Here is a 112,162-nt window from a genome sequence, read left to right as displayed (position 1 = left end):
GGCAAGAGATGGAATTCCTGATGTTGGAATGTAGCGCCCGTCTCCAGACGGGGTTTCGATACCAAACCAGCTTATCGGTATAGGCTTCGAAAATTTTATGTCGTAGGCATTTCCAGTGCCCACATTTTCAATTACCAGTTCAATAATAGATTGCGTCCGCTTGCTGGGTTGATAGTACGCAACTAACTGAGGCTGAGAGTTTCTGTAAACAGCGACATATGCAACCAGAGCAGCAAGTGCAGCGGATGCCGGTGCCAAGTAGTCAGCCAAATATTTATTCAAATCGCCAGGCATCAAAAATCCCCTCCATAAAGGTAGCAGCTGATATGGCATCAGCAGATGACTGAGTTCCGGCGCAGCACTACCAAAAACTGCACCGAAGAAGAGCAAGACAACGCCGACGGCAGAAACATGGACGCCGCCTGTGGCCGTTGCCTCTATCTTTTTTGAAACGTCGTCTATCTGCCCAACCAGTTGACGCGCTTGTGCATCAAGCGATTGCTGAGCCTTTTTTTCAGCTTCGAGAACCGCAATGTGCATCGTGCCATGCGCCTCTTCCAACTTCTTAACAATGCTCTCTAGGTGCCCAATACGCCCTTCAACGGTCTGATTGGCAGCGGGGCCGCTAGTGCATATCAAGTGCCCCTCACCGAATACACCAAGTTCAATCGGATTAACTGATAACACGATTGGAGGGGGATTCCACCGAGGAAACGCCTTAAACCATAAGCCGAACTGCGACCCTACAGTGGGTTGCCCAAAATCTGCCCGCGTTTTCAAGATACCCCACACCACGGTCAACACACCACCGAGCTGCAAGCCCATACCCAAGAGACGGAAAGCTTTCTCAGACCACCCGAGAACGCCAGCCATTGCAACGAAAAACACTACAACAGCTAAAGCCCACCAGTAGTGGGACTTGACTGGGACACTACGCATCCAGTGATGCTAAAGCCCTCAACCACCGCACGAATTTCACCATAGTCCTCCTGCCGGCTTGCCTCCCTGGAACAGATAGTACAGGCGGCAAACGAGCATGGAGCCAATCAAAGGGGTTCGGCTGAATTTCTGGCAAATTTCTGGCAAAAAAATTTGCCAATGAAGCAAAGAAAAAGGCACCTACCGCGCTTCCGCAGTAAGTGCCTGTTTCAATTCAACATTTTGGTAGGGCGTGTTGGACTTGAACCAACGACCAAAGGATTATGAGTCCTCTGCTCTAACCAACTGAGCTAACGCCCCAAGGGGTGCGCTGCCCTGCCTCGTAGGCGGCGCAGCGGCGCGTATTGTAGGGGCTACTTCCGGTGGCTCAGGGCGTTGGAGACCAGCTTGGAGGTGATGTCCACGATCTGGATCATGCGGTCATAGGGCATGCGCGTGGGGCCGATCACGCCCAGGGTGCCCACCACCTGACCGTCGACCTCATAGGGTGCACTCACCACGGACAGCTCTTCAAATGGCACCACCTGGCTCTCTCCACCGATGAAAATGCGCACCCCTTCTGCCCGGCTGGAAATGTCCAGCAGGCGCAGGATCTGCGTCTTTTGCTCGAACAGGTCGAACGCACGGCGCAAGTGGCTCATGTCGCTGGAAAAATCGCTCACGGACAGCAGGTTGCGCTCGCCCGAGAACACCACCTCGTCCTGCGACCCGGACATGGCCTCCGAGCCCACGCTCACCGCGGCCTGCATCAGCGCCGCGATTTCTCCGCGCAGCTTGTCCACCTCAAGCTTCAGGCGCTCGCGCACCTGCTCCATGGTGAGGCCCGCGTAGTTGGCGTTGAGGAAGTTGGCGGCCTCCACCAGTTGCGACTGGGAGTAATCGACCTCGGTAAAGGTCACGCGGTTCTGCACATCACCGTCGGGCGAGACGATGATCACCAAAAAACGCTTCTCGGACAGCCGCAGGAATTCAATGTGGCGAAACACCGAGGCGCGCCGCGGCGCCATCACCACACCCACGAACTGCGACAGGCTCGACAACAGGTGGGCGGCGTTGGCGATCACCTTCTGCGGCTGCTCGGGCATGAGCTGGACTGTCGGCAACTGCTCCTGCTGCACGGTGAGCATGGTGTCGACGAACAGGCGATAGCCCTTGGCGGTGGGCACACGGCCCGCGGAGGTGTGGGGGCTGGCAATAAGCCCCAGGTCCTCCAGGTCTGCCATCACATTGCGTATGGTGGCGGGCGACAATTCAAGCCCTGATGTCCGCGACAAGGTTCTGGAGCCGACTGGCTGCCCCTCGGCTATGTAGCGTTCCACCAAGGCCTTGAGTAACAACTTGGAGCGGTCATCAAGCATTGAATCATTTTAATGATGTAATTTCTGCATGAAGCCCATCTTCCGCCGCGTTGCAGTCATAGGCAAATACCCGGGGCCTGGCGCCGTTTCAGCGTCCGACAGCGCACGGCAGATCATCGAGAGCATTGCCCAGTTCGTCACCCAGCAGGACTGCGAGTTGACGCTGGAGGCCGAAACCGCCGCCCACACGGGCCTCACGCAATACCACACGCTGGATGTGGAGGGGATCGGCCGGCAATGCGACCTGTGCCTGGTCGTAGGCGGCGACGGCACCATGCTGGGCGTGGGCAGGCGGCTGGCCGGCTACGGCACGCCGCTGGTGGGCATCAACCAGGGGCGGCTGGGCTTCATTACCGACATTCCGCTGGAGGGCTACCAGGACGCGCTCACGCCCATCCTGCACGGAGACTACGAAGAAGACGTGCGCCCGTTGATGCAGGCCTGCGTGATGCGCAGTGGCGAGTGCGTGTTCGAGGCGCTGGCCCTCAACGACGTGGTGGTCAACCGCGGCTCCACCTCCGGCATGGTGGAGCTGCGCGTGGAGGTGGACGGCGTATTCGTTTCCAACCAGCGCGCCGACGGCCTGATCGTTGCGTCGCCCACCGGCTCCACGGCGTATGCCCTGTCTGCAGGCGGCCCGATGCTGCACCCATCGATCCCCGGCTGGGTGCTGGTGCCGATCGCGCCGCACACCCTGTCCAACCGGCCGATCGTGCTTTCCGACGCGACCGAGGTGGCCATTGAGGTGGCCGGCGGGCGCGACATCAGCGCCAACTTCGACATGCAGTCGCTCGCATCGCTGCAACATGGCGACCGCATACTGGTGCGCCGTTCCGCGCACCGGGTGTGCTTTCTGCACCCGCGCGGCTGGAGTTACTTTGCCACCCTGCGCAAGAAGCTGGGTTGGTACGAGGGAGGTTCCTGACCATGGCCCTGAGGCGGATCGCCCTGAGCGATTTCGTGATCGTGCGATCGCTCGAGCTGGACCTGCATGCCGGCTTCACCGTGCTCACCGGTGAAACCGGTGCCGGCAAGTCCATCCTGATCGACGCGTTGCAACTGGTGCTGGGCGCGCGTGCCGACTCCGGTGTGATCCGCGAAGGCGCGCAGCGCACCGACGTCTGCGCCGAATTCGACGGTGGCACCATCGCGCTGGCAGCCTGGCTGGACGAGGCGGGTTTTCCGCGCGACGACACGCTGCTGCTGCGCCGCACCGTCGATGTGCAAGGCAAGAGCCGCGCCTGGATCAACGGCATCCCCGCCACGGCAGCGCAGATGCGTGCCGTGGGCGAGCATCTGCTGGACATTCATGGGCAGCACGCCTGGCAGAGCCTGACGCGGCCCGACGCCGTGCGCGGCCTGCTGGACGCCTATGCCGGCGCGCAGGTGCAACCCTTGGCCGCGCTGTGGACGAGTTGGCGCGACGCGCAGCAGGCGCTGACCCACGCCCGCGCTGCCCAGGACACGCTGCAACAGGAACGCGAGCGCCTGCAGTGGCAGATCGGCGAAGTGGACAAGCTGGCGCCGCGCGATGGCGAATGGGAGGAACTCAATGCCGAGCATGCGCGACTGTCCAACGCCCAGTCGCTGCTGGACAACGCCCAGGCCGCCCTGAGTGTGCTGGAGGACGAAGACGCGGGCGGCGCGCTGCGGGCCCTGGCGCAGGCACAGCACCTACTGCAGGACTACGAGCATGTGGACCCGTCGTTTCGCACCATGAATGAGGTGCTGACCTCCTGCATCGCCCAGGCGGGCGATGTGGCGCACTCTCTGCAAAGCTACCTGCGCCACGCCGAGCCCGACCCGGATCGGCTGCAGCAGCTGGACGCCCGCGTATCGCAGTGGATGCAGCTCGCGCGCCGCTACAAGCGCACCCCACCCGAACTACCCGCGCTGCTGCAAGACTGGAAGGACACGCTGCACCGTTTGGACAGCGCCACTGACCTGGCCGCATTGCAGGCTGCCGAGCAAACCCATGGCGCCGCTTACCAGAAGGCCGCACGCGCCCTGTCGCAAAAGCGCGCCAAGGCTGCGCCGCTACTGGCGCAGGCCATCACCCGCGCCATGCAGGGCCTGGGCATGGCGGGCGGGCGCTTCGAGGTGCAACTGGACAAGGCCGAGCCTGGGCCGCATGGCATCGACCAGGTGGCTTTCCTGGTCAGCAGCCACCCGGGCATGACGCCGCGGCCCATCGGCAAGGTGGCGTCGGGGGGCGAGCTGTCGCGCATGGCGCTGGCGATCTCGGTCACCACCAGCGAACTGGGCGAGGCGCCCACGTTGATCTTTGACGAGGTGGACTCGGGCGTGGGCGGCGCCGTGGCGGAGATCGTGGGCCGTCTGATGCAGCAGCTCGGGACGGCCCGGCAGGTACTGGCCGTCACCCACCTGCCCCAGGTGGCCGCGTGCGCGGACCATCACCTTGTGGTGGCCAAACACAAGCACGCCGAGGGCACCACCAGCAGCGTGGCCGCCGCCAACGAGGAGGCGCGCGTGGCCGAGATTGCGCGCATGCTGGGCGGCGAGCGTCTGTCCCCTACCACCCTGGCGCATGCACGCGAGATGCTGCAGGGCGCCGCCAAACCCACACCCTGAGCCATGGACCTGGAAGTCGTCGTCATCACCGGTATGTCCGGCTCGGGCAAGTCCGTCGCGCTGCATGCGCTCGAAGACGCGGGCTACTACTGCGTGGACAACCTGCCGCCGGAACTTTTGACCTCCTTCGTGAAGCTGGAGCACGCACACCACGGCCACCGCGTTGCCGTGGCCATGGACGTGCGCAGCGCCACCGCCCTGCCCTTGGTGCCGCAGCAGTTGGCCGGCCTGCGCGAGCAGGGCGTGCAGGTGCGCCAACTGTTCCTGGACGCCACCGACGACGTGCTGGTGCGGCGTTTTTCAGAAACCCGGCGCCGCCACCCTCTGTCCCAGGCCGAGATGCGCGAAGGTCCGCGCCCGCTTTTGCACACCATGCGGTTGGAGCGCGAGCTACTGGCCCCGCTGCGCGAGCAGGCACACGTCATCGACACCAGCACCCTGCGGTCCGCGCAATTGCTGAGCTATGTGAAGGACCTGCTGTCGGTGCCGCCGAGTCGGCTGACCCTGGTGTTCCAGTCGTTTGCGTTCAAGCGCGGCATCTCCATGGACGCCGACTATGTGTTCGACGTGCGCATGCTGCCCAATCCCCACTACGAGCCGCTCTTGCGCGCCCTCACGGGCAAGGACGCGCCGGTCATCGACTACCTGCGTCAGCAGCCCGAAGTAGCGCTGATGCTGGCGCACATTGGCGATTTCCTGGACCACTGGCTGGACGCGCTGGCCCACAACCACCGCAGCTACGTGACCGTGGCCATCGGTTGCACGGGAGGACAGCACCGCTCCGTCTACCTGGTGGAGCAGCTGGCGGCGCGCTTCGAGGGCCGCTGGAATACGCTGCGCCGCCACCGCGAGCTCGACGGCATCTAGCATGCACCGCTAGGTGACAGCTATTGTTTTAGTAGCTGCTAGCGCTTGCTATTGAACGACTTGCAATAGTTTTCTACCGGAAGTCGCCTATCTACGGTCGCTACCAGCTCTCATTTTTGACAGTCGTCCCCAAGGGAGGCGAGCAGCTTGCGCACGGGCGCGGGCAGCCCCAGCGCCGGCCATTGCGCCGAAGCGAACCACCCTGACTGCTGCTCAGCGCAATGCGCGTCCGGCCGCGGCGTTGCATCGCGCGCCAGCACCGGATGCAGGTGCAGGTCGCGGTGCGTCAGCACGTGGGTGAAGGCCGGCAGATCCCGCGCATCGCAGCTGGCGTGCAGCTGCAGCGCCTCGTCCAGTGCCGCGCGGCTGTCATAGACCGGCGGACAGTACAGCCCCGCCCAGATGCCGGTGGGCGGACGCCGCTCCAGCCACAGCCGGCCCGCACCATCCTGGCGCAGCAGCAGCCACCAGGCCTGCGCGCTGCGCTTGAGCTTGCGCGTGCGCACCGGGTAGTCCTGCGGGTTGCCGTCGCGGCGCGCCACGCAGGCCTCTTGCAAGGGGCACAGCAGGCAATTGGGGTTGCGGGGCAGGCAGATGCCGGCACCCAGGTCCATCAGGCCCTGCGTGTAGCGCGGCATGGCATGGGACAGGTCCTGCCGTGGCAGCAGCGCCTCGGCCTGCTGCCATAACGCGCGCTCGTTCTTCGCCTCGGCCAGGTCGGCGCCGAACCCCAGCACCCGCGTGAGCACGCGTCGCACGTTGGCATCCAGGATCGGCGCCCGTGCGCCGAAGCAGAAAGCGGCTATCGCCCCTGCCGTGGAGCGGCCGATGCCCGGCAGGGCCGCCAGCTCATCCACCGTGCGGGGGAATTCCCCGCCGTGCTGGTGCACGACGATCTGGGCGCAGCGGTGCAGGTTGCGCGCGCGGCTGTAGTAACCCAGGCCGCTCCACAGCGCCAGTACCTCGTCTTGCGCCGCAGCAGCCAGTTGGCGCACGTCGGGAAAGCGCGCCAGAAAGCGCGCGTAGTACTCCAGCACCGTGGCCACCTGGGTCTGCTGCAGCATGATCTCCGACAGCCACACGCGGTATGCATCGCGCGTGTTCTGCCAAGGCAGGTGGTTGCGCCCATGCGCTGCCTGCCAGCGCACCACCTGGGTCGCCAGCTCTGCGGACGGACCGCTCATGACGCCGCGAGCGGCTGGGGTTCGGTAAGGGGTATGTCGATGTCCACGCCCTCAGGCGCTTGCGGCTGCCGCACGAGGTCGGAGGTCAGCTCGGTCAGCCGCTGCTCCAGTTCTGCGAGGTGCTGCTCGGCCTCTTCGATCTCGGCGATGCGGTCCACCAGCCCGTTGGCGGCCTGCTGGATGCGGTTCACCGCCTCGATGCGCCGCGAGAAGCTGCGCTTGCGCTCACGCAGTTGCGCGTCCAGCTGCGCCGTGGCCGTCTTGCTCCACAGCTCCAGCTCGTTGGCCGCGGACTCGAACACGGTGCGCAGGCGCAGGCCCATGGCCCGCAACAGGCGCTGCGCGAACTCCGGCTGCGCCAGGCGCAGCGTGTTGCCCATGCCCACGTATTGCAGGTGCCGCTGCTCGATGGCCACGATCTCCTGCACATAGTTACCCAATTGGGGCGCCGCAGGTACTTGCAACGAGAAGCCGAACTCCGTGTTGAGCTGGCGGAAGGTGCCGCCCAGCATGGCCTGGATCTCGATGCCCGTGGACTGCGCGGCCTCCATGATGGTGCGCACCTTGGCGAAGGTGTCGCCGTATACCTTGCGCACGCCCAGCTTGAGCCCTTTGGGCTGCAGCGCCTCGGTCAGCTCCACCAGTTGCGCCTTGAGCGAACGCGGCCCAAGCTGGTGGAACACCTCGCGCAGCATCTTCAGATGCACTGCTCGCACGGCCTGGATCTTGGCCGTGCTGGCTTCAAACTCCTGCTGCTCCTGCTCGATGCGCCCGCGCATGGCGTCGATCACCGAGGCATTCTTGCCGCGCAGGCTGCGCAACTCCAGCATCTGATCATCCAGATCGCGCCGGCGGATGTTGATCACCCTCCGCGTCTCGGACTGCAGGCTTGCCACGCCGCTGGCCACCGTGGCCCGCAGGATGGCCTGGCGCCGGCCCATGATGCCCTCGGCCAGCGCTTCCTCCAGCAGCGGCAGCCCGCTGGACTCCAGCAGGATGTCGTCACAGTTGATCTTGGCCACCAGGCCCTTCTGGGCCGACACGGGCACGACATGGCTGAGCGGCACGCCCAGCAATTCGGCCGATGTCTGGCGCTGGCGCTCCAGCTGTGCTTGCACTTGCGACGGGGAACTGAGCGTGTCCCACAGCGTGTCGATCTTGTTGAGCACCACCAGCCGCGCATCGGTCGCGTCTTCAGCCGTGCCCAGGTGGTCGCGCCAGATGGTCAGGTCCGAGCGCGTCACGCCCGTGTCCGCGCCCAGGATGAACACCACGGCGTGGGCCTGCGGGATGAGGTTGATGGTGAGCTCGGGCTCCGCGCCCACGGCGTTCAGGCCCGGCGTATCCAGAATCACGAGCCCCTGCTTGAGCAGCGGATGCGGAATGTTGATGACCGCGTGCCGCCACATCGGCACCTCGACCATGCCCACAGCGTCCAGCACGGGGTTCTCGTCGGCGGCCTCATCGCTCCAGAAACCCAGCGCACGCGCCTCATCCACGGACACGCGGCGCACTTCCGATACTTTTTCAAGCGCCTGGGCGAGTTGGGCCGGGTCGTCCATGTCCAGCGGCACCTTCACCCAGCGGTCTGCCTTCAGGCGCCACTCGGCCAGCCCCAGGGACTGCATGCGCGTGTCGATAGGCAGCAGGCGCAGGCTGGGGGCGGTGCCGTTTTCATAGCCCAGCTCGGTCGGACACATGGTGGTGCGCCCCGCACTGGCCGGCATGATGCGTCGGCCATAGCCGGCGAAGAAGATCGCATTGATGAGCTCGGACTTGCCGCGCGAAAACTCCGCCACAAAAGCGACAGTCACCTTGTCGCTGCGCACCTGCTCTTCCAGCCGCTGCAGACGCTCCTCCACAGCCGCGTCCATGAGGTCGTGCGAACCCATCCATTGCCCCAGGCGCTTGAGCTGCTGGGCGAAAGCACGCCTCCATGCGCCGTGCTGGTCAAACTGTTCGTTGAATGAAGGTCCCACTTTGCTCCCGGATATCAATGCAAGCGCCCGCGTGGGCGGGAGATGGCGCAATATAGCATCGCCATTGCGCCGGTCCGCCGCCACGCGGCCCGGTCAGGCGCGCTGGCAGTGCGGACAGAAATAGGTGCTGCGCTGCCCCTGGCGCAACAGACGCACGGGCGTACCGCACTGGCGACACGGCAGGCCCGCGCGGCCATAGACATTGGCCTCCAATTGGAAATGCCCGGCGCTGCCGTCGGCGCTGGAGAAATCACGCAGCGTGCTGCCGCCCCGCTCCACCGCGCGCGCCAGCACCTCGCGGATTGCGCCGTGCAGGCGCCGGGCTCGCTGGGGTCCGATCGCGCAAGCGCGGGTGGTTGGCCGGATGCCCGCGAGGAACAGCACCTCGCAGGCATAGATATTGCCCACACCCACGACCACCGTGCCAGCGAGCAGCAGTTGCTTGATGGGCGTGCGTTTGGCGCGCAGCCCCGCGTGGAAGGACTCGAAGGCGAAGTCCTCGCCCAGCGGCTCCAATCCCCACCCATCGAGCAGCTTGCGTGCACGGGGATCGGACTCACCCGCCGCCCAGACCACGGCGCCGAAGCGCCGCGGGTCGTGCAGCCGCAGCGTGCCCTGGTCCGTTATCAGTTCGAAATGATCGTGGGCGCCGCGCGCGGGCAGATCGCGCGCAAAGCGCAAGCTGCCCGACATGCCCAGGTGAATGAGCAGCAGCCCTTCATCCAGATCCAGCAACAGGTATTTGCCGCGCCGGCGCACACCGCACACGCGCCGTCCGATCAATACTGCGGGCTCCATGCCCAGCGGCCAGCGCAAGGGCTTGCCCACCGCAATGCCGCGGACAGTTGCGCCCTCGATCGCGCCAGCGAAGCTGCGCCGCGTGACTTCCACCTCCGGCAGCTCAGGCATCGCAATACTCGTTAAGAAGTTCAAGAGCCATGGATTATTATGGGCCGATGGTGCAATCTCTTCGTTTCAGGGCTGTCGCACTGGCATGTTGGGCTGTGGCGAGCATGCTGCCGGCCATGGCCCAGACGCCTGCCCAGTCCACCGTCCCCGCCCCCCCAGCCGAGCTGGAAGATACCGATGCGGCTGCCAGCGACGATGCAGCCGCCTTGAATGCCGAGCTGTTCTACGAATTGCTGCTGGGCGAGATGACCACCAGCCGGGGCGACCCCGGCACCGGTTATGCCCTGATGCTGGACGCTGCACGCCGCAGCGGCGACCCACAGTTGTACCGCCGCGCCACCGAGATCGCCCTGCAGTCGCGCTCGGGCGAATACGCCTTGATGGCCGCGCGAGCGTGGAAGGAGGCCCTGCCGCAGTCGCGCGATGCCAATCGCTACATGCTGCGCATCCTGGTCGCCCTCAATCGCATCGGCGATAGCGCCGACCCCTTGAAGCAGGAATTGAGCACCGCGCCGACGCGCGACAAGATATCCACCATCCGCGCGCTGCCTCAGCTCTACGGCCGTGCCAGCGACAAGGCACTGGCCGCGCAGGTGGTGCGCCAGGCCCTGCAGGCAGAACTGAACCACCCGGCCATCGGTCCCATTGCATGGACCACCGTGGGGCACATGGACCTGGCAGCCAGCGACAAGGCGGGCGCCCTGGAGGCGGCGAGCCAGGCCCATGCACAAGACCCCGCCGACGATGGCGCCGCCATGCTGGCGCTCGAGCTGCTCGCAGAGGGCGTCACGCAGGCGGAGCCGCTGCTCGCGGGTTACCTGGCCGGCAAGCCCCTGCCCGAAGTCCGCATGGCCTACGCACGCCTGCTGCTGGAGTCTCAGCGCCTGGCCGACGCACAGTTCCAGCTGGATGCAGTCAATCGCGAACAGGCCGACATGCCCGAAGCCTGGTTGTTGCAGGCGTCGCTACACCTGCAAGGCGGACGGCTGGAGCAGGCGGAGGAAGCACTGCGGCGTTTTACCGGCTTGCTCGAAGACCTGCCCGCCACGCCCCAACGCAAGCGCGCGCTCACCCAGGCATATCTGATGCACGCGCAAGTAGCGGAGAAGCGTGGCGACTACGCCGGGGCCGAAGGTTGGCTTTCGCGCATTGAAGATGCCGCCGAACTGCTCACGGCTCAAAGCCGCCGCGCTGCACTGCTCGCACGCCAGGGCAAACTGGATGAGGCGCGCGCACTGATCCGCGCCGTGCCCGCAAGCACCCCGGATCAGGAACGCCTCAAGTTGCAGGCCGAAGCCCAGTTGCTGCGCGAAGCAAAACAATATGCACAGGCCTACACGGTCCTCGGCAAGGCCGTAGCGCTGGCGCCGGCGGACAACGACCTCGCCTACGACCAAGCCATGCTGGCGGAAAAGGCGGGCCGCCTCGACGACATGGAACGCCTCTTGCGCGCCATCATCGCCCGCCAACCCGACTACCACCACGCACTCAATGCCCTGGGTTTTTCCCTCGCAGAGCGGGGCGTACGGCTGGAGGAAGCCAAGGCGCTCATCGTCAAAGCGCTGGAGTTTGCACCGAACGATCCGTTCATCACCGACAGTCTTGGCTGGGTGGAATTCCGCCTGGGCAACCGCCAGGAAGCGCTGACCATCCTGAAACGCGCCTACGAAACACAACCGGACGCAGAGATAGCGGCCCACATCGGGGAAGTTCTGTGGTCTCTGGGAGAACATGATCGCGCGCGTGACATCTGGCGCGAGGGCCTGCGTATCAACAAAGACAACGACACACTCAAGGGCACGCTCGACCGGCTGGGAGTGCGTCTGTGAGCCAGTCGCAACTGGCGGCTGACCACCGCCCTCTGCGCGGCCGGCTGGTGCTCGGGATCGTTGCAGCGGCAACCCTGGTCGCCTGCGCGCAGCCGCCACGCCCTGCGGATGCCAGCCCGGACCATTGGTCCGGCCGGCTGGCCGTTCAGGTGGAAGACGATGCAGGCCAATCCTTCAGTGCCGGTTTTGAATTGAAGGGCCACGCCTCTGCGGGACAGCTCACTCTGATCAACCCGCTGGGCAACATCATCGCGCGTGTGGAATGGACTCCGCATCGCGCCGTGCTCGTCCAGGGGCAGGAACGCAGGGAGGCTGCCTCGCTGCAGACCCTGGTACATGACCTGACCGGCAGCGACCTACCCATTTACGCGCTTTTCAGCTGGCTGAAGGGCGAAGCCCTCCAGGTCGCCGGCTGGCGCACCAACCTCGATGCCCTGCAGCAGGGGCGCTTGTCGGCCACGCGCGAGCAGCCGCTGCCTCGCACTACGCTGCGCATTGTCTTGAGCCTCTGACCGCTTCCCATGCAAGCCCTGTACGACGTGCCGGCGCCGGCCAAACTGAACCTGTTTCTGCATGTCACGGGTCGCAGGCCCGATGGCTATCACCTGCTGCAGTCGGTCTTCATGTTGATCGATTGGTGCGATGTTTTGCATTTCGAGGTGCGCGGCACTGGGACCGTCACACGTGAAGACCTTACCAGCGCCCTGCCTGCGGACGATCTGGTCGTGCGCGCCGCACGTGCGCTGCAAAAGGCCACCGGTTGCCCGCAAGGGGTACATATCGGCGTCTCTAAACACATCCCCGCACAAGCCGGCTTGGGTGGCGGATCTTCGGACGCGGCCAGCACGTTGCTGGCGCTCAACCGCTTGTGGAAGTTGAAACTGTCTCGGCAGCAGTTGCACTCGATCGCCCTGACGCTGGGCGCCGATGTTCCGTTTTTTTTGTGCGGCGCAAGCGCCTGGGTCGAGGGAATTGGTGACATAATTCGCCCTCTTGAGTTGGAGCACCAACTTCCGCCTGCAACTTTCGCGGTGGTCAAGCCCGAAGCGGGGCTGGATACGAGAATGATTTTTTCGCATCCCTCCCTTAAACGCGATTCGAGTTGTGCTACAATTTCAGGCTTTGCTGCAACACACTACCAATTTGGAAGTAATGACCTGCAGCCAGTCGCACAGGCCTTGTGCCCCGAGATCACGCAAGCCATCAATTGGCTTGAATCAAAAGGGTTGCAAGGACGCATGACGGGCTCTGGAAGTGCGGTGTTTGCACGAATCACACACGCTGTCGATCTGCACGATGCACCCGCTGCTTGGCATGTCAAAGTGTGTGAAAATCTAAAGTCTCATCCGCTAGCGGATTGGGTTTTTGGATGAAAAAATACTGGGTGAGCTGACGCAAGACAGCTGACCTGCGTAGGGGAGTCGCCAAGTTGGTTAAGGCACCGGATTTTGATTCCGGCATGCGAGGGTTCGAGTCCTTCCTCCCCTGCCAAAGATTATTTCCCACACGGGATTTAAATTCAGACGGCTGAGTCGCTCATGCAAACCAATCCCCCCGACTTCGTGGTTTTCACGGGCAATGCCAACCCTGGATTGGCTGCCGAGATCGCTCAAAATCTTGGCACCACTCTCGGCGCCATTGATGTGGGCCGGTTCTCCGACGGCGAAGTCACCGTCGAAATCAAGCAAAACGTCCGCGCCCGCGATGTATTCGTGGTGCAGTCGACCTGCGCGCCGACCAACGAGAACCTGATGGAACTGCTGATCATGGTCGACGCGCTCAAGCGCGCCTCGGCCGAACGCATCAGCGCCGTGATTCCCTACTTTGGTTACGCTCGCCAGGACCGCCGTCCGCGTTCCACACGCGTTCCGATCTCCGCCAAGGTGGTGGCTAACATGCTGCAGGCAGTGGGCGTCGCCCGCGTGCTGACCATGGACCTGCATGCCGATCAGATCCAAGGTTTCTTCGACATTCCGGTGGACAACATCTACGCGTCGCCGGTGCTGCTGGGTGACCTGAACCAGAAGAAGTACGAGAACCTGATCGTGGTGAGCCCGGACGTGGGCGGCGTGGTGCGTGCACGCGCCCTGGCCAAGCAGCTCGGCACCGATCTGGCCATCATCGACAAGCGCCGCCCCAAGGCGAACGTGTCGGAAGTCATGCACGTGATCGGCGACATCGAAGGCCGCAACTGCGTGATCATGGACGACATGATCGACACCGCCGGCACGCTGGTGAAGGCCGCCGAAGTGCTCAAGGAACGCGGCGCCAAGAACGTTTACGCCTATTGCACGCATCCCATTTTCTCGGGCCCGGCCATCGAGCGCATCGCGCAAGGCACGGCCCTCGATGAAGTGGTGGTGACCAACACGATCCCCCTGAGCGATGCCGCCAAGGGGTGTTCCAAGATTCGCCAGCTCTCCGTGGCGCCGCTGATCGCCGAAACGATCCAGCGCATTGCCAAGGGTGAGTCGGTGATGAGCCTGTTCTCCGACCAGGCTTGATGATCGCTCCGCCGCTAGCGGAGGTGTCACAGCCCCAAGCCTCCTTCGGGAGGCTTGCTTGTTCGGAGACAGCGCGGGCCCATGCCATGGTGGCGTGCGGTCTTTATCAACAGGGCCAGGCTGGTCGCGGCCGGCCCCTTCAGGAGTTCAAACATGCAATTCGTCGCTTTTGAGCGCGCCAAGCAAGGTACGGGTGCGAGCCGCCGTCTGCGCATTTCGGGCAAGGCCCCCGGCATCGTCTATGGCGGCTCCGCCGAGCCCCAGCTGATCGAGATCGATCACAACGCCCTGTGGCACGCCCTCAAGAAGGAAGCGTTCCACTCCAGCATCCTGGACATGGAGCTGAACGGCCAAGTCACCAAGGTGCTGCTGCGTGACGTGCAGTACCACCCCTTCAAGCAGCAAGTGCTGCACGTGGACTTCCAACGCGTGGACGAGAAGACCCGCGTGCACCTGAAGGTGCCGCTGCACTTCGAAGGCGTCGAAGGCTCGCAGGCCGTAAAGGTGGAAGGCTGCACGGTGACCCCGCTGATCCATGAACTGGACGTGATGTGCATGCCCGCGCAACTGCCCGAGTTCATCAAGGTGGACCTGAGCGGCCTGACCTCCAAGTCCACCATGGGCCTGCAGTCCGTGAAGCTGCCCCACGGCGTGAAGGCCGTGGTGCGTGGTTCCAACAAGAACCCCGCCCTGGTGTCGATCAAGCTGCCCGAAGTGGTGGCCGACGCGACCGCAGCCGCAGCACCCGCAGCCGCACCCGCCAAGAAGGGCAAGAAGTAAGCACTTCTGCCGGGCCGTCGCCCTCAGGGGCGGCCTCTTGCCTCTCAACGGCCCACCTCGCGTGGGCCGTTGGCGTTTTGTGGCTCCCTGCAAGCGCACGTCGCGCCGCTTCAGGCGCGCCGGATAATCGCAACATGATCAAACTGTTTGTGGGCCTGGGCAACCCCGGCCCGGAGTACGAGGCCACACGCCACAACGCGGGGTTCTGGTGGATCGACGCGCTGGCGCGCGAACTCAAGGTCACCCTGCTCCCCGAGCGCAGCTACCACGGCCTGGTCGCGCGCGCCAGCGTTGCCGGCCACAGCGTCTGGCTGCTGCAGCCGCAGACCTTCATGAACCTCTCAGGCAAGTCGGTGGCGGCCCTTGCGCGCTTCTTCAAGATTCCGCCGGAGGAAATCCTCGTCGCACACGACGAATTGGACATTCCGCCCGGACAGGCCAAGCTCAAGCGCGGCGGCAGCCACGCAGGCCACAACGGGCTGCGTGACATCCACGCGCAACTGGGCACCAGCGACTACTGGCGGCTGCGCATCGGCATCGGCCACCCCGGCGTAAAGGCGGAGGTGGTGAACTGGGTGCTCAAGAAGCCCGCGCCCGACCAGCGCACGCTGATCGAGGACAGCATCCTGCATTCGCTCAAGGCCTACCCCGCCCTGCTGGCCGGTGACATGGACAAGGCCACGCTTCTCGTGCACACCACCAAGCCGCCCCGCCCAAAGCCCACACGCCCCGCCCAGGCGCAGGCCGCACCACAAGCGGGCCCAGATTAACTATTATTTTGATAGCTGGTAGCGCTTACCAGATAAGCGCTAGCGGCCCAAAAGCCTCCACATTCAAGCCACTTTCGGTGGCTTCAGGCGCTGGAACTTCTGCCACAGCGTCTCGCGGCTTTCCTGGTGGGCCGGGTGGACCGGAATGCAGGCCACGGGACAGATGGCCACGCACTGGGGCTCATCGAAATGGCCCACGCATTCGGTGCACTTGGAGGGTTCGATCTCGTAATGCTCCTGGCCCAGGAAGATGGCCTCGTTGGGGCATTCGGGCTCGCACACGTCGCAGTTGATGCACTCGTCCGTGATCATCAACGCCATGGCGCAACTCCCTTGCGGCACATGGCGCAATGCGGTGACAGGCGGGCGGTGAACAGCATCCTGCAATTATCCGCCCACCCCTGTGCCCCCGTGGGGATGGCCGCCATGCGCCCGCGGTTTTTGTCCTATGCTCGGCCCACCACCGCCCCGGCCGCGCGCCGCGGCCTTCCCTCCCATGGCCCTGTTCTTCCTCCAACGCCTCGCCACTTTGATCGCCACGCTGCTGGGCGCGTCGGCCGTGGTGTTCGTGGTGCTGGAGGTCCTGCCCGGCAACGCGGCCGAAGTGCTGCTGGGGCCTGACGCCGCACCCGAGGCCGTGGCCGAGCTCGCCGCCCGGCTGGGCCTGGACCAACCCGCGCTCGTGCGTTATGGGCAGTGGCTGGGTGGACTGCTCACGGGCCAGTTGGGGGACAGCCATGCCTACAGCGCGCCCGTGGCCGACCTGATCGGCGAGCGCCTGGCGCTGACCATTCCGCTGGCCCTGCTGGCCATGCTGCTGACCACCGCGCTGGCGCTGGCCGCTGGCGTGTATGCGGCATCGCGCCACAACCGCCTGGGCGACTGGGGAGTGATGGGGCTGGCGCAACTGGGCATTGCCATTCCCAACTTCTGGTTTGCCATCCTGCTGATCCTGCTGTTTTCGGTACAGCTGCAATGGCTCTCGGCCGGGGGCTTTCCCGGCTGGAGCGCCGAAGCCGGCGGCGGCGTGCTGCCCGCGCTGCAGGCCCTGCTGCTGCCCGCGGTGGCGCTGGCCGTGGTGCAGGCCGCCATCCTGGCGCGCATCACGCGCTCCGCCGTGCTGGACGTGCTGCGCGAAGACTTCGTGCGCACGGCGCGCGCCAAGGGGCTCTCGCAACGCGCGGCGCTGTGGGGCCATGTGCTGCGCAACGCCATGATCCCCGTGGTGACGGTGATGGGCCTGCAGTTCGCCAACCTGCTGGCCGGCACCATCGTGGTGGAGAACGTGTTCTACCTGCCCGGGCTGGGCCGGCTGATCTTCCAGTCCATCGCCAACCGCGACCTGGTGGTGGTGCGCAACTGCGTGATGCTGCTGGCGGCCATGGTGGTGGTGGTGAACTTCGTGGTGGACCTGCTGTACGCGGCCATCGACCCGCGCGTAAAGGCCCGCGGCCTATGAGCGCGCTGCCGACCTTCCCCGCGCCCAGCCCCCACACGCCGGCGTTCTGGCGCCGCGCGCTGCGCCACCCCAGCTGCGCGATCGGTGCCGTACTCACGCTGGCGCTGGTGCTCTCCGCCCTGCTCTCCTTCGTCTGGACGCCATGGCCGCCTTATGAGATGGCGATGGATGCCGCCCTGCAGCCCCCCGGCGCGCAGCACTGGCTGGGCACCGACGCCTACGGGCGCGACGTGGCCTCGCAACTGCTCGTGGGCGCGCGCGCGTCCATCGCGGTGGGCGTGATCGCCGTGGGCATCGGCCTGGCGCTGGGCGCCGCGCTCGGGCTGCTGGCAGCGGCGCGCGGCGGCTGGGTGGAGGAAGCCGTCATGCGCCTGGCGGACTTCACCTTCGCGTTCCCCGCGCTGCTGCTGGCCATCATGCTCACGGCCGTGTTCGGCCCCGGCATGGTGAACGCCATCATCGCCATCGGCATCTTCTACATACCGACCTTTGCCCGTGTCACGCGCGCATCGGCCAAGGCGGTGTGGGCGCGTGAATACATCCTGGCAGCGCGCGCCTGCGGCAAGGGCCCATGGCGCATCACCTTCGAGCATGTGTTGCCCAACATCGCTTCCGTGCTCATCGTGCAGGCCACGATCCAGTTCGCGCTGGCGATCCTCGCCGAGGCCGCGCTTTCGTACCTGGGCCTGGGCACGCAGCCCCCGCAACCGTCGTGGGGACGCATGCTGGCCGAGGCCCAGACCCTCATGTTCCAGGCGCCACTGCTGGCCGTGTGGCCGGGCGTGGCGATTGCGCTGGCGGTGCTGGGCCTGAACCTGCTGGGCGACGGGCTGCGCGACCTGCTGGACCCCCGACTGTCCCGCCAGCGATGACACCAGCGCATGCACCTCCCTCCCCTGCGCCATTGCTGGACGTGCAGCAACTGGCCATCACGCTGCGCACGCCGCGCGGCCCGGTGCGCGCCGTGCATGACGTGGACTTCGCCCTGCAGCCCGGCGCCACGCTGGGGCTGATCGGCGAATCGGGCTGCGGCAAGTCCCTTACCGCGCTCGCGCTCATGGGCCTGCTGCCTGAAGGCGCGCGCGTGCAGGGCAGCATCCGCCTGGACGGGCAGGAACTGCTGCCGATGACCGAGCCCCAGTGGTGCCGGCTGCGCGGCGACCGCATCGGCATGGTGTTCCAGGAACCCATGACCGCGCTCAACCCCGTGCACACCATCGGGCGGCAGGTGGCCGAGCCGCTGCGCCTGCACCGCGGCCTGTCCGCCCGGCAGGCGCGCGCCGAGGCCGTTGCGTTGCTGGAACGTGTGGGCATCGCGCAGGCCGCGCAGCGGCTGGACGCCTACCCGCACCAGTTCTCGGGCGGGCAGCGCCAGCGCATCACCATCGCCATGGCGCTGGCCTGCGGGCCGCAGCTCCTGATTGCCGACGAGCCCACCACGGCGCTGGACGTGACGCTGCAACGCCAGATCCTGGAGTTGATCCAGGGTCTGGTGGCCGAGCGCGGCATGGCGCTGATCCTCATCTCGCACGACCTGGGCGTGATCGCGCAGAACGTGCAGCGCACGCTGGTGATGTATGGCGGCACGGTGGTCGAGGCCGGCCCCACGCGCGAAGTCTTCCGCACGCAGGCCCATCCCTACACCCGCGGCCTGTTCGCCGCACGCCCGCAGTGGGGCTCCGCACGCGTGCCCGGTGCACGCCTGCCCACGATCGCTGGCACCGTGCCCGACCTGGCCGATTTGCCGCCGGGTTGCCCCTTCGCCGGACGCTGCCCGCTCACCGTGCCCGACTGCCACGCCTCCTTGCCGCCCACCACGGCGCTGGGCCCGGGCCACATGGCGCGCTGCATACGGCTGGGGGAGAGCGCGTGAACACTATCAATTCAATAGCTGCTAGCGCTCTCCCTACAAGCGCTACAGACGATTTCGACCCGAATGCACCCCTTTTGCGCGTACGCGGCCTGCAGCGGGACTATCCGCTGCCCCGCACACGGCCGTGGGGGCCGCGCGCGCAGGTGCAGGCGCTGCGGGGTGTGGACCTGGACATCACCACCGGCCGCAGCCTGGGCGTGGTGGGTGAATCGGGCTCGGGCAAGTCCACGCTGGCGCGCCTGGTGATGGCGCTGGACACGCCCAGCGCCGGCAGCGTGCACCTGCTGGGGCGCGACCTGCACCGGTTGCCCGCGCACGCGCTGCGCGCCGCACGGCGCGACTTCCAGATGGTGTTCCAGGACCCCTATGGCTCGCTGGACCCGCGCCAGACGGTGGAGCGCATCGTCACCGAGCCGCTGCAGGCCCTGGGAAGCGCCACACGCGCCGAACTGCGCGAGCAGGCCGCCGCCGTGCTGCAGCAGGTGGGCCTGCGCGCGGGCGATGCCCACAAGTACCCGCACGAATTCTCGGGCGGCCAGCGCCAGCGCATCGCCATCGCGCGCGCGCTCATCACGCGGCCGCGCCTCATCGTGGCCGACGAGCCCGTGAGCGCGCTGGACGTGTCCGTGCAGGCCCAGGTGCTGAACCTGCTGCAGGACCTGCAGGAGCGCCTGGGCGTCACCTATCTGCTCATCAGCCACGACCTGGCCGTGGTGCAGCACCTGTGCGACGAGGTGCTGGTGCTGTACGAGGGGCGCGTGGTGGAGCGCGGTGCGCCGCACACGCTGTTCAGCACGCCGCAACACCCCTACACGCAGGCGTTGGTGGCCGCGGTGCCGCGCATCGCGCTCTAGCCGCACGGCGCCCGCCCGCCACGCCCGGCCGCGCCCTGTAGTAAAAAGCAGAGCACAGCCCGCCGCACGCATTCCACCCCGTCCAAGGAGATCCCGCCCATGTTCACCCGCCGCACCGCCCTCGCCTCCGGCGCCCTGGCCACTGCCGCGCTGGCCACGCCGCTGCACGCGCTGGCGCAGGGCAAGAAGGACGCCGTGACCCTGGCCCTCGCCCTGGAGCCGCCGGGGCTGGACCCCACGGCCGGCGCGGCGTCCTCGATTGCCGAGGTCACGCTCTACAACATCTACGAGACGCTCACCAAGATCAACCCGGACGGCAGCGTCTCGCCGCTGCTGGCCGAGAGCTGGGAGGTCTCGCCCGACCTCAAGACCTACACCTTCCGCCTGCGCAAGGGCGTCACCTTTCACAACGGCGAGCCGCTCAATGCCGCGGCCGTGAAGTTCTCCTTCGACCGCGCGGGCGGCGACAAGAGCACCAACAAGGACAAGCGCAGCTTTGCCAACCTGAGCACGCTGGCGGTGGACGAGTACACCGTGGTGGTGCTCAACAAGGACATCGACCCCGACCTGCTGTTCGTGCTGGGCCAGGCCACGGCCATCATCGTGGAACCCAAGAGCGCCGCCACCAACGCCACCAAGCCCGTGGGCACGGGGCCCTACAAGCTCGCCGGCTGGAGCCGCGGCGCCTCCATCACGCTGGCCGCATGGCCGGGGTGGCGCCAGCCGTCCAGCATCCGCATCCGCCGCGCCACGTTCCGCTTCATTCCCGATGCGGCGGCGCAGGTGGCCGCGCTGCTGGCGGGCGACGTGGACGCCTTCCCGCGCGTCACGCCGCGCAGCATGGCGCAGTTCAAGAACAACCCGCGCTTCCAGGTCATCGTGAGCGGCTCGCGCGCCAAGACCATCCTCGCGATCAACAACGCGCGCAAGCCCTTGAACGACGTGCGCGTGCGCCGCGCCATCGCCGCCGCGATCGACCGCAAGGCCATCATCCAGGGCGCGGCCGACGGCCTGGGTGTGCCCATCGGCAGCCACTACGTGCCCGGCGCCTTCGGCTATGTGGACACCACGGGCATCAATCCGCATGACGTGGAGAAGGCCAAGCGCCTGCTGGCCGAGGCCGGCGTGAAGACACCCCTCACCCTCACCATGACGCTGCCGCCGGCGCCCTACGCACGCCAGGGCGGCGAGCTGATTGCCTCACAGCTCGCCAAGGTGGGCATCGTTGCCAAGCTGCAGAACGTGGAGTGGGCCCAATGGCTCAGCGGCACCTACGGCAACAAGAACTACGACCTGACGCTGATCTCGCACGTGGAGCCGTTCGACCTGGGCAATTTCGCCAAGCCGGACTACTACTGGGGCTACCACTCCGAACAGTTCGACGCGCTGTACGAGAAGATCCAGAACGCCGCGCGCCCCGCCGACCGCGCCCGCCTGCTGGGCGACGCGCAGCGCCTGCTGGCCGAGGACGCGGTGCACGCCTTCCTGTACCAGCCGCAATGGGTCACCGTGGCCCACAAGCAATTGCGCGGTCTGTGGAAGGACATGCCAGTGTTCGTCAACGACCTGTCGGCATTGCACTGGGCATAAGGAGCTGGCGCGTGGTAGCGCCAGCCCCCTCGGCACGGCCACTTCCGCCCGGGTGGAACAGCCGTTCTCTCCACACCGCCTCCGCGATGACACAAGGATCGCCATGACGCAATTGCACGAGCTGTCCGCCAGCGAACTGCTCGCCGGCTACCGCAGCCGCCAGATCTCTCCGGTGGACGCGTTGCTCGACGTGCTCAGCCACGTCGCGCGGTGGGAGCCTCACCTGCAGGCCACCTACCTGCTGCGCCCCGAGGCTGCGCTGGCCCAGGCCCGCCAGAGCGAGGCCCGCTGGCTGCGCGGCGCCCCCTGCGGCCCGCTGGACGGCGTACCCGTCACCCTCAAGGACAACATCGCCACGCAGGGCGATCCCACACCGCTGGGCACCGCGGCGCTGCCGCTGGTGCCCGCCGCGGCCGACGCACCGCCTGCGGCCCGTCTGCGCGAGGCGGGCGCCGTACTGCTGGCCAAGACCACCATGCCCGACTACGGCATGCTGTCCTCGGGGCTGTCGAGCTTTCATCCGCTGGCGCGCAACCCCTGGGACCTGTCCAAGGGCCCGGGCGGCTCCAGCGCCGGCGCGGGCGCGGCGGCGGCGGCGGGCTACGGGCCGCTGCACGTGGGCACGGACATCGGCGGCTCGCTGCGCCTGCCGGCCAGTTGGTGCGGCATCTTCACGCTCAAGCCCAGCCTGGGCCGCATTCCCATCGATCCGCCCTACACCGGCCGCGCGGCCGGCCCCATGACGCGCGGCGTGGAGGACGCCGCGCTGATGATGCAGGTGCTGTCGCAGCCCGACGCGCGCGACAGCATGAGCCTGCCAGCACAGCCCATCGACTGGCTGCGGCTCGCGCCCGGCACGCAGCGCCTGCGCGGCCTGCGCCTGGGGCTGCTGCTGGACGCGGGCTGCGGCTTGGCTACCGATCCCGAGGTGCGCGCCGCCGTGCAGGCCGCCGCGCAGCGCCTGGCCGACGCGGGCGCCATCGTCGAGCCCATGGAGCCGCTCCTCACGCGCGCCATGCTGGACGGCATGGACCACTTCTGGCGCATGCGCTCGCACATGGACATGCGCACGCTCACCGTCGAGCAGCGGGGCAAGGTGCTGCCCTACATCCGCGCCTGGGCGGATAGCGCCGCCACGCTCAGCGCGGCCCACGTGTACGAGGCCAGCCAGCAGTTCCACGCCACGCGCGTAGCCACGGTGCGCGCCTGCGCGGGGTACGACTACGTGCTTTCGCCCGTGGCGCCCATCACCGCCTTCGCGGCCGAGCTGCCCTCGCCCACCGACGACCCGCTGCGGCCGCTGGAGCACATTGCCTTCACCGTGCCGTTCAACATGTCGGAGCAGCCGGCAGCGTCGGTCAACTGCGGCTACAACGCCAGCGGCCTGCCCATCGGGCTGCAGATTGCCGGACAGCGCTTTGACGACCTGGGCGTACTGCAACTGGCCCACGCCTTCGAGCAGTTGCGCGGCGCGCAGCGGCCCTGGCCCGCGCCGCCCGCACCTTGAAGGCACAAGCCAAAATGGCCTCCAGCGCTTGATAGACAAGCGCTAGCAGCTATAAAAAGTGAAGTATCAGCGCTCGGCTGTGGCCAGCCGCACGGCCAGGCCCAGGAACACCAGGCCCGCCACGCGGTTGAGCATGCGCTGCGCGCGCGCCGAGCGCTGCAGCAGCGCGCCGAACGCCCCGCTGAAGCATGCGATGGCCCCGAACACCAGGAACGTGGCCAGCATGAACACCACCCCCAGCACCAGGATCTGCCGCGCCATGCCGCCGCGCGCGGGGTCGGCAAACTGCGGCAGGAAGGCCAGGAAGAAGATCAGCACCTTGGGGTTGGTCAGGTTCATCACCACACCGCGCCCCACCATGCGCAGTGCACCACCGGGCACGCGGGCGCCCGGCGCCATCGCCGCGCCCGTGGCGGGCGCCTCCTCGGGCACGCTGGCCGGCGCCCGCAACGCCCCCCAGGCCAGATAGGCCAAATAGGCGGCGCCGCAGAACTTGAGCACCGTGAACGCCACGGCCGACGCGGCAAACACGGCCGCCAGTCCCAGCGCCACGGCCGTGGTGTGCCCCACCAGCCCCAGGCACAGCCCCAGCACCACGCACATGCCCGCGCGCCAGCCGCGCTGGGCCGACTGCAGCAGCACGAACAGGTTGTCGGGCCCCGGCGTGAGCGCCAGCAGCACGGAAACACCAAAGAACGCGACAAGGGTTTCGATCGAAGGCATGGGACGGTCTGAGGGTGGGACAGAGAACCGCCGGAGCGGCGGCGCACCATTCTGCACCGCGCACACGGCCGCCGCGTGCGCAGGCACGACAATCGACGGTTTCGCCCGCTTTTCACGGACTTGTCTGCCATGGACCTTTTATTCGTGGTGGCCCTCGCGGCCACCGGCGCCTACATGCTCAACACCCAGCAGCAGCGCCGGCGCATCGTGCTGCTGGCGCAGCATCTGCAGCCCTACCAGATCGAACGGCTCATGGAGACACTGACCCAGGGCTACCTGCGCGCCATGGGCGAACAGGACCCCGAGCGCCGCCAGCAGGTGCTGAACCTGCTGGCCAGCAGTGAGGCACAGTTGAGCGAACAGTTTGAGCGCTTTGCGGCAGACTTCCGCCGCGTGCCCGCACCGCTGGCGCGCGCGAGCCGCCTGGCGCTGGGCCTGCCGTTTGCCACGCAGTTGCTGCCCGCCGCCACCTTCGACATGCGCGAGGCCATTGACGTGCACGCGCGCGGCATCGCCCGCGTGGCACGCAACGACGCCGGCCTGTCGCCGCGCGACAAGGCCTTCACCATGACGGCCGAGCTGCTGCTGATGCAGCACACCTGCCACTGGTTCTGCAAGTCCAAGACCGTGGCATCGGCCCGCACGCTGGCGCGCCACCAGACGCCGCACGCCCAGCTGGTGGCTGCGGTTTCGCCGGAAACGCGCGCCGCTTACCTCGCCCTGACCGGCCCAGTGCGCTGAAGCGCGGCGGCGCGGCAACTCGCGCCCCCGTCCTACCCTGCCGGCGCCGGCGCCCGGTTCCAATCAGCCAGCCCATGAATACCCTCCCCACCGACAACGATCCCGTCCAGGCCTGGATGGCGCTGGGCGTGCAAAGCGCCATCCTTGCGCGCACCATGCCCGCCGTGCGGCACGACCTGGCGGGGCCGCTGTCGGCCATGCGCATGGCGGCCACCGTGCTCAAGCGCCGGCTCGGTACGGGCGAGTTGCCGCCCGCACAGGCAGTGGAGCGGGTGGAGCAGTTCGAAGGCCACCTGACCCGCCTGGCCGACAGTGCCAAGCGCCTGCGCCATTGGGACCTGCCCGCGCAGGACAGCGCTCAGCCCCTGGCGGCCGTGGCCGCCCAGACGGTTCAGCTGGCCCGGCCGCTGCTGGCCATGCGCGGCACCGACCTGCAAGCGCCCGGCCCGTTGCCCGAGACGCCCGTCGCGGCACACACCACCCTGTGCCTGCTGCTGGGCGCCCTCTATCACCTGGCGGAAGCGGGCTCCCCGCCTCCCGCACGCATCACGCTGCAGGCCGTGCAAGGCCGCAGCGGCCTGCGGGTGCAGGCGGACGGACAGGCGGACGCCGGCCTGGCGGCATTCGCGTCCCAGCCAGTCCCGCCCCTGGATGCCGCTGCGCTGCTCTGCCTGGCACGGCATGGCGGCGCGCATGTGCAATGCGGCGCAGGCTGGGTGGAGCTGGACGCGGCACCTGCACGACCAGACGTTACGCCGTGACGATCCAGCCCTCCAGCGGGTCCATGTCGGGCGGCAGGCCGTAGCGCAGGTCGCCCTGCTGCCGGCAGCGCCATGCCCATGCGGCCTGCAGCAGGCACAGCACCGCATCCAGGCGGTCGCCGCTGCCGTCGTCCAGCAGTGCCGCGCGCTGCGCGGCATCCACTGTCAGGCGCAGGCCCAGGCGGGTGTCGCCGCACTCCAGGCGGCGCAGCAGCTCCGTGCGCGCCGCGTGCCGGTCGGCCGTCTGGCGCGCACGCGCGTCGCTCTTGTAGCTGCGCCGCCCGATCAGCTCGCGCGCCAGCAGACCGGGGTAGGCCTCCAGCGCCACGCGCCGCGGGTCCCCGGCATGCAGGCCAGGCAGGTGCACGCCGGCCTCCAGCAGCAGCGGCACGCCCGCGTGCAGCATGTAGGCCACGGGTGGGTTCACCCATTTCATCGACGGGCTGGAGCCTGCGGGACGGTCCGTGGCGCGGTGGGCCAGCTTGGCGCCGGCAGGGCGCGCGGCGCAGAACGCGGCAAAGGTTTCACGCACTTGCGCGCGCGTGAGGCCGCGGTAGTGCGCGATGCTGCGCGCCCATTCGAGCGGCCAGCCGAGTCCGGTGAGCAGTTCGCGGGGCAGGCCGAAGGGCAGATCGAAGCCGCCCACCCACGCGCGCGGCGCGGCCAGCCATCGGCCGAAGGCGGCGAGCGTATCCAGCGGCTGCAGGTCTTGCAGCACCACGCTGCCGCCTTGCAGCGCGCCCAGCGCCAGCACGATGGGCTTGCCCCGGCTGGGACTGCTGGAAAAATCGCACCCTACCAGCAGCATTGCAGCCAGAGCCTGTTCACACTGTTTTTGCCAGTGCGAAGGGCGTGAAAACCGCGCCAATTTAGGCGCGTGACGACGCCAAGGCCGGGGCCTTGGCTAGGAGGGCAAGGACGCGTGGCGCGGTTCTCACTCCGGTCCCTTCGGGTTGCGATCAAAACGGGACATTCGCGGCGTTGCCAAGCCGCGCCGGGGTCACACCCCAGCTTCGTTTGGCGCCTTGCGCCTGGCCCCTTTTGATCGCAACGCATCTGGCAAAAACAGTGTGAACAGTCCCTAGCCCAGCGCCAGCGCCACCACGCCGGCGGCAATCAGCAGCGCCCCCGCCAGGCGCGCGGCGCGGTCGCCCTCGTCCAGCAGGTGCCCGCCGATGAGCGCCGCGAACAGCATGGAGACCTCGCGCGCCGGCGCCACGTGGGCCATGGGCGCCTCCTGCATGGCAAACAGCACCAGCACGTAGGCGATCGGGCTCACCACGGCCACCAGCAGCGCAAAGCGCCACTGCCCGGCCCACAGGCGCGCCGTCTCGGCGCGGTTGCGCAGGGCCACGGGGGCGAGCACTGCCACGCGCACGAAGTTGCCCATGTAGGGCCTGTTCACACTATTTTTGCCAGTGCGAATGGCGTGAAAACCGCGCCAATCTAGGCGCGTGACGACGCCAAGGCCGGGGCCTTGGCTAGGAGGGCAACGACGAATGGCGCGGTTTTCACTCCGTTCCCTCCGGGTTGCGATCAAAAAGGGCCATTCGCGGCGTTGCCAAGCCTCGCTGGGGTAGCACCCCAGCTTCGTTTGGCGCCTTGCGCCTGGCCCTTTTTGATCGCAACGCATCTGGCAAAAATAGTGTGAACAGGCCCTAGTCCACCAGCACGGGCGACAGCAGCATGGCCTTGACGGCGTAGCCGTCCACCACGGTATAGCTGGCGATGAAGATGCCGGTCAGCACGCCGTAGCGCAGGCCCGCGCGCACACGCAGGCGCGCCTGGGGGTCGTGCGCCGCGCGCAACAGCCCGGGGCCGCCCGCAATCAGAAAAACGCCGCCCACCACCGCCACGATGCCCAGCACGCCCCAGGCGGACAGCCGCTCGCCCAGCAGCGTGACGGCCACCAGCGCGGTCAACAGCGGCCCCGTGCCCCGCGCCAGGGGGTAGACCACGGTGAGGTCGGCCTTGCGGTAGCCGCGCAGCAGGATCACGTAGTACAGCACGTGCAGCACGCCGCTCAGGGCCACGATGGCCCACTCGCGCGCGCCCCACAGCGGCACGGCGTCGCGCCCAAGCCACCAGCCCAGCGGTGCCCACACCAGCATCATGAGCACCGAGGTGAAGAAGGCGAAACGCGCATCGCCGCCGGCCTTCTTGGCGGCGATGTTCCAGCCGGCGTGGATCAGGCCGGCGAGGAGGATGAGTGCGAAGGCGTTGAGCGACATGAAGGGCCCGCCGCCGCAGCGCCTCGCGGCCGGCTGCGGCGTTCAGGAGGTGGTCGGCGGCATCAGTGCGCCACGGCGGCACCGGCATGCGCCAGACGTGCGCCGCCCGGCAAGCGCCTGGACCGGCCCCACCGCCCCGCCATACTGACGGCGCCCCCGTCCCGCACGTCGCGCGGGAGTCGGGGACAGCGGCGCAAGCCGCTCAGGGGGCGGCCCACCCTCAGGCCCGGCCGATGATGCTGGCCGTGGCCATGAGTTCTTCGAGCAGCGCGAACGACACCTTGCCCGAAGCTGCATAGGGGTCGAACTCGGGCCGCTCGGAATACTTGAGCACGATGGAGTGGTTGAGCTTGGTCAGGTTGACCTGGCCCATGGTCCAGCCGCCAAAGCGGCGTTCGGTGATTTCCTCGAAGGCCAGCAATTCCACGTCTTTGTGGCGCGGGTCGCGCTGGATGTGGCCGTACAGGTCGCTGACGGCCGAGCGCCCGCTTTCGATGGCCTGCAAGAAGATGCCGCCGCCGTAGCACAGCACGCCCGTGATGCCACTGGCGGGGTTGTGCTGGCGCGACTGGGTGAGGATGGCCTCGATGGCCTCGGACGAGGTATCGACGGCACGGCTGACGTAGAGAAGACGGACCAGCATGGGTCAGCTCCTTCGGGGAATGAGGGCCAGGAATTCGCGGCGCAGCGTGGGGTTGGTGAGGAACACCCCGCGCATCACCGAGTTGATCATCTTGCTGTCCATCTCGCGCACACCGCGCCAGGACATGCAGAAGTGGCTGGCCTCCATGACGATGGCCAGCCCGTCGGGCTGGGTCTTTTCCATGATGAGGTCGGCCAGCTGCACCACGGCCTCCTCCTGGATCTGGGGACGCCCCATGACCCAGTCCACGAGGCGCGCGTACTTGGACAGGCCGATCACGTTGGTGTGCTCGTTGGGCAGCACGCCGATCCAGATCTTGCCGATCACCGGGCAGAAGTGGTGGCTGCAGGCGCTGCGCACGGTGACGGGGCCGACGATCATCAGCTCGTTCAGGTGCTCGGCGTTGGGAAACTCGGTGATCGCCGGCGGCTGCACGTAGCGGCCCTTGAAGACCTCGTTGAGGTACATCTTGGCCACCCGGCGCGCCGTGGCCTGCGTGTTGTGGTCGCCCGCTGTGTCGATCACCATGCTGTCGAGGACGCCCTGCATCTTGGCTTCGACCTCGTCCAGCAGGCGCTCCAGCTCGCCGGGCTGGATGAACTCCGCGATGTTGTCGTTGGCATGGAAGCGCCGGCGCGCCGCGTTCAGCCGTTCGCGAATCTTGACGGAGACGGGCGTACCCTCGTCGGGCGCGGCGCCGCTCAGGGGTGCTGGGGGTTCTGAAGACATGGCGGCATGGTACCAGCGAATGCCGATCCAGGCTTTATAAGCCTTTTATGCCTCTAGCGCTTATGGGGCAAGCGCCAGCAGCTATCCAAACAATAGCAATATTATCCCACCGGCAGGGCGCGGCATTCAGTAGCGGTTGCCCGTCACCCACAGGGCCGCGCGCATGATGCCGAAGGCGATGCGGTCCAGCGCGCGCTCGCGCCAGGGGCGTTCGGCGTAGCGCTGCGGGTCAAGCTGGCGGCCCTCGTGGGCCATGGCGTGGCGCAGCCGCTTGCGCAGGTCCTGGGCAAAGGGGGCGTCGCGCACGATCACATTGGCCTCGCGCGCCAGCAGCAGCGACAGCGGGTCCAGGTTGGACGAGCCCACCGTGGCCCAGGCGCGGCGGCTGTCCGCGTCGATCACCGCCACCTTGGCGTGCAGGAAGCTGGGCGCGTATTCATGAATCTCCACGCCCGCCGCCAGCAGCGTGCCGTACACCGGCCGCGCTGCGTGGTATTGCATGAAGTATTCGTACCGCCCCTGCAGCAGCAGCTGTACGCGCACGCCGCGCCGCGCCGCCAGCACCAGCGCGCGGCGCAGCTTGCCACCGGGCACGAAGTAGGCGTTGGCGATGATGACCTCATGCCGCGCGCGGGCAATGGCGCGCAGGTAGGCGCGCTCGATGCGTGCACGGTTGCGCACGTTGTCGCGCAGCACCAGCTCGGCGCGCATGCCCCGCGCACGGCTCTCGGCGCGCCGCGCCGCCAGGCGTGCGGCGCTGGCGGCGCGCAGGTCGGCCAGCGCCAGCGACAGGCGGCGCTGGCGTACGTCGCGCACCGCGCGCATGCGCCACCACAGTTGCTCCATGGTCTCGCTGGCCTGCTGCACCAGGCTGCCCTCGGCGCGCACGGCAAAGTCAAAGCGCGGCGCGGTGAGCGCGCCGTGGTTGGGGTCGTGGAAGTCGTCCAGCACGTTGATGCCGCCGCAGAACAGCACGCAGCCATCCACCACGCACAGCTTGCGGTGCAGCCGGCGCCAGCGCATCGGCAGCAGCAGGCCCAGCGGGCCGAGCGGCGAATACACCTGCACGTGCACGCCGGCCTGCACCATGCGGGTGCGCCAAGGCTCGGGCAGCCGCCCCGTGCCCACGCCGTCCAGCGCCAGGTGCACGCGCACGCCGCGCCGGGCTGCGCGCATCAGCGCCTCGGCCACGTCGGCGCCCGCGCCAGTGCAGTCAAAGATGTAGGTCTCGAACTGGATATCGGACAGCGCCGCATCCATCTCGGCGATCAGCGCCGGGAACAACTCCTGCGTGCCCTGCAGCAGCTGGATCTGGTGGTCTCGGCCGGTAGCGTGCGCGCGCGTGGGGGCGACCATGGGGTCAGAGCTTGAACTCTGCGATCAGCGGCAAATGGTCCGACATGCGCCACCAGATCCGCCCACGTGGCACCTGCAGCCCCAGCGGGGTGAGGCCCCGCACGTACACATGGTCCAGCTGCACCATGGGCAGACGGGCGGGGTAGGTGAAGGCCTGGGGCGCATCGTCGTACTCGAAGAGCCCGAAGCCCGCAAGCATGCGCTTGATCTGCAGTCCCCAGTCGTTGAAGTCGCCCGCAACGACCAGCGGGGCATCCTCGGGCACCTCGCGCGCGATGAAGCGCTGCAGCTGCGCCACCTGGCGGATGCGGCTGCCGGGCACCAGGCCCAGGTGCACCACGATGGCATGCACCCGGCGGCCCTGTATCTCCACCTCCACATGCAGCAGGCCGCGCTGCTCGAAGCGATGGTCGGAGATGTCCTCGTGCTGGTGGCCGATCACCGGCCAGCGCGTGAGCAGCGCGTTGCCGTGCTCTCCGTGGCGCGTGAAGGCATTGGTGCGGTAGATGGCTTCGTAACCTTCGGGGGCCAGGTACTCGGCCTGCGGCACATGGGGCCAACGCTCGAAGTAGCTGGCCTCCTTGCGGTTCATCCTGCGCACCTCCTGCAGGCAGACGATGTCTGCATCGAGCTGCTCGACCGCCAGGCCCAGGTTGTGGATCTCCAGCCGGCGCGCGGGGCCCAGCCCCTGCACACCCTTGTGGATGTTGTAGGTCGCTACGCGCAGGATGCCGGAATGCTCGGCAGGCAGTTCGATCGGTGTTGCGGTCATCGTCCAACGAATCGTGGCAGCCAGAGTATGGCCTCGGCATTGGAAGGCGAGTAGCAGCGGTCCGCGGCTTCGCGCCAGCCCATCCAAGCATATGCCGTGTGTTCGCGCGGATTCAAGGCCACTGGCGTCTGCGCCGGCACGCACAGGCCGAAGACACGCTCGGTATTCAGGCAGACACCCGGCGCGTAGCGGCGCCGCCATTGCGGGTAGATGCTGTAGATGTTCTCCATGCCCCAGTCGCGCAGCGCGCAGCCCGCAGCGGCCGCCTGGATGCCGGTTTCCTCCGCCGCCTCGCGCGCGGCGGTGACGGCCCAGTCCTCGCCCGCAAAATCCTTGCTGCCGGTGACCGATTGCCAGAAATCTTCGGCCGAGTCGGCACGGCGCAGCAGCAGCACGTCCAGCGCAGGCGTGTGCACCACCACCAGCACGGATTCGGGAATTTTGTACATGGCGCCGTCCCTGTGCACGCGCGCTGCGCTAGCGGCTCGGCACCGGCGGCGGCAGGGGCTTGGCTTGCAGCGCCCGCACCTGCTCCACCAGGGCGTTGTGCGTATCCAGGAAGGCAGCGGCAACCACCTTGGCTTCGTTGGTGTTGCTCCAACCTGCCCCGGATGCACCCCCCAGCCGCCCGATCATGATGCCGCCGATGCCCAGATCGGTGGTGCGGGCCGCGCCCGTGGCGGCAGCCACCTGTTCGGTGGTTTCGTTGTCCGACAGCAGTAGCGCCGTCTGCGCCTCCTTGAACTTCACCTGCTCGGCCAGGCCGATCAGGCCGGCCAGGTCGCGCAGCACCGGAATCATGCCCATGATGCCCGCCAGGCCGCGCCCGGCATCGCTTTCGCTGAAGGTCAGGCTGGGAGTGAGCGTGTACTGCGCCTCATAGCCGCGCCCCTTGGCCACGGTCGAGTTGGGGCGCAGCACGCCGGATTCACGCAATTCGCTCTCCTGTACCGTACCACGCAGCCCCGCGCCACGATCCATCACGCGAAAGCAGCCGCTTTGTTGCACCATGAGCTTGATCAGGGGCACGGGCGAGGTGGGCAGGTTGTAACCACCCGTGGCATAGCCGTGGGGACTCTCGGCCAGCGCCACGGTGGCCATGGGGCTGTCGCAGCGCAGCAGCTCGCGCGCGGCGTTGCGCGGGCCCTGGGGCCCGGCCGAGCCAGCGACCACCGAACCGCCTTCGCCCAGCTCGGTTTTCTTCTCGCCGCAAGCCGATCCCCCCAGCGCCACGCACAGCAGCAAACCGATATGGGACAGCCGTCGGAACAGCATGCGCATGGTCTCCCTCCAAGAGCTTGTGGACACGTTATGGCAAACAAAAACGGCAGGCACGTGAACGCGCCTGCCGCTTAGGTGTCGGAGCCCGCGCGCTCCTCAGTGGGCTGCAGGCAGCGGGTTGCGCAGGCGGATGTGCAGTTCGCGCAGCTGCTTTTCGTCCACAGGCGAAGGGGCCTGGGTCAGCAGATCCTGGGCGCGCTGGGTCTTGGGGAAGGCGATCACGTCGCGGATGGACTCGGCTCCCGTCATCAGCGTGATCAGGCGGTCCAGGCCGAAGGCCAGGCCGCCGTGCGGAGGCGCGCCGTACTGCAACGCGTCCAGCAGGTAGCCGAACTTGGCGCGCTGGTCTTCCGGGCCGATATTGAGCGCCGCAAACACCTTGGCCTGCACATCAGCGCGGTGGATACGCACCGAGCCGCCGCCCAGCTCCCAGCCGTTCAGCACCATGTCGTAGGCCTTCGCAATGCACTTGCCGGGGTCGGTGTCCATGAGGTTCTCATGGCCGTCCTTCGGCGACGTGAAGGGGTGGTGCACGGCCACCCAGCGGTCTTCTTCCTCGTCATGCTCGAACATGGGAAAGTCCACCACCCACAGCGGCGCCCAGCGGTTCTCGAACAGACCATTCTTCTTGCCGAATTCGCTGTGGCCGACCTTCAGGCGCAGTGCGCCGATGGCGTCGTTGACGATCTTTTCCTTGTCGGCGCCAAAGAACAGCAGGTCGCCGTCCTGCGCGCCCGTGCGCTGGAGCACTTCGGCCAGTGCGGCGTCATGGATGTTCTTGACGATGGGCGACTGCAGGCCGTCACGGCCCTTGGCCTTATCGTTGACCTTGATGTAAGCCAGACCCTTGGCGCCGTAGATCTTCACGAACTCGGTATAGCCGTCGATCTCGCCGCGCGACAGGCCGCCCTCTTCACGGGCGCCACCGGGCACGCGCAGGGCCACCACACGGCCGCCCTTCATGTTGGCGGCGCCGGAGAAGACCTTGAAGTCCACGTCCTTCATGACATCGGTCAGCTCGGTGAATTCGAGCTTCACGCGCAGGTCAGGCTTGTCGGAGCCGAAACGGTGCGCTGCTTCCTGGTAGGTCATGGTGGGGAATTCGCCCAGGTCCACGCCCAATTGCTGCTGGAACACTTCCTTGATCATGCGCTGGAAGATGGCGCGGATCTCTTCCTCATTCAGGAACGAGGTCTCGCAGTCGATCTGCGTGAACTCGGGCTGGCGGTCGGCGCGCAGATCCTCGTCGCGGAAGCACTTGGTGATCTGGTAGTAGCGGTCGTAGCCGGCCACCATCAGCATCTGCTTGTAGAGCTGGGGCGACTGCGGCAGCGCGAAGAACTGACCGTCGTGCACGCGGCTGGGCACGAGGTAGTCGCGCGCTCCCTCGGGCGTGCTCTTGCCCAGCATGGGCGTTTCGATGTCGATGAAGCCTTCCTTGTCCAGGAAGTTACGCACCTGGATGGCCGTCTTGTAGCGCAGCATCATGTTGCGCTGCATGTACGGGCGGCGCAGGTCCATCACGCGGTGCGTGAGGCGCGTGGTTTCCGACAGGTTGTCGTCGTCCATCTGGAAGGGCGGCGTCACGGACGGGTTCAGGACGTTGAGCTCCTGGCACAGCACCTCGATCTTGCCGCTCTTGAGGCTGTCGTTGGTCGTGCCTTCGGGGCGCGCGCGCACCAAACCCTTGACCTGCACGCAGAACTCGTTGCGGACGTCCTCGGCCACCTTGAACATCTCGGGACGGTCAGGGTCGCAGACCACCTGCACATAGCCTTCGCGGTCGCGCAGGTCGATAAAGATCACGCCGCCATGGTCGCGGCGACGGTTCACCCAGCCCGACAGGGTGACGGTTTGGCCCAGGAGGGCTTCGGTCACAAGACCGCAGTAGTGGGAGCGCATGGCCATGGATCAGTCTTCCTGCGTCCTCGTGGGACGCGACGATGGTTGTTCTTTCCACCCACTCGGCGCACAGGCACGGGCGGGCGACGACGGTTTTCTTATGGAGCGGGTTCCGTGGCAACGGGGTCGGGTGGCGACACCACCCCCATCGACACAATGTACTTGAGGGCCGCATCGATGCTCATGTCCAGCTCGATGCAGTCGCTCCTGCGCATGAGCACGAAGTACCCGCCCGTGGGATTGGGCGTGGTGGGCACGTAGACGCTCACATACTCGTCACGCAGGTAAGCCGCCACCTCGCCGCTGGGCGCGCCGGTGATGAAGGCCACCGTCCACACCCCCTCGCGCGGCCACTGCACCAGCACGGCGGTGCGAAAGGCGTTGCCGCTTTCAGAGAACAGTGTGTCGGAAACCTGCTTGACACTGGAGTAGATCGAACGCACCACGGGAATGCGGCTGACCAGGCGGTCGCCCCACTCCACCAGCTTGCGCCCCGCGAAGTTGCTCGCCAAGGCCCCCACCACCAGCAGGATGCTGAGCGTGAGCAGCACCCCGAAGCCCGGGATGTGAAAGCCCAGCAGTTTGTCTGGCTGCCAAGAGCCCGGCAGGATGGCGAGGGTCTGATCCAGGGTGCTCACGATCCAGCTCAACACCCATGCGGTGATGACGCCGGGCACGATGACCAGCAGACCCGTGAACAGCCACTTGCGCAAGGCAGCCATGCGAGTTATCCGAGGTTAGGAGTCAGAAGTGGCCGCAGCGCTTGCTGGAGCAGCGCTGACAGCTTCTTTTTTAGGAGCGTCCGATGCCGCAGCAGGCGCACTGGCACGGCCGCTGAAATCGGTGGCATACCAGCCCGTGCCCTTGAGTTGAAAACCCGCGGCCGTCAGCTGCTTGGAAAAAGCCGGCGCACCGCAGGACGGGCAGACGGTGAGCGGCGCGTCGGAGATTTTTTGCAGCACGTCCTTGGCATGGCCGCAGGAACCGCATCGATAGGCGTAAATAGGCATTACGAAGAAGTGCGAAGAATGTGCAAAACCTTCAATTATAGGCATGCACCCCAGGCCGCACCGTGCGCCCGTGCGTCACTCCACCCCCACCACCCGGTGGTGCGGCGCATGGGAATTGCGCACCACCTGCGGCGCAAGCGAACCGGCCACCATGCCGACCATGGCGGCCAGCAGGCCGGCGAGTTGCTGGGGGAACGCCTCATGCAGCGCGGGGGTGACCATGAACACCAGCCACACGCCAATGCCCAGCGCCACAGCGCACAGCGCGCCTTGCGTGTTGGCACGCTTCCAATACAGGCCGAATACCAGCGGCACGAACGCCCCCACCAGCGGCACTTGATAGGCGCTGGACACCAGCTCGTAAATGGGCGTGCCTTCCATCTTGATGGAATAGGCCAGCACACCCACCGCGAACACCAGCACACTGATGCGCATGGCCAGCAGGTTCTCGCGGTCGCTGATCTTTTCAGGGCGGAACTGCCGCCAGATGTTCTCGGTGAAGGTGACGCTGGGCGCCAGCAGTGTGGCCGAGGCGCAGGACTTGATGGCCGACAGTAGCGCACCGAAGAACAGCACCTGCATGACGAGCGGCATCTTGTCCATCACCAGTGTGGGCAGCACCTTCTGCGGGTCATCCTTGAGCAGTTCGGCCGTCTCCTGCGGCATGATCAGCAGCGCGCTTGCCACGAGGAACATGGGCACGAAGGCGAAGAAGATGTAGGCCGTACCACCGATCACCGTGCCATGCGTGGCGGCACGCTCGGTATTGGCCGACATGACGCGCTGGAACACGTCCTGCTGCGGGATGGAGCCCAGCATCATGGTGATGGCGGCACCGAAGAAGAAGATGATCTCGTGCCAGGTGGGTTCGGGCCAGAACTGGAACAGGTCGCGGCTGGTGGCCAGCTCGATCACCTTGCCCGCGCCCCCCGCCATGTCGCTGGCGAACCAGGCCAGCACCACCAGGCCGACCACCAGAATGATCATCTGGATGAAATCGGTCACCGCCACCGACCACATGCCACCCCACAGCGTGTAGACCAGGATGGACAGCACGCCGATGGCCATGCCCATGGGGATGCTCACGGCACCGCCGGACAGCAGATTGAACACCAGCCCCAGCGCCGTGACCTGCGCCGACACCCAGCCCAGGTAGCTGAGCATGATGATGAGCGAGCAGATCACCTCCACTGCGCGGCCGTAGCGCTCGCGGTAGTAGTCGCTGATGGTCAGCAGTGTCATGCGGTAGAGCTTGGCCGCGAAGAACAACCCCACCAGAATCAAGCACATGCCGGCGCCGAACGGGTCTTCCACCACGGCCTTGAGCCCGCCTTCGATGAACTTGGCGGGCACGCCCAGCACGATCTCGGAGCCGAACCACGTGGCGAACGTGGTGGTGATGATCATGTACATGGGCAGGTGGCGCCCGGCAATCGCGAAATCAGCCGTGTTCTTCACCCGTTGGGCAGCCCACAAGCCAATGCCGATGGTGACAAACAGGTAGGCAATCACCATGAAGAGCAACACGCTGGTACTCCTGAGGAATGAGAGAGGGAAGGAAGTTAGAAGATGCGCACGCGCACGAAGAGCTGCATGACCAGCAGCCCCAGCACGAAGCCCAGGCCGCCATAGATGATGCTTTGCAGCAGCCGGTTGGTGCGCTTCTGGGTGGCCAGCAGTTCCTGCAGATCGCCCCGGTTGTCATGGGGCCGCTGGCGCAGGAAGTCGTGGAGCAGGCGTGGCAGGTCGGGCAGGATCTTGGCGTAGTGCGGCGCCTCGGCACGCAGCTCGCGCCACAGGCGTTGGGGACCCAGCTGATCGAGCATCCACTTCTCCAGGAAGGGCTTGGCCGTGCTCCACAGGTCCAGGTCGGGGTCCAACTGCCGGCCCAACCCTTCGATGTTGAGCAAGGTTTTTTGCAGCAGCACCAGCTGCGGCTGGATCTCCACCTGGAAGCGCCGCGAGGTCTGGAACAGCCGCAGCAGCACCATGCCCAAAGAGATTTCCTTGAGCGGCCGGTCGAAATACGGCTCGCACACGGTGCGGATAGCGGCTTCCAGTTCGTTCACGCGGGTATGGGCGGGAACCCAACCGCTTTCGATGTGCAGTTCGGCCACGCGCTTGTAGTCGCGCCTGAAAAAAGCCGTGAAGTTCTGCGCAAGGTATTCCTTGTCGAACTCGGTCAGCGTCCCGACGATGCCAAAGTCCAGCGAGATGTAGCGGCCGAAGGTCTCGGGCGCCAGGCTCACCTGGATGTTGCCGGGATGCATGTCGGCATGAAAGAACCCGTCGCGGAACACCTGGGTGAAGAAGATGGTCACGCCGTCGCGGGCCAGCTTGGGAATGTCCACACCCGCGCTGCGCAGGCGCTCCACCTGGTTGATGGGCACGCCCTTCATGCGCTCCATCACCAACACTTCGGCATGGCAGAAATCCCAGAACACCTCCGGGATGAGCACCAGATCCAGCCCCTGCATGTTGCGGCGCAGCTGCGCCGCGTTGGCCGCCTCGCGCACCAGGTCGAGTTCGTCGTGCAGGTAGTTGTCGAACTCGGCCACGACCTCGCGGGGCTTGAGGCGCTTGCCGTCGGCGGACAGGCTTTCCACCCACCCGGCCATCATGCGCATGAGCGCCAAATCCTTGTCGATCACCGGCAGCATCCCGGGGCGCAGCACCTTCACGGCGACTTCACGCGCGTGCCCTTGGCGGTCACGGATCACCGCGAAGTGCACCTGCGCGATGGACGCGCTGGCCACGGGCTGCCGGTCGAACGAGACGAACACCTCGCCGATCGGGCGGCGAAATGCGCGCTCGATGGTGGCGATCGCCACATCAGGGTCGAACGGCGGCACACGATCCTGCAGCAGCGCCAGCTCGTCCGCAATGTCCGGCGGCATGAGGTCGCGGCGCGTGGACAGGACCTGCCCGAACTTCACGAAAATCGGACCCAGGCTCTCCAAGGCCTCGCGCAGCCGCTGGCCGCGCGGCGCGTTCAGCTTGCGACCGAAGGTGATGACCCGCGTGACGGCGCGCAGCCACGGCTGCCGGAAGGTCGACAGCACCAGTTCGTCGAGTCCGTAGCGCAGCACCACCCAGACGATGGTGATGCCGCGGGCAAAGCGGCTCATGGCGGGGAGCGGTCCGGCAACTCGCCCGCTGCGGGCGCGGGCGCCTGGCCGCCGGACACGCGTGCGCCCACGAAGCTGCGCAACGCCTGCACGGCGCGTCCCACGACGGATGCCACGGCGCGGGCCGGGGCGTCGCCGATCACGCGCGCCATGTCTTCCTCGACATCCCAGCGCACATGGTCCACCAGCCAATTGATCTCGGCCGCGAACTGCACGTCGCCTTCGATGCGGATGGTGGGCTTGTCGCCGCGCAGCGCACTGCCGGCCAGCGACAGCGGAGAGGTCTCGGACACTTCCAGCCGGAGGTCGGCCACGGCCTCTGCAGGCGCGAGATCGAACAGCCCGGCGGGCGTCACCTGCAGCGCCATCGAGAAGATGCGCCACTGCACGCGCGCGACGCGGCCGCGCTGGCGTGCCAGACGGTCCATGGCTTCCCGCTCCTGCATCAGCACATGGTTGAGGAACAGCACCGTGCGGTGCTGCACCTCATGCACCAGCCACGCGGGCGGCAGGGGGCCAGACATGACGCGTTCGAAGAGCCCGTCCAGGAAAGAAAAAGGGGACCGTGTTGCCATAGTCCCCGATTATTCCCCGAACTGGGCGCAGCGCAGCAGGCTTTTTCGCCGTGCGCCGCCCGGTTCCAGCGGCGCCATGCTTACTGCAGCGCCTGCACGCCCGCGACCAGCCAGCCGCTGGCGCCGTTCTTGGGCTTGGTCATGTTCCAGACCTCGCGGAACGGGCTCGGGCCGGCCGAAGGCTCCTCGCGGATCATGCCGGAGAACTCCACGCTGGCCATGTAGCCGTCGCCCAGGTCCTCGATGCCCAGCAGTTGCGCCTCGAGCATGATCACATCGGTCTGGTTGGGCTGCTGGTCGCCGCGGTGCGATTCGCGCTCGTTGAGCTGCGTGCGAATCTCGTCAACCATGCTGTCGGTCATCATGGAGCGCAGCGTGGCGACGTCCGAGCGATCCCAGGCGGCCTGCAGCGTGGTGAAGTTGCGCTTGGCGGCCGACAGGAAGCCTTCGGTGTCGAAGCCGGCCGGCACGCCCCAGTTCTGCGAACCCGACAGCGCCGAGCCGATGATCCCGCCGGTAGCGGCAGCGGCCGGCGCCTGGAAGGCCATCCCGCCGCGCTCCCACGGGCGGGCGGACGCGTCGTTACCCACCTTGTCCGGGCTGTACTGGCGCGGCATGCGCGCATCTGCGGCGGGCGCGGAACCCGCGCCCTGGAAGGCGAAGGGCGAGGCGTTCACCGGTGCGCCCGCGGATTTGCGCGCACGCATGACCATGCCGACCACCACCATGACCACCAGTGCCAGCAGGGCGATCAGCAGGAACTGGCCGAACTCTGCGCCCAGGCCCAGCGAGCTGGCCAGCCAGGCCAGGCCCAGGCCCGCGGCCAGGCCGCCCAGCATGGCGCCCCAGGGCTTCCTGGGGGCGGCTGCGGCGGTATTGGGCGCCGCGGCGGGCTTGGCCGCAGTGGTGCCTGCCGCATTCTGCGTGGGTGCGGCAGGAGCGGCGGGGGGCGTCGCAGCGTCGCGCTGGGTCACGTTGCTGGACTGCTTGCCGATGGATTTGCCACCCCCGAGACGGCGCGCATCCGCATCCAGATGCACGACCGCCAACATGGCGACCAAGACCACTGACCACAGTTTCATCATGGCTTCTCCGAAATATCGATAGTTTTCAATGAACTCTTTCAGCACTTGATTCCAACATGCAAGGCGACGATGCCGCCAGTCATGTTGTGATAGTCCACATGCCCAAAGCCACTTTGCTGCATGAGGGATTTGAGCTCTTCCTGGCCCGGGTGCATGCGGATGGACTCGGCCAGGTAACGGTAGCTCGAATCGTCGCCCGCCACCAGCTTGCCCAGCCGCGGCAACACCTGGAACGAATACCAGTCATAGGCCTTTTCCAGCGGCTTGGCCACGCGGGAAAACTCCAGCACCAGCAGCCGGCCGCGCGGCTTGAGCACGCGGCACATCTCGCGCAGCGCAGCGTCCTTGTGCGTCATGTTGCGCAAGCCGAAGGCCACGCTCACCAGGTCGAAGTGGTTGTCAGGAAACGGCAGGTGCTCGGCATCGCACACCGTCGTGGGCAGCACCACGCCTTCGTTGATCAGCCGGTCGCGTCCCACGCGCAGCATGGCCTCATTGATGTCGGTATGCACGACGCAGCCCGTGGCGCCCACTTTCTTGGAAAAGGCCAGCGACAGGTCGCCCGTGCCGCCCGCGATGTCCAGCACCTGGTCGCCCTCGCGCAGGTTGGCCACCATGACGGTGTAGGCCTTCCAGGCGCGGTGCAACCCGGCCGACATCAGGTCGTTCATCAGGTCGTACTTGGGCGCGACAGAATCGAACACGCCGCGCACGTGGCGCGCCTTGTCCTCTTCCTGAACCGACTGGAATCCGAAATGCGTGGTACTCATACCACGATGCTAAGCGCCCACTGACCATGCGTACAGCGGCAACCCCGCATGCGCCTAGGTCATCTGTCGCTATTTAGGCTAAAGCGTGGCGCGGCGCGGCGACGCGGGCGGGCCGTGCTGCGCCTCAATGCCCGCCGCAGCCGTGGCCGCCGGCCTTGGGCGCCATGGGTGCATCACGGTCCACGCCGGCGGCGGCCAGCCGCTCGGCATAGTCCGCCCACAGCGCCTGCTCGTCGCGGCCCAGCTCGTACAGGTAGTCCCACGAGAAAATGCCGCTGTCGTGCCCGTCGGAGAAGGTGGGCTGCACGGCGTAGTTGCCTACCGGCTCCAGCCGCGTCAACGTGACGTCGCGTTTGCCGGTCTGCAGCACCTGCTGGCCCGGCCCATGGCCCTGCACTTCGGCCGAGGGGGAATACACGCGCATCAGCTCGAACGGGATGCGAAAGTGGGCGCCGTCGGAAAACGTCACCTCCAGCACGCGCGACTGCTCGTGCACCGTGATGGATTGGGGCATGGGCGCGCCCGCCGTCAGACCTGCCATGGATTTCACCTGCGCAATGAAAAGGAATGAACACCGGCGGCGGAGACCGCGCACCGCCGCCCTGCCGCTATTGTCCGCCGCCGGAGCCAAGGCGGCGCGATGCGAGCCAAATCAGCCCCCAGCGCCCAAGGGGAAAGCGCTGGCAGCTATCAATTGATGAGCATCACTGCTCACCCAGGTCCGGCCCAGCGCTCCAGGCGCTCGCGCATCAGCGCGTGCAGTGCGGGCAAGCGCTCGGCCACCAGCGTCTCGCGCGCGGTGTCGCACTCGCGCTGGGGGTGCGCCCAGACGGGTGCGGGGAAGTGGCTGTCCCACTCGTAGCGCGCGATCACGTGCCAGTGCAGGTGCGGCACCACGTTGCCCAGGCTGGCCAGGTTGATCTTGGCCGGCGCCAGTTGCTCGCGCAGCGCCTGCTCTACCAGCGTCACGGCCTCCATGCAGTGTTGGCGGTCGGCGGGGGAGAGGTCCGAGAACTCCGCCACATGGTCCGCCCAGATCACGCGGTAGAAGGCTGGAAAGCCGGCCTCCTGCGCATGGATCACGCGCAGCTTGGCGCCGCGCCAGACCAACGCACCCGCGTCGGAGTCACACAGGGGGCACGCGCCAGCACCACCCGTGGAAGGCGCGGACATGCCGGGCATGGCGGCCTGGCTCATACCAGCACCCGCTCGATGCCGCCGGCGTTGGCGCGTTGCACGTACTCGGGCAGCCAGTTCTCGCCCAGGATCTGCTTGGCCATCTCGATGACGATGTAATCGGCTTCCAGCAGGCCGGTGGACAGGTCGTCCTGGTAGCGCGAGATGCCCTGCAGGCAGCTGGGGCAGCTGGTCAGGATCTTGATGTTGTCCTGCGCGCCCACCGCGCCGCTGGAACGCAAGGCCGCCTCGCCCTTGCGGATTTCCTCGGTCTTGCGAAAGCGCACCTGGGTGGAAACATCGGGGCGCGTCACGCCCAGCGTGCCCGACTCGCCGCAGCAGCGGTCGCTCTTGAGCACCTTGTCGCCCACCAGGGCGCGCACGGTCTTCATCGAGTCGCCCTGCTTCATGGGGTTGTGGCAGGGCTCGTGGTACAGGTAGCCGCCCTGCCCCGCGGGCAGGGTTATGCCCTTTTCCAGCAGGTATTCGTGGATGTCGATGATGCGGCTGCCGGGGAAGATCTTGTCGAACTGGTAGCCCTGCAGCTGGTCGTAGCAGGTGCCGCACGACACCACCACCGTCTTGATGTCCAGGTAGTTCAGCGTGGTGGCCACGCGGTGGAACAGCACCCGGTTGTCGGTGATCATCTTCTCGGCCTTGTCGAACTGGCCGCTGCCGCGCTGCGGGTAGCCGCAGCACAGGTAGCCCGGAGGCAGCACGGTCTGCACGCCCGCGTGCCACAGCATGGCCTGCGTGGCCAGCCCCACCTGGCTGAACAGGCGCTCCGACCCGCAGCCGGGGAAGTAGAACACCGCCTCCGTGTCGGCCGACGTGGCGGCCGGGTTACGGATGATGGGCACGTAGTCCTTGTCCTCGATGTCCAGCAGCGCGCGCGCCGTCTTGGTGGGCAGGCCACCGGGCAGCTTCTTGTTCACGAAGTGGATCACCTGCTCCTTGACCGGCGCCGTGCCCACGGTGGCGGGCGGGTGCGCGGTCTGCTTGCGGCTCACGCTGCGCAGCACGTCCACGGCCATGCGCTGGGCCTTGAAACCTACGTTGACCATGCCCGCGCGCAGCAGCTTGATGGTGTCGGGGTTGGTGGCGTTGAGCATCGCCATGGCCATCTTGTTGCCGGGGCGGAAGCTTTTCTTGCCCATCTTGCGCAGCAGGTTGCGCATGTTCATGGTCACGTCGCCGAAGTCGATCTTGACCGGGCACGGCGAGTAGCACTTGTGGCACACGGTGCAGTGGTCGGCCACGTCCTCGAATTCCTGCCAGTGGCGGATGGACACGCCGCGGCGCGTCTGCTCTTCGTACAGGAAGGCCTCGGCCAGCAGTGAGGTGGCCAGGATCTTGTTGCGCGGGCTGTACAGCAGGTTGGCACGCGGCACGTGCGTGGAGCACACGGGCTTGCACTTGCCGCAGCGCAGGCAGTCCTTCACGCTGGCAACGATGTCGCCGATGTCGCTCTGCTGCATGATCAGCGACTCGTGCCCCATCAGCCCGAAGCTGGGCGTGTAGGCATTGGTCAGGTCCGCGAACATCAGCGAGGTGCGCGAGCCTTTATGCGCAAAATGGGCCTGCAGTGCTTGCCCGTCCTGCGCGAGCAGCTCCTGATTGCGTAGCAGCTTGCCGCGGTTGAAGCGGCCTTGCGGGTCCACCTTGCGCTTGTACTCGGCGAACGGCGCCAGTTCCTCGTCGGTCAAAAACTCCAGCTTGGTGATGCCAATGCCGTGCTCGCCCGAGATCACGCCGCCCAGGCTGCGCGCCAGCACCATGATGCGCGCCACCGCCTCGTGCGCGGTCTGCAGCATGGCGTAGTTGTCGCTGTGCACGGGGATGTTGGTGTGCACGTTGCCGTCGCCGGCGTGCATGTGCAGCGCCACCCACACCCGGCCCTTGAGCACGCGCTTTTGCACGTCGCCAAGCGCCTGCATCAGCGGCTCGAAGTCGCTGCCGGTGAAGATGTTGCGCAGCGGATCGCGGATCTGCGTCTTCCAGCTGGCCCGCAGGCGGTGGTCCTGCAGCTGGGGGAACAGTTCTTCCACGCGCTGCAGCCAGTCCTGCCAGAGCGCGCGCGTCTCGCGCACCAGGGCCAGGGCCAGGGCCAGCTTTTCCTCCAGCAGCTCGGGCGAAGGCAGCTCGCCGCCCGCCTCGGGCTTGCCCAGCGGCAGGTTGCCGCGCGCGAGAAACTCCTCCAGCGCGTCGGCCAGCTCGATCTTGTTGCGCAGGCTGAGTTCGATGTTGATGCGCTCGATGCCGTCGGTGTACTCGGCCATGCGCGGCAGCGGGATCACCACGTCTTCGTTGATCTTGAAGGCGTTGGTGTGGCGGCTGATGGCGGCCGTCTTCTTGCGGTCGGCCCAGAACTTCTTGCGGGCCTCGGCGCTCACCGCCGTGAAGCCCTCGCCGCTGCGGCTGTTGGCGATGCGCACCACCTCGGCGGTGGCGCGGGCCACGGCATCAGGATCGTCGCCCACGATGTCGCCCACCAGCAGCATCTTGGGCAGGCCGCCGCGCTTGGACTTGGTGGTGTAGCCCACGGCGCGCAGGTAGCGGTCGTCCAGGTGCTCCAGGCCCGCCAGCAGCACGCCGCTGCGCTTTTGCTCGGCGAACATGAAGTCCTTGATCTCCACGATGCTGGGCACGGCGTCCTTGGCGTTGCCGAAGAACTCCAGGCACACGGTGCGCGTGTGCTCGGGCATGCGGTGCACGATCCAGCGCGCGCTGGTGATCAGGCCGTCGGTGCCTTCCTTTTGCACACCAGGCAGGCCGCTGAGGAACTTGTCCGTCACGTCCTTGCCCAGGCCCTCCTTGCGGAAGGTCTTGCCCGGGATGTCCAGGCGCTCGGTGCGGATCGGCGTCTTGCCGTCGGCCTGGAAGTACTGCAGTTCGAAACTGGCGACGTCGGCGTCGTGGATCTTGCCCAGGTTGTGTCCCACGCGGGTGACCTCCAGCCACTGCCCTTCAGGTGTCACCATGCGCCAGCTGGCCAGGTTGTCCAGCGCCGTGCCCCACAGCACGGCCTTCTTGCCGCCCGCGTTCATGGCGATGTTGCCGCCGACGCACGAAGCCTCGGCGCTGGTCGGGTCCACGGCGAACACGAAACCGGCGGCCTCGGCCGCGTCGGCCACGCGCTGGGTGACCACGCCGGCCTCGGTCCAGATGGTGGCCACCTCGGCGTCCAGGCCCGGCAGGCGGCGCATCTGCACCTCGGTCATGGCCTCGAGCTTTTCGGTGTTGATGACGGCGCTGCGCCAGGTAAGCGGGATCGCGCCCCCCGTGTAGCCGGTGCCGCCCCCACGCGGGATGATGGTCAGCTCCAGCTCGATGCAGGCCTTGACCAGCGCGGCCATCTCGGCCTCGGTGTCGGGCGTGAGCACCACGAACGGGTATTCCACGCGCCAGTCGGTCGCATCGGTCACGTGCGACACGCGCGACAGGCCGTCGAACTTGATGTTGTCCTTGGCCGTGTGGCGGCCCAGGCGGCGCGCCACCTTCTTGCGCAGGTCGCTGGCCTCGACCAGCGTGGCGTCGAACTCGTCGATGGCGCGGCGCGCTGCGTCCACCAGCACGCCCACGCGGCGGTCGCGCTCGGCGTCTTCCTGCGGCAGGCGGCGCTTTTCGATCTCGGCCATGCGGTGCTGCAGCGCATCCACCAGCAGCTTGCGCCGGGCGGGGTTGTGCAGCAGGTCGTCCTGCAGGTAGGGGTTGCGCTGCACGGCCCAGATGTCGCCCAGCACTTCGTACAGCATGCGGGCGGATCGGCCCGTGCGGCGCTCGCGGCGCAACTGGTCCAGCACATCCCAGGCGGAGGCGCCCAGCAGGCGGATCACGATTTCCCGGTCGGAAAACGAGGTGTAGTTGTACGGAATTTCGCGCAAACGGGCAGGCTCGGCGCCTTGCGTCTGCAGGGCGGCCAGCGCAATCGGAACATTCATGGGATCAACCTGGGTTGGGCGTGCAGGGCGCCCTCGTGCCTCGGGGTCGGGATTTTAAGCCAGTGCCCGTTACCGCACTGTCCTGCCCGCAGAGCCCCGCCGCTGGCGCGGGGCGGCCAAGGACGGGCAAGAGCCAAATCAGGCCCCAGCGCCCGTCCTTTCAGCGCAAACAGCTATTAAAACAATAGCTATTTAATACAGCACGCGGCTGCGGATGGTGCCGGGCACCTGGGCCAGCTTCTCCAGCGCAAGGTCGGACGAGCGCGCGTCGAGGTCGATCACCACATAGCCGATCTTCTCGTTGGTCTGCAGGTACTGCGCCGCGATGTTGATGTGGTTGTCCGACAGGATGCTGTTGATCTGCGAGAGCACGCCCGGCACGTTGTGGTGCACGTGCAGCAGGCGGTGCTTGCCGGCATGCTCGGGCAGCGCCACCTCGGGGAAGTTGACCGACGAGGTGCTGGTGCCGTTGTCGCTGTACCTGACGAGCTTTTCCGCCACCTCCAGGCCGATGTTGGCCTGCGCCTCCATGGTGGAGCCGCCGATGTGGGGCGTGAGGAGGGCGTTGTCCAGCCCGCGCAGCGGCGAGACGAACTCGTCCTTGTTGCTCTTGGGCTCCACGGGGAACACGTCCACGGCCGCGCCCAGCAAGTTGCCGCCCTTCAGCGCCTGGGCCAGGGGGTCGATCTCCACCACCGTGCCGCGCGAGGCGTTGATGAGGATGCCGCCCGGCTTCATGGCCGCGATCTCGGCGGCGCCAATCATCCACTGGGTGGAAGGCAGCTCAGGCACGTGCAGGGTCACGATGTCGGCCTGGCCCAGCAGCTCGTGCAGCGAACCCACCTGGCGCGCATTGCCCAGCGGCAGCTTGTGCACCACGTCGTGGAAGATCACGTGCATGCCCAGCGCCTCGGCCAGCACCGACAGCTGGGTGCCGATGGAGCCGTAGCCCACGATGCCCAGCGTCTTGCCGCGGATCTCGTAGGCGTTCGTGGCGCTCTTGAGCCAGCCGCCGCGGTGGGCCGCGGCGTTCTTCTCGGGCACGCCGCGCAGCAGCAGGATGGCCTCGGCCAGCACCAGCTCGGCCACGGAGCGGGTGTTGGAATACGGCGCATTGAACACGGCGATGCCGCGCTCGCGCGCAGCGTTCAGGTCTACCTGGTTGGTGCCGATGCAAAAGCACCCCACGGCCACGAGCTTGTGCGCATGCGCGAACACGTCCGCCGTGAGCTGCGTGCGCGAGCGGATGCCAATGAAGTGCACGTCGGCGATCTTGCGGCGCAGTTCCTCGCCCTCCAGCGCCCCGGCCAGCACCTCGACCTGCGTATACCCCGCGGACCGCAACACTTCCACCGCAGAGGGATGGATGCCCTCCAGCAACAGGAACTTGATCTTGCTTTTATCCAGGGAAGTCTTGGCCATGGCGTGCAAATTGAGAGGAAATGAAAACACCCAGGCGGCGCGCGCCGCTGGACAGGAGAGGGGATCATTGTGCAATGCACAAATCCCTGTCGGCATCCATGCGATTGCCCGCGGCGGCCCATGCATACCCCCGCCGCGGCCGGATGTTTGTCACAACACCGTCATGCCAGTGACACAATTCGTCACCCAAGCGCCGCGGGGTTTACCCCGTTGCTGCGCTTTTTGCAGTGTGCGAGAACGACACATTCCTGTCACGGAACGCGACCACCATCGCCGCCTTCCTGCCTATCGTCTATCAACGAGGAGTATTCATGCAGATCAAACACTTGGCGCTGGCCGCCGCAGTGGCCGCCACCAGCCTGGCCGCACAAGCTCAAACAGAGATCCAGTGGTGGCACTCCATGACGGCTGTCAACAACGAGTGGGTCAATGACCTGGCCAAGCAGTTCAACGAGGGCCAGAAGGAGTACAAGGTCATCCCTACCTTCAAGGGGTCGTATGACGAAAGCATGACGGCCGCGATCGCCGCGTTCCGCTCGGGCAATGCGCCGCACGTCCTGCAGGTGTTCGAGGTGGGTACGGCCACGATGATGGCCAGCAAGGGCGCCACCGTACCCGTGGGCAAGGTGATGAAGGACGCGGGCGCTGCCTTCGACCCCAGCGCCTACATCCCCGCCGTGGCTGCGTACTACACCGACCCCAACGGCCAGATGCTGAGCTTCCCGTTCAACAGCTCTACCACCATCTTTTATTACAACAAGGACGCCTTCAAGAAGGCCGGCCTGAACGCCGACAAGGCCCCCGCCACCTGGCCCGAAGTGTTCGCAGCGGCCAAGAAGCTCAAGGCCAGCGGCCACAGCTGCCCCATGACGCTGGCCTGGAACGGCTGGACGCAGCTCGAATCCTTCTCGGCCTGGCACAACGTCGAATTTGCCACCGAGAAGAACGGCCTGGGCCCCAACGGCCACAAGGCCCGCATGAAGATCAATTCGCCGCTGCACGTGCGCCACATCGACAACCTGTCGCAGGCCGCCAAGGCGGGCGAGTTCGTCTACAAGGGCCGCGGCTCGGCGGCCCAGGCGTCGTTCACCTCGGGTGAGTGCGCCATGATCCAGACGTCGTCGGGCTTCTACGGCGACGTGGCCAAGAACGCCAAGTTCGCCTACGGCCTGGCGCCCCTGCCCTACTACCCCGACGTGAAGGGTGCACCGCAGAACACCGTGATCGGCGGCGCATCGCTGTGGGTCATGGCCGGCAAGAAGCCCGCCGAATACAAGGGCGTGGCCAAGTTCTTCGAGTTCCTGTCCGACACCAAGGTGCAGGCCGCCAGCCACCAGCGCACGGGCTACCTGCCCATCACCATGGGCGCGTATGAGCTGACCGACAAGTCCGGTTTCTACGCCAAGCACCCCGGCACCGACACGGCCGTGAACCAGATGGTGCGCAAGGTGACCGACAACTCGCGCGGCATCCGCCTGGGCAACTACGTGCAGATCCGCACCATCGAGGACGAAGAACTCGAACAGGTCTGGGCCGGCAAGAAGACGGCCAAGGAAGCCCTGGACTCCATCGTGAGCCGCGGCAACGAACTGCTGGCGCGCTTCGAGCGCTCTTACAAGAAGTAAGCCCTGTCATCCGTGACGGGCGAGGCGTTCCCATGAACGCCCCTTCGGTCAGCGGCCCCTGCCTGGGGGCCGCTTTTCCTTTTCCCGCTGGTGCAGCCTTGCGCCAGCGGTTTTCTCGTTTGTGAACGTCATGGAAAAACGCGTACTTTTCCGCTCGGCGTGGCTGCCCTGGGTGTTGATCGCCCCGCAGTTGCTCATCATCGGCATCTTCTTCTTCCTGCCCGCGGGCCAGGCCATCCTGCAGTCCTTCCAGATGGAAGACGCGTTTGGCATGAGCACCGAGTGGGTGGGGCTGGACAATTTCAAGCAGCTTTTCGACGATCCGTCCTATCTGGAATCCTTCCAGCGCACGGCGTTGTTCTCGGTGCTGGTGGCGGGCATCGGCATCGTGGTGTCGCTGGCGCTGGCCATCTTCGCGGACCGCATCGTGCGCTTTGCCATGGTCTACAAGACCCTGCTCATCGTGCCCTATGCCGTGGCCCCGGTGATCGCGGGCGTGCTGTGGGTGTTCCTGTTCTCGCCCTCCATCGGCGTGGTGACCTACTACCTGGGTGAGCTGGGCTACGGCTGGAACCACATGATGAACGACAACCAGGCCATGACGCTGATCGTCATCGCCTCGGTGTGGAAGCAGATCTCCTACAACTTCCTGTTCTTCCTGGCGGGCCTGCAGTCGATTCCGAAGGCGCTGATCGAGGCGGCCTCCATCGACGGCGCGGGCGCATGGCGGCGCTTCTGGAACATCCAGCTGCCGCTCTTGTCGCCCACCACCTTCTTCCTGCTGGTGATCAACATCGTGTACGCCTTCTTTGACACCTTCGGCATCATCGACGCGGCCACGCAGGGCGGGCCGGGGCAGTCCACGTCCATCCTCGTCTACAAGGTGTACCAGGACGGCTTCAAGGCGCTGGACCTCGGCGGCTCGGCGGCGCAGTCCGTGATCCTGATGCTGATCGTCATCGCGCTCACCGTGGTGCAGTTCCGCTACGTCGAGAAGAAAGTGCAGTACTGACCATGATCGACCGTAACCCCTGGCTCAATTTCATTTCGCACGCCGTGCTGGTCCTCGGCGTGGCCATCGTGGCCTTCCCGCTGTACCTGGCGCTGGTGGCCTCCACCCACACGGCGGATGCCATCGTGCAGTCGCCCATGCCGTTGCTGCCGGGCAGCCACCTGTGGGAGAACTACCAGGCCGCGCTGTTCGGCTCGGGCAAGCTGGGCTTCAACACCAACGTGGTGCACATGATGTGGGTGAGCTTCGTGGTGGCCATGGTCATCACCGTGGGCAAGATCGCCATCTCGCTGCTGTCGGCGTTTGCCATCGTGTACTTCCGCTTCCCGTTCAAGATGCTGTGCTTCTGGGCCATCTTCGTGACGCTGATGCTGCCGGTGGAAGTGCGCATCCTGCCCACCTACAAGGTGGTGGCAGACCTGGGCCTGCTCAACAGCTACGCCGGCCTCACGCTGCCGCTGATCGCCTCGGCCACCGCCACGTTCCTGTTCCGCCAGTTCTTCCTGACAGTGCCCGACGAGCTGGTGGAGGCCGCGCGCATCGACGGCGCCGGGCCCATGCGCTTTTTCAAGGACGTGCTGGTGCCGCTGTCGCGCACCTCGATCGCGGCGCTGTTCGTGATCCAGTTCATCTACGGCTGGAACCAGTACCTGTGGCCGCTGCTGATGACCACCTCCGAAGACATGTACCCGGTGGTGATCGGCATCAAGCGCATGCTGGCCGGCGGCGAGGCCGCCGTGGACTGGAACATCGTGATGGCCACCGCCATCGTCGCCATGCTGCCGCCCACGGCCGTGGTGATCCTGATGCAGAAGTGGTTCGTCAAGGGCCTGGTCGACACCGAGAAATAAACATCAAAACCGGCTGTAGCGCCCACCCTTCAAGCGCAAACAGCTATTGATTAAATAGCACATATGGCATCCCTTACCCTCACCAACGTCGTCAAGCACTACGGCAGCGGCAAGCAGATCGTGCCCGTGATCCACGGCGTCAACGCCGAGATCCGGGACGGCGAGTTCATCGTCATCGTCGGCCCCTCGGGCTGCGGCAAATCCACCCTGCTGCGCATGGTGGCCGGCCTGGAGGAAATCACCGGCGGCACCATCGCCATCGGCGAGCGCGTGGTCAACAACCTGGAGCCGGCCAGGCGCGACATCGCCATGGTGTTCCAGAACTACGCCCTGTACCCGCACATGAGCGTGTTCGACAACATGGCCTACGGCTTGAAGATCGCCAAGGTGGCCAAGGACGACATCAAGGCGCGCGTGGACAAGGCCGCCAAGATCCTGGAGCTGGGCCACCTGCTGGAGCGCAAGCCGCGCCAGCTCTCGGGCGGCCAGCGCCAGCGCGTGGCCATGGGCCGCGCCATCGTGCGCCAGCCCCAGGTGTTCCTGTTCGACGAGCCGCTGTCCAACCTGGACGCCAAGCTGCGCGCGCAGACCCGTATCGAAATCCAGAAGCTGCACCGCGAACTGGGCATCACCAGCCTGTTCGTGACCCATGACCAGGTGGAGGCCATGACGCTCGCGCAGCGCATGATCGTCATGAACGCCGGCAACATGGAGCAGTTCGGCACGCCCGAGGAGGTCTACCACACACCGGCCTCCACCTTCGTGGCCAGCTTCATCGGCTCGCCGCCGATGAACCTGCTCAACCACGCCCCGGGCGCCCAGCCCGGCACCACGCTGGGCATCCGCCCCGAGCACCTGGACATCACCGCCGACGGCGGCTGGGCCGTGCAGGTAGAGACGGTGGAGCTGCTGGGCGCCGAGCGCCTGGTGTATGGCCGCGTGGGCGACGAGCAGCTCATCGTGCGCATCGAGGAAGGCGCCCCCGCGCCACAGCCGGGCGACACCATCCACGTCACGCCGCGCGCCCACCGCCTGCACACCTTCGATGCCGGCACCGGCAAGCGCCTGTAGCACCCGACCGCCTGGAGCACCGCGCATGACGACACCTTCCGCCTGGCCCTACCCCCGCTGGATCGCCCACCGCGGCGCCGGCAAGCTGGCGCCCGAGAACACGCTGGCCGCCTTCCGCCTGGGCGCGCAGCACGGCTACCGCATGTTCGAGTGCGACGCCAAGCTGAGCAGCGACGGCGTGGCCTTCCTGCTGCACGACGCCACGCTGGAGCGCACTACCAACGGCCACGGCACCGCAGGCGATCAGCCCTGGGGCACGCTGGCCCAGCTGGACGCCGGTGCCTGGCATTCGCGCACGTACGCGGGCGAGCCGCTGCCCACGCTGGAGCACCTGGCGCGCTGGTGCATCGCCAACGGCCACTTCCTCAACATCGAGATCAAGCCCACGCCCGGTACCGAAGCCGAAACCGGCCGCGCCGTGGCCGCGCTGGCGGCACGCCTGTGGCACGGCCAGAGCGTGCCACCGCTGCTCACCTCGTTCAAACCGCAGGCGCTGGCCGGCGCGCGCGAGACCGCGCCGCATCTGCCCCGCGGCCTGCTGCTGGACCAACTGCATGACGGCTGGCTGGACACCGCGCGCCAGTTGGGCTGCGTGGCCGTGGTCTGCAACCATGCGCTGTGGAGCGCCGCCACCGTGGCCGAGGTGCACCTGGCCGGCATGCGCGCCCTGAGCTACACCGTGAACGACGACTGGGCCGCCCAGCGGCTGGTGGCGCTGCACACCGATGGCATCATCACCGACCGCGTGGACCTGTTCAGCCCCGCCGGGGCCTGACGCGGCGCCACCCGTCCACGCCGGCGGGGCGTGCCCGGCGCGCCGCTCGCGCTGCCGTCTGGCAAGGCCAGGGCCGCTCGGCAGCGGACAATGCGCGCATGCATCGCCTTTCCCGCACCGGCGCGCGCCCGCTGCGCCGCCGTCTCCCCCCGCAGAGCGCACGCCACCTTTGGCAGTGGTTGGTACTGGCCTGCTGCCTGTGGCTGGGCGGCACGCCCGCCCTTGCCCAGACCCGGCCCGCTGCGGCCCCCGCCTCCGCCGCGGCCAGCGCGGTGGACACGCTGGGTGAGGACAACGCCCCCCTGCCCTCGGTGGATGAACTGCGCAAGCAGCTCGACGCCATTCCCGCAAAGCTCGGCGAGGAGGACGACGGCCGCAAGCTGCTGACCGAGCTGGCCGCCATCGGCACCGCGGCCGAGCGCGTGGTCGCCCAGCGCACCAGCGACCTGGCGGACCTGGACCGCCGCCTGGAAGGCCTGGGCCCCACGCCCGAAAAGGGCGCACCCGCGGATGCGCCCGACGTGGCCGAGCAGCGCACCGCGCTGAACAAGCAGCGCGGCGTGATCGATGCGGAACTCAAGCTCGCCCGCCTGGTGGCCGTGGATGCCGAGCAGCGCAGCGCGGAGATCGGGCGCCAGCGGCGCGCACTGTTCCAGGCGGCCCTCACAACGCGCGTCGATTCGCCACTGGCCCCCGCCTTCTGGCGCAGCCTGCGCTACGCCGCGCCCGGCGACAGTGCGCGGCTGCAGGCGCTGGGCGCCAACCTGCGCCGCGCCGTGCAGGCCACGCTGGACTCGCCGCGCCGCGGCACCTTCCTGGGTTACCTGGCCCTGGCCGTCGCCCTCGCCGTGGGGGGCACCTGGCTGGCGGAGCGTGTGCTGGTGCGCGCGCTGCCCGCGCGGCTGCCGGCCACCCGGCTGCGGCGCACGCTGCTGGCGGCGGCGGCGGTGGTGGCGAACGTGCTGATCGTCAGCGCTGCGCTGCAACTCGCGTGGAGCGGGGTCAAGCTCGGCGGCGTGCTGGACGAGGACGTGCGCGCCGTGCAGCAGGCCAGCCTGCGTGCCGCGGCCTACGCCACCTTCGTTATCACGCTGGGGCACGCACTGCTGTCGCGCCGGCGCAGTTCCTGGCGGCTGCTGCCCATCTCCGACGCGCTCGCCCGCCGGCTCAGCCCCTTCCCGTGGTGGATCGGGGCACTGTCGGCGCTGGGCGGGCTGGCCACACAGGTCAACGCCATCGTGGGCGCCAGCCTGGCGGCCGAAGTGCTGGTGCACGCCGTGTCCGCGGTGTTGCTGTCGGTGACGGTGGCCGTCGCGCTGGGCCGGCTGCGGGCAACGCCCCAGGCAGCGGACGCGGCCGATAGCGCCACCGACGCGGCGCCCGCGGAGAAGGCGGGCCGCCCCCTCTGGGTGGGGTTGATCCTGGCCAGCGCGGGCCTTGCCGCGGCCGCGGCCGCGCTGGCCGTGCTGCTGGGCTTCGTGGCGCTGGGCGGCACGCTGGCGCGGCAGATGGTGTGGTCGGGCGTGGTGTTTGCCACCACCTATCTGCTGATGCAGTTGGTGGACGACCTGTGCGACGCGTTGCTCTCCTCCCACGGCGGCCTGGGCGCGCGCATCCACGCCGCGTTGGCCATCGACGCCCAGTTGCTGGACCAGGCCGCGGTGCTGCTGGCCGGCGTGCTGCGTGTGGCGCTGTTCTTCTACATGGCGATCGCGCTGATGGCGCCGCTGGGCACCAACCCGGACGAGCTGTTCCGCCGCGGCAGCAAGCTGGACCACAGCCTGCAGATCGGCGACTTCACGCTGGCGCCCCAGGCACTGCTCACGGCGCTGGCGGTGATCTGCGCGGGCTTCCTGGCGATACGCATCGTCAAGCGCTGGCTCAGCGACCGCTATTTCCCCCACACATCGCTGGAGCCGGGCATGCGCAGCTCCATCGTCACGCTGCTGGGCTACGTGGGCGGCGTGGTGGTGATCGCCGTGGCGCTGGCGGGCCTGGGGATCAGCGTGGAGCGCATCGCCTGGGTGGCGAGCGCGCTGTCGGTGGGCATCGGCTTCGGCCTGCAGGCCATCGTGCAGAACTTCATCTCGGGCCTGATCCTGCTGGCCGAACGGCCGGTGAAGGTGGGCGACTGGGTGGTGCTGGGCGACACCGAGGGCGACGTGCGCCGCGTGAACGTGCGCGCCACCGAGATCCAGCTGGGCGACCGCTCCACGGTGATCGTGCCCAACTCGGAATTCATCACCAAGACCGTGCGCAACATGACGCTGGGCAGCGCCCAGGGCCGGGTGCTGCTGCGCCTGCCCGCACCGCTGGACACCGACGCGCGGCGCATGCGCGAGCTGATCCTGCAGGCCTTTCATGCGCACGAGGACATCCTGGAGAGCCCCGCGCCATCGGTGACGCTGGAAGGCATCCAGAGCGGCACGCTCACCTTCCTGGCGATCGGCTACGTGAGCAGCCCGCGCAACGCGGGAGGCGTGCGCAGCGACGTGCTGTTCGCCATCCTGGAGGCGCTGCGCGATGCGGGCCTGTCGCTATCGCCTCCAGCCACCACCTCGGTGGCGCAGGCGCCGCGCGACGCCGCCCAGGAGGCGCCGCCGCCGTCGGAGCGCGTCTGAACGGCGCCCGATTTGCTCCTGTTTCAATAGCTGATAGCGCTTATCAGACAAGCGCTACAGGCCAATTTTGCTTCAAACCGACAGCTGCGACCGCACATAGCCCGCCACCACTCCCAGCAACTGGTCCAGGTGCTGCTGCAGCGATGCAAAGCCGGCGTTGGGCGCACGCGTGTCCTCGTCCATGTACACCGGGCGGCGGATCTCGATCTGCAGGCTGTGGCGCCCCAGGTGCGGCTGGCCGATGCGGCCGATCAGCTCCACGCCCTTGTAGGGCTCGTTCAGCGCCACGCTGTAGCCAAAGCCGCGCAGCTGCTCGGCGATCAGGTGCACGAACTCAGGCGCGCAGGTGGTGCCGTCGCGGTCGCCCAGCACGAAGTCGGCCAGCGGCGGCGCGTCCGTGCGGCCCAGGCGCCGGTACACGTCATTGGGCATCGAATGCAAATTCAGGTGCCACACGCGGCCAAAGCGCTGCACGCTCGCGTCGATCGCCTGCTGCAGCTGCGCATGGTAGGGGCGCCAGTAGCCCTCGATGCGCCGCTGCACCTCGGCCACCGTGCGCGGGCGCGCATACAGCGGCGTGGCCACGCCGTCCTTGCTGATCTGCTGCCAGACCAGGCCCAAGCCCTGGCGCGTCTTGGGGCCGGGCGCGAGTGGCACGGGCCACGCGCCGTCGATCTGCGCAGGGTCCAGGTCGGTGTCGGCCCGGTTCACGTCGATGTAGGTGCGCGGGAAGGTCGCGGCGATCAGCGTGGCGCCATGCGCGGGCGCCGTGTGCCAGAGGCGGTGCACGTGCGTGTCCTCGCCGCGGCGCAGCAGCGCCAGCGGCACGGCATGGCCGAAATCGTCGGGGTAGGCCGTGCCGCTGTGGGGCGAGTCGCACACCAGCGGCAGCGGCTGCCCCGTGGGTTGCCAGACCTCGACCGGGGTGTCCGGCCGGGGGCTCAGGTCGTCATGCAACGCTGTCAAAGGCGCACCATCAGTCCAGCTTGATGTTGGCGCGCTTGGCCACGGCCGTGTAGCGCGCGATGGCGGCGTCGATCTGCTTGGCAAACTGCTCGGGCGTGTTGGCCATGGATTCGCCGGAGATGCTCTTTTGCTTCTCCAGGTAGTCGGGCTGGGCCATGGCCTTGTGCGCGGCGGCGTTCAGCTTGGCGATGATCTCCTTGGGCGTGCCCGCGGGCGCCACCAGGCCGAACCACCCGCCGTCACCCATGCCGGCGTAGCCCAGCTCGGTGTAGGTGGGCACGTCGGGCAGCACGGGGCTGCGCTTCAGGGCCAGCACGGCCAGCGGGCGCAGCTTGCCCGACTGGATGTTGGCCAGCGTGGAGGGTAGGTTGTCCGTCATCGCGTTGACCTGGCCGGCCAGTGCATCGGTCGCGGCCTGGCCCGCGCCCTTGTAGGGGATGTGCAGCAGGTCGATGCCCGCCAGGTTCATGAAGTTCTCGATGTTGGCATGCCCCAGCGAGCCCGTGCCTGGCGAGGCAAAGGTGTACTTGCCGGGGTTGGCCTTGGCCAGCGCCACGAACTCCTGCATGGTCTTGGCGGGCACGCTGGGGTGCACCACGAAGACGCTGGGCACGCTCATCACGTTGGTGATGGGGGCGAAGTCCTTCACCGCGTCATACGGCAGCTTGGCGTAGATGGCGGGGTTGGCGCCGTGGGTGCTCACCGTGGCCATGCCGATGGTGTAGCCGTCCGGTGCCGCCTTGGCGATGGCGTCTGCGCCGATGGAGCCGCCGGCTCCGCCCTTGTTGTCCACCACCACGGCCTTGCCCAGGATGGGCCCCATTTTGTCGGCCAGCAGGCGGGCCACCATGTCGGTGGAGCCGCCGGGCGCGAACGGCACGATCAGCTTGATGGGGCGGTTGGGGTAGTCGCCCGCCTGGGCGTGCGCCAGGGGTGCGAAGGCCGCAGCGGCGGCGCAGGCGGCCAGGGTGGACAGCAGGGTACGGCGCAGTGCCATGGGGATCTCCTCGGTATTTGAATGAATGGGGGCAGCCCCATTCTTGAGCGCTCCCGCGTTGACGAAAAGCGACAAAATGGCGGCAATCCATTACCAACACTCATCAATCGACCGCCCATGCGCATCCACTCGCCGTCGCTGCCCGAACTGCACGCCTTTGCCGTCGCGGCGCGGCTGGGCAGCTTCTCGCAGGCGGCCGACGAACTCAGCGTGACCCAGGGTGCCATCAGCCGCGCCATCGCCCGGTTGGAGGAGCACCTGGGCGTGGCGCTGTTCGCGCGCGAGGGCCGGCGCAGCGTGCTCACGCGCGCGGGGGCCGACTACCTGCAGGCCGTGGGCCCGTCGATCGCCACCATCGAATCCGCCACGCTGGCCGTGCGCACGCGGCGCAACCCGCGCCAGTTGCGCCTGTCGGTGGCGCCCACGCTGTTCAGCCACTGGCTGATCCCGCGTCTGCCCGATTTCCACGCGCGCCACCCCGGCATCGCACTGTCGTTCGCACCCTACCGGCGCGACGACCCTCTGAGCGCGCCTGAGATCGATGCCTGGATCCGCGTAGGCCGCGCCGACTGGCCCGCAGGCATCGCGGCCCACTACCTGGTGGGGCGCGAGCTGGTACCCATCTGCCGCCCGGCCGATCTGCAGGGGCCCCAGGCCATCCGCGCACCGGCCGACCTGCTCGCGCGGCCGCTGCTGTTCCACACGAATTACCCGGACAACTGGGCGCACTGGTTCGCCGGTGTGGGCTGTGTCCACGGGCCGCTCACGCCGGCGGCGGACTTCGAGTTGGTGTCGCTGCTGGTGCAGGCGGTGATCGCCGGCCTGGGCGTGGCGGTGGTGCAGCGCGCGCTGGTGGAGCCGGAGCTGGCCGCCGGGCGCATCGCCATCGCCATCGACCACCCCGTGCTGCTGGACCGCGGCTACCACCTGTGCATTCCGACGGGGCGCGCGCCCAATCCGGCCCTGGACGACCTGCGCGGCTGGCTGCTGGCGCAGGCGTGCGGACAGGGCGGGGGTTGAATCAGCCGCGCCAGGCGCGCAGCAGCAACCACTGGCTGGTGGCGCAGGCAGCCGCCAAGCCGGCGTAGGTGGCCATGCGGCCGTCGCGCCCCAGCAGCACCAACCCCGCCACGAGGACGCAACACCCCACTACAAAGTTGATAGCTATTGGCGCAATCCAGCCGTGCGCTCTGGCCAGTTTTCGCATAAAGACGTGGCTGCATGCCACCAGCAGCACGGCGACCGCCAGCGCCGGTGCGGTGAAGTTCAGCAGATGGTTGAGGGCGAGCAGCAGGTCCATGGAGTCATGATGCAGATCAAGCCATTGGCGCGGTGGCCTGCCTGAGTGCGCGGCGGATTTTATAATCCCACCCCATGGCAGTCTGGGCCCTCGGCATCAACCACCACACCGCTCCGCTCGATCTGCGGGGCCGGTTCGCGTTCGCCCTGGACCAGATCGCACCCACGCTGCACGGGCTGCGCGATTCGCTGTCCAGCGCCTCGGGCCGCCACCCGGGCGTGGAGACAGCCATCATCTCCACCTGCAACCGCACCGAGATCTACTGCGCAGCCGAGGCCCCGGCGCTGGACCACACGCTGGACTGGCTGGCCCACAGCGGCGGCGTGAGCCCCGCACTGCTGCGTTCGCACTCCTACAGCCTGGAAAACAGCCTCGTCGCCCGCCACGCCTTCCGCGTGGCGAGCGGGCTCGATTCCATGGTGCTGGGCGAGGCCCAGATCCTCGGCCAGATGAAGGACGCCGTGCGCGCCGCTGAAGGCGCAGGGGCGCTCGGCACCACGCTCAACCAGCTCTTTCAGCGCAGCTTTGCCGTGGCCAAGGAGGTGCGCACCAGCACCGACATCGGCGCGCACAGCATCAGCATGGCCGCCGCGGCCGTGCGCCTGGCCGGCCAGTTGTTCGAAGACCTGACGAAGATCCGCGTGCTGTTCGTGGGCGCGGGCGAGATGATCGAGCTGTGCACCACGCACTTCGCGGCCAAGACGCCCCAGCAGATCACGATCGCCAACCGCACGCTGGAGCGCGGAGAAAAGCTCGCCACGCGCTTTGGCGGCGAGGTCATGCGCCTGGCCGACCTGCCCGACCACCTGCACGAGTTCGACGCGGTCATCAGCTGCACCGCGAGCACGCTGCCCATCATTGGCCTGGGCGCCGTGGAGCGCGCGCTGAAAAAGCGCCGCCGCCGCCCCATCTTCATGGTGGACCTGGCCGTGCCGCGCGACATCGAGCCCGAGGTCAAGCAACTCGAAGACGTGTACCTGTACACCGTGGACGACCTGGCCAGCGTGGTACAGACGGCACAGGCGCATCGCCAGGCCGCCGTGGCGCAGGCCGAGGCCATCATCGACGCGGGCGTGCAGAGCTTCGTGCACTGGATGGAGCTGCGCAGCCCCGCCGCGCAGAACGGCGGCGTGGTGCCGCTGATCCAGCAACTCAACTCCCAGGCTGACGAATGGCGCGCCCTGGAGATCGCCCGCGCCAAGAAGCGCCTGGCCAAGGGCGAGGACATCGAGACCGTGCTTGAGGCGCTGTCGCGCGGCCTCACGCAAAAGATGCTGCACGGCACCATGGCCGAGCTGCGCGCGGGCGATGCCGAAGCGCGCGCCCAGACTGCACAGGCCGTCTCGCGCCTGTTCCTGCGCTCGCACAGCAAAAACGGGCTGTAGCGGCGCTCGCTCGCGCACCCCTGACTTCATAAGCCATACCGGCCAACAGCGCTTACCAGACAAGCGCAAGCAGCTACCAGACTGGTAGCAAAACCCTTCTTTCACACCCCTTGATGAAACCCTTTCTCCGCAGCCAGCTGGAACGCTACGCGCAACGCCTGCAGGAACTCGACTTCCTGCTCTCGCGCGAAGACATCATGGCGGACATGCAGCAGTACCGCAGCATCTCGCGCGAGCACGCCGAGGTCACCCAGGTCGCGGGCCGCTACGCCCGCTACCAGCAGCGTGAGGCCGACCTGGCCGGCGCGCGCGAGATGCTCGAAGACCCCGACATGGCCGAGATGGCGCAGGAGGAAATCCACGCCGCAGAAACCGAACTGGTGCAGTTGGAGGACGAGCTGCAGCGCCTGCTGCTGCCCAAAGACCCCGACGACGAGCGCAACGCCTTCATCGAAATCCGGGCCGGCACGGGCGGCGACGAATCCGCCCTGTTCGCGGGCGACCTGACGCGCATGTACACGCGCTACGCCGCCACCGTGGGTTGGAAGGTCGAGGTCATGAGCGCCAACGAGAGCGAGATCGGCGGCTACAAGGAAGTGGTGCTGCGCATCGAGGGCCAGCCCGGGACGGGCCCCTCCGGTAGCGGTGTGTACGGCGCGCTCAAGTTCGAATCCGGAGGCCACCGCGTGCAGCGCGTGCCCGCCACCGAGACGCAGGGCCGCATCCACACCAGCGCCTGCACCGTGGCGGTGATGCCCGAGCCCGACGAGCACCAGGCCATCACGCTGAACCCGGCGGACCTGCGCATCGACACCTTCCGCGCCAGCGGCGCGGGCGGCCAGCACATCAACAAGACCGACTCCGCCGTGCGCGTGGTGCACCTGCCCACCGGCATCGTGGCCGAGTGCCAGGACGGGCGCAGCCAGCACAGCAACAAGGCCAAGGCGCTGCAGGTGCTGCAGGCGCGCATCCAGGAAAAGGAACGCAGCGAGCGCGCCGCCAAGGAGGCCGCGCTGCGCAAGGGCCTGATCGGCAGCGGCGACCGCAGCGACCGCATCCGCACCTACAACTTTCCGCAGGGGCGCCTCACCGACCACCGCATCAACCTCACGCTGTACAAGCTGCTGGCCATCATGGAAGGTGATCTGGGCGAGGTGCTGCAGGCCCTGCAGCACGCGCGTGAAGCCGAACTGCTGGCCGAACTGGGTTTGGAGTGATTTTGGCCTCTAGCGCCCACGCAGCAAGCGCCAACAGCTATCCATAGAGAAGCACCCATGCCTTCACCCACGCTGGCCCAGGCGTTGACCCAGGCCCAAGCCGAAGGGCTGGGGCGCATCGACGCGCAGATGCTGCTGCTGCATGTGCTGGGGCGTGCGCCGGCCGACCGCGCCTGGCTGCTGGCGCACGACGGCGACACGCTGCCCGCGGCGGCCATGGAGCAGTACGCCGCGCTGTGCGCGCGCCGGGCCAAGGGAGAACCCGTGGCCTACCTCCTTGGGCGCAAAGAGTTCTGGGGCCTGCCGCTGTCCGTGGACGCGCGCGTGCTGGACCCGCGCCCGGACACCGAGACACTGGTGGCCTGGGCGCTGGACGTGCTGGCCACGCGCGCCGCGCCGCGCGTGGCCGATCTGGGCACGGGCAGCGGGGCCATCGCCCTGGCGCTGCAGCATGAGCGGCCCGACGCCCAGGTGCTGGCCGTGGACGCCAGCGCCGGCGCGCTGGCCGTCGCCCGCGCCAATGCCGGGCAGTTGGGCCTGCCCGTGCGCTTCATCCAAGGCAACTGGCTGCACGGGGTGGATGGTCCGTTCGATGCCATCGTCAGCAACCCGCCCTACATCCCCGCGCAGGACCCGCACCTGGCCGCGCTCACCCATGAGCCGCTGTCCGCGCTGGCCAGCGGCGCCGACGGCCTGGAGGACATCCGCACCATCGTGGCGCAGGCGCCTGCGCGGCTGGCGCCCGGCGGCTGGCTGCTGCTGGAGCATGGGTGGGACCAGGCCGAGACCGTGCAAGCACTGCTGCGCGACGCAGGCTTTGACCAGGTGCAAAGCCGCCACGATCTGGCCGGCATAGCCCGATGCTCCGGCGGGTCAATGCCCGGCGGCGCCCCGCAGTGAAATAATCCCCCCATCGCCGCCCTGCCCCAGGGCGCCCCCCTTCAGGAGAACCCCATGAGCGACGTCCAGCAACGCATCGACCAACTGGTCAAGACCAACGACATCCTGCTGTTCATGAAAGGCAACGCCAGCTTTCCGATGTGCGGCTTCTCGGGCCGCGCCGTGCAGATCCTCAAGGCCTGCGGCGTGGACCCCAAGAACATCGCCACCGTGAACGTGCTGGACGACCAGGAAATCCGCCAGGGCATCAAGGACTACAGCCACTGGCCCACCATCCCCCAGCTCTACGTGAAGGGTGAGTTCATCGGTGGCTCGGACATCATGATGGAGATGTACGAATCCGGCGAACTGCAGCAGGTGCTGGGCACCAGCGACGCCGCCTGAAGCGCCGCGTCCTGCCGCCAATGGACCAACCGCCCACACCGGGCGGTTTTTTTATGTCTGCCGGCGCGCGCAGCGCCCCGCCACGCAGGCCCGCTACACTTGGCGGCACCTGGCCCCGTGTCTGCGTGCTTGGCACACCCCGCTGCACGACAGGCGCGCGGCATTGCATCCTCGCTCCATGCCTTTGTCCGAAAGCCTGATCGTCATCACCGCCCTCATCGGGGCCAGTGCCTTCTTCTCGCTGGCCGAGATTTCCCTTGCGGCATCGCGCCGCCTGCGGCTGCGCCAGCTGGCCGACGAGGGAGACCACCGCGCCGACCGCGTGCTGCGGCTGCAGGAAAACCCGGGCGACTATTTCACCGCCGTACAGATCGGCCAGAACGCCGTGGCCGTGCTGGGCGGCATCGTGGGCGAAGGCACCTTGAGCCCGCACTTCTCCGGCTTCTTCGGTATGTGGCTGGGCGCCTCGCATGCGCAGACGGCGGGTTTCCTGCTGTCATTCACCGTCATCACGTCGCTGTTCATCCTGTTTGCCGACCTGTTCCCCAAACGCATGGGCATGGCGGAGCCCGAGCGCCTGGCGCTGCGCGTGGTGGCGCCCATGCAGGCCACCATGGCGCTGTTGCGGCCCGTGGTATGGCTGTACAGCCGCTGCGCGGACCTGCTGTTTCGCGTGCTGGGCATGAACGCGCTGCGCGACGACCGCGTCACCTCCGATGACATCCTGGCCATGATGGAAGCTGGCGCACGCGCCGGCGTGCTGGCCGCGCGCGAGCAGCAGGTGATCGAGAACGTGTTCGAGCTGGACACGCGCAGCGTGGCGAGCAGCATGTCGCCGCGCGACCGCGTGGCTTATTTCCTGCGCGACGATCCCGACACGGTGATCCGCGCGCGCATTGCGGCCGAGCCGTTTTCCACCTACCCCGTGTGCGAAGGCGACATCGACCACGTGGTCGGCTACGTGGACGCCAAGGACCTGTTCCAGCGCGTGCTGAACAACCAGCCCATCTCGCTGGCCGACGAAGGCCTGGTACGCAAGGTGCTCATCGTGCCGGACCGGCTGTCGCTGGCCGAAGTGCTGGAGCAGTTCCGCCAGGTGCATGAGGACTTCGCCGTCATCGTCAACGAATACAGCCTGGTCGTGGGCGTGGTCACACTGAACGATGTGATGAGCACGGTGATGGGTGACCTGGTGGGCCCGGCGGATGAGGAGCAGATCGTGCGCCGCGACGAGAATTCCTGGCTCATCGACGGCACCACGCCCGTGTCCGACGTGCTGCACGCCCTGGGCCTGGACGAGCTGCCGCACGCCGATGAGTACGAGACCCTGGCGGGCTTTCTGATGGTGATGCTGCGCCGGGTGCCGCGCCGCACCGACAGCGTGACCTTTGGAGGCTATAAGTTCGAAGTGCTGGACGTGGACAGCTATCGCATCGACCAGGTGATGGTGTCAAGGCTGGAAGGCGCGTCCAAACCAGTGCTGCCCGTTGAATAAGGAGCGGCGCTGCTGACAAGGGCAGCACCTGCCGGCGTGCGTGGCCATCCGCAAGACGGGTATGGCCCGCTGGCCGACGGCAGATCAGGCGTCCGAAGTACGCTCCTGGAAGAACCAGTTGCGCTGCGCTGCGAACACGGCGCTCGGATACGGCGCCTTGCCCCGGCTGCCGTTGTAGCGGCCCAGCGCCATGTACAGGTCGCCCCGCTCGCGGTCGAGGTAGTGGCGCAGGATCACGCAGCCAAAGCGCAGGTTGGTCTGCATGTGGAACAGCTTGCCCGGGTCGCCGTCACCGATCACGCGGGTCCAAAATGGCATCACCTGCATATAGCCGCGCGCGCCCACCGGAGAGACGGCGAACTTGCGAAATGCGCTCTCCACCTGGATCAGACCCATGACCAGCGACACATCCAGCCCCGAGCGCTTGGACTCGTACCACACCGTCTGCAGGAAGTCGCGGCGCACTTCCCATTCGGGCTTGCGCCGGCGCAGGCGGTCGCTCATGGTGCCAAGCCAGCGCAAATACAGCAGACGTGCCTCGGTGGAGGCAAACAGCGGCTCGGGCGGTGCCAGGTCTGCCACGGCGGAGCTGAGCGCGGTGCGCACGGAATCGATCAACGGCTCCTCCAGCTGGCTCCCCGCATGCGCAGGTGCAGCCACGCCCAGCCATGCAGCCGGCCCCGCCGCCAGCGAAGCCAGGCAGGCGCGGCGCGACAGCCGGCCCTGCCGTTCGTCGGTCATTGGACCACCTCCCGCCGCGTTCATGCTGCCAGCCGTTCCTTCACATGCGCCAGGATGTCCGCCACGCCCACTTTGGTGGCAGATGCATCGCGGCGGTGCTGGTATTCGACCTGCCCTTCCTTGAGGCTCTTGTCGCCAATGGTCACGCGATGGGGCACACCGATCAGTTCCCAATCGGCAAACATGGCGCCCGGGCGCTCGCCGCGGTCGTCCAGGATCACGTCCACACCGGCGGCTAGCAGGTCGGCGTACAGCGACTCGGCCTGTGCCTTGACGGCTTCGCTGCGGTCCATCCCCACGGGGCAGATGACCACGGTGAACGGGGCGATGGCGTCGGGCCAGATGATGCCGCGCTCGTCATGGTTCTGCTCAATGGCTGCTGCCGGCAGGCGCGTGACGCCAATGCCGTAGCAGCCCATCTCGAAGAAGGCGGGCTTGCCGTCTTCGCCGAGGAAGGTGGCATTCATGGCTTTGGAATACTTGGTGCCGAGGTAGAACACGTGGCCGACTTCGATGCCGCGCTCGATGGCAAGTTCCCCCTGGCCGTCCGGCGACAGGTCGCCAGCCACCACATTGCGCAGGTCGGCCACCATGTCGGGCTCCGGCAGGTCGCGGCCCCAGTTCACGCCGGTGAGGTGGTGACCTTCCTGGTTGGCTCCGCAGATCCAGTCGGCCATCACGGCCACGTCGCGGTCCACCACCAGCTTCACCGGCTTCTGCAGGTTCAGCGGGCCCAGGTAGCCCGGCTTGCAGCCAAAGTGGTCCACGATCTCGGCCACGGTGGCAAAGCGGAAACCCGCGTCCAGGCCCGGCACCTTGGCCACCTTGATCTCGTTCATGTCGTGGTCGCCGCGCAGCAGCAGCAGCCAGACCTGGCTGCGGATGATCTCGCCCGCCGCGTCGGTTTCGTCCGTGGCCAGCACCAGCGACTTCACCGTGGTGCTCAGCGGCACGCTCAGCAGTTCGGCCACGTCCGCGCAGGTGCTCTTGCCGGGCGTGGGTGTCACCGTCAGCGGCTGCTTGGCCGCGGGACGCGCGCCCGCGGGGGCCAGCGCTTCGGCTTTTTCCATGTTGGCCGCGTAATCGCTGGCGGGGCAGTAGACGATCGCGTCCTCACCCGTGGCGGCGATCACCTGGAACTCTTCGCTCAAGTCGCCGCCGATGGCGCCCGAATCCGCCGCCACGGCGCGGTAGCGCAGGCCGAAGCGGTCGAATATGCGGCGATAGGCCTGGGCCATCACCTGGTAGCTCGCCTTGGCGCCGGCCTGGTCCCGGTCGAAGCTGTAGGCGTCCTTCATGATGAATTCGCGCCCGCGCATCAGTCCGAAGCGCGGGCGGCGTTCATCGCGGAACTTGGTCTGGATCTGGTAGAGGTTCTTGGGCAGCTGCTTGTAGCTGCGCAGCTCCTGGCGTGCGATGTCAGTGACCACTTCCTCGCTGGTGGGCTGGATCACGAAGTCACGCCCATGGCGGTCGTGAATACGCAGCAACTCGGGGCCCATCTTGTCGAAGCGCCCAGTCTCCTGCCACAGCTCGGCGGGCTGCACCACGGGCATGGTGCATTCCACGGCACCTGCGCGGTTCATCTCCTCGCGCACGATGGCTTCCACCTTGCGGATCACGCGCAGGCCCATGGGCATGTAGTTGTAAATCCCGGCACCCAACTTCTTGATGAGGCCTGCGCGCATCATGAGTTGGTGACTGACAACCTCGGCGTCGGCAGGCGCCTCTTTCAAGGTGGAAATGAAAAATTGGGAAGCTTTCATCGAACGGGCTTGACAACTGGGGCGGGTGCGCTTGCCGCACGCGAGGTAGCGTGCATAATGACCGCAGTTTTAAAAATTTGGGGTTAGATTATGCTCGACCGGGACGGATTCCGCCCAAATGTCGGCATCATCCTGCTCAACCAGAGAAACCAGGTATTCTGGGGCAAGCGCATACGCACCCATAGCTGGCAGTTCCCTCAAGGCGGCATCGACCGCGGAGAAACCCCCGAGCAGGCCATGTTCCGGGAACTGCACGAAGAGGTAGGACTGCTGCCGCCCCAGGTGCGTGTGATTGCCCGTACGCGGGACTGGTTGCGCTACGAGGTGCCAGACCGGTTCATCCGCCGCGATGCACGCGGACACTACAAGGGTCAGAAACAGATCTGGTACCTGCTGCAATTGCTGGGGCACGATTGGGACCTGAACCTGCGCGCCACCAACCATCCAGAGTTCGATGCCTGGCGCTGGAACGACTACTGGGTTCCGCTGGACGTGGTGGTCGAGTTCAAGCGAGGCGTATATGAGATGGCGCTGACTGAACTGGCGCGTTTTCTGCCGCGCCACGAACAGCGCAACCGCTATTTGCGCAGCGGCATGCGTACGCGCGAGCACGAAAGCAGCGGTCAAGCCTCGCTGCCCCGTACCAGTTCACTGTTGGTCAAGCCCGGTATGGAACTGCCTCCGGGCGCCAGCTTCGACCCTGACCCGCAAAACAGCGTGCCAGCGCCGTTGGAGGCGCTGCCTACCCTGCCCGTCCCCAAGAAGCCACTGGACGCCTAGCGTGTGTAAGAAGGCACGCGTCCGCAAGACGCACCCTTCTTAAGCGTCATCGCGCGCCGAGCACCACCATGTTGTCGCGGTGAACCATCTCCGGTTCGGCCGCGTACCCCAGCAGGCGCTCAAACTCTGCGGAAGGCTTGCGGCACAGCAGGCGCGCCTCGGCGCTCGCATAGTTGGCGAGACCGCGGGCAATCTCTGTGCCGCCGGCGTCGCGCACCGCGATCACATCGCCGCGCACGAAGTCGCCCTCCACCGCCACCATGCCGATCGGCAGCAGGCTCTTGCCGTCTTCGCGCAGCTTGGCCGCCGCGCCGGCATCCACCGTCACGGAGCCGCGCAGTTGCAGGTGGTCCACCATCCACTGCTTGCGCGCCTGGTTCTTCTGCGTCTGCGCCACGAGCAACGTGCCGATCGATTCGCCCCGGGCCAGCCGCAGCAGCACGTCCGGCTCCCGCCCCCATGCGATGACGGTGGAAGCACCCGAGCCCGCCGCACGTTTGGCCGCGAGGATCTTGGTGATCATCCCGCCCTTGCCAATGCTGGAGCCCGCGCCGCCGGCCATCGCCTCCAGCGCCGCATCGCCAGCCTGTGCTTCGTGGACGAACTGCGCCTGCGGGTCGCGCCGCGGATCGGCGGTGTACAGCCCCTTCTGGTCGGTCAGGATCACCAGCGCGTCGGCTTCGACGAGGTTGGCGACGAGGGCCCCCAGAGTGTCGTTGTCACCGAACTTGATCTCGTCGGTGACTACGGTGTCGTTCTCATTGATCACCGGCACCACGCCCAGGCGCAGCAGCGTCAGCAGGGTGGAGCGGGCATTCAGGTAGCGCTCGCGGTCCGCCAAGTCGGCATGGGTCAGCAGCACCTGCGCACTGCCCATGGAGTGCTCGCGCAGCTTGGTCTCGTACATCTGCGCCAGCCCCATCTGTCCCACGGCGGCAGCGGCCTGCAGTTCGTGGATCTCGCCGGGGCGGCTGCTCCAGCCCAGGCGCTTCATGCCTTCGGCGATCGCTCCGCTGGAGACCATGATAACCTCGCGCGGCTCGCCCCCCTGCCCCCGCACCAGCGCTGCCAGTTGCCGGCACCACTCCCCAATGGCCACCTCGTCCAGCCCCCGTCCCTCATTCGTGACGAGACTGGACCCTACCTTGACCACGATGCGACGCGCGTCGCGCAATACACTGGACACCATTTTTATAAGAAATTAGGCCCTAGCGCTTGTCAGGTAAGCGCCAACAGCTATAAATTAAATAGCAATCCTCGCATCACCCACGCGGTGGCTCACCTGCGAAGCGCGGGTCCACCTCAGCCGGCGCATTCTGCGCCAGCTGCTGGGCGTGCACATGCTGGAAAATGGACTGCACCAGGGGCTCGCAGCCTTCGCGCGTCAGCGCGGAGATTTCGAACACCGGCCCCTTCCACTTGAAGCGCTTCACGAAGTCCTTGACGCGCGCGGCCCGCTCCTCGGCGGGCACCATGTCCAGCTTGTTGAGCACCAGCCAGCGCGGCTTCTCGTACAGCTGGGTGTCGTATTTCTTGAGCTCGGCCACGATGGCCTTGGCCTGCGCCACGGGATCGACGGATTCGTCGAACGGCGCCATGTCCACCACGTGCAGCAGCAGCCGCGTGCGCTGCAGGTGGCGCAGGAACTGGTGGCCCAGGCCCGCGCCCTCGGATGCGCCCTCGATCAGGCCGGGGATGTCGGCCACCACGAAGCTCTGCTCCGGCCCCACGCGCACCACGCCCAGGTTGGGGTGCAGCGTGGTGAACGGATAGTCGGCGATTTTCGGGCGCGCGTTGGAGACCGCGGCGATGAAGGTGGATTTGCCGGCATTGGGCATGCCCAGCAGCCCCACGTCCGCCAGCACCTTGAGCTCCAGCTTCAGGCTCTTGCGCTCCCCGGGCCAGCCCGGCGTCTTCTGGCGCGGCGCGCGGTTGATGGCGCTCTTGAAGCGCAGGTTGCCGAAGCCGCCGTCCCCGCCCTTGGCGATCGTGACCACCTCGCCCGGCGTGAGCAGCTCGTACAGCAGCTCGCCGGTATCCGCGTCGCTGATGATGGTGCCCACGGGCATCTTGAGCGTGATGTCGGCGCCTGCCGCGCCGAACATGTCGGAGCCCATGCCGTGCTCGCCACGCTTGGCCTCGTGCCGGCGTGAATAGCGGAAGTCGACCAGGGTGTTGAGATTGGGGTCGGCCACGGCGAACACGTGGCCGCCACGCCCGCCGTCGCCGCCGTTGGGCCCCCCGAACTCCTTGTACTTCTCGTGCCTGAACGAGACACAGCCGTTGCCGCCGTCACCTGCGGCAACGTCGATAAAGGCTTCGTCGACGAACTTCATGGGTATCCAGTTTACAAAAAGCGCACCTGGGCGCTGGAGGGTGCGCAAAAGGGTGCCATCACGCATGCGCGCGGCTGCGCCAGGCGCTGAAAACAACAAAGCCCCGACGGGTCGGGGCTTTGTTGTCGCTTCAGCGGCGAAGGGCCTTAAGCAGGCGTCACGCTGACCGTATGCTTGGACAACGCGCCCTTCGTGCCGAAGGAAACATGGCCATCCACCAGGGCGAACAGCGTGTGGTCCTTGCCCACGCCGACGTTCACGCCGGGGTGGATGCGCGTGCCGCGCTGGCGCACGATGATGGAGCCGGCGCTGATCAGCTCACCACCGTAAGCCTTCACGCCCAGCATCTTGGGCTTGGAATCGCGCCCGTTTCGCGTAGAGCCGCCGCCTTTTTTCTGTGCCATGAGATCAGCTCCCTGATTTAAGCGGCGATCGCCTGGATCTGCAGCTCGGTGAACTGCTGGCGATGGCCTTGACGTTTCTGATAGTGCTTGCGACGGCGCAGCTTGAAGATGCGCACCTTGTCGTGCTTGCCGTGGGCCACGACCGTAGCCTTCACCGTTGCGCCGGACACCAGGGGCGTGCCGACCTTGAGTTCAGCGCCGTTGCCGACTGCCAGAACCTGGTCGATCACGATCTCCTGGCCTACTTCCGCAGCAATCTGTTCTACCTTGATTTTTTCGCCAGCGGCAACGCGATACTGCTTGCCGCCGGTTTTTATGACCGCGTACATGTAAACCTCGAATCTGAAATTGGAGTTCTGCGGACGGATTTCCACAGAACCGAAGATTCTATCACAAGCACCCGAAACCGATCCAGGCAACGCGACACAGCGCCCCAGGGTCCCCCAGGCCCCCTGGGGCGCTTCCTATAATTGCCGCTTCACTTCACCACCACCGATCACCTTGGCCGCCAACTCCCCCAGCACCGCCGCCACCCTCGCCCTGATTGCCGACGACATGCGGGAGGTGGACAAGGTCATTGCAGCGCGGCTGCAATCGTCCGTCCCGCTTGTGGGCAGCGTGGCCCAGTACATCATCTCGGCGGGCGGCAAGCGCCTGCGCCCGGCGCTGCTGCTGCTGACCTGCGGCGCGCTCGAATACAAGGGGGAGCAGCGATTCAACCTCGCGGCGGTAGTGGAATTCATCCACACGGCCACCCTGCTGCACGACGACGTGGTGGACGAATCCACCCTGCGCCGCGGCCGGCCCACCGCCAACGAGACCTTCGGCAACCCGGCGAGCGTGCTGGTGGGCGACTTCCTGCACACACGCTCCTTCCAGATGATGGTGGAGGCAGGCAGCATGCGCATCCTGCAAGTGCTGGCCGACGCGACCAACGTGATCGCCGAGGGGGAAGTCCAACAGCTCATGAACACCCATGACGCGTCCCTGGACGAGGCCGGATACCTCCACGTCATCCGCTCCAAGACCGCCAAGCTGTTCGAGGCCAGCGCCCGGCTCGCCGCCATCCTGGCCGGCAGCACGCCCGACATCGAACAGGCCTGCGCCGACTACGGCCAGGCGCTGGGCACGGCCTTCCAGGTCATCGACGACGTGCTGGACTACGACGGCGACGCGCAGGAGATGGGCAAGAACCTCGGCGACGATCTGCGCGAGGGCAAGGTCACGCTCCCCCTCATCATCGCCATGCAGCGCGGCAGCCAGGCGCAGCGCGAGTTGCTGCGCAACGTCATCGAAACAGGCAGCGCCGACGAACTCCAGCCCGTCATCGCCATCATCCGCGAGACAGGCGCCCTGACCGCCACCCGCGACGCGGCCGCCGCTCAGGCCCGGCTGGCGATGGATGCCGCCGCCAAGCTTCCCGCCAATCCATACACCAAAGGTTTGCTACAATTAGCGGCTCAGCTACTTGAACGCCGGACTTGAATTCCGGGCGGTTCGGGGACGCGATCGGGGTGTAGCTTAGCCTGGTAGAGCGCTACGTTCGGGACGTAGAGGCCGGAGGTTCGAATCCTCTCACCCCGACCAGTTATTTTCATGCCCAAGCCCTGCATCGCGGGGCTTTTTTGCATCTGGACGCCGCGCGGGTGCCAAGGAACCGCATATCTTTAATGCGGTTGCCCTCGCAGAGCCCATGCTGCCCTTGAGCCGCCGGCTGGGGCAAATGTCACTCACACAACGCTTGCGCCATTAAGCCTGTACACACCTTGGGCGATCGGCGATGATTGAAGAGTTTCCCTTCCTTCCATAAGAATCCGCTAGTTACATGGCTGCTATCGACACACAGAAAGAAGCTCAACCCATTGCCTTACCCGGACTGGCGCGCGCGTTGATGTCTGTGGGCAAATTGGATCAAAAAGCGGCGGAAGAGATTTACAAAAAGTCACAAAATAGCCGCAGTAGCTTTATTGCAGAGCTCACGGAATCGAAAATCATCACGCCAAGTGATCTAGCCCATACGGTATCCACCGTATTTGGTGCCCCCTTGCTAGATGTCGATGCGATCGACCGGCAGCGCATCCCCAAAGATCTGTTGGACGTCAAACTGTGCCAGTCCTACAAAGTCATCGCTCTCAGTAAGCGCAATAACCGGCTCATAGTCGCCACCGCGGATCCGACATTTCAAGAGGCCGCAGAAAAGATCAAGTTCACCACACAAATGGGGGTGGACTGGATCATCGCGGAATATGACAAACTGCTCCGCTTGATTGAGGCGAGCACAAAGAGCGGTACAGAAACGCTCGACGGCATTAACAGTAGTAATGATTTTGAGTTCGGCGACATTCCCGTTGATGAAGCTCCGGACGAGGATGCCGACAATCCCGCGGAAGTCGAGGATGCTCCCGTTGTCAAATTTCTGCACAAGATGCTGCTGGATGCCTTCAATATGCGTGCATCCGATCTGCATTTTGAGCCCTACGAGCACCATTACCGTGTCCGCTTCCGCATAGATGGCGAATTGCGCGAAATCGCATCGCCGCCTATTGCAATCAAGGAGAAGCTGGCCTCGCGCATCAAGGTGATCTCCCGTCTGGATATTTCGGAAAAACGCGTGCCCCAGGATGGCCGCATGAAGCTCAAGGTTGGGCCGGACCGGGTTATCGATTTCCGCGTCAGCACCCTGCCTACACTCTTTGGCGAGAAGATCGTGATCCGTATTCTCGATCCGAGCAGCGCCAAGCTGGGTATTGACGCACTGGGATATGAGCCCGAGGAAAAGGAGCGTTTGCTGCAGGCCATCAACCGCCCTTATGGAATGATCCTGGTGACCGGACCCACGGGCTCCGGGAAGACCGTGTCGCTCTACACATGTCTCAATTTGTTGAACAAGCCCGGCGTCAATATTGCGACCGCTGAGGATCCCTCGGAAATCAACCTCCCGGGTGTGAACCAAGTCAACGTCAACGAAAAAGCCGGCCTCACGTTTGCCGTCGCGCTCAAGTCATTCCTTCGCCAAGATCCGGACATCATCATGGTGGGTGAAATCCGGGATCTGGAAACCGCAGACATTTCGATCAAAGCCGCGCAGACGGGTCACTTGGTGCTGTCCACCCTGCACACCAATGACGCCCCCACGACATTGACGCGCATGCGCAATATGGGCATCGCGCCCTTCAATATCGCATCCAGCGTGATTCTTATTACGGCGCAGCGACTGGCGCGTCGCTTGTGCCCCAATTGCAAGGCGCCCGTGGACATTCCGCATGAGACGCTGCTGGAGGCCGGCTACCGGGACGAGGAGATCGACGGCTCATGGGTTACCTACCGACCGGTGGGCTGCTCCGCCTGCAATAACGGATACAAGGGGCGCGTGGGCATTTATCAAGTCATGCCGGTGTCCGAAGAAATCCAGCGCATCATCCTGCGCGATGGAAGCGCACTGGAAATCGCCGAACAGGCACGCCTGGAAGGCGTCCGTTCTCTGCGTGAATCCGGGCTTCACAAGGCAAAAATGGGATTGACCTCCTTGGAAGAGGTCTTGGCTGTCACCAACGAATAAACAAATCGAGAGAGAAAACAATGGCGACCGTTGCATCGAGGGGCATCAAGGACTTTGTCTTCGAGTGGGAGGGCAAGGATCGTAGCGGCAAGCTCGTGCGCGGCGAAGTACGCGCCGCGGGAGAGAATCAGGTCAAGGCGACGCTGCGGCGGCAGGGCGTTCTGCCAACCAAGATCAAGAAGCGCCGGATGAGCGCGGGCAAGAAGATCAAGCCCAAAGACATCGCGCTATTCACGCGCCAGATGGCCACGATGATGAAGGCCGGCGTTCCGCTGCTTCAGGCATTTGATATCGTGGGCCGGGGTAATACCAATCCCAGTGTGACCAAGCTGCTCAACGATATCCGCGGGGATGTGGAGACAGGAACGTCCCTGAATGCCGCATTCCGTAAATATCCGATGTACTTCGACAGCCTTTACTGCAACCTCGTAGAGGCCGGCGAAGCCGCCGGTATTCTGGAAGCGTTGCTCGACCGGCTGGCCCTGTACATGGAGAAGACCGAGGCCATCAAATCCAAGATCCGGTCGGCGCTGATGTATCCAATTTCGGTGGTCATCGTTGCGTTTGTCGTGGTGACGATCATCATGATTTTCGTGATTCCCGCGTTCAAAGAGGTTTTCACCTCGTTCGGAGCCGACCTGCCCGCTCCTACCCTGTTCGTGATGGCCATCAGCGAATTCTTCGTGGCTTACTGGTGGCTGATATTCGGCGTCATCGGCGGGGGGTTCTACTTCTTCATGCAGGCCTGGAAGCGCAGCGAGAAAATGCAGCGTTTCATGGACCGTTTCCTGTTGAAAATGCCCATCTTCGGTGCATTGATCGACAAGTCCTGCGTTGCCCGCTGGACCCGCACCCTGTCGACCATGTTCGCTGCCGGCGTGCCATTGGTGGAGGCACTGGACTCAGTGGCCGGTGCATCGGGCAACTCGGTCTACGCCATCGCGACGGAGAAAATTCAGCAGGAAGTCTCCACAGGTACCAGCCTGACGGCCGCCATGGGGAATGCCAACGTATTCCCCTCCATGGTGCTGCAGATGTGTGCGATCGGCGAGGAATCCGGCTCCATCGATCACATGCTGGGCAAGGCTGCCGATTTTTACGAAGCTGAAGTGGATGAAATGGTGGCCGGCCTGTCCAGCCTGATGGAGCCCATCATCATCGTGTTCCTGGGCACGCTGATCGGAGGCATCGTGGTGTCGATGTACCTTCCGATCTTCAAGCTCGGGCAAGTGGTTTGATGACAGGCTCGCTAGCAGTGGACGCCGTGCTGGTGGGCGTCCTGGGGATGCTGATCGGAAGCTTTCTCAACGTCGTGATCCATCGCCTTCCGCGCATGATGGAACGGCAATGGGCCGCAGAATGCCGGCAGTACGGGCAGGATGTAGGGCTGCTTTCCACGGCGGCGCTTACTGAGGCCGACAACGAGCCCCTCAGCCTGTCCAAGCCGCGTTCACGCTGCCCCTCCTGCGGCCACGCGATCCGCTGGTACGAAAACATTCCGGTCCTGAGCTATTTAGCCCTGCGAGGCCGGTGCGCGGGTTGCGGCACGCGCATCAGCCCCCGGTATCCGCTGGTAGAGCTGGCGACGGGTGCCTTGTTCTATGCATGCGCGCTCCGCTGGGGCTGGAGCCTCACGACCGCCGCATGGTGCGGTTTCTCGGCCGCGCTGGTCACGCTGGCTTGCATCGACTGGGACACCACGCTTCTACCCGACGACATCACGTTGCCGTTGCTGTGGGCGGGCCTGCTTGCGGCCGTCTTGCGCTGGATTGAAGTGCAGCCCGTGGATGCCGTCATCGGCGCCGCAGCGGGCTACCTGTCCCTCTGGTCCGTGTACTGGGGGTTCAAGCTGGCCACAGGCAAGGAGGGCATGGGCTATGGCGACTTCAAACTGTTCGCCGCCCTGGGCGCCTGGTTTGGCTGGCAGGCGCTCGTGCCGATCATTCTGCTGGCCTCTGTCATCGGCGCCATCGTCGGTATCGCCATGAAGCTGGCCAGCACCCTGCGCGAAGGCAAGTACGTTCCCTTCGGCCCGTTCCTGGTGGGAGGAGGCATGGCAGCCATGCTATGGGGCCCCGGGCGCATCATGCAGGCCGTCTTTTCCGTGCTGGGGCTCTAAGGTGGGCTCTCGGCAGGCCGGTCCCCGCTCGGTGAAACTGGGCGTGACGGGCGGCATCGGCAGCGGCAAAAGCACGGTGGCCGGCATGTTGCGACAGAACGGCGCGGCACTGATCGACGCCGATGCCATCGCCCGCTCGGTGACCGAGGCGGAAGGCGCCGCCATCGCGGCCCTGCGCGACGAGTTCGGCCCCGACTACATCACCGACGGCGCGCTGGACCGGGCACGCATGCGCACCCTCGTTTTCAGCGATCCCACGGCGAAGCAGCGCCTGGAAGCCATCGTTCACCCCTTCGTGGGACGCGAGATCGCACACGCTGCGGCACAGGCGCACCGCGCGGGCCACGCACTCATCGTGTTCGACATTCCGCTGCTGACGGAGTCGCCCCGTTGGGCCCGGCAGCTGGACGCCGTCCTGGTCGTGGACTGCCGGGAGGAGACGCAGATCCAGCGTGTGCAGATGCGCAGCGGTCTGACCGCCGATGCCGTGCGCGCCATCATGGCCACACAGAGCCCACGCGCCACGCGCCGCGCGGCCGCCGACCTGGTGGTCTACAACGACGGGTTGGCGCTGTCAGATTTGCAAACAAAGGCACGCGAGATCGCCGTATTCTTCGGGCTATGATGTGTTCGCACCGGCGTGGTGTGCAATGGTCTGCCGCAGCGCAGCGCTCGCACCCCGCCCCACACCGTGCGCACTCAGGAACCCCGTAGCGTGATCCTTTACGAATACCCTTTCAACGAACGCCTGAGAACCTATCTGCGGCTTGAGCAGCTGTTTCGCCGGCTGGGCGAGCTCATCGCGCGCCCGCATCCCCTGGACCATCACTATGCCCTCGTGACCATGTTCGAGGTCATGGACGTGGCGGCCCGCGCCGATCTCAAAGCCGACGTGCTCAAGGATCTGGAAAAGCACAAGCACCAGTTGGATGCCTATCGCGGCAACCCCTCCATCTCCGAGGAAGCCCTGGACGGCGTGATCGCCCAGCTCGACCAGTGCTTTGCCGCACTCAACGCGCAAAACGGCAAGGCCGGCCAGGCGTTGACCGAGAACGATTGGCTCATGAGCATTCGCAGCCGCGTGGGCATCCCCGGGGGCACCTGCGGCTTTGATCTGCCCGCCTACTACGCGTGGCAGCACCGTCCGCCCCAGGACCGCCAGCACGACCTGCACCACTGGGCCGCCACGCTGGGGCCGTTGGCAGAGTCCGTCTACGTGCTGCTGCGCCTGCTGCGTGATTCGGGGCTGCCGCAGAAAGTGGCGGCCGAGCGCGGGCAGTTCCAGCAGAACCTGCCCCAGGGCCGCACCTTCCAGCTGCTGCGCATGGCGATCGACCCCGCACTGCAACTCATCCCGGAGATCAGCGGCAACCGCCTCATCGTTTCGGTGCGGCTGATGCGCCAGGAAGAAGGCGGCCGCCTGGTTCCCAGCACCGAGGACGCGGCATTTGAACTGACCCTGTGCGCCTGACACGACATGACCGGCACACCCTCCCGCTCCGACACACCTGCGCCCCAAGGCAAGCGAGTGCCTTGCCCGACCTGCGGCGGCCCGAGCCTGTACAGCCCGGCCAACCGCTTCCGCCCGTTTTGCAGTGAACGCTGCAAGCAGATCGATCTGGGGGCCTGGGCAGCCGAAGATTTCCGCATGCCGGCCGAGGCGCCGCCGGAGGATGCCGAGTTCGGCGATCCCAAGCGCCAGCCGTGATATTTGAAGAAAAGGCTGCTAACGCTTATCCAGCAAGCGCAAGCAGCTATGTATTTTGAAGCAACGTCTCACGCCAGCAGCGAAGCGTCGAACACCTCGCCACGCTCCTCGGCCAGCCACTGCAGCACGGGATAGGCGCCCGGCAGCACCGGCTTGACCTGCAGCGGCCAGTGCTGCCAGGCCATGGTCTGGCCCTCGCGCATTTCGAACGCACCGCTCCATTCGCGCACCTTGCACCAGTGCAGGCGCACGAGGGCATGCGGGTAGTCATGCTCGGTCACCTTCCAGGCCTCCACCGGGCCGATGGTCACGCCCAGTTCCTCGATGAGTTCGCGGCGCAGCGCCTGCTCCACGGTTTCCCCGGCTTCGATCTTGCCGCCCGGGAACTCCCAGTAGCCCGCGTAGGGCTTGCCCGTGGGGCGGGTGGACAACAGCATCGCCCCGTCCTCTCGCAGCAGAATGCCCACGGCGACCTCGGTGTGCTTGCGCTGTGGCGTGCTGTTCGATTCGCTCATGCGCCCTCGCCCTCCCGCCCTGCGAAATCCCGGGCAAATTGATAGGCCACGCGGCCGCTGCGCGAACCGCGCTCCAGCGCCCACACCAGCGCCTGCGGGCGCGCGGCCTCGATGGCCTGGGCGGGTACGCCCAGCGCAGCCAGCCACTGCGCCACGATGGCCAGGTACTCGTCCTGGCTGAACGGGTAGAAGCTCACCCACAGGCCGAAGCGCTCGGACAGGGAGATTTTTTCCTCCACCGCCTCGCCCGGATGGACCTCGCCATCGTCGGTGTGGGTGTAGCCCAGGTTCTCCTTCATGTATTCAGGGAGCAGGTGGCGCCGGTTGCTGGTGGCATACACCAGCACATTGGGCGTGGCCGCGGCGACCGAGCCGTCCAGGATCGACTTGAGGGCCTTGTACCCGGCCTCTCCATCCTCAAAGCTCAGGTCATCGCAGTAAACGATGAACTTCTCGGGCCGGCCGGAGACCACGTCCACAATGTCGGGCAGATCCGTCAGGTCCGCCTTGTCCACCTCGATCAGACGCAGGCCCTGGGGTGCATAGCTGTTCAGGCATGCCTTGATGAGCGAGGACTTGCCCGTGCCGCGCGCACCGGTCAGCAGCACGTTGTTGGCGGGCTTGCCTTCGACGAACTGCTGGGTGTTGCGCTGGATCTTTTCCTTCTGCGCATCGATCTCCTTGAGATCGGACAGCTGCATGGCGGCCACATGGCGCACCGGCTCCAGCACACCATGGCCGCCGCTGCGTTTGCGGTAACGCCAGGCGATGGAGGCCGCCCAGTCCGGCGCCGACAATGGCTGCGGCAAGACCGCCTCGATACGGGAGATGAGCTGCTCCGCACGTGCGATCAGCTGGTCGAATTTATCAGTCATTTCCGGCTCTAGCGCTTATCTAGCAAGCGCTGACAGCTATCAAAAGAGAAGCACTCAAGAGCGGTAATCCGCGTTGATGGTCACGTAGTCGTGGCTCAGGTCGCAGGTCCACACCGTGTCCACCGCCGTACCGCGGCCCAGCACCACGCGCACGGTGATCTCGCTTTGCTTCATCACGCGCTGGCCGTCTTCCTCGCGGTAGGCCGGATTGCGCCCGCCCTGCACGGCCACATGCACGTCGTCCAGGAACAGGTCGATCTTGGTCTGGTCCAGGTCTGCAATGCCTGCGTAGCCCACGGCCGCCAGGATGCGGCCCAGGTTCGGGTCGCTGGCAAAGAAGGCCGTCTTGACCAGCGGCGAATGCGCGATGGCATAGGCCACCTGCCGGCACTCTTCGCCTGTCTGGCCGCCCTCTACGCGCACCGTGATGAACTTGGTCGCACCCTCTCCATCGCGCACGATGGCCTGTGCCAGCTTTTGCGCCACTTCCAGCAACGCGGCCTTGAGCAGACGGCCCTCGGCGCTGTCGAGCGAGGTGATGGGTGCGTGCCGCGCCTTGTGCGTGGCCATCAGCACGAACGAGTCGTTGGTGCTGGTGTCGCCGTCGATGGTCACGCGGTTGAAGGACTGGTCCGCCAGCTCGCGCACGAGCGGGCGCAGCAACTCGGGCGCGATGCAGGCATCCGTGGCCAGGAAGCCCAACATGGTCGCCATGTTGGGGCGGATCATGCCCGCGCCCTTGGAGATGCCGGTAATGGTCACTGTTGCACCGCCCAACTGCACCTGCGTGCTGAACGCCTTGGGCAGCGTGTCGGTGGTCATGATGCCTTCGGCCGCGCGCGCCCAGTGGCCGGGCTGTGCATCGGCCAGCGCGGCGGGCAGCGCGGCTGCAATGCGCTCGTGCGGCAGCGGCTCCATGATGACGCCGGTGGAAAACGGCAGCACCTGGCTGGCCGCCAGACCCAGGTGGCCGGCCAGTGCCTCGCAGGTGGCGCGCGCACGCGCGAGGCCGTCCGCGCCCGTACCGGCGTTGGCGTTGCCCGTGTTCACCACCATGGCGCGAATTGCCTGGCCGCCGTCCAGGTGCTCACGGCACACCTGTACCGGCGCGGCGCAGAAACGGTTCTGCGTGAACACGCCCGCGACGGTGGTGCCTTCGTCCAGCAGGAACACGGTCAGGTCTTTGCGCTGCGCCTTGCGCACACCGGCTTCGGTCACGCCGATGCGCACACCGGCCACGGGGTGCAAATCCGATGCAAGAGGAGCGGAGAGATTCACGGGCATGCGTCGTATTCCTTCAGAAAGAGACGTCGGGGAAACAGGAGAAAAGGCACTGCCAAAGTGCGAACACGGGCCGCAGCCCGTGTTCTTCATTGTGCCGGCATCACGCCAGCTTGCCGTGGCACTGCTTGTACTTTTTGCCGCTGCCGCAGGGGCAGGGGTCGTTGCGGCCCACGCGCACGCCGGCGGCGGCAGGCTGCGCGGCGGTGGCGGCATCGGCCACCGTCTCCACTTCGCCGGTCTCGGTGGGCGAGCTGTAGGTAACGTTGCTGATGCCCTCACCCCGGTCTTCCATGGCCTGCGTGGCCTCGTCTAGCTGGGCGCTGGATTGCACCTGCACGGTCATCATGAGGCGCGTGACTTCGTTCTTGACCTGGTCGATCAGCTGGCGGAAGAGCTCGAACGCCTCGCGCTTGTATTCCTGCTTGGGCTGCTTCTGCGCGTAGCCGCGCAGGTGGATGCCCTGGCGCAAATAATCCAGCGCGGAGAGGTGATCGCGCCAGTTGGTGTCGAAGCTCTGCAGCAGCACCATGCGCTCGAACTGCGTGAAGTTCTCCGCGCCCACCTGCCTCACCTTGGCCTGGAAGGCCTCGCGAGCGGCCTGCTGCACCTTCTCCAGAATCTCTTCGTCGGTGATGGCGTCCGAGCCTTCCACCTCTTTCTGCAGCGCCAACGATACTTGCCAGTCGCTGGCCAGCGCCTTTTCCAGGCCTGCGAGGTCCCACTGTTCTTCCACGGACTCGGCAGGCACGTACTGGCGCACCACGTCGGCCATGCAATCGTCGCGCATGGCGTCGATCAACACGCCCAGGTCGGGGGCGTCCAGGATCTCGTTGCGCTGCTGGTAGATCACCTTGCGCTGGTCGTTGGCGACGTCGTCGTACTCCAGCAGCTGTTTGCGGATGTCGAAGTTGCGCGCCTCAACCTTGCGCTGCGCCGACTCGATGCTGCGCGTGACGATACCCGCCTCGATCGCTTCGCCGTCGGGCATCTTCAACCGGTCCATGATGGCCTTGACGCGGTCGCCCGCGAAGATGCGCATCAATTGGTCATCCAGACTCAGATAGAAGCGCGAAGAGCCCGGATCGCCCTGACGGCCCGAGCGGCCGCGCAGCTGGTTGTCGATACGGCGGGATTCATGGCGCTCGGTCGCGATGATGCGCAGGCCGCCGAGTGCCGTCACCTTCTCGTGGTCGAGCTTCCACTGCGCGCGCAGTTCCTGCACACGCGCGGCTCGCTCGGCTTCTGACAGCGACTCATCGGCCTCCAGCGCGGCGATCGCCTTTTCCACGTTGCCGCCCAGAACGATGTCGGTACCGCGGCCCGCCATATTGGTGGCGATGGTGATCATGCCGGGGCGTCCCGCCTGGGCGACGATATCGGCCTCGCGCGCGTGCTGCTTGGCGTTGAGTACCTGGTGCGGCAGGCCTGCCTTGTTCAGCAACTCGTCGATGATTTCCGAGTTCTCGATGGAAGTGGTACCCACCAGCACCGGCTGGCCACGCTCGTGGCATTCGCGGATGTCGGCAATCGCAGCCTCGTACTTCTCGCGCGTCGTCTTGTACACGCGGTCGAGCTGGTCGTCGCGCTTGCTAGGCCGGTTGGGCGGGATCACCACGGTTTCCAGACCGTAGATTTCCTGGAATTCATAGGCCTCGGTATCGGCCGTACCGGTCATGCCCGAGAGCTTGTTATAGAGGCGGAAGTAGTTCTGGAAGGTGATGGAGGCCAGCGTCTGGTTCTCGGCCTGGATGTTCACGCCTTCCTTGGCTTCGACGGCCTGGTGCAGGCCTTCGCTCCAGCGGCGGCCGGCCATCAAACGGCCCGTGAACTCGTCCACGATCACGATCTCGCCGTTCTGCACGACGTAGTGCTGGTCGCGGTGGTAGAGATGGTTGGCGCGCAGCGCCGCATACAAATGATGCACCAGCGTGATGTTGGCCGGATCGTAGAGCGACGCCCCTTCCGGAATCAGACCCTGGCTGGCCAGGATGCGCTCTGCATTCTCGTGGCCCTGCTCCGTCAGGAACACCTGGTGCGTCTTTTCGTCGAGGGTGAAATCCCCCGGTTTGGTCACGCCCTCGCCCGTACGCGGGTCGGCCTCACCCTCCTGGCGCACCAGCAGGGGCACCACCTTGTTCATGGCCACATACAGCGCCGTGTGGTCCTCTGCCTGGCCGCTGATGATCAGGGGGGTACGCGCCTCATCGATCAGGATGGAGTCCACCTCATCGACGATGGCGTAGTTGAGGCCGCGCTGCACGCGCTCGCGCGCGTCGTACACCATGTTGTCGCGCAGGTAGTCGAACCCGTACTCGTTGTTCGTTCCGTAGGTGATGTCCGCCTGGTAGGCGGCCTGCTTTTCTTCGCGGGGCATTTGAGGCAGGTTGATACCCACCGTGAGACCCAGGAAGTTGTACAGCCGCCCCATCCATTGCGCGTCACGGCCCGCAAGATAGTCGTTCACTGTCACCACGTGCACGCCCTGGCCCGACAGGGCGTTCAGGTAAACGGGCAGCGTCGCCGTCAGCGTCTTGCCCTCGCCCGTGCGCATCTCAGCGATCTTGCCGTAATGCAACGCCATGCCACCCACCAGCTGCACGTCGAAGTGGCGCATTTTCATGATGCGCTTGGAACCCTCGCGCACCACGGCAAAGGCTTCGGGTAGCAGAGCGTCCAACGATTCGCCCTGTGCAATGCGATCCTTGAATTCCTGCGTCTTGCCCCGCAGCGCCTCGTCACTCAGCTTCTCATAGTCGGGCTCCATCGCATTGATGCGAGCAACCGTCTTGCGATACTGCTTGAGCAGGCGGTCATTGCGACTGCCGAATATTTTGGTGAGGAAGTTGGTGGCCATGCGAACACGACCGCACTACACGCCAACGAGCGGCAGAGCGACCGGAATCCCTGTGATGATGTGAATCCAGATGGAGACCCCCGTCCACCATTGCAAGTGCCTGCAATCCGAGGTGGCGGGCCTGATCGAAAGATTCTACCTGTGCGCCAGGTGCCCCATGGCAGCGCGCCCCGTGGGGGCGTGTGGCATCGGTGCAGGCTCTCCCGCGAAGAGGAATTTCTGCGGATCCTGCGGCACGCCTTGCACCCACACTTCGAAATGCAAATGCGGCCCCGTGGAGCGGCCCGTACTTCCCACTTCCGCGATTTTCTGTCCCCGGCGCACGATGTCCCCCGCCTTCACCAGGGTTTTGGAGGCGTGGGCGTAGCGGGTGACGAGTTGGCTTCCGTGGTCTATCTCCACCATGTTGCCATAGGCGGGGTGGTACTCCTGGGCGATCACCACGCCGCCGGCCGCGGCCACGATGGGCGTGCCGGTTCCGGCCGAGAAGTCCAGCCCGGTATGCAACGCGGACTGGCCGGTAAAAGGATCAATGCGCCAGCCGAACGGCGAACCAACAGCCGTGTCGCGCACGGGAACCTGGGTCGGGATCAAGTGCTTGCGGATGTGCTGGTCAAAGAGGCGTGACTCTGCCACCGTCATCAAATCCGTCCGCCGGCCGGTGATGGCGACCAGGTCGTCCAAGGCCGCATTCAGTTCGTCGAGCCCCAGCGGGCGCCCAGCCACCAGCATGCCTCCACGGCCCGGCAGGCTCTGCACCTCGGACGCAGGCAGACCGGCCAAGCCTCGGACACGCTCACCCAGCGATTCCAGTTGGAGCACACGGGCTTGCATGTCTCCCAGCTTGCGCGCCATCGCATCGATATTGGCGCGCATGAACCGCTCGCGCTGGGCTTGTTCATCCTGCACAGCCAGTCGTGCCATGGAGCCCACTACGGGCCAGCCCTCGCGCACGCCATGCATCAGCACCCAGTGGTATGCCATCACGGTCATGAACAGCAGTGCCATGAAAATCCCAGCTAGAGCGCAGATCAGTTGCACACCGCTGAGGTGTATGGCGCGGCTTCGCGCGAGCCACGCATCCGTAATAATCACCTGCACGTTTTTCCCTCGTCGCTGGTTGGACCAGTCTCTGTATGAATCGTCGTCACCACGCCATCTCACTCCAGCAAGCCACGCAGGAGTCGCCGACGTTGGCGAAGCTGACCGCGCTCACCCAGGAGTCCAGTGCCCGGCTAAAAGCCATCGAGGGCTTGATACCCCCGCTGCTGCGCCCCGCCATTCAGGCAGGGCCGATTGAAGGCGCTTGTTGGTGCCTGCTGGTCCGCAGCAATGCCGCCGCCGCAAAAGTCCGGCAATTGCTGCCCGCATTCGAGGCACATCTGCGCAGTCGGGGATGGGAGGTTAACTCCATACGCCTGAAAGTTCAAACCTGAGCACTCAGGCGAAAGACGCCAGCTATGCCGCAGGCATGGCGTCGTAAAGAAAAGGCCGCACGCAAAAGAAAAGCCGCATGTCCCTGCGAACATGCGGCCTGTGCAATGGTGCCGATTGTCGGATTCGAACTGACGACCTACCGCTTACAAGGCGGGTGCTCTACCAACTGAGCTAAATCGGCGAATTCCAGATTCTAGCGTTCAAAACGCACGGCTCAAATTGATGCACCTTGAAAGATGCCTCATTTGATGCGCTTGAGCGAAGGACGCCCAGCGCCTCCTGTGGGCGGAGGCGGTCGCGGCGCCTCCTCGTGCGCATCGCTCAAAGAGCCGTCAACCGATTGCAACTGAACAGGACCACGCTCGGAAACCGTGGAGCCCGGGACACCCGGTCCAGCGCCCGAGTCCGCGGATGACACTACAGCAGCGGCCGGCGGCACGAACACTTCCTCTTCCAAGGGGAAGGCCATACCCTGTCCGTTTTCACGGGCATAGATGGCGACGACCCGGCGCACTGGGACCATGATGTCGTGCGGCCTGCCGCCGAAGCGTGCCTTGAACTCGATGAAATCGTTGCCCAGTTGCAGCCCGCTCGTCGCGTCGTAGCTTGCGTTCAGGACAATCTCGCCGTTGTTGACGTACTCACGCGGTACCTGAACGGATTCGTTCACACGCACCACCAGATAGGGCGTGAAGCCGTTGTCCGTGCACCACTCATACAGAGCACGAATGAGATAGGGGCGCGTGGAGGGAAATTCCTGGGGCTTCATCGTACGCAAGCAAAAGAAAAAGGCGCAGCAGCTTATTTGCGCATGACTTTCTCGGAAGGCGTCAGCGCCTCGATATATGCCGGGCGGGAGAAAATGCGCTCGGCATATTTGAGCAATGGTGCAGCGTTCTTGCTCAACTCGATGCCGTAATAGTCCAGGCGCCACAACAAGGGTGCAATGGCCACATCAAGCATGGAAAAACCCTCGCCCAACATGTATTTGTTCTTCAAGAACACCGGAGCGAGCTGCGTCAGCCGGTCGCGGATGTGCGTGCGCGCCTTCTCCAATGCCTTTTCATTCCCCTTCGTGGCGCGCGACTCCAGCGCGTTCACGTGAACGAACAATTCCTTCTCGAAGTTCAGCAGGAACAGGCGCACGCGTGCGCGGTCCACCGGATCACCCGGCATCAGTTGCGGGTGGGGGAAGCGCTCATCAATGTACTCGTTGATGATGTTGGACTCGTACAGGATCAAGTCGCGCTCGACCAGGATGGGAACCTGACCATAGGGATTCATCACGCTGATGTCTTCGGGCTTGTTGTACAGGTCCACATCGCGGATCTCGAAATCCATGCCTTTTTCGAAGAGGACGAAACGACAGCGATGGGAAAAGGGGCAGGTCGTACCCGAATAAAGCACCATCATGGTGAGCAGCTCCTAAAAATCAAAAGAGTGGGTGCCAGGGCACCCACTCTGTACATGCTCGGCAGCGCAGAAATGCGCGGCAAAGAACCTAGCGTTTACTTAACGTCTTTCCAGAAGGCGGCGTTGAGCCTCCATGCGATGAGCGTGAACACGCCAAGGAAGATCAACACCCATACGCCAATGCGAACACGTGTATTTTGCGCTGGCTCGCCCATCCACTGCAGATAATTCACGAGATCACCTACAGCTTGGTCGTATTGCAACGGCGTCATGCTGCCTGCAGTAACCTGCTCCCAGCCCTTGAGCACATGCTCGGTCTTGCCGTGGCTTTCACGCTCTTCGAAGATCGGGCGGCGCTCGCCTTGCAGTTGCCACAAGGCATGGGGCATGCCCACATTGGGGAACGCCAGATTATTCCAGCCCGTGGCCTTGGTGTCGTCCCGATAGAAGGTGCGCAGGAAGGTGTAGAGATAGTCGGCGCCCGTTCCGCCAGCGCCTGCACGCGAACGTGCAATCACCGTGAGATCGGGCGGGTTGGCGCCGAACCATACCTTGGCCTGCTTGGGATCGATGGCGGACTTCATGGTCTCGCCCACCTTATCGGTCGTGAACAGCAGGTTGTCCTTGATCTGCTGGTCCGTGAGACCGATGTCCTTCAAGCGATTGAAACGCATGAAGGCAGCCGAGTGGCAGTTGAGGCAATAGTTGACGAAGAGCTTAGCACCGTTCTGCAAGGACGCCGTGTCGCTGGTGTTGACAGGCGCCTTGTCCCAGGCCATGCCACCACCGGCGGCATGCGCCCCAGCCACCAGACCCAGAGCTGCAACCAACGTGAGGATGAGTTTTTTCATTGTTGTCGTCTCCAGCTCAGTGCGCAGCAAAAGTCACGCGGTCCGGCACGGGCTTGGGTGTACCCAAGCGGCTCCACCAGGGCATGAGCAGGAAGAAACCAAAGTAGAACAGCGTACCCACTTGCGAAACCCGCTCGCCGATGGGCGATGGCGGTTGCACGCCCAGGTAGGCCAGGATGACGAACACAACCACGAATACTGCGTACAGGTACTTGTGCCAGGTCGGGCGATAGCGGATCGAGCGTGCAGGGCTCTGGTCCAGCCAGGGCAGGAAGAACAGGATGATCACGGCACCACCCATCACCACCACGCCCCAAAACTTGGCATCAATAGCCAGCATGAGGGCGATGGCCACGGCGGCTGCCAGCGCTACGCCACCCTTGATGAGCGCAGGCAAACGGGCCTTGAATACACCGAAGCCCGCACCCAGCACCACACATGCGATCAACACGTACATCATCTCGGTGGTGATGGCGCGCAGCATGGAATAGAAGGGCGTGAAGTACCACACCGGGGCGATGTGGGCAGGCGTCTGCAGCGGATCGGCCGGGATGAAGTTGTTGTACTCCAGGAAGTAGCCACCCAGTTCCGGAGCAAAGAACACCACCGCCGAGAAGATGAACAGGAACACGCCCACGCCCAGGATGTCGTGCACCGTGTAGTAAGGGTGGAAAGGTACGCCGTCCAGCGGGTGGCCATGCTCATCCACCGGCTTGCCGGGGCCCTTGATTTCGATGCCATCAGGGTTGTTGGAGCCCACGTCATGCAGCGCCAGCAAGTGCGCCACCACCAGGCCCAGCAGCACCAGCGGCACAGCGATCACGTGGAAGCTGAAGAAGCGGTTCAGCGTCGCATCGCCCACCACATAGTCGCCACGGATCAGCAGCGCCAGATCGGGGCCGATGAAGGGAATGGCGGAGAACAGGTTCACGATCACCTGTGCACCCCAGTAGGACATCTGGCCCCAGGGCAGCAGATAGCCCATGAACGCCTCGGCCATCAGCGCCAGGAAGATCGCGCAACCGAAGATCCACACCAGTTCGCGTGGCTTGCGATAGGAGCCGTACAGCAGGCCGCGGAACATATGCAGGTACACGACCACGAAGAAGGCCGACGCACCGGTCGAGTGCATGTAGCGGATCAGCCAGCCCCACGGCACATCGCGCATGATGTACTCGACAGACTCGAACGCCTTGGCAGCGTCGGGCTTGTAGTGCATCACGAGGAAGATGCCGGTGACGATCTGGATCACCAGTACCAGCAGCGCCAGCGAGCCGAAGATGTACCAGAAGTTGAAGTTCTTCGGAGCGTAGTACTCCGACATGTGCACCTTGTAGGCATCGAAAGCCGTGGGGAAACGGTTTTCCAGCCAGTTGGTGACCTTCACGCCCGCGGACGCGTTGGGCGAGACTTCCTTGAATTCGCGATAAGCAGCCATTTGTCAGTGCCTCCCTCAGGCCTTCTTGTCTTCACCGATCAGGAGCTTGGTCTCCGACAGGTACATGTGCGGCGGCACTTCGAGATTGTCAGGCGCAGGCTTGTTCTTGAACACACGGCCCGCCATGTCGAATGTGGAGCCATGGCAAGGGCACAGGAAACCGCCCTTCCAGTCGTCAGGCAGGGAAGGCTGCGGGCCCGACGCGAACTTCTCCGTGGGAGAGCAGCCAAGGTGGGAGCAGATACCCACGGCCACGAGCACCTCGGGTTTGATGGAGCGCCATTCGTTGCGCGCATATTCCGGCGTGAGCTCCGCAGGGTTGCGCGCCGATTTGGGATCGGCAAGCTGCGCATCCAGCTTGGGCAGCTCGGCAAGCTGCTCGGGCGTGCGCTTGACAATCCAAACAGGCTTTCCACGCCATTCCACGGTGATTTTTTCGCCGGGCTTGAGACCCGAGATATCCACCTCGACGGCAGCACCCGCTGCCTTGGCCTTTTCAGACGGTTGGAAAGTGCTCACAAAAGGAACGGCAGTCGCCACGCCGCCCACCGCACCAGCGCAGCCGGACGCAATCAGCCACGTCCGCTTGCTGGAGTCGATCGGAGTTTCACTCATGGGGATCCTCGGTATGCTTCGCTAAGGGGTCAACCGCAAATTGTAGCGGAGTGAAAATGGTTATTCCAACGCTGCTGCTGGACTTAAGCTAGGCAATAGTTCAGTGTTTTCATCTATATCAAAGGAGAAACGAAATGGGCATTGCCAAAGAGTTTCGGGAGTTTGCCGTTAAGGGCAACGTCATTGACCTCGCGGTCGGCGTGATCATCGGTGGAGCCTTCGGCAAGATCGTCGACTCCGTCGTCAGCGACCTCATCATGCCGGTCGTAGGCTTGGTGTTCGGCAAGCTGGACTTCTCCAACCTGTTCATCGTGTTGGGCAGCGTGCCGGAGGGCACGCCCTATACGCTGGAGGCGATTCGCAAAGCGGGCGTGCCGGTACTGGCTTACGGCAATTTCATCACCGTCGCGGTCAATTTCGTGATCCTCGCGTTCATCATCTTCGTGATGGTCAAACAGATCAACCGGCTCAAGCGTGAGACACCCGTCGAGCCGCCCGCCCCGCCCGCCACTCCCGAGGACATCCAGCTGCTGCGCGAGATCCGCGACAGCCTCAAGCGCTGACAGCACGCCAGAGGGCGCGTAAAAAGGCCCACCGCCCTCCCCGGGCGGCGGGCCTTTGGATTTCAGGGAGACGTTCGGGGCCGCGCCAACTGCCGCGCCATGCGCACGGCTTCGATCAGGCTCTCCGCATCCGCCGTCCCCTGCCCCGCGATGTCGAAGGCCGTGCCGTGGTCGGGGCTGGTGCGCACGAGCGGCAACCCGAGCGTGACGTTCACCCCCTTGTCCACGCCCAAGTACTTCACCGGGATCAGGCCCTGGTCGTGGTACATGGCCAGCACCACGTCAAACTCGCCGGCGCGCTGCGGCGTGGAGCGGGCGCGCATGAAAATGGTGTCGGGTGCAAACGGGCCGTGGGCATCGATCCCCTCACTGCGCGCCTGCGTCACGGCCGGCGCGATGATTTCGAGCTCCTCGCGGCCGAACAAGCCCCCCTCGCCCGCATGCGGATTGAGCCCCGCCACGCCAATGCGCGGAGCGCGCCCCAGGCTGCGCGAGAGCGCGGCATGGGTGATCCGCAGCGTCTGCAGCACGCTGTCCTGCGTCACCGCGGTAATGGCATCGCGCAGCGCGACGTGGATACTGACGAGCACGGTGCGCAGCTCGTCATTCGCGAGCATCATGCGCACGGGCATCTGCTGCAAGGACACGCCCGCATGGAGCGCTGCCTCGGCTTGCAGCAGTTCCGTGTGACCGGGATGGTGCACGCCCGCGGCCGCGAGCGCCTCCTTGTGCAAAGGCGCCGTCACCAGCGCCGCAACCTCACCACGCAATGCAGCACGCGCAGCCCACACCACGCACGCCGCCGCAGCACGTCCGGCTTCGGCGCTCACCCGCCCCCAGGGCGCAGGGGCCACGCCCTCCAATTCCGGCAGTTGCCATACGGGCAGGCAGCGCGGCGGAATGTCGGCCAGGTCGACCGGCGCACGGTGCGCATCCAGGCGCGCCACGGGCAAACTGGGCTGGCCCGGCCGCATGATGCAGGACGCCGCGCGGCGCATGGTCGGCAGGTCTCCCACCACGAAGCAGCCGCGCAGCACCTGTGGCGCATCGCGAAACGCCTTGGCCACGATTTCCGGACCGATGCCTGCTGGATCCCCCTGGGTGATGGCAAGCGCGGGAAGTGCATTCATGAATAAGCCTATAGATCAAATAGGGCTCTAGCGCTCTACCATAAAGCGCAAGTAGCTATATTTTTAATAGCACAACTCAAGCAGGATTGTCGATATCGATGAAGCGGTGCTCCAACCCCAACCGCTGCGCGACATGGGCCGCGAGCGCCGGCGCACCGTAGCGTTCGGTGGCATGGTGGCCGGCTGCGATGAAGGCCACGCCCGTCTCGCGCGCGAGGTGGGTCTGCTGTTCGGAGATCTCGCCGGTGATGAAGGCATCCGCCCCCGCGGCGATGGCGGACTCGAAGAACCCTTGCGCGCCGCCCGTGCACCAGGCCACGCGGCGGATGGGGCGCACCTGCTCCGGCGCCACCACCGTGGCCGCACGGCCCAGCGCCGCTTGCACGTGCGCGGCCAGCGCCCCCACATCTGCGAAGTCCGCCGGCGCGGCAAAGCCCAGGTCCTGCTCGCCAAAACGCTGGTCGGGCTGCCAGCCCAGCACGCGCCCCAGTTGTGCGTTGTTGCCCCACTGCGCATGCGCGTCCAGTGGCAAGTGGTAGGCAAACAGATTGATGTCGTGTGCCAGCAGGCGCTGCAGGCGCTGCTTCATCCAGCCGGTCACGCGGCCGTCCATGCCCCGCCAGAACAAGCCGTGGTGCACGAAGATGGCGTCGGCCCGCGCGGCAATGGCGGCATCGATCAGCGCGCGGCTGGCCGTGACTCCGCTGACGATGCGCGCGATCTCGCGCCTGCCTTCCACCTGCAGCCCATTGGGCCCGTAATCCTTGAAGCGTTCGGGCTGCAGTTCGGCATCAAAGGCCGCGAGCAGCGCGTCCCGGTCGGTATGCGAAGGATGAGACATGCGGCAATTGTCCGCGATGTGCCCCTGCGCTGACCCACATCAAACGTGTTTACCCATGCTTCACACTGCTTAAAAAATCCCGCGCAAACGCGCTCCTAGACTGCCTGGCAAACCACCATGACAACCAACAGGGAACTGGGATGAAACGCATCACGTGGGCCTTCTGGGCCTTCTTGCTCGGCCTCACCGCGCTGTGGCTGATGGCCGACACGCTATGGCCCGCGCAGCCGGGCTACTTCGCGCTGCGCACCGTCTGGGTGCAATACAGCGGTGTGCTGGTGATGGGCGCGATGTCGCTCGCCATGCTGCTGGCCGTGCGCCCCGTGTGGCTGGAGCGGCATTTGGACGGGCTGGACAAGATGTACCGTCTGCACAAGTGGCTGGGCATCGCCGCGCTGGCGATCGGCACGGTGCACTGGCTCTGGGCCAAGGGCACCAAATGGGCCGTGGGATGGGGTTGGCTCACCCGGCCGCCGCGCGGGCCGCGCCCGCCTGCCGAGAACCTGGGCCTTGCCGAGGCCACGCTGCGCGATTGGCGCGGCCTCGCCGAAGGCGTGGGCGAGTGGGCGTTCTACGCAGCGGTACTGCTCATCGTGCTGGCGCTGGTCAAGCGCTTTCCGTACCGGCTGTTCGCCAAGACGCACCAGTTGCTGGCCGTGGCTTACCTAGTGCTGGTCTTCCACACCGTGGTGCTGGTGCAATGGAGCTACTGGTCGCAGCCGATCGGCTGGCTGCTGGCCCTGCTGGTGGCCGCCGGCACGGTATCAGCCGTGCTGGTACTGACCCGCCGCGTGGGCGGGCGCCGCACCGTTCAGGGTCGCATCGTTTCATTGCAGCCTTATCCCGCGCTGCGCGTGCTGGAAACGCGCATCCGTCTCGACGGCCTCTGGCCGGGGCACCGCGCGGGGCAATTCGCCTTCGTCACCTCCGACCCCAAGGAAGGCGCGCACCCCTACACCATCGCATCGGCGTGGATGCCACAAGACCCGTGCGTCACTTTCATCACCAAGGCCCTCGGCGACCACACCAGCCGCCTGCCCGACCGCCTGCGCGTGGGCGACCACGTGACGGTGGAGGGGCCGTACGGCTGCTTCACATTCGACGACGCGCGTCCACGCCAGATCTGGATCGGCGCCGGCATCGGCATTACGCCGTTCGTCGCACGCATGAAACAACTCGCGCACGGGGGCTCCCACTCCGCCCGGCCCATCGACCTGTTCCACACCACCGCCGACCACGACCCGGTGGCGCTGGACAAGCTGCGTGTCGATGCGCAGGCCGCCGGTGTGCGCCTGCACCTGTTCGTGGATGCACAGGACGGGCGCCTGGACGGCGAGCGTCTGCGAGCGCTGGTACCCGAATGGCGAAACGCCAGCGTCTGGTTTTGCGGCCCGATACCGTTCGCCTCTGCCCTGCGGGCAGACCTGGCCGCGCACGGCCTGCCCACGCAGGCCTTCCACCAGGAACTGTTCCAGATGCGCTGATGCGACGCGAGGCAGGCCCCTCGCAACGCCAGGCCCGCCACTGCGTCTGCGGGGACTCGCCCCGCGCCGTCCCACGCCCCAAAACCGGGGCACACGCCTACAATTTGCGCTCGCCTTCCAACCGCATCACGCCCCATGAAACGCCTCTGGCTCCTGCTCTCCCAATCCGTTACCGTGCTGCTGGCTGCGTACTTCGTGGTGGCCACTCTGCAGCCCGACTGGCTGCAGCGCGGCGCCACACGCAGCGGCGCTGGCATATCGCTCATCGAGGCGCCCTCCTCCACGTCCGCCCAGCCCGCGGCGGGCAGCTTCAGTGGGGCGGCGCGCAAGGCGGCGCCAGCGGTGGTCAGCATCAACACCAGCAAGGCCGTGCGCCACCCGCGCAGCAACGACCCGTGGTTCCAGTTCTTCTTTGGAGACCAAGGCACCCAGGCGCAAACCGGCCTGGGCAGCGGCGTGATCATCAGCCCCGACGGCTACATCCTCACCAATAACCACGTGGTCGAGAGCGCTGACGAGATCGAGGTCACGCTCACGGACAGCCGGCGCGCACGCGCCACCGTGATCGGCACTGACCCTGAAACCGACCTGGCCGTGCTGAAGGTGGATCTCGACAAGCTGCCCGTCATCGTGCTGGGCGATTCCGATCAGCTCGCCGTGGGCGATCAGGTGCTGGCCATCGGCAATCCCTTTGGCGTGGGCCAGACGGTCACCAGCGGCATCGTGTCGGCACTGGGTCGCAGCCAACTGGGCATCAACACTTTCGAGAACTTCATTCAGACCGACGCGGCCATCAACCCCGGCAACTCCGGCGGCGCGCTGGTGGACGTGAATGGCAACCTGATGGGCATCAACACCGCCATCTACTCCCGCTCAGGCGGCAGCATGGGCATCGGCTTTGCCATTCCCGTGTCGACGGCCAAGCTGGTGCTGGACGGTATCGTGCGCGACGGGCAGGTCACGCGCGGCTGGATCGGCGTGGAGCCCAACGAACTGTCCCCCGAACTGGCCCAGACCTTTGGCGTCAAGGCCACGGAGGGCGTGATCATCACCGGCGTGCTGCAGGGCGGTCCCGCGGCAGTGGCGGGGGTGCGGCCGGGCGACGTGATCCTGAGCGTGGAGGACAAAGCCACCAACAACGTGTCGCAACTGCTCACGGCGGTGGCGTCCCTCAAGCCCGGCTCCGCGGCCAGCTTTGCGCTGCAGCGCGGCGACGCGCGGCTGGAAGTATCGGTGGTGCCGGGCACGCGGCCCCGCGTGCAGCAGCGCCGCTGAACGGCATTGCTATCAAAAAAATAGCTTCCCGCGCTTGTCTACAAAGCGCTGGAAGCTATTTTTGTTTCCGCTCCTGAACGGTGCACCACCGGGCGCCGGCGCCCCCCGCAGCGCGGCGGTGGCTCAGCGCACGCTCACGGCGCGGATTCCTGCGGATCCTCGGGTGCCTTGGTATGGCGGATGAACAGCTGCGCCGCCCAGATCCCCAACTCGTAGAGCAGGCACATGGGAATCGCCAGCGCCAGTTGCGACACCACGTCCGGCGGCGTGACGATGGCGGCGATCACGAACGCGACCACGATGAAGTAGCCGCGGAAGCTCTTGAGCTTTTCCACGCTCACGACGTTCAGGCGCGCCAGCACCACCACGGCGATCGGCACCTCGAAGGCCAGGCCGAAGGCGAGGAACATGGTCATCACGAAGCCCAGGTAGGCCTCGATGTCCGGCGCGGCGGTGATGCTCTTGGGTGCAAAACCCTGGATGAAGCTGAACACCTGTCCAAACACGAAGAAGTAGCAGAACGCCACACCGATGAAGAACAGCACCGTGCTGGAAACCACCAGCGGCAGCACCAGGCGCTTCTCGTGCGAATACAGCCCCGGGGCCACGAAGGCCCACACCTGCCACAGCACGAAAGGCAGCGCCACAAGGAACGCCGACATCAGCAGGATCTTGAGCGGCACCATGAAGGGCGAGATCACCGAGGTGGCAATCATGGTCGCCCCCTGCGGCAAGTGGGCCACCAAGGGCGCGGCCAGGAAGTCGTACAGCTGGCCGGGACCGGGGTAGAAGAACAGGGCGGCCGCGACGACCCCCACCGCGATCATGGCCTTCACGAGGCGGTCGCGCAGCTCCATCAGGTGCTGCACGAAAGGCTGCTCGGTACCGGCGAGCTCGTCTTCTTGGTTCGGTGTTTCGGACATGGTGGGGGTGGGGGCGGGATCATGGCCCGCGCGGGCTGCGCGGGGCGCAGCCCATCAGGGGATCAATGGAATTTCTGGGGGCGGAACCGTGCCACGCGCGCCGCGCCTGACTGCACCCGCGTGCGCACGCCCGCGCGCGCCTTGTACCACTGGGGCATGGCACCGCGCTTGAGGCGCCAGTTCTTGGCGGGGTGCTTGTACGCCGGGACCACGGTGGACAGGCCTTGGTCCACCCCGTAGGTGCTGCCGGAAGCAGAGGCGTCGCCCAGGCTGTGCTCCATGTCCTTCTGGAAATCGCTGGCGCTGGTGTGGATGGTCTGCTCCACGTCGCGCGCCGCGTTCTCCACGGTGTCTTTCATCTTGCGCAGTTCGTCCAGCTCCATGGAGCGGTTAACCTCCGCCTTGACGTCGGCCACGTAACGCTGCGCCTTGCCCAGCAAGGTGCCCACCGTGCGCGCGACGCGCGGCAGCTTCTCGGGGCCGATGACGATGAGGGCCACGGCGCCAATCAGCGCCATCTTGGACAGGCCAATGTCGATCATGAGGAACGCTCAGGCAGGAAAGGCGTAGGCGTTCAGCTCTTGTGCTTGGCTTCGACGTCGATCGTGGTCTTGTCGGCAGCCGCGCTGTTGTTGGTCACCTGGCCCGCGGGCGCACTGGTGGTAGCCGAGTCATCGGTGCTGGCGCCATCCTTCATGCCGTCCTTGAAACCCTTGACCGCGCCGCCCAGGTCGGAGCCGATGTTCTTGAGCTTCTTGGTGCCGAACACCATCACGACGATCAGCAGCACGATGAGCCAGTGCCAAATGGAAAACGAACCCATGAAAATCTCCTAACGAATACGGCCCATTCTAGACGGCGGATATGTCGGGCCCCTCATATCCCTAGCAACTTCACGGCGGCTATAGGCGCGCCGACTTACCCCTTGAGCCAGGGACGGGGACCGCCGATCACGTGCATGTGCAGGTGGTGGATCTCCTGGCCGCCCTCGGAACCTGTATTTACCACGATGCGGAATCCTCCATCCGGGTAAGGGTTGCAGCCCTGCTCCTGCGCCAGCTTCGGCGCCAGCGTCATCATGTGCCCCAGCAGGTCCGCGTGGTCGGGCGTGACCGCTGCCATGGAGTGCAGATGGACCTTAGGCACCACGAGAAAATGCACCGGCGCCCAGGGGTGGATGTCGTGGAAGGCAAACACCCGCTCGTCCTCGTACACCTTCTTCGAGGGGATCTGGCCGGCGATGATCTTGCAGAAGAGGCAGTTCGGGTCGTGCTGCATGGCGGAGGGCTAAAAGGCGGTCAACAGGCAGTGGAAAGGTCATGCATTGTCGGCGATGTTGACCGTGGTGCGCACACCCACGTCCGCCCGGTGGGCCTGCAGCCAATCCTGGCCGGCCGCCCTGCCCAGGTCGAACAAGCGGCGCACGAAGGCCAGGTCCGCCCGCAGTTTGCTGGCGGCTCCGAACGGCTCGAGCACCGCGCCACCATCGATGCGGTGCATGCGCACGCTCTTGTAGCGGCGCGCGTCCAGCTTGCCTTCGGCCAGCAGCCGCCGCACGAACTCGATGGCGCGCAGCTCGGACAGCAGGGCGGCGTTGAAGGTGACTTCGTTCATGCGCTCCATGATCTCGCTGGCACTGTCGGGCACGCCCTGGTGCTCGATGGGGTTGATCTGCACCAGCAGCACATCGGCGCAGTCGGTCTTGTAGATCAGCGGGTGCAGCGCGGGGTTGCCGGAATAGCCACCGTCCCAGTAATGCTCGCCGTCAATCTCCACCGCCTTGAACAGCAGCGGCAGGCAGGCCGAAGCCATGACGGCATCGGCGCTGAGCCGCTTGCCGGTGAAAATCTCCCCGCGCCCGGTGCGCACATTGGTCGCGCACACGAACACCTGCGGCACAGTGGTGGACTGCGGCGCACGCGCAGAAGCCAGGGCCTCGAAGTCCACCTCGCGCTCCAGCACCCTCCGCAGGGGGTTGATGTCCAGCGGATTGGTCTGGTAGGGCGACAGCCAGTGGGACATCATGCCCAGCAGCGGCCCGGCACCGGGCAAGGGGATGCCCCAGGTCAGGCTGCCAAGTGTGCCCACGCCTTCCCACAGCCGCGCCAGCGTGGCACGCGCCAGTTCGCAGCCGGCGCGGTGCGCCTCCAGCGGGTCTTTGTGTTCCCGCGCGGCCTGGGCGAATCCGTGGGCCAGCGCAACGGCATTCATGGCACCGGCGCTGGTGCCGCTCACGCCGTCGATGAGGAACTGGCCGTCTTCGAGCAACGCATCCAGCACGCCCCAGGTCAGCGCGCCATGCGAGCCGCCGCCCTGCAGCGCGAGGTTGAGCCGCTGCGGCGCGCCCTGCTCAGGCATCGATGGCCTGCCCCTTGTTCATGGCCACCATGCCGCGCACGATGCGGTAGAGGAACCAGATGGAGATCAGGCCCCAGGCGACCCAACCCGGAAAAAAGAAAACCAGCCACAGCGGCGCAGTGACCGCGTACAGCACGCCGGCCCAGATCACGGTGCGCACGCGCCAGGAGAAATGGCTGGCCTGCCAGGTACCCGCGGCATCGCTTTTCTTCACCAGGTCGATCACCAGCGCGACGATGAGCAGCGCGGCGCTAGGCTGCGCGCCCGGCAGCACCGCCGCCACGGCCACGATCAGGTGCAGGATGTAGCTGACCCATCCGACCGTCTTGAGGGATTCGGCCCGCTCGCTGGGCTCCACGTCGACGATATCGTTGTTCATCACGCACCTCCTTCTTCGCTGCTGCGGGCTGCGGCCTTGCGCAGGGCCTTTTCTTCGATGCCGCTGATGCCCTCGCGGCGCTCCAGCTCGGCAATCACGTCGGCGGGGGCAAGCCCGTAATGCGCCAGCGCAATCATCGAGTGGAACCACAGGTCGGCCACCTCGTACACCAGCTTGGCCTTGTCAGCGCCATGGTCCAAGTCCTTGGCCGCCATGACCACCTCGGTCGCCTCCTCGCCCACCTTCTTGAGGAAGGCGTCAGGCCCCTTGTGCAGCAGCCGCGCGACGTAGCTCTTGTCAGGGTCGCCGCCGTTGGCGGGCTTGCGGCTTTCGATGACGCCGGCCAGCCGCGCAAGCGCGTCCTGCGACAGAGGGGCATGGGTATCGGTGCGGGTCATGGCTTCTTATTTGTAGATGGATTCGGGGTCTTTCAAGACCGGATCGACAGCCTGCCACGCGCCATTGTGGAGGGCGTTGAAGAAGCAGCTGTGACGACCCGTGTGGCAGGCAATGCCGGGCTCGTGGCCCAGCTGCGTCACCTTCAGCAGCACCACGTCGCTGTCGCAGTCCAGGCGAATGTCGTGCACCTGCTGCACATGGCCCGACTCCTCGCCCTTGAACCACAGCTTGCCGCGCGAGCGGCTGTAGTACACGGCGCGGCCCAGCTCGGCGGTCTTGGCCAGCGCCTCGCGGTTCATCCAGGCAAACATCAGCACGTCGCCCGTGGCGGCCTCCTGCGCAATCACGGGCACCAGGCCCTGCGCATCCCATTTCACTTGATCAAGCCAGTTCATGGTGTCCATTGTCGGTCATCGGCAGCTACAACGCCCATGTTCGCTACTTTTTTTATAGCTTACAGCGCTTGCTGGAAGCGCGCTACAGGCCTTTTTGGCATCCATTCGCAGCGTCAGAGCCGCACGGGGATGCCGCGCTCGCGCATGCGCTCCTTGGCCTGGCGCACGGTGAACTCGCCGTAGTGGAAGATGCTGGCCGCCAGCACCGCGTCGGCGCCGCCCTGCTGCACGCCGTCGGCCAGGTGGTCCAGGTTGCCCACGCCGCCCGAGGCGATCACGGGCACGCCCACGGCGTCGCTCACGGCGCGCGTGAGCTGCAGGTCGAAGCCGCTCTTGGTGCCGTCGCGGTCCATGCTGGTCAGCAGGATCTCGCCCGCGCCGCGGCGCGCCATCTCCTCGGCCCAGCGCACGGCGTCCAGGCCGGTGTTCTTGCGCCCGCCATGGCTGTACACATCCCAGCCCTCGCCGCGCTCGGCTACTTCCGCGCCCTGGCGGCGCTTGGCATCGATGGCCACGACGATGCACTGCGCGCCGTACTTGGCCGAGGCCTGGCTGATGACGTCGGGGTTGGCGATCGCGGCGGAGTTGAAGCTGGTCTTGTCCGCGCCCGCATTGAGCAGGCGGCGCACGTCTTCCACGGTGCGCACGCCGCCGCCTACGGTCAAGGGGATGAAGACCTGGCTGGCCACAGCCTCGATGATGGGCAGGATCAGGTCGCGCTCGTCGCTGGTGGCGGTGATGTCCAGGAAGGTGAGCTCGTCGGCGCCCTGCGCGTTGTAGCGCGCGGCGATCTCCACCGGATCGCCCGCGTCGCGCAGCTCGACGAAGTTGACGCCCTTGACGACGCGGCCACCGGTCACGTCCAGGCAGGGGATGATGCGTTTGGCAAGCATGGGAATCGTTCTACGGCTGGGGCGCGCAAGATACCACGGCTCACGCCGGCTGCAGCGTGCGCGCCACGCCGTCCTGCCAGCGCCAGGCATCCTGGCACATGGCCTGCACGTCGCGCGTGGCGCGCCAGCCCAGCAGCCGCTCGGCCAGGCCCGGGTCGGCCCAGCATGCCGCCACGTCGCCCGGGCGGCGCTCGGCGAGCCTGTAGGGCACGGGGCGGCCACTGGCCTGCTCGAAGCCGCGCACCATCTCCAGCACCGACACGGGCCGGCCCGTGCCCAGGTTCACCGTCAGCAGGCCCGGGTGCTCGCGTAGGTAGCGCAGCGCCGCCACGTGGCCCTCGGCCAGGTCGCAGACATGGATATAGTCGCGCAGCCCCGTGCCGTCGGGCGTGGGGTAGTCGCTGCCCCAGACGTTCAGGAACTCGCGCTGGCCGGAGGCCACTTGCGCCACATAGGGCATGAGGTTGTTGGGCACGCCCTGCGGGTCCTCGCCGATCAGGCCACTCTCGTGCGCGCCCACGGGGTTGAAGTAGCGCAGCCGCGCAATGCGCCACTGGCCGGGCTCGCTCGCGTCCACGTCGGCCAGCACCTGCTCCATCATCAGCTTGCTCCAGCCGTAGGGGTTGGTGGCCGAGAGCGGGCAGTCCTCGCGTATCGGCAAGGAGGCCGGGTCGCCATACACCGTGGCGGACGACGAGAACACCAGCTGGCGCACGCCCGCCTGCCGCATGGCCTGCAGCAGCGTGACCGTGCCCGCGACGTTGTTGTCGTAGTACGCCAGGGGCTCGCGCACCGATTCGCCCACCGCCTTGAGCGCGGCGAAGTGGATCACCGCCGTGAATTCGTGGCGTGCAAACAACTGCTGCAGCAGCGCCGCGTCGCGCACGTCGCCCCGCACGCATTCGGGCTCGCGCCCCGTGATGCGCCCGATGCGCTCCAGCACCGAGGGGCGGCTGTTGCCAAAGTTGTCCAATACCAGGAACGGCTCGTTCGCCTGAGCCAGCGCCACACACATGTGCGAGCCGATGTAGCCCGCGCCTCCGGTCACCAAGATCACAGATCCCTCCTATATGCGTACAAGTCTGGTCGGGATTGTGGCAAACGCAGTGTTAACAAACGTGACAATCCGATGGATTGGGAAATCAATCGATACGATTTTGCACCCAATACAATTCGAATTTTGGGTACGCAAGCCCTCCAAAACCCTATTGGCAGCCCCTTCCGGTCCCATGGCCTTCCGCTTCCTTTTGCAGTTGTTGCAGTTGTGCACGCGCCTGGCATGGGGGCTGGCCTTGCTGCCGCTGGCCTGGAGCGCCCAGGCCGCCACGCCCGCGGTGGCGCTGTACTACGGCCATGAAATTCCCCTGGGCGAGTTCCGCGCCTTCGACCTGCTGGTGGTGGACCCCGACCACGAGGCGGCGCGCCAGGCCCGCGCGCTGGAGCCCGCCACCAAGGTGTACGCCTATGTCTCGGTGACCGAGGTGCAGCCCTCGCGCGCCTACCACGCGGACATCCCGGCGGACTGGAAACTGGCGCGCAACCAGGACTGGCAGTCGGAGGTCATCGACCAGAGCGTGGCGGCATGGCCCGATTTCTTCGCCAGCCGCGTCGTCGCCCCCCTGTGGGAACGGGGCTTTCGGGGGTTCTTTCTCGACACGCTGGACTCCTACCGCCTGGCGGGCACGTTCGACGAGCAGGCCCAGCAGCAGGGGCTTGTGCGGGTGATCGAGACACTGCACCAGCGCTTCCCCGGCATCCGGCTCATCCTCAACCGGGGTTTCGACATCCTGCCGCAGGTGCGGGGCATGGTCGAGATGGTGGCCGCCGAATCGCTCTACCAGCGCTGGAATGCCAAGACCCGGCGCTACGAGGAAGTGCCCAACCAGGACCGGCAATGGCTCATGGACCAGCTGCGCACCGTCCGGCAGCGCGACGGCCTGCCCGTGCTGGTGATCGACTACGTCTCGCCGCACGACCGGGCGCTCACGCGCGCCACCGCTCAGAGGATCCTGCAGGACGGCTTCATCCCCTGGGTCACCGACGCGCAGCTGGCGACCATCGGCATGGGCAGCATCGAGCCGGTGCCGCGACGCGTGCTGGTGCTCTACAACGGCGGCGAATCGCCCGCGCTCAACTACGCCAACGCCCACCGCTTCCTGCAGATGCCGCTCAACCACATGGGCTACGTGACGGACTACGTGGACGTACGCGACAGCCTGCCCGGCCTGATGGCGCGCGACCGCTATGCCGGCGTGGTGAGCTGGTTCTCCGGCTACGTGCCTGCGGCGAAACGCGCCGGCCTGAGCCAATGGCTGCAGGCGCGCATCCACGAAGGCATGCCGCTGGCGGTGGTGGGCGACTGGGGCATGACGCCCGACCGCGTCCTCACGCGTAGCCTGGGGCTGGCGCTCGACAGGGCCGAGCCCCAGGGCGCATTGCGCCAGGTGCAGCTCGCCCCCATGATGGGGCTGGAGAACCCGCTCCCCCTGCCCTCCCGGCAGACCGAACTGGTGCAGCTGGCGCCCGACATGGCGCGCCAGGCCCAGCCCCTGGTGGAGCTGCGCGACGCCCGCGGCCGCACCTTCGTTGGCGGCGCCATCACCCCCTGGGGCGGCTTCATTCTCGACCCCAACGTGCTGTTCNGAGAACGGCCGCCGCCTGTTGCTGGCCCATGTGGACGGCGACGGCTTTCCCTCGCTGGCGGAGTTCCCCGGCAGCCCGCTGGCCGCCCAGGTGCTGCTCAAGGAGATATTCGAGAAGTACCGCATCCCCCAGACCATGTCCGTCATCGAAGCCGAGGTGGCCCCCGACGGCCTGTACCCCGGCCTGAGCCCGCGCATGGAGGAAGTGGCGCGCAAGATGTTCCGCCTGCCCCACATCGAGGTCGGCAGCCATACCTATAGCCACCCCTTCCTGTGGGACGCGAACGTGCAGCACGGTCTTTTCAAGGAGAACCCGGAGGCGGCGCAGTCCCTGGTGGTTCCCGGCTACACCATGGACCTGGAGCGCGAGATCGTGGGCTCAAGCCACTACATCAACGAGCGCCTGGCGCCCAGCGGCAAGCCCGTCAAGGTCCTGCAATGGACGGGCGACACGGCGCCCAGCGCCCGTGCGCTGGAGATCACCCACCGCGCCGGGCTGCTGAACATCAACGGCGGCGACACCTCCATCAGCCGCGCCAACCCCTCGCTCACGGCCGTGGGGGCGCTGGGCATCCGCAAGGGCGGGTTCTTGCAGGTCTACGCCCCCATCACCAACGAGAACATCTACACCAACCTGTGGACGGGGCCGTACTACGGTTTCGAGCGCGCCATAGAGACCTTCGAGATGACGGACAGCCCCCGGCGCATCAAGCCCGTGGGCATCTACTACCACACCTACTCGGCCAGCAAGCCCGCCGCGCTCAAGGCGCTGAAGAAAGTCTACGACTGGGCCCTCGCGCAGCCCCTGCACCCCGTACACGCCTCCGAGTTCGTCACCAAGGTGCAGGACTTCTACGACTACGCCATGGCCCGCGATGGCGAGGGCTGGCGCCTGCGCAGCAGCAATGGCGCCCTGCGCACCGTGCGGCTGCCCCCGGCGCTGGGGCTGCCCCGGCTAGGCGCCAGCCAGGCCGTGGCGGGCTGGCGCCGGGGCGGCGAAGGCCTGTACGTGCACCTGAGCGGACCGTCCGCCTTCCTGCAAACGGACGGCCGCGAGGCCGCCACCCCCTACCTGCACGACGCCAACGCCCGCCTGGTCGACTGGCAGGCCGAGGGCGATGGCCGGCGCGTGCAATTCACGCTCCAGGGCCATGTGCCGCTGGAGTTTGCCCTGGCCAACACCCAGGCCTGCCAGGTGCGCGCCGGCCAGCGCACCCTCACCGCCCTGCGCCCTGCCGCACAGGACCGCACCGCAGTGCAACAGTTCAAGCTGCCCGATGCCGCCGCCCAGATCCAGATCCTCTGCCCAGAGCGTTGAGCGGCCCATCCTTGCGCCCAACTGGCTCGTCGCGCTGCTCACCGCCATGGCGTGCGGCGCGCTGTGGCTGCTATACCCGCGCCAGGACCTGGAGCAGCGCCTGGCGACGAGCGGCGAGACCGAGCTGTCCACCGCCTACCTGAACAACCTGCTGCGCAGCGACCCCGACAACCCGCGCCTGCGCCTGCTGCTCGCGCAGCGCCAGATCGCCCATGGCGACACCGCCAGCGCGCGCACGACGCTGCAGCCCGCCCTGGACTCGGCCGACCCCGCATTGCGCAAGGAAGCGCTGTGGGCGCAATGGGACCTGCTCCACTCCGAGTACCGGCATGTCCCGGACCGCGAGCCTGACAGGCGGCTCGCGCTGCTCGATGGGCTGCGGCGGCACATACGCCAGCTGGCGCAGGAAGGCTGGCCCCAGGAGCGGCAGGATAGGCTGGCAGCCTTGGCCAGTCAGTTCGGCGAGCAGGAGATCGCCCTGGCACTCAGTCGCCGGGAAGCCCCGCAGGACCCGCGCGAGGCCGCCCTGTACTACGAGCGCGAAGCCAGGGAAGCGCTGGCGCGCGGCGACTACGAGGGCTGCGCGCAGCTCTACCTGTCCGCGCGCGACAGCACCCCCGACCCAGCCCAGGCCAAGGCGTACTACGGCGCGGCCATTGCCGCACTGCGGTCGGGCAACCAGACCGCGGCCGCCCTGGAGCTGGCCGAGCGCGAGCTGGGCCCCCTGGCCGACGACCCGCAGACCCTGTTCATGCTCACGCAGCTGGCACGCGCCGCAGGCCGCCCCGACGTGGCCGAGCACTACGTGCGCCGCCTGCTGCGCATGGCGCTCGAACGGCAGGTCACCCAATGGGCGCCAGCGCCGAGCAGGACTTCGCGCTGCGGCCCGTCGCCTGGCGCCCGCAGCCGCCTGCCGCGCTGGCGGGGCCGGTGTTCGACGATGGCGCCGACCTGCTCGTGCATCCGGCCCTGCGCCTCGCGCAGCAGGTGGCGGACAAGGCCTCCGCCCGGCCTTCGCCCGCCCTGCCCTTCGACGACAAGACCTACACCCTGGGCTACGAGGTGTTCCTGGAAAACCGCAAGCTCGAGGACGCCTGGACCATCGCCAACGCCGCGGTGCGCCAGAACCCCGCCGACATGCGATGGCGCGAGCGCCTGGCACAGGTGTCTGAGTGGACGCAGCGCCCCGGCATCGCGCTGGAGAACTGGCTCGTCCTGGCGCGCCAGANCGAACCAGGACGCCGCCTGGCAGGCCGTGTTGCGGCTGGCGCCGGGCCAGTTCGACGATGCAGCGCTGGTGCAGGCGCTGCGCCACCAGCTGCGCAGCCGCTCCGGCGACCCGCGCCTGATGCGCGCCCTGGTCGATGCGCAGGAACGCCTGGGTGAACCCCAGCCCGCCATCGACTACCTGCGCCAGCACGCGCAGGACCCCGAGGCGCTGGAGCTGCTGGCGCAGCTGGCCGAACGCGCAGGCCAGCCCGATCTGGCCCTGCAGACCTGGCGGCAACTGCTGGCCGACCCTGCACAGATCACCCCCGAGCGCGCCATGCATGCCGCCGTGCTGGCCCTGCAGCACCGCCAGCCCGAACTGGGCCTGCAATGGCTGCAGGCCGTGCAGGACCACCCTCCTGCGTCCGCTGAAGCGGCCGCCGAGCTGTGGCGCTTCACGGGCGACCTGGCCAGGAGCCGGGCGCGCGACCAGCTCGCCATTGCCGCCTACCGCAAGCTGGTGGACGCGCAACATGCCGACGTCGCGGACTACGACGCACTCATCGGCCTGCTGCAGCAGGACCAGCCCCTGGAGGCCGCCAAGGTGGCACTGCTGGCCTGGCAGCAGCACGATGAGCCGCGCCACCTGATCGAGGCCCTGACCCTGTACTCCAGCCGCAACCAGTGGAACGAATTCGCGCACGCCCTGGATCAGCTCGACCCCACCCCCGACGCCGCGCGCCATTCCCTGGCCCGAATGCGCCGCTCGGGGCAATTCCTGCGCCTGGTGGGCGGCTACCACCACAACGCCGGGCGGTTCGCAGAGGCGCGGCAGTACTACGAAGAGGGGCTGGCCATCGATCCGGCGTCCTCCGACATGCGCCAGGCACTGCTGTGGCTGCTCATCGACAGCAACGACGCGGCCTCGATCCGCCGGCTGCTGGCCGCGCACGAACAGGCCTGGAGCGCGGACGAGGACCTGCATGAGGCGCTGGCGGCCGCCTACCAGGCCTTGTCGCTGCCCCAGGTGGCGCTGCACCGCTACCTCAGCCCCCATGTGGCCGAACGCGAAGGCGACTTCCTCTGGCTCATGAACTACGCCGATGCCCTGGAGCAGAACCAGGAGGCGGATCGCGCCTGGCGCCTGCGCCGCCACCTGCTGTCGCAACAATGGCAGGAGGGGCGGAACGGCCGGCGCCTGACTCCCGCGCAGGCGCGCCAGCGCTGGCTCACCGAGGAAGGGCTGGAGGCCACGCAGCGCGTCGCCCGCGCGCGCCTGATCCTGCTGCAAAGGCCCGGCGACCCTGCACAGGAGGTGCTGCGCGAGCTACTGCGCCTGGATCGCGATGCCCAGGGCGGCTACTCCAACGCCGCGGCCGAAACCGCCATAGGTTGGCTGCAGGACGCCGGCGAATACACGGCCGAACGCGGCTTCCTGTGGCACCAGTACGCGCGCAGCCGCAGCCTGCGCACCAATCGCCCGCTGTGGGCCGAGATCACCGTGGCCCTGGCCGAGGACGACAAGGCCGCCGCGGGCCAGCTGCTGCAGGAATTCGACGAGCGCCTGCCGCGCTACGACCGCGTCAATACCGCTGCCGCGGTGGGCGACATCCGCCTGGCGCAGAGCGCCGCCTTCGAGACGCAGGAAAGCCAGCCCGACGACAACCCGCTGCACCTGCAGCTCACGGACAACCTGCTGGCCTTCAGCGACCACGCCGGCATGCTCTCGCGGCACAGCGACCTGGGCGCCATCGACGAAGATCAGGCCGAGGCCCGGCTGCACCTGGCCATCAGCCCGCGCCTGTCGCTGGACCTGGACGCGAGCCGCATCCAGCGCCGCGTCACGGCGCCCGACCAGCTGCGCGACGCACCCGGCGAGGACATCGCGGGCGCGCTGCTGCGCTGGGGCCATGCCGACGGCGAGACCCGGCTGCGCGTGGCCAGCCGCCGGGGGTACGCGGACACCACGCCCCTGTCCATCGAGCACGAGCAGCGCCTGGACAACCGCCTGTCCCTGCGCGGCGAACTGGGCTGGCACCTGCCCAGCGAGGAAAGCCTGGCGCTGCGCCTGGGCGGCATGAAGACGCGCGTGGCCGCTCACCTGCGCTACCAGGCCACGCGCCAGGACAGCCTGCTGCTGTCGCAGTGGAGCGAGCAGTACCGCCTGCAGACGGGCGCCGAGGTGGGCCGCGGGCGCCACACCGCGATCGAATACTCGCACGCCTACCGCCAGGACGCGCCCACGTGGGAATGGGGCGCCTTCTGGTCCACCCACCGCTTCGAGCGCCGCCACCCCTTCTTCCTGGGCCAGCAGGGCCAGGACTTCCTGCAGCGCTTCGCGCCCGCGGGCGTCACGAGCCTGGGCCTGGACTACTTCCTGCCCGAGAGCTTCCAGTTCTACGGCGTGCGGCTGTCCACCAACATGCGCTTCGAGCAGGACCACACGCGCGCGCTGCGGCCCTTCGCGAGCGTAAGCCTCACCCGGCACAGCCTGCTGGGCGCGGGCTACGACCTGCGCCTGGGGCTGGCCGGCAGCGTGCTGGGCCCGGACCATTTGCGCCTGAGCTTCGGCCTGGGCAAGTCAGGCGTGCAGTCCCTGGGACTCACGCGCGTGCTGGAACTGTCGTACCGGCTTCATTTTTAAGACCATCGAGGAGAACCCTTCATGCTCCACCGCCGCCCCTCTCGTGCACGCCAGCTGGGACTGCTGCTGGCCACGGGCGCGATCGCCCTTCTCAGCGCCTGCTCCACCCTGGACCAGAGCCACCCGCCGCAGCTGGCCCGCCAGGCGAGCTGGGTGGTGCTGCCCTTCGCCAACCACACCGAGACCCCGCTGGCGGGCCAGCGCGCCGAGGCCATCGCCCAGGCGCTGCTGAGCGCGCAGGGCGTGGGCCAGGTGCGCCGCACTCCCGCCACCACGCAGCAGGAAGCGCTGTTCGGCGCCGGCGACGCGCAGCGCTCCGAAGACGCGCTGGCCTGGGCGCGCGAGCAGAAGATCCGCTACGCCCTCGCGGGCAGCGTGGAGGAGTGGCGCTACAAGGTGGGCGTGGACGGTGAGCCCGCCGCAGGCGTCACCCTGCAGATTCTGGACGTGGCCACGGGCGACACCCTGTGGAGCGGCTCGGGCGGCCAGAGCGGCTGGAGCCGCGAGGCGCTGTCGGCGGTGGCGCAGAAGCTGATCCGCAAGCTGTTGCAATCCGGCCTGGCCGGCAGCCGCTGAACGCCGCATGCCAACACCCTCCGACAGCCCCGGCGCACGCCGCCAGACGGCCGGTGAAAACGCCCGTCCACGGGCGCTCCCAGGCACGGGCCTGCCCAGGCATCTGCTGGGCAGGCTGGCCATCGCGGCCACCCATCCCGCCGTCACCGTGGGCGAGACCCTGCTGCTGCCCCTGCTGGCCGTCGCACTGGGCCTGGCCTGGGCGCCACAGGACCCGCTGCAGATCCAGGCCACATTCCCATGGCCCTGGCTGGCGCCCGTGGTGCTGGCCCTGCGCTACGGCCCCATGGCGGGCCTGGGCGGCGCCAGCGTGCTGCTGGCCTGCTGGCTGGGGCTCAACGCGGGGCACTGGGGCAACTTCCCCCAGCTGTACTTCCTGGGGGGCTTGATCCTGGTGATGCTGGTGGGCGAGTTCTCCAGCCTCTGGCAGGCGCGCACGCGCCGCGCCGAGACCCTGCAGCTGTACCTGGACCAGCGCCTGGAGCACCTGGTGCGCCAGCATTACCTGCTGCGCCTGTCGCACGACCGCCTGGAGCAGGAACTCATCGCCCGCCCCATGTCCATGCGCGACGCGCTCGCGGCGCTGCGCCACGCCGGGAGCGAGGACGGCGGCGACGCCCTCGCCCCGCAGGCGCTGCTGCGGCTGCTGTCGCAGTACTGTCAGCTGGAGTGCGCGGCCATGCACGCGGTGTCCGACGGGCACGCCGCCGCCCGGCCCAGCGCCAGCATAGGCGCCTACGACGGACTGCACGCCGACGACCCGCTGGTGCGCCAGGCCCTGCAAACGGGCCAGCTGTGCCACGTGAGCCAGGCCGTGACGGCGCAGCAGGACACGCGCTACCTGGTCGCTGCGCCGCTGCTCGATCTGGCGGGCGACATGTACGGCCTGCTGGTGGTACAGGACATGCCCTTCTTCGCCCTGCAGGAGGAAAGCCTGCAGACCATACAGCTGCTGCTGGGCTACTACACCGACGGCCTGTCCATGAGCCAGCTGGCCCAGCCCATCGTGCAGCAGTTCCCGGACTGCCCGCCGCTCTTCGCCTTCGAGCTCCAGCGCCTGGCCCACATCCACAGAAGCACCCAGGTGCCCAGCATCGTCGTGGCCCTGGAGCTCCAGCAACGCGCGCTGGAGCAGGACCTGCCCCCGCAGATCGAGCGCCTCAAGCGCGAGCTCGACGAGGTCTGGCGGATCGAGGCGCCCGGACGCCAGGTGCTGGCCGTGCTCATGCCGCTGGGCAACGCCACCACGGCCGAGGGCTACATCCACCGCCTGGAGGGCTGGATGCAGCACAAGAGCCAGCAATCGCTGGCCCAGGCCGGCATCTTCCCGCACGTGGTGCAGCCCGACAGCGCGCAGCCCGTGCGCACCGTGCAGCGCCTGCACGCCATCGCCCATGCTTAACCTCAAGCTAGGCCTGTCGGCACTGGGGCTGGAGGTCAGCGCCTGGAGCGGCGCATGGCTGCTGGCCGAGCGCTCGGACGCGGCCCTGGCCAGCTATCTGCTGTTGCACGCCGCGGCCAGCGTGCTGCTGTCGCTGTCGCTGCTGCCGCTGCTGCCGCCGCGCCTGTCCAAGCCGCGCTGGGCCACCCTGCTGCTCATGACGGCCTGCAGCTACGCCGTGCCCGTGGCGGGGTTCCTGGGCGTGATGGCGGCCTTAGTCATCCTGCGCCTGTACCGCCGCAGGTCGCTCCCGGAAGACTTCGATGCGGTGCAGCTGCCCGAATTCGACCAGCACCAGCGCCGGCAGAGCCAGTTCCGCCACGCCGGCCTGCACTCGTTCCTGACCAACGCCCAGGTGCCGGTACAGGCGCGCATGCGCGCCATGGCCGCGCTGCAATACGCCTCGGGGCGCACGGCCTCGCCGCTCCTGCGCAGCGTGCTCGGCGACGCGAGCGAAGACCTGCGCCTACTGGCCTACGGCATGCTCGACAACCTGGAGAAACGCATCAACCGCGCCATCGACAGCGAGCTCGACGCCCTGCAGGCCGCGCTCCCGGACAGCAGCCAGCAGCTGCAAAGCGCGCACCGCCTGTCCGACCTGTACTGGGAGCTGGTGTACCAGGCGCTGGTGCAGGGCGACCTACACGCGCACGCCATCCAGGAATCGCTGCGCTACTGCCAGTTGGTGCTGCAGCGGCAGGAAGGCAACGCCGCCATGCACCTGCGCCGCGGGCGCCTGCTGCATGCGCTGGGCCGCACCCAGGAAGCGGAACACGCCTACGACAAGGCCCGCGCCCTGGGCCTGCCCGCGACCCGGGTGCTGCCCTACCTGGCGCAGCTGGCCTTCGAGCGGCGCGACCACGCGCAGGCGCAGGCGCTGATGCGCGAGCTCAGGCAATGGGGAGCGCTGCCGCGCCTGCGCCCCGTAATCGACTACTGGAGCCAGCGGCCATGAACCACCCCAAGGCACAGTCGGCCGACATCGCCCTGATGCTGGAGGGCACGTTCCCCTACGTGAGCGGCGGGGTGTCGAGCTGGATCAACCAGATCATCCGCGCCTACCCCGAGTACCGCTTCGCCATCGTCTTCCTGGGCAGCCGGCGCGAGGACTACGGCGGCTTCAAGTACCCGCTGCCCGACAACGTGGTGCATTTCGAGGAGCATTTCCTGCACGAGCAGGCCCACTGGCACCCGCAGCCGGCCGCGCGCAGGGGCGACGCGCAGGGCCAGGCGCTGGTGCAGCGCCTGCTGGACGCCTTCGACCAGGGCCCGGCGGCTCCCCGAGCCATGGAGGCATTCCGCGAAGTGGCGCAGCAGATGATGCCCGGCGGGTCCGTGCAGCTCGGGGATTTCCTCTACAGCAAGCGCGCCTGGGACATCATCTGCGGCATCTACCGCGCACATTGCGCCGACCCCTCGTTCGTCGATTTCTTCTGGACCGTGCGCCTCATGCTGCAGCCGCTGTGGCTGCTGGCGCGCGTGGCGCGGCAGCTGATCCCCGTGCGCGCGGTGCACTGCGCCTCCACCGGCTACGCGGGCTTCCTGGGCGCGCTGCTGGCGCAGACGCGCGGGGTGCCGCTCATCCTGTCGGAGCACGGCATCTACACCAAGGAACGCAAGATCGACCTGTTCAAGAGCGAGTGGATACGCGACAACCGCAACATCTTCCAGCGCGACCCGACCGAGCTGTCGTACTTCCGCCAGATGTGGATCCACTTCTTCGAGTGGCTGGGGCGCTACTGCTACGCGCATGCCGATCCCATCCTGGCCCTGTACGAGGCCAACCGGCTGCGCCAGGTGCAGGACGGCGCCGCGCCCGAGCGCACCGCCAACATCCCCAACGGCATAAAGCTCGAACGCTTCGCCCCGCTGCGCGCGCAGCGGCCGCTTGAGCCGCCGCCGGTGCTGTGCCTGATAGGGCGCGTGGTGCCCATCAAGGACATCAAGACCTTCATCCGCGCCATGCGCCGCGTGGTCAACCAGCGCCCCGACGCCCAGGGCTGGATCGCCGGCCCCGCCGAGGAAGACCCGGCCTATGCCGAGGAATGCAGTAACCTGGTGCGCAGCCTGGGCCTGCAGGAGCATGTGCGCTTCCTCGGCATGCAGCGCGTGGAGGACCTGATGCCGCGCATCGGCCTGGTGGTGCTGTCCTCCATCAGCGAAGCCCTGCCCCTGGTGCTGCTCGAAGGCTACGCGGCCGGCGTGCCTGCCGTTTCCACCGACGTGGGCTCGTGCCGCCAGCTCCTCGAAGGGCTCGACGAGGAAGACCGCGCGCTCGGGCCTTCTGGCGCGGTGGTGCCGATCGCCGAGCCGCAGCAGTTGGCCGATGCCGCCCTGCAGCTGCTGGGTGACACCGCCGCCTGGCAGGCCGCCAGCCGCGCGGCCATCGCCCGCGTGGAGCGCTACTACACCGACACCCTGATGTTCGACCGCTACCGCCAGGTCTACGAACACGCCCTGGCACGCACCCCGGGAGCAGCCTGATGGCCGGCATTGGATTCGAACTGCGCCACATGCTGCGCAAGAACACCCTGCTGAGCCTGGTGCAGGCCTACGCCTACGCGGGCGTGATCGGCTCGGGGCCCTGGGTGCTGTCCATCGTCGGCATCCTGCTCGTCGGCATCTTCAGCGCCAGCGTGGTCGTGCCGGCCACCCTGGTGACGCAGTTCCAGACCTCGGTCACCTACCTGGTGGCCAGCAGTCTGATCTACACCAGCCTGGTGCAGCTCGCGTTCACCCGCTTCATCTCCGACCGCCTGTTCGAGAAGCACAAGCACCTGGTCATGCCCAACCTGCACGGCCTGATGATGATCGTGCTGCTGGGGGCGGGTGTCCTGGCCACGCTGGCGCTGTTCATCGTGCTGCCGGGACTGGGCCTGGCATACCGGATGCTCATGCTGGCGGGCTTCATGCTGATGAGCGGCGTATGGGTGCTCACGGTGCTGCTGTCGGGCATGAAGCGCTACAAGGCCATCGTCGGCCTGTTCGGCCTGGCCTACGGGCTGATCGTGGCCAGCGCCCTGCTGCTGCGCCCCTGGGGCCTGGAGGGGCTGCTGGGCGCCTTCGTGCTCGGCCACTTCGTGCTGCCGGCGGGCATGTGGCTGCTGGTGGTCAGAGCTTGTCAGAAATTTTGTGTGTGAGGCATAGCATGTCGACAA

At 66.6% G+C, this 112,162-nt stretch carries 104 protein-coding genes, 4 tRNA genes and 5 pseudogenes (1 of these 113 cut by a window edge); 52 read left to right on the top strand and 61 right to left on the bottom strand.

Going from position 1 to position 112,162, the window contains the following annotated elements:
• From OX89_RS18520 to hrcA, 3 genes are all read right to left on the bottom strand, one after another.
• Positions 1-888: the 5' portion of a hypothetical protein gene (locus tag OX89_RS18520; protein WP_157497352.1), read on the bottom strand. Its footprint begins 339 nt before the window's first position; 888 of the gene's 1,227 nt are visible here — the first part of the coding sequence; the start codon lies at positions 886-888; its stop codon lies off the left edge, out of view.
• 274 nt (positions 889-1,162) lie between these two features.
• Positions 1,163-1,239, bottom strand: a tRNA-Ile gene (locus OX89_RS06550).
• Positions 1,240-1,292: 53 nt separating this feature from the next.
• Positions 1,293-2,297: a heat-inducible transcriptional repressor HrcA gene (hrcA, locus tag OX89_RS06545; RefSeq protein WP_047350006.1), complete on the bottom strand. Its 1,005-nt coding sequence runs from the start codon at positions 2,295-2,297 to the stop codon at positions 1,293-1,295.
• Between the two features lie 28 nt (positions 2,298-2,325).
• Between hrcA and OX89_RS06540 the strand changes: the two genes are divergently transcribed.
• Genes OX89_RS06540 through rapZ form a run of 3 tightly spaced genes read left to right on the top strand, consistent with a single transcriptional unit; the run spans position 2,326 to position 5,756 of the window.
• A complete protein-coding gene (locus OX89_RS06540) occupies positions 2,326-3,222 on the top strand; it encodes an NAD kinase (RefSeq protein WP_011804348.1) in 897 nt (298 codons plus the stop codon).
• Positions 3,223-3,224: 2 nt separating this feature from the next.
• Complete coding sequence (gene recN, locus OX89_RS06535; RefSeq protein ID WP_047350005.1) at positions 3,225-4,889, top strand: DNA repair protein RecN; 1,665 nt, start codon at positions 3,225-3,227, stop codon at positions 4,887-4,889.
• A gap of 3 nt (positions 4,890-4,892) precedes the next feature.
• Positions 4,893-5,756 (top strand): RNase adapter RapZ, encoded by an 864-nt coding sequence (gene rapZ, locus OX89_RS06530; protein ID WP_047350004.1) that lies wholly within the window; start codon positions 4,893-4,895, stop codon positions 5,754-5,756.
• A 110-nt stretch (positions 5,757-5,866) separates the two neighbouring features.
• Here rapZ and mutY read toward each other — a convergent pair whose 3' ends face one another.
• The 3 genes from mutY to mutM form a co-directional block, all read right to left on the bottom strand.
• The gene (gene mutY / locus OX89_RS06525; protein ID WP_047350003.1) at positions 5,867-6,940 is read right to left on the bottom strand and encodes an A/G-specific adenine glycosylase; all 1,074 of its coding nucleotides are present in this window, start codon (positions 6,938-6,940) and stop codon (positions 5,867-5,869) included.
• A complete protein-coding gene (locus tag OX89_RS06520) occupies positions 6,937-8,919 on the bottom strand; it encodes a dynamin family protein (protein ID WP_047350002.1) in 1,983 nt (660 codons plus the stop codon). The genes mutY and OX89_RS06520 overlap by 4 nt, the downstream gene beginning before the upstream one ends.
• Before the next feature lie 93 nt (positions 8,920-9,012).
• Positions 9,013-9,828 carry a bifunctional DNA-formamidopyrimidine glycosylase/DNA-(apurinic or apyrimidinic site) lyase gene (mutM, locus tag OX89_RS06515; RefSeq protein ID WP_047350001.1) on the bottom strand — a complete coding sequence of 272 codons (816 nt, stop codon included), beginning with the start codon at positions 9,826-9,828 and terminating at the stop codon, positions 9,013-9,015.
• A 29-nt stretch (positions 9,829-9,857) separates the two neighbouring features.
• Here mutM and OX89_RS06510 point away from each other — a divergent pair, with 29 nt between their 5' ends.
• The 7 genes from OX89_RS06510 to pth all read left to right on the top strand — a co-directional run bounded on the left by OX89_RS06510 (position 9,858) and on the right by pth (position 15,711).
• Positions 9,858-11,657: a tetratricopeptide repeat protein gene (locus tag OX89_RS06510; protein WP_047350000.1), complete on the top strand. Its 1,800-nt coding sequence runs from the start codon at positions 9,858-9,860 to the stop codon at positions 11,655-11,657.
• Positions 11,654-12,169, top strand: coding sequence for a lipoprotein insertase outer membrane protein LolB (locus tag OX89_RS06505; protein WP_047349999.1), 516 nt, complete (start codon positions 11,654-11,656; stop codon positions 12,167-12,169). Before OX89_RS06510 ends, OX89_RS06505 begins: the two co-directional genes overlap by 4 nt.
• A gap of 9 nt (positions 12,170-12,178) precedes the next feature.
• The gene (gene ispE / locus OX89_RS06500) at positions 12,179-13,030 is read left to right on the top strand and encodes a 4-(cytidine 5'-diphospho)-2-C-methyl-D-erythritol kinase (RefSeq protein ID WP_047349998.1); all 852 of its coding nucleotides are present in this window, start codon (positions 12,179-12,181) and stop codon (positions 13,028-13,030) included.
• Between the two features lie 41 nt (positions 13,031-13,071).
• Positions 13,072-13,148 (top strand) — tRNA-Gln (locus OX89_RS06495).
• Between the two features lie 47 nt (positions 13,149-13,195).
• On the top strand, positions 13,196-14,161 hold the full coding sequence (locus OX89_RS06490) for a ribose-phosphate pyrophosphokinase (RefSeq protein ID WP_011804339.1): 966 nt from the start codon (positions 13,196-13,198) through the stop codon (positions 14,159-14,161).
• A 153-nt stretch (positions 14,162-14,314) separates the two neighbouring features.
• On the top strand, positions 14,315-14,941 hold the full coding sequence (locus OX89_RS06485) for a 50S ribosomal protein L25/general stress protein Ctc (protein ID WP_011804338.1): 627 nt from the start codon (positions 14,315-14,317) through the stop codon (positions 14,939-14,941).
• A 134-nt stretch (positions 14,942-15,075) separates the two neighbouring features.
• Complete coding sequence (gene pth, locus OX89_RS06480; protein WP_047349997.1) at positions 15,076-15,711, top strand: aminoacyl-tRNA hydrolase; 636 nt, start codon at positions 15,076-15,078, stop codon at positions 15,709-15,711.
• A gap of 63 nt (positions 15,712-15,774) precedes the next feature.
• On the opposite strand, the gene OX89_RS06475 is transcribed toward pth, so the two are convergent.
• A complete protein-coding gene (locus OX89_RS06475) occupies positions 15,775-16,032 on the bottom strand; it encodes a YfhL family 4Fe-4S dicluster ferredoxin (RefSeq protein ID WP_011804336.1) in 258 nt (85 codons plus the stop codon).
• 175 nt (positions 16,033-16,207) lie between these two features.
• Here OX89_RS06475 and OX89_RS06470 point away from each other — a divergent pair, with 175 nt between their 5' ends.
• From OX89_RS06470 to OX89_RS06445, 6 genes are all read left to right on the top strand, one after another.
• The gene (locus tag OX89_RS06470; RefSeq protein WP_047349996.1) at positions 16,208-17,170 is read left to right on the top strand and encodes an ABC transporter permease; all 963 of its coding nucleotides are present in this window, start codon (positions 16,208-16,210) and stop codon (positions 17,168-17,170) included.
• Entirely contained in the window at positions 17,167-18,042 is an 876-nt protein-coding gene (locus OX89_RS06465; RefSeq protein ID WP_011804334.1) for an ABC transporter permease, read from the top strand. Before OX89_RS06470 ends, OX89_RS06465 begins: the two co-directional genes overlap by 4 nt.
• Positions 18,039-19,043 carry an ABC transporter ATP-binding protein gene (locus OX89_RS06460; RefSeq protein ID WP_047349995.1) on the top strand — a complete coding sequence of 335 codons (1,005 nt, stop codon included), beginning with the start codon at positions 18,039-18,041 and terminating at the stop codon, positions 19,041-19,043. Before OX89_RS06465 ends, OX89_RS06460 begins: the two co-directional genes overlap by 4 nt.
• Positions 19,040-19,897, top strand: coding sequence for an ATP-binding cassette domain-containing protein (locus tag OX89_RS06455; protein ID WP_047349994.1), 858 nt, complete (start codon positions 19,040-19,042; stop codon positions 19,895-19,897). Before OX89_RS06460 ends, OX89_RS06455 begins: the two co-directional genes overlap by 4 nt.
• Positions 19,898-19,996: 99 nt before the next feature.
• Positions 19,997-21,487, top strand: coding sequence for an ABC transporter substrate-binding protein (locus tag OX89_RS06450; RefSeq protein ID WP_047349993.1), 1,491 nt, complete (start codon positions 19,997-19,999; stop codon positions 21,485-21,487).
• 103 nt (positions 21,488-21,590) lie between these two features.
• On the top strand, positions 21,591-22,994 hold the full coding sequence (locus OX89_RS06445) for an amidase (RefSeq protein WP_047349992.1): 1,404 nt from the start codon (positions 21,591-21,593) through the stop codon (positions 22,992-22,994).
• A 66-nt stretch (positions 22,995-23,060) separates the two neighbouring features.
• On the opposite strand, the gene OX89_RS06440 is transcribed toward OX89_RS06445, so the two are convergent.
• On the bottom strand, positions 23,061-23,717 hold the full coding sequence (locus tag OX89_RS06440) for a LysE family translocator (RefSeq protein ID WP_011804329.1): 657 nt from the start codon (positions 23,715-23,717) through the stop codon (positions 23,061-23,063).
• Between the two features lie 129 nt (positions 23,718-23,846).
• Between OX89_RS06440 and OX89_RS06435 the strand changes: the two genes are divergently transcribed.
• Positions 23,847-24,458 (top strand): hypothetical protein, encoded by a 612-nt coding sequence (locus OX89_RS06435; protein WP_047349991.1) that lies wholly within the window; start codon positions 23,847-23,849, stop codon positions 24,456-24,458.
• A gap of 74 nt (positions 24,459-24,532) precedes the next feature.
• Complete coding sequence (locus tag OX89_RS06430) at positions 24,533-25,219, top strand: hypothetical protein (RefSeq protein ID WP_047349990.1); 687 nt, start codon at positions 24,533-24,535, stop codon at positions 25,217-25,219.
• Here the strand turns inward: OX89_RS06430 and OX89_RS06425 are convergent.
• The 21 genes and pseudogenes from OX89_RS06425 to serA all read right to left on the bottom strand — a co-directional run bounded on the left by OX89_RS06425 (position 25,209) and on the right by serA (position 47,240).
• Entirely contained in the window at positions 25,209-26,027 is an 819-nt protein-coding gene (locus tag OX89_RS06425) for a DUF429 domain-containing protein (RefSeq protein WP_047349989.1), read from the bottom strand. The genes OX89_RS06430 and OX89_RS06425 overlap by 11 nt on opposite strands.
• Before the next feature lie 273 nt (positions 26,028-26,300).
• A pseudogene (locus OX89_RS06420) lies at positions 26,301-26,612 on the bottom strand (EamA family transporter); the annotation flags it as partial.
• 268 nt (positions 26,613-26,880) lie between these two features.
• Positions 26,881-27,450: pseudogene (locus tag OX89_RS06415) on the bottom strand (SMR family transporter); the annotation flags it as partial.
• 220 nt (positions 27,451-27,670) lie between these two features.
• Positions 27,671-28,093, bottom strand: coding sequence for a BLUF domain-containing protein (locus tag OX89_RS06410; protein WP_047349987.1), 423 nt, complete (start codon positions 28,091-28,093; stop codon positions 27,671-27,673).
• 3 nt (positions 28,094-28,096) lie between these two features.
• Positions 28,097-28,822: a GTP cyclohydrolase I gene (gene folE / locus OX89_RS06405; RefSeq protein ID WP_011804323.1), complete on the bottom strand. Its 726-nt coding sequence runs from the start codon at positions 28,820-28,822 to the stop codon at positions 28,097-28,099.
• A 126-nt stretch (positions 28,823-28,948) separates the two neighbouring features.
• Positions 28,949-30,178, bottom strand: coding sequence for a cardiolipin synthase ClsB (clsB, locus tag OX89_RS06400; RefSeq protein ID WP_047349986.1), 1,230 nt, complete (start codon positions 30,176-30,178; stop codon positions 28,949-28,951).
• Positions 30,179-30,182: 4 nt separating this feature from the next.
• Complete coding sequence (locus OX89_RS06395; RefSeq protein ID WP_011804321.1) at positions 30,183-30,950, bottom strand: endonuclease/exonuclease/phosphatase family protein; 768 nt, start codon at positions 30,948-30,950, stop codon at positions 30,183-30,185.
• Positions 30,947-31,399: a dihydroneopterin triphosphate diphosphatase gene (nudB, locus tag OX89_RS06390; RefSeq protein ID WP_041835903.1), complete on the bottom strand. Its 453-nt coding sequence runs from the start codon at positions 31,397-31,399 to the stop codon at positions 30,947-30,949. Before nudB ends, OX89_RS06395 begins: the two co-directional genes overlap by 4 nt.
• Before the next feature lie 28 nt (positions 31,400-31,427).
• Complete coding sequence (locus tag OX89_RS06385) at positions 31,428-32,231, bottom strand: curli production assembly/transport component CsgG (RefSeq protein WP_084002027.1); 804 nt, start codon at positions 32,229-32,231, stop codon at positions 31,428-31,430.
• A gap of 96 nt (positions 32,232-32,327) precedes the next feature.
• Complete coding sequence (gene aspS / locus OX89_RS06380) at positions 32,328-34,139, bottom strand: aspartate--tRNA ligase (protein ID WP_011804318.1); 1,812 nt, start codon at positions 34,137-34,139, stop codon at positions 32,328-32,330.
• Between the two features lie 92 nt (positions 34,140-34,231).
• The gene (locus OX89_RS06375; protein WP_011804317.1) at positions 34,232-34,855 is read right to left on the bottom strand and encodes a DUF502 domain-containing protein; all 624 of its coding nucleotides are present in this window, start codon (positions 34,853-34,855) and stop codon (positions 34,232-34,234) included.
• Between the two features lie 15 nt (positions 34,856-34,870).
• Entirely contained in the window at positions 34,871-35,143 is a 273-nt protein-coding gene (locus tag OX89_RS18105) for an FmdB family zinc ribbon protein (RefSeq protein WP_047349985.1), read from the bottom strand.
• A gap of 75 nt (positions 35,144-35,218) precedes the next feature.
• Complete coding sequence (locus OX89_RS06365) at positions 35,219-36,670, bottom strand: sodium:solute symporter family protein (protein ID WP_012655779.1); 1,452 nt, start codon at positions 36,668-36,670, stop codon at positions 35,219-35,221.
• Positions 36,671-36,705: 35 nt separating this feature from the next.
• Entirely contained in the window at positions 36,706-38,271 is a 1,566-nt protein-coding gene (ubiB, locus tag OX89_RS06360; RefSeq protein ID WP_047349984.1) for a ubiquinone biosynthesis regulatory protein kinase UbiB, read from the bottom strand.
• On the bottom strand, positions 38,268-38,846 hold the full coding sequence (locus OX89_RS06355) for a hypothetical protein (protein ID WP_047349983.1): 579 nt from the start codon (positions 38,844-38,846) through the stop codon (positions 38,268-38,270). Before OX89_RS06355 ends, ubiB begins: the two co-directional genes overlap by 4 nt.
• Positions 38,847-38,926: 80 nt before the next feature.
• The gene (locus OX89_RS06350) at positions 38,927-39,931 is read right to left on the bottom strand and encodes a Tim44 domain-containing protein (RefSeq protein WP_047350043.1); all 1,005 of its coding nucleotides are present in this window, start codon (positions 39,929-39,931) and stop codon (positions 38,927-38,929) included.
• A 38-nt stretch (positions 39,932-39,969) separates the two neighbouring features.
• Positions 39,970-40,701, bottom strand: coding sequence for a bifunctional demethylmenaquinone methyltransferase/2-methoxy-6-polyprenyl-1,4-benzoquinol methylase UbiE (gene ubiE, locus OX89_RS06345; RefSeq protein ID WP_047349982.1), 732 nt, complete (start codon positions 40,699-40,701; stop codon positions 39,970-39,972).
• A 124-nt stretch (positions 40,702-40,825) separates the two neighbouring features.
• Positions 40,826-41,242, bottom strand: coding sequence for a gamma-butyrobetaine hydroxylase-like domain-containing protein (locus OX89_RS06340; protein ID WP_012655774.1), 417 nt, complete (start codon positions 41,240-41,242; stop codon positions 40,826-40,828).
• Positions 41,243-41,412: 170 nt separating this feature from the next.
• On the bottom strand, positions 41,413-41,874 hold the full coding sequence (locus OX89_RS06335) for an HIT family protein (RefSeq protein ID WP_047350042.1): 462 nt from the start codon (positions 41,872-41,874) through the stop codon (positions 41,413-41,415).
• Between the two features lie 20 nt (positions 41,875-41,894).
• Positions 41,895-45,818: an FAD/FMN-binding oxidoreductase gene (locus OX89_RS06330; RefSeq protein WP_047349981.1), complete on the bottom strand. Its 3,924-nt coding sequence runs from the start codon at positions 45,816-45,818 to the stop codon at positions 41,895-41,897.
• A 192-nt stretch (positions 45,819-46,010) separates the two neighbouring features.
• Positions 46,011-47,240: a phosphoglycerate dehydrogenase gene (gene serA / locus OX89_RS06325; protein ID WP_041835901.1), complete on the bottom strand. Its 1,230-nt coding sequence runs from the start codon at positions 47,238-47,240 to the stop codon at positions 46,011-46,013.
• A 311-nt stretch (positions 47,241-47,551) separates the two neighbouring features.
• Here serA and ugpB point away from each other — a divergent pair, with 311 nt between their 5' ends.
• The 6 genes from ugpB (at position 47,552) to OX89_RS06295 (ending at position 55,195) form a co-directional block, all read left to right on the top strand.
• Positions 47,552-48,865 (top strand): sn-glycerol-3-phosphate ABC transporter substrate-binding protein UgpB, encoded by a 1,314-nt coding sequence (gene ugpB / locus OX89_RS06320; RefSeq protein ID WP_047349980.1) that lies wholly within the window; start codon positions 47,552-47,554, stop codon positions 48,863-48,865.
• A 130-nt stretch (positions 48,866-48,995) separates the two neighbouring features.
• Positions 48,996-49,877: a sn-glycerol-3-phosphate ABC transporter permease UgpA gene (ugpA, locus tag OX89_RS06315; protein ID WP_012655769.1), complete on the top strand. Its 882-nt coding sequence runs from the start codon at positions 48,996-48,998 to the stop codon at positions 49,875-49,877.
• Positions 49,878-49,879: 2 nt separating this feature from the next.
• Positions 49,880-50,728: a sn-glycerol-3-phosphate ABC transporter permease UgpE gene (ugpE, locus tag OX89_RS06310; protein ID WP_047349979.1), complete on the top strand. Its 849-nt coding sequence runs from the start codon at positions 49,880-49,882 to the stop codon at positions 50,726-50,728.
• Between the two features lie 63 nt (positions 50,729-50,791).
• Positions 50,792-51,799, top strand: coding sequence for a sn-glycerol-3-phosphate import ATP-binding protein UgpC (locus tag OX89_RS06305; protein WP_047349978.1), 1,008 nt, complete (start codon positions 50,792-50,794; stop codon positions 51,797-51,799).
• Between the two features lie 25 nt (positions 51,800-51,824).
• The gene (gene ugpQ, locus OX89_RS06300) at positions 51,825-52,574 is read left to right on the top strand and encodes a glycerophosphodiester phosphodiesterase (RefSeq protein WP_047349977.1); all 750 of its coding nucleotides are present in this window, start codon (positions 51,825-51,827) and stop codon (positions 52,572-52,574) included.
• A gap of 98 nt (positions 52,575-52,672) precedes the next feature.
• Positions 52,673-55,195 (top strand): DUF3772 domain-containing protein, encoded by a 2,523-nt coding sequence (locus OX89_RS06295; protein WP_047349976.1) that lies wholly within the window; start codon positions 52,673-52,675, stop codon positions 55,193-55,195.
• Positions 55,196-55,267: 72 nt separating this feature from the next.
• Here the strand turns inward: OX89_RS06295 and OX89_RS06290 are convergent, their stop codons facing one another.
• Together OX89_RS06290 and OX89_RS06285 are read right to left on the bottom strand one after the other, a co-directional pair.
• The gene (locus OX89_RS06290) at positions 55,268-56,161 is read right to left on the bottom strand and encodes an N-formylglutamate amidohydrolase (RefSeq protein ID WP_157497350.1); all 894 of its coding nucleotides are present in this window, start codon (positions 56,159-56,161) and stop codon (positions 55,268-55,270) included.
• Between the two features lie 10 nt (positions 56,162-56,171).
• A complete protein-coding gene (locus tag OX89_RS06285) occupies positions 56,172-57,158 on the bottom strand; it encodes a tripartite tricarboxylate transporter substrate binding protein BugE (protein WP_041835900.1) in 987 nt (328 codons plus the stop codon).
• A 117-nt stretch (positions 57,159-57,275) separates the two neighbouring features.
• On the opposite strand from OX89_RS06285, the gene OX89_RS06280 reads away from it, so the two are divergent.
• The gene (locus tag OX89_RS06280; protein WP_047349975.1) at positions 57,276-58,178 is read left to right on the top strand and encodes a LysR substrate-binding domain-containing protein; all 903 of its coding nucleotides are present in this window, start codon (positions 57,276-57,278) and stop codon (positions 58,176-58,178) included.
• A gap of 1 nt (position 58,179) precedes the next feature.
• Here the strand turns inward: OX89_RS06280 and OX89_RS06275 are convergent, their stop codons facing one another.
• Positions 58,180-58,458: a hypothetical protein gene (locus OX89_RS06275; protein ID WP_012655762.1), complete on the bottom strand. Its 279-nt coding sequence runs from the start codon at positions 58,456-58,458 to the stop codon at positions 58,180-58,182.
• A gap of 74 nt (positions 58,459-58,532) precedes the next feature.
• Here OX89_RS06275 and hemA point away from each other — a divergent pair, with 74 nt between their 5' ends.
• The 5 genes from hemA (at position 58,533) to OX89_RS06250 (ending at position 63,839) form a co-directional block, all read left to right on the top strand.
• Entirely contained in the window at positions 58,533-59,843 is a 1,311-nt protein-coding gene (hemA, locus tag OX89_RS06270; RefSeq protein ID WP_047349974.1) for a glutamyl-tRNA reductase, read from the top strand.
• 113 nt (positions 59,844-59,956) lie between these two features.
• Entirely contained in the window at positions 59,957-61,060 is a 1,104-nt protein-coding gene (gene prfA / locus OX89_RS06265) for a peptide chain release factor 1 (protein WP_047349973.1), read from the top strand.
• A gap of 57 nt (positions 61,061-61,117) precedes the next feature.
• Positions 61,118-61,960 (top strand): peptide chain release factor N(5)-glutamine methyltransferase, encoded by an 843-nt coding sequence (gene prmC, locus OX89_RS06260; protein WP_047349972.1) that lies wholly within the window; start codon positions 61,118-61,120, stop codon positions 61,958-61,960.
• 54 nt (positions 61,961-62,014) lie between these two features.
• The gene (grxD, locus tag OX89_RS06255) at positions 62,015-62,344 is read left to right on the top strand and encodes a Grx4 family monothiol glutaredoxin (protein WP_047349971.1); all 330 of its coding nucleotides are present in this window, start codon (positions 62,015-62,017) and stop codon (positions 62,342-62,344) included.
• A gap of 178 nt (positions 62,345-62,522) precedes the next feature.
• Positions 62,523-63,839 (top strand): hemolysin family protein, encoded by a 1,317-nt coding sequence (locus tag OX89_RS06250; protein ID WP_047349970.1) that lies wholly within the window; start codon positions 62,523-62,525, stop codon positions 63,837-63,839.
• 84 nt (positions 63,840-63,923) lie between these two features.
• Here OX89_RS06250 and OX89_RS06245 read toward each other — a convergent pair whose 3' ends face one another.
• Both OX89_RS06245 and OX89_RS06240 read right to left on the bottom strand, forming a co-directional pair.
• A complete protein-coding gene (locus OX89_RS06245) occupies positions 63,924-64,604 on the bottom strand; it encodes a lytic transglycosylase domain-containing protein (protein ID WP_047349969.1) in 681 nt (226 codons plus the stop codon).
• Positions 64,601-66,346: a proline--tRNA ligase gene (locus OX89_RS06240; RefSeq protein WP_047349968.1), complete on the bottom strand. Its 1,746-nt coding sequence runs from the start codon at positions 66,344-66,346 to the stop codon at positions 64,601-64,603. The genes OX89_RS06245 and OX89_RS06240 overlap by 4 nt, the downstream gene beginning before the upstream one ends.
• A 90-nt stretch (positions 66,347-66,436) precedes the next feature.
• On the opposite strand from OX89_RS06240, the gene OX89_RS06235 reads away from it, so the two are divergent.
• On the top strand, positions 66,437-67,126 hold the full coding sequence (locus tag OX89_RS06235; RefSeq protein ID WP_011804289.1) for an RNA pyrophosphohydrolase: 690 nt from the start codon (positions 66,437-66,439) through the stop codon (positions 67,124-67,126).
• Between the two features lie 46 nt (positions 67,127-67,172).
• Here the strand turns inward: OX89_RS06235 and proB are convergent, their stop codons facing one another.
• The 4 genes from proB to rplU form a co-directional block, all read right to left on the bottom strand.
• Positions 67,173-68,315 carry a glutamate 5-kinase gene (gene proB, locus OX89_RS06230; RefSeq protein WP_047349967.1) on the bottom strand — a complete coding sequence of 381 codons (1,143 nt, stop codon included), beginning with the start codon at positions 68,313-68,315 and terminating at the stop codon, positions 67,173-67,175.
• Positions 68,316-68,388: 73 nt separating this feature from the next.
• Positions 68,389-69,462 (bottom strand): Obg family GTPase CgtA, encoded by a 1,074-nt coding sequence (gene cgtA / locus OX89_RS06225; protein ID WP_041835898.1) that lies wholly within the window; start codon positions 69,460-69,462, stop codon positions 68,389-68,391.
• A gap of 146 nt (positions 69,463-69,608) precedes the next feature.
• On the bottom strand, positions 69,609-69,866 hold the full coding sequence (gene rpmA, locus OX89_RS06220) for a 50S ribosomal protein L27 (RefSeq protein WP_011804286.1): 258 nt from the start codon (positions 69,864-69,866) through the stop codon (positions 69,609-69,611).
• A 17-nt stretch (positions 69,867-69,883) separates the two neighbouring features.
• On the bottom strand, positions 69,884-70,195 hold the full coding sequence (gene rplU / locus OX89_RS06215; protein ID WP_011804285.1) for a 50S ribosomal protein L21: 312 nt from the start codon (positions 70,193-70,195) through the stop codon (positions 69,884-69,886).
• 172 nt (positions 70,196-70,367) lie between these two features.
• On the opposite strand from rplU, the gene OX89_RS06210 reads away from it, so the two are divergent.
• The 8 genes from OX89_RS06210 to OX89_RS06175 all read left to right on the top strand — a co-directional run bounded on the left by OX89_RS06210 (position 70,368) and on the right by OX89_RS06175 (position 77,252).
• The gene (locus OX89_RS06210; protein ID WP_011804284.1) at positions 70,368-71,351 is read left to right on the top strand and encodes a polyprenyl synthetase family protein; all 984 of its coding nucleotides are present in this window, start codon (positions 70,368-70,370) and stop codon (positions 71,349-71,351) included.
• Positions 71,352-71,376: 25 nt separating this feature from the next.
• Positions 71,377-71,453 (top strand) — tRNA-Pro (locus OX89_RS06205).
• A 238-nt stretch (positions 71,454-71,691) separates the two neighbouring features.
• Positions 71,692-73,425 (top strand): type IV-A pilus assembly ATPase PilB, encoded by a 1,734-nt coding sequence (gene pilB / locus OX89_RS06200; RefSeq protein ID WP_012655751.1) that lies wholly within the window; start codon positions 71,692-71,694, stop codon positions 73,423-73,425.
• A gap of 20 nt (positions 73,426-73,445) precedes the next feature.
• A complete protein-coding gene (locus tag OX89_RS06195; RefSeq protein WP_047349966.1) occupies positions 73,446-74,663 on the top strand; it encodes a type II secretion system F family protein in 1,218 nt (405 codons plus the stop codon).
• Positions 74,663-75,544 (top strand): A24 family peptidase, encoded by an 882-nt coding sequence (locus OX89_RS06190; protein ID WP_047349965.1) that lies wholly within the window; start codon positions 74,663-74,665, stop codon positions 75,542-75,544. The genes OX89_RS06195 and OX89_RS06190 overlap by 1 nt, the downstream gene beginning before the upstream one ends.
• 31 nt (positions 75,545-75,575) lie before the next feature.
• Positions 75,576-76,169: a dephospho-CoA kinase gene (coaE, locus tag OX89_RS06185; protein WP_234305514.1), complete on the top strand. Its 594-nt coding sequence runs from the start codon at positions 75,576-75,578 to the stop codon at positions 76,167-76,169.
• A 90-nt stretch (positions 76,170-76,259) separates the two neighbouring features.
• Positions 76,260-77,015 (top strand): cell division protein ZapD, encoded by a 756-nt coding sequence (gene zapD / locus OX89_RS06180; protein ID WP_047350040.1) that lies wholly within the window; start codon positions 76,260-76,262, stop codon positions 77,013-77,015.
• A 6-nt stretch (positions 77,016-77,021) separates the two neighbouring features.
• A complete protein-coding gene (locus OX89_RS06175) occupies positions 77,022-77,252 on the top strand; it encodes a DNA gyrase inhibitor YacG (protein WP_011804249.1) in 231 nt (76 codons plus the stop codon).
• A gap of 68 nt (positions 77,253-77,320) precedes the next feature.
• Here OX89_RS06175 and OX89_RS06170 read toward each other — a convergent pair whose 3' ends face one another.
• The 5 genes from OX89_RS06170 to OX89_RS06150 all read right to left on the bottom strand — a co-directional run bounded on the left by OX89_RS06170 (position 77,321) and on the right by OX89_RS06150 (position 83,881).
• Positions 77,321-77,767 (bottom strand): NUDIX domain-containing protein, encoded by a 447-nt coding sequence (locus tag OX89_RS06170; protein WP_047349963.1) that lies wholly within the window; start codon positions 77,765-77,767, stop codon positions 77,321-77,323.
• Positions 77,764-78,642: an ATP-binding protein gene (locus tag OX89_RS06165; protein WP_011804247.1), complete on the bottom strand. Its 879-nt coding sequence runs from the start codon at positions 78,640-78,642 to the stop codon at positions 77,764-77,766. The genes OX89_RS06170 and OX89_RS06165 overlap by 4 nt, the downstream gene beginning before the upstream one ends.
• A 54-nt stretch (positions 78,643-78,696) precedes the next feature.
• Positions 78,697-79,926, bottom strand: coding sequence for a bifunctional glutamate N-acetyltransferase/amino-acid acetyltransferase ArgJ (gene argJ, locus OX89_RS06160; RefSeq protein ID WP_047349962.1), 1,230 nt, complete (start codon positions 79,924-79,926; stop codon positions 78,697-78,699).
• Between the two features lie 100 nt (positions 79,927-80,026).
• Positions 80,027-82,780 (bottom strand): preprotein translocase subunit SecA, encoded by a 2,754-nt coding sequence (secA, locus tag OX89_RS06155; protein ID WP_047349961.1) that lies wholly within the window; start codon positions 82,778-82,780, stop codon positions 80,027-80,029.
• Between the two features lie 135 nt (positions 82,781-82,915).
• Positions 82,916-83,881: a M23 family metallopeptidase gene (locus OX89_RS06150; RefSeq protein WP_047349960.1), complete on the bottom strand. Its 966-nt coding sequence runs from the start codon at positions 83,879-83,881 to the stop codon at positions 82,916-82,918.
• A gap of 35 nt (positions 83,882-83,916) precedes the next feature.
• Here OX89_RS06150 and OX89_RS06145 point away from each other — a divergent pair, with 35 nt between their 5' ends.
• Positions 83,917-84,216 carry a hypothetical protein gene (locus OX89_RS06145; protein ID WP_012655741.1) on the top strand — a complete coding sequence of 100 codons (300 nt, stop codon included), beginning with the start codon at positions 83,917-83,919 and terminating at the stop codon, positions 84,214-84,216.
• 106 nt (positions 84,217-84,322) lie between these two features.
• Here OX89_RS06145 and OX89_RS06140 read toward each other — a convergent pair.
• The 6 genes from OX89_RS06140 to petA all read right to left on the bottom strand — a co-directional run bounded on the left by OX89_RS06140 (position 84,323) and on the right by petA (position 88,534).
• Positions 84,323-84,398 (bottom strand) — tRNA-Thr (locus tag OX89_RS06140).
• Positions 84,399-84,458: 60 nt separating this feature from the next.
• Positions 84,459-84,986, bottom strand: coding sequence for a ClpXP protease specificity-enhancing factor (locus OX89_RS06135; protein WP_047349959.1), 528 nt, complete (start codon positions 84,984-84,986; stop codon positions 84,459-84,461).
• Between the two features lie 32 nt (positions 84,987-85,018).
• Positions 85,019-85,630 (bottom strand): glutathione S-transferase N-terminal domain-containing protein, encoded by a 612-nt coding sequence (locus OX89_RS06130; RefSeq protein ID WP_011804241.1) that lies wholly within the window; start codon positions 85,628-85,630, stop codon positions 85,019-85,021.
• A 95-nt stretch (positions 85,631-85,725) separates the two neighbouring features.
• A complete protein-coding gene (locus OX89_RS06125) occupies positions 85,726-86,481 on the bottom strand; it encodes a cytochrome c1 (protein WP_011804240.1) in 756 nt (251 codons plus the stop codon).
• Positions 86,482-86,497: 16 nt separating this feature from the next.
• A complete protein-coding gene (locus tag OX89_RS06120) occupies positions 86,498-87,919 on the bottom strand; it encodes a cytochrome bc complex cytochrome b subunit (protein WP_047349958.1) in 1,422 nt (473 codons plus the stop codon).
• A 15-nt stretch (positions 87,920-87,934) separates the two neighbouring features.
• Complete coding sequence (gene petA / locus OX89_RS06115) at positions 87,935-88,534, bottom strand: ubiquinol-cytochrome c reductase iron-sulfur subunit (RefSeq protein WP_012655737.1); 600 nt, start codon at positions 88,532-88,534, stop codon at positions 87,935-87,937.
• 134 nt (positions 88,535-88,668) lie between these two features.
• Here petA and mscL point away from each other — a divergent pair, with 134 nt between their 5' ends.
• Positions 88,669-89,097, top strand: a complete 429-nt coding sequence (gene mscL, locus OX89_RS06110) for a large conductance mechanosensitive channel protein MscL (RefSeq protein ID WP_011804237.1) — start codon at positions 88,669-88,671, stop codon at positions 89,095-89,097.
• Positions 89,098-89,159: 62 nt separating this feature from the next.
• Here the strand turns inward: mscL and pdxA are convergent, their stop codons facing one another.
• Entirely contained in the window at positions 89,160-90,227 is a 1,068-nt protein-coding gene (gene pdxA, locus OX89_RS06105; protein ID WP_047349957.1) for a 4-hydroxythreonine-4-phosphate dehydrogenase PdxA, read from the bottom strand.
• Between the two features lie 76 nt (positions 90,228-90,303).
• The gene (locus OX89_RS06100; protein ID WP_012655735.1) at positions 90,304-91,068 is read right to left on the bottom strand and encodes a Nif3-like dinuclear metal center hexameric protein; all 765 of its coding nucleotides are present in this window, start codon (positions 91,066-91,068) and stop codon (positions 90,304-90,306) included.
• Between the two features lie 140 nt (positions 91,069-91,208).
• Here OX89_RS06100 and OX89_RS06095 point away from each other — a divergent pair, with 140 nt between their 5' ends.
• Together OX89_RS06095 and OX89_RS06090 are read left to right on the top strand one after the other, a co-directional pair.
• On the top strand, positions 91,209-92,552 hold the full coding sequence (locus tag OX89_RS06095) for a ferric reductase-like transmembrane domain-containing protein (protein WP_047349956.1): 1,344 nt from the start codon (positions 91,209-91,211) through the stop codon (positions 92,550-92,552).
• A gap of 135 nt (positions 92,553-92,687) precedes the next feature.
• Positions 92,688-93,827 carry a trypsin-like peptidase domain-containing protein gene (locus tag OX89_RS06090; protein ID WP_047349955.1) on the top strand — a complete coding sequence of 380 codons (1,140 nt, stop codon included), beginning with the start codon at positions 92,688-92,690 and terminating at the stop codon, positions 93,825-93,827.
• A 134-nt stretch (positions 93,828-93,961) separates the two neighbouring features.
• Here OX89_RS06090 and tatC read toward each other — a convergent pair whose 3' ends face one another.
• The 10 genes from tatC to galE form a co-directional block, all read right to left on the bottom strand.
• Positions 93,962-94,750 carry a twin-arginine translocase subunit TatC gene (tatC, locus tag OX89_RS06085; protein ID WP_047349954.1) on the bottom strand — a complete coding sequence of 263 codons (789 nt, stop codon included), beginning with the start codon at positions 94,748-94,750 and terminating at the stop codon, positions 93,962-93,964.
• A gap of 62 nt (positions 94,751-94,812) precedes the next feature.
• Entirely contained in the window at positions 94,813-95,292 is a 480-nt protein-coding gene (gene tatB / locus OX89_RS06080; RefSeq protein WP_012655731.1) for a Sec-independent protein translocase protein TatB, read from the bottom strand.
• A gap of 32 nt (positions 95,293-95,324) precedes the next feature.
• A complete protein-coding gene (tatA, locus tag OX89_RS06075) occupies positions 95,325-95,573 on the bottom strand; it encodes a Sec-independent protein translocase subunit TatA (RefSeq protein WP_012655730.1) in 249 nt (82 codons plus the stop codon).
• Positions 95,574-95,668: 95 nt separating this feature from the next.
• Positions 95,669-96,028 (bottom strand): histidine triad nucleotide-binding protein, encoded by a 360-nt coding sequence (locus tag OX89_RS06070; RefSeq protein WP_047349953.1) that lies wholly within the window; start codon positions 96,026-96,028, stop codon positions 95,669-95,671.
• Between the two features lie 39 nt (positions 96,029-96,067).
• Entirely contained in the window at positions 96,068-97,108 is a 1,041-nt protein-coding gene (locus OX89_RS06065) for a patatin-like phospholipase family protein (RefSeq protein WP_047349952.1), read from the bottom strand.
• Positions 97,101-97,487, bottom strand: coding sequence for a membrane protein (locus OX89_RS06060; protein ID WP_011804227.1), 387 nt, complete (start codon positions 97,485-97,487; stop codon positions 97,101-97,103). The genes OX89_RS06065 and OX89_RS06060 overlap by 8 nt, the downstream gene beginning before the upstream one ends.
• A complete protein-coding gene (locus OX89_RS06055; RefSeq protein WP_011804226.1) occupies positions 97,487-97,885 on the bottom strand; it encodes a phosphoribosyl-ATP diphosphatase in 399 nt (132 codons plus the stop codon). The genes OX89_RS06060 and OX89_RS06055 overlap by 1 nt, the downstream gene beginning before the upstream one ends.
• A 6-nt stretch (positions 97,886-97,891) precedes the next feature.
• Positions 97,892-98,290 carry a phosphoribosyl-AMP cyclohydrolase gene (gene hisI, locus OX89_RS06050; RefSeq protein ID WP_199856220.1) on the bottom strand — a complete coding sequence of 133 codons (399 nt, stop codon included), beginning with the start codon at positions 98,288-98,290 and terminating at the stop codon, positions 97,892-97,894.
• Positions 98,291-98,394: 104 nt separating this feature from the next.
• A complete protein-coding gene (gene hisF / locus OX89_RS06045; RefSeq protein ID WP_047349951.1) occupies positions 98,395-99,174 on the bottom strand; it encodes an imidazole glycerol phosphate synthase subunit HisF in 780 nt (259 codons plus the stop codon).
• Positions 99,175-99,214: 40 nt separating this feature from the next.
• Positions 99,215-100,231: a UDP-glucose 4-epimerase GalE gene (gene galE / locus OX89_RS06040; RefSeq protein ID WP_013721471.1), complete on the bottom strand. Its 1,017-nt coding sequence runs from the start codon at positions 100,229-100,231 to the stop codon at positions 99,215-99,217.
• Positions 100,232-100,244: 13 nt separating this feature from the next.
• Here galE and OX89_RS19040 point away from each other — a divergent pair.
• From OX89_RS19040 to pelG, 9 genes and pseudogenes are all read left to right on the top strand, one after another.
• Positions 100,245-101,816 (top strand): annotated as a pseudogene (locus tag OX89_RS19040) (endo alpha-1,4 polygalactosaminidase); the annotation flags it as partial.
• A 1-nt stretch (position 101,817) separates the two neighbouring features.
• Positions 101,818-103,134, top strand: a pseudogene (locus OX89_RS19035) (hypothetical protein); the annotation flags it as partial.
• Positions 103,094-104,362 (top strand): annotated as a pseudogene (locus OX89_RS19030) (tetratricopeptide repeat protein); the annotation flags it as partial. The pseudogenes OX89_RS19035 and OX89_RS19030, both read left to right, overlap by 41 nt.
• Before the next feature lie 120 nt (positions 104,363-104,482).
• Positions 104,483-106,987 (top strand): tetratricopeptide repeat protein, encoded by a 2,505-nt coding sequence (locus tag OX89_RS19025; RefSeq protein ID WP_255352805.1) that lies wholly within the window; start codon positions 104,483-104,485, stop codon positions 106,985-106,987.
• A gap of 21 nt (positions 106,988-107,008) precedes the next feature.
• Positions 107,009-107,563 (top strand): hypothetical protein, encoded by a 555-nt coding sequence (locus tag OX89_RS06020; protein WP_011804220.1) that lies wholly within the window; start codon positions 107,009-107,011, stop codon positions 107,561-107,563.
• A 7-nt stretch (positions 107,564-107,570) separates the two neighbouring features.
• Positions 107,571-108,965: a PelD GGDEF domain-containing protein gene (locus tag OX89_RS06015; RefSeq protein WP_011804219.1), complete on the top strand. Its 1,395-nt coding sequence runs from the start codon at positions 107,571-107,573 to the stop codon at positions 108,963-108,965.
• Positions 108,958-109,959: a membrane protein gene (locus OX89_RS06010; RefSeq protein WP_047349949.1), complete on the top strand. Its 1,002-nt coding sequence runs from the start codon at positions 108,958-108,960 to the stop codon at positions 109,957-109,959. Before OX89_RS06015 ends, OX89_RS06010 begins: the two co-directional genes overlap by 8 nt.
• Complete coding sequence (pelF, locus tag OX89_RS06005) at positions 109,956-111,488, top strand: GT4 family glycosyltransferase PelF (protein WP_011804217.1); 1,533 nt, start codon at positions 109,956-109,958, stop codon at positions 111,486-111,488. Before OX89_RS06010 ends, pelF begins: the two co-directional genes overlap by 4 nt.
• The gene (pelG, locus tag OX89_RS06000; RefSeq protein WP_234305513.1) at positions 111,488-112,144 is read left to right on the top strand and encodes an exopolysaccharide Pel transporter PelG; all 657 of its coding nucleotides are present in this window, start codon (positions 111,488-111,490) and stop codon (positions 112,142-112,144) included. The genes pelF and pelG overlap by 1 nt, the downstream gene beginning before the upstream one ends.
• Positions 112,145-112,162 lie beyond the last annotated feature (18 nt).

It is taken from the genome of Diaphorobacter sp. J5-51, assembly GCF_001023515.1.
Lineage (GTDB): Bacteria > Pseudomonadota > Gammaproteobacteria > Burkholderiales > Burkholderiaceae_C > Diaphorobacter > Diaphorobacter nitroreducens.
Note: the sequence above shows the minus strand (reverse complement) of the source record. Positions and strands in the feature narration are given on the sequence as shown.

What these genes read in the sequence shown, in the direction of transcription:
- hisI (WP_199856220.1), bottom strand. Translation starts at nt 98,290, where the DNA reads ATGGACACCATGAACTGGCTTGATCAAGTGAAATGGGATGCGCAGGGC.
- OX89_RS06190 (WP_047349965.1), top strand. Translation starts at nt 74,663, where the DNA reads ATGACAGGCTCGCTAGCAGTGGACGCCGTGCTGGTGGGCGTCCTGGGG.
- OX89_RS06425 (WP_047349989.1), bottom strand. Translation starts at nt 26,027, where the DNA reads ATGCTGCTGGTAGGGTGCGATTTTTCCAGCAGTCCCAGCCGGGGCAAG.
- cgtA (WP_041835898.1), bottom strand. Translation starts at nt 69,462, where the DNA reads ATGAAGTTCGTCGACGAAGCCTTTATCGACGTTGCCGCAGGTGACGGC.
- OX89_RS06250 (WP_047349970.1), top strand. Translation starts at nt 62,523, where the DNA reads ATGCCTTTGTCCGAAAGCCTGATCGTCATCACCGCCCTCATCGGGGCC.
- OX89_RS06445 (WP_047349992.1), top strand. Translation starts at nt 21,591, where the DNA reads ATGACGCAATTGCACGAGCTGTCCGCCAGCGAACTGCTCGCCGGCTAC.
- rplU (WP_011804285.1), bottom strand. Translation starts at nt 70,195, where the DNA reads ATGTACGCGGTCATAAAAACCGGCGGCAAGCAGTATCGCGTTGCCGCT.
- OX89_RS06070 (WP_047349953.1), bottom strand. Translation starts at nt 96,028, where the DNA reads ATGCAGCACGACCCGAACTGCCTCTTCTGCAAGATCATCGCCGGCCAG.
- mutY (WP_047350003.1), bottom strand. Translation starts at nt 6,940, where the DNA reads ATGAGCGGTCCGTCCGCAGAGCTGGCGACCCAGGTGGTGCGCTGGCAG.
- tatB (WP_012655731.1), bottom strand. Translation starts at nt 95,292, where the DNA reads ATGATCGACATTGGCCTGTCCAAGATGGCGCTGATTGGCGCCGTGGCC.
- ubiE (WP_047349982.1), bottom strand. Translation starts at nt 40,701, where the DNA reads ATGAGTACCACGCATTTCGGATTCCAGTCGGTTCAGGAAGAGGACAAG.
- OX89_RS06435 (WP_047349991.1), top strand. Translation starts at nt 23,847, where the DNA reads ATGGACCTTTTATTCGTGGTGGCCCTCGCGGCCACCGGCGCCTACATG.
- OX89_RS06135 (WP_047349959.1), bottom strand. Translation starts at nt 84,986, where the DNA reads ATGAAGCCCCAGGAATTTCCCTCCACGCGCCCCTATCTCATTCGTGCT.
- OX89_RS06090 (WP_047349955.1), top strand. Translation starts at nt 92,688, where the DNA reads ATGAAACGCCTCTGGCTCCTGCTCTCCCAATCCGTTACCGTGCTGCTG.
- ugpA (WP_012655769.1), top strand. Translation starts at nt 48,996, where the DNA reads ATGGAAAAACGCGTACTTTTCCGCTCGGCGTGGCTGCCCTGGGTGTTG.
- aspS (WP_011804318.1), bottom strand. Translation starts at nt 34,139, where the DNA reads ATGGCCATGCGCTCCCACTACTGCGGTCTTGTGACCGAAGCCCTCCTG.
- OX89_RS19025 (WP_255352805.1), top strand. Translation starts at nt 104,483, where the DNA reads ATGCGCGCCCTGGTCGATGCGCAGGAACGCCTGGGTGAACCCCAGCCC.
- ugpQ (WP_047349977.1), top strand. Translation starts at nt 51,825, where the DNA reads ATGACGACACCTTCCGCCTGGCCCTACCCCCGCTGGATCGCCCACCGC.
- OX89_RS06330 (WP_047349981.1), bottom strand. Translation starts at nt 45,818, where the DNA reads ATGAATGTTCCGATTGCGCTGGCCGCCCTGCAGACGCAAGGCGCCGAG.
- OX89_RS06335 (WP_047350042.1), bottom strand. Translation starts at nt 41,874, where the DNA reads ATGTCCGCGCCTTCCACGGGTGGTGCTGGCGCGTGCCCCCTGTGTGAC.
- folE (WP_011804323.1), bottom strand. Translation starts at nt 28,822, where the DNA reads ATGTCTTCAGAACCCCCAGCACCCCTGAGCGGCGCCGCGCCCGACGAG.
- OX89_RS06450 (WP_047349993.1), top strand. Translation starts at nt 19,997, where the DNA reads ATGTTCACCCGCCGCACCGCCCTCGCCTCCGGCGCCCTGGCCACTGCC.
- OX89_RS06375 (WP_011804317.1), bottom strand. Translation starts at nt 34,855, where the DNA reads ATGGCTGCCTTGCGCAAGTGGCTGTTCACGGGTCTGCTGGTCATCGTG.
- OX89_RS06410 (WP_047349987.1), bottom strand. Translation starts at nt 28,093, where the DNA reads ATGCTGGTCCGTCTTCTCTACGTCAGCCGTGCCGTCGATACCTCGTCC.
- OX89_RS06395 (WP_011804321.1), bottom strand. Translation starts at nt 30,950, where the DNA reads ATGACCGCAACACCGATCGAACTGCCTGCCGAGCATTCCGGCATCCTG.
- OX89_RS06020 (WP_011804220.1), top strand. Translation starts at nt 107,009, where the DNA reads ATGCTCCACCGCCGCCCCTCTCGTGCACGCCAGCTGGGACTGCTGCTG.
- pdxA (WP_047349957.1), bottom strand. Translation starts at nt 90,227, where the DNA reads ATGAATGCACTTCCCGCGCTTGCCATCACCCAGGGGGATCCAGCAGGC.
- clsB (WP_047349986.1), bottom strand. Translation starts at nt 30,178, where the DNA reads ATGGTCGCCCCCACGCGCGCGCACGCTACCGGCCGAGACCACCAGATC.
- tatA (WP_012655730.1), bottom strand. Translation starts at nt 95,573, where the DNA reads ATGGGTTCGTTTTCCATTTGGCACTGGCTCATCGTGCTGCTGATCGTC.
- OX89_RS06470 (WP_047349996.1), top strand. Translation starts at nt 16,208, where the DNA reads ATGGCCCTGTTCTTCCTCCAACGCCTCGCCACTTTGATCGCCACGCTG.
- OX89_RS06465 (WP_011804334.1), top strand. Translation starts at nt 17,167, where the DNA reads ATGAGCGCGCTGCCGACCTTCCCCGCGCCCAGCCCCCACACGCCGGCG.
- pilB (WP_012655751.1), top strand. Translation starts at nt 71,692, where the DNA reads ATGGCTGCTATCGACACACAGAAAGAAGCTCAACCCATTGCCTTACCC.
- OX89_RS06175 (WP_011804249.1), top strand. Translation starts at nt 77,022, where the DNA reads ATGACCGGCACACCCTCCCGCTCCGACACACCTGCGCCCCAAGGCAAG.
- OX89_RS06385 (WP_084002027.1), bottom strand. Translation starts at nt 32,231, where the DNA reads ATGCGCATGCTGTTCCGACGGCTGTCCCATATCGGTTTGCTGCTGTGC.
- ugpB (WP_047349980.1), top strand. Translation starts at nt 47,552, where the DNA reads ATGCAGATCAAACACTTGGCGCTGGCCGCCGCAGTGGCCGCCACCAGC.
- OX89_RS06165 (WP_011804247.1), bottom strand. Translation starts at nt 78,642, where the DNA reads ATGACTGATAAATTCGACCAGCTGATCGCACGTGCGGAGCAGCTCATC.
- OX89_RS06440 (WP_011804329.1), bottom strand. Translation starts at nt 23,717, where the DNA reads ATGCCTTCGATCGAAACCCTTGTCGCGTTCTTTGGTGTTTCCGTGCTG.
- rapZ (WP_047350004.1), top strand. Translation starts at nt 4,893, where the DNA reads ATGGACCTGGAAGTCGTCGTCATCACCGGTATGTCCGGCTCGGGCAAG.
- OX89_RS06195 (WP_047349966.1), top strand. Translation starts at nt 73,446, where the DNA reads ATGGCGACCGTTGCATCGAGGGGCATCAAGGACTTTGTCTTCGAGTGG.
- OX89_RS06275 (WP_012655762.1), bottom strand. Translation starts at nt 58,458, where the DNA reads ATGGACCTGCTGCTCGCCCTCAACCATCTGCTGAACTTCACCGCACCG.
- OX89_RS06240 (WP_047349968.1), bottom strand. Translation starts at nt 66,346, where the DNA reads ATGAAAGCTTCCCAATTTTTCATTTCCACCTTGAAAGAGGCGCCTGCC.
- OX89_RS06170 (WP_047349963.1), bottom strand. Translation starts at nt 77,767, where the DNA reads ATGAGCGAATCGAACAGCACGCCACAGCGCAAGCACACCGAGGTCGCC.
- OX89_RS06055 (WP_011804226.1), bottom strand. Translation starts at nt 97,885, where the DNA reads ATGACCCGCACCGATACCCATGCCCCTCTGTCGCAGGACGCGCTTGCG.
- pelG (WP_234305513.1), top strand. Translation starts at nt 111,488, where the DNA reads ATGGCCGGCATTGGATTCGAACTGCGCCACATGCTGCGCAAGAACACC.
- OX89_RS18105 (WP_047349985.1), bottom strand. Translation starts at nt 35,143, where the DNA reads ATGCCTATTTACGCCTATCGATGCGGTTCCTGCGGCCATGCCAAGGAC.
- OX89_RS06065 (WP_047349952.1), bottom strand. Translation starts at nt 97,108, where the DNA reads ATGCCTGAGCAGGGCGCGCCGCAGCGGCTCAACCTCGCGCTGCAGGGC.
- OX89_RS06490 (WP_011804339.1), top strand. Translation starts at nt 13,196, where the DNA reads ATGCAAACCAATCCCCCCGACTTCGTGGTTTTCACGGGCAATGCCAAC.
- petA (WP_012655737.1), bottom strand. Translation starts at nt 88,534, where the DNA reads ATGAGTGAAACTCCGATCGACTCCAGCAAGCGGACGTGGCTGATTGCG.
- OX89_RS06235 (WP_011804289.1), top strand. Translation starts at nt 66,437, where the DNA reads ATGCTCGACCGGGACGGATTCCGCCCAAATGTCGGCATCATCCTGCTC.
- ispE (WP_047349998.1), top strand. Translation starts at nt 12,179, where the DNA reads ATGCAAGCCCTGTACGACGTGCCGGCGCCGGCCAAACTGAACCTGTTT.
- OX89_RS06120 (WP_047349958.1), bottom strand. Translation starts at nt 87,919, where the DNA reads ATGGCTGCTTATCGCGAATTCAAGGAAGTCTCGCCCAACGCGTCCGCG.
- OX89_RS06340 (WP_012655774.1), bottom strand. Translation starts at nt 41,242, where the DNA reads ATGGCAGGTCTGACGGCGGGCGCGCCCATGCCCCAATCCATCACGGTG.
- mscL (WP_011804237.1), top strand. Translation starts at nt 88,669, where the DNA reads ATGGGCATTGCCAAAGAGTTTCGGGAGTTTGCCGTTAAGGGCAACGTC.
- OX89_RS06280 (WP_047349975.1), top strand. Translation starts at nt 57,276, where the DNA reads ATGCGCATCCACTCGCCGTCGCTGCCCGAACTGCACGCCTTTGCCGTC.
- OX89_RS06430 (WP_047349990.1), top strand. Translation starts at nt 24,533, where the DNA reads ATGAATACCCTCCCCACCGACAACGATCCCGTCCAGGCCTGGATGGCG.
- OX89_RS06510 (WP_047350000.1), top strand. Translation starts at nt 9,858, where the DNA reads ATGGATTATTATGGGCCGATGGTGCAATCTCTTCGTTTCAGGGCTGTC.
- OX89_RS06095 (WP_047349956.1), top strand. Translation starts at nt 91,209, where the DNA reads ATGAAACGCATCACGTGGGCCTTCTGGGCCTTCTTGCTCGGCCTCACC.
- rpmA (WP_011804286.1), bottom strand. Translation starts at nt 69,866, where the DNA reads ATGGCACAGAAAAAAGGCGGCGGCTCTACGCGAAACGGGCGCGATTCC.
- ubiB (WP_047349984.1), bottom strand. Translation starts at nt 38,271, where the DNA reads ATGAGCCGCTTTGCCCGCGGCATCACCATCGTCTGGGTGGTGCTGCGC.
- OX89_RS06125 (WP_011804240.1), bottom strand. Translation starts at nt 86,481, where the DNA reads ATGAAAAAACTCATCCTCACGTTGGTTGCAGCTCTGGGTCTGGTGGCT.
- recN (WP_047350005.1), top strand. Translation starts at nt 3,225, where the DNA reads ATGGCCCTGAGGCGGATCGCCCTGAGCGATTTCGTGATCGTGCGATCG.
- OX89_RS06295 (WP_047349976.1), top strand. Translation starts at nt 52,673, where the DNA reads ATGCATCGCCTTTCCCGCACCGGCGCGCGCCCGCTGCGCCGCCGTCTC.
- OX89_RS06355 (WP_047349983.1), bottom strand. Translation starts at nt 38,846, where the DNA reads ATGGCAACACGGTCCCCTTTTTCTTTCCTGGACGGGCTCTTCGAACGC.
- hemA (WP_047349974.1), top strand. Translation starts at nt 58,533, where the DNA reads ATGGCAGTCTGGGCCCTCGGCATCAACCACCACACCGCTCCGCTCGAT.
- OX89_RS06245 (WP_047349969.1), bottom strand. Translation starts at nt 64,604, where the DNA reads ATGAACGCGGCGGGAGGTGGTCCAATGACCGACGAACGGCAGGGCCGG.
- OX89_RS06485 (WP_011804338.1), top strand. Translation starts at nt 14,315, where the DNA reads ATGCAATTCGTCGCTTTTGAGCGCGCCAAGCAAGGTACGGGTGCGAGC.
- OX89_RS06285 (WP_041835900.1), bottom strand. Translation starts at nt 57,158, where the DNA reads ATGGCACTGCGCCGTACCCTGCTGTCCACCCTGGCCGCCTGCGCCGCC.
- prmC (WP_047349972.1), top strand. Translation starts at nt 61,118, where the DNA reads ATGCCTTCACCCACGCTGGCCCAGGCGTTGACCCAGGCCCAAGCCGAA.
- nudB (WP_041835903.1), bottom strand. Translation starts at nt 31,399, where the DNA reads ATGTACAAAATTCCCGAATCCGTGCTGGTGGTGGTGCACACGCCTGCG.
- pelF (WP_011804217.1), top strand. Translation starts at nt 109,956, where the DNA reads ATGAACCACCCCAAGGCACAGTCGGCCGACATCGCCCTGATGCTGGAG.
- mutM (WP_047350001.1), bottom strand. Translation starts at nt 9,828, where the DNA reads ATGCCTGAGCTGCCGGAGGTGGAAGTCACGCGGCGCAGCTTCGCTGGC.
- hisF (WP_047349951.1), bottom strand. Translation starts at nt 99,174, where the DNA reads ATGCTTGCCAAACGCATCATCCCCTGCCTGGACGTGACCGGTGGCCGC.
- OX89_RS06130 (WP_011804241.1), bottom strand. Translation starts at nt 85,630, where the DNA reads ATGATGGTGCTTTATTCGGGTACGACCTGCCCCTTTTCCCATCGCTGT.
- proB (WP_047349967.1), bottom strand. Translation starts at nt 68,315, where the DNA reads ATGGTGTCCAGTGTATTGCGCGACGCGCGTCGCATCGTGGTCAAGGTA.
- OX89_RS06015 (WP_011804219.1), top strand. Translation starts at nt 107,571, where the DNA reads ATGCCAACACCCTCCGACAGCCCCGGCGCACGCCGCCAGACGGCCGGT.
- pth (WP_047349997.1), top strand. Translation starts at nt 15,076, where the DNA reads ATGATCAAACTGTTTGTGGGCCTGGGCAACCCCGGCCCGGAGTACGAG.
- OX89_RS06145 (WP_012655741.1), top strand. Translation starts at nt 83,917, where the DNA reads ATGAATCGTCGTCACCACGCCATCTCACTCCAGCAAGCCACGCAGGAG.
- OX89_RS06460 (WP_047349995.1), top strand. Translation starts at nt 18,039, where the DNA reads ATGACACCAGCGCATGCACCTCCCTCCCCTGCGCCATTGCTGGACGTG.
- secA (WP_047349961.1), bottom strand. Translation starts at nt 82,780, where the DNA reads ATGGCCACCAACTTCCTCACCAAAATATTCGGCAGTCGCAATGACCGC.
- argJ (WP_047349962.1), bottom strand. Translation starts at nt 79,926, where the DNA reads ATGCCCGTGAATCTCTCCGCTCCTCTTGCATCGGATTTGCACCCCGTG.
- prfA (WP_047349973.1), top strand. Translation starts at nt 59,957, where the DNA reads ATGAAACCCTTTCTCCGCAGCCAGCTGGAACGCTACGCGCAACGCCTG.
- grxD (WP_047349971.1), top strand. Translation starts at nt 62,015, where the DNA reads ATGAGCGACGTCCAGCAACGCATCGACCAACTGGTCAAGACCAACGAC.
- ugpE (WP_047349979.1), top strand. Translation starts at nt 49,880, where the DNA reads ATGATCGACCGTAACCCCTGGCTCAATTTCATTTCGCACGCCGTGCTG.
- serA (WP_041835901.1), bottom strand. Translation starts at nt 47,240, where the DNA reads ATGGCCAAGACTTCCCTGGATAAAAGCAAGATCAAGTTCCTGTTGCTG.
- OX89_RS06060 (WP_011804227.1), bottom strand. Translation starts at nt 97,487, where the DNA reads ATGAACAACGATATCGTCGACGTGGAGCCCAGCGAGCGGGCCGAATCC.
- OX89_RS06100 (WP_012655735.1), bottom strand. Translation starts at nt 91,068, where the DNA reads ATGTCTCATCCTTCGCATACCGACCGGGACGCGCTGCTCGCGGCCTTT.
- tatC (WP_047349954.1), bottom strand. Translation starts at nt 94,750, where the DNA reads ATGTCCGAAACACCGAACCAAGAAGACGAGCTCGCCGGTACCGAGCAG.
- hrcA (WP_047350006.1), bottom strand. Translation starts at nt 2,297, where the DNA reads ATGCTTGATGACCGCTCCAAGTTGTTACTCAAGGCCTTGGTGGAACGC.
- OX89_RS06010 (WP_047349949.1), top strand. Translation starts at nt 108,958, where the DNA reads ATGCTTAACCTCAAGCTAGGCCTGTCGGCACTGGGGCTGGAGGTCAGC.
- OX89_RS06305 (WP_047349978.1), top strand. Translation starts at nt 50,792, where the DNA reads ATGGCATCCCTTACCCTCACCAACGTCGTCAAGCACTACGGCAGCGGC.
- OX89_RS06540 (WP_011804348.1), top strand. Translation starts at nt 2,326, where the DNA reads ATGAAGCCCATCTTCCGCCGCGTTGCAGTCATAGGCAAATACCCGGGG.
- OX89_RS06350 (WP_047350043.1), bottom strand. Translation starts at nt 39,931, where the DNA reads ATGATGAAACTGTGGTCAGTGGTCTTGGTCGCCATGTTGGCGGTCGTG.
- OX89_RS06475 (WP_011804336.1), bottom strand. Translation starts at nt 16,032, where the DNA reads ATGGCGTTGATGATCACGGACGAGTGCATCAACTGCGACGTGTGCGAG.